Source organism: Micromonospora sp. NPDC007230, assembly GCF_042869115.1.
Taxonomy (GTDB): domain Bacteria; phylum Actinomycetota; class Actinomycetes; order Mycobacteriales; family Micromonosporaceae; genus Micromonospora.
The window spans coordinates 1-112,229 of sequence record NZ_JBIAFE010000011.1 but is presented as its reverse complement, the minus strand read 5'-3'; the positions used below and the strand labels follow the sequence as shown (position 1 = coordinate 112,229).

Annotated in this window: 107 protein-coding genes, 3 tRNA genes and 1 pseudogene (1 of these 111 running past the window's edge); 47 read left to right on the top strand and 64 right to left on the bottom strand. The window is 72.3% G+C overall.

The window, feature by feature from the left end:
• The 5 genes from ACFYML_RS17675 to ACFYML_RS17655 form a co-directional block, all read left to right on the top strand.
• A protein-coding gene (locus ACFYML_RS17675; RefSeq protein WP_387421618.1) for a BTAD domain-containing putative transcriptional regulator crosses the window boundary here: on the top strand, positions 1-490 show its 3' portion. Its footprint begins 2,831 nt before the window's first position; the window shows 490 of its 3,321 coding nt (coding positions 2,832-3,321); the start codon falls outside the window, past its left edge; its stop codon occupies positions 488-490.
• A gap of 241 nt (positions 491-731) precedes the next feature.
• Positions 732-1,223, top strand: a complete 492-nt coding sequence (gene moaC / locus ACFYML_RS17670; RefSeq protein ID WP_387421617.1) for a cyclic pyranopterin monophosphate synthase MoaC — start codon at positions 732-734, stop codon at positions 1,221-1,223.
• Positions 1,220-1,690 carry a molybdenum cofactor biosynthesis protein B gene (locus ACFYML_RS17665; protein ID WP_073837127.1) on the top strand — a complete coding sequence of 157 codons (471 nt, stop codon included), beginning with the start codon at positions 1,220-1,222 and terminating at the stop codon, positions 1,688-1,690. Before moaC ends, ACFYML_RS17665 begins: the two co-directional genes overlap by 4 nt.
• A gap of 31 nt (positions 1,691-1,721) precedes the next feature.
• Complete coding sequence (locus ACFYML_RS17660) at positions 1,722-2,981, top strand: molybdopterin molybdotransferase MoeA (protein ID WP_387421616.1); 1,260 nt, start codon at positions 1,722-1,724, stop codon at positions 2,979-2,981.
• The gene (locus tag ACFYML_RS17655) at positions 2,975-3,409 is read left to right on the top strand and encodes a molybdenum cofactor biosynthesis protein MoaE (protein ID WP_387421615.1); all 435 of its coding nucleotides are present in this window, start codon (positions 2,975-2,977) and stop codon (positions 3,407-3,409) included. The genes ACFYML_RS17660 and ACFYML_RS17655 overlap by 7 nt, the downstream gene beginning before the upstream one ends.
• Before the next feature lie 39 nt (positions 3,410-3,448).
• Here ACFYML_RS17655 and ACFYML_RS17650 read toward each other — a convergent pair whose 3' ends face one another.
• Complete coding sequence (locus ACFYML_RS17650) at positions 3,449-4,885, bottom strand: glycosyltransferase 87 family protein (protein ID WP_387421614.1); 1,437 nt, start codon at positions 4,883-4,885, stop codon at positions 3,449-3,451.
• 205 nt (positions 4,886-5,090) lie between these two features.
• The gene (locus ACFYML_RS17645; RefSeq protein WP_387421613.1) at positions 5,091-5,636 is read right to left on the bottom strand and encodes a DoxX family protein; all 546 of its coding nucleotides are present in this window, start codon (positions 5,634-5,636) and stop codon (positions 5,091-5,093) included.
• Between the two features lie 146 nt (positions 5,637-5,782).
• Between ACFYML_RS17645 and ACFYML_RS17640 the strand changes: the two genes are divergently transcribed.
• A complete protein-coding gene (locus ACFYML_RS17640) occupies positions 5,783-6,328 on the top strand; it encodes a GNAT family N-acetyltransferase (protein ID WP_387421612.1) in 546 nt (181 codons plus the stop codon).
• 9 nt (positions 6,329-6,337) lie between these two features.
• On the opposite strand, the gene ACFYML_RS17635 is transcribed toward ACFYML_RS17640, so the two are convergent.
• Together ACFYML_RS17635 and ACFYML_RS17630 are read right to left on the bottom strand one after the other, a co-directional pair.
• Positions 6,338-7,573 (bottom strand): AAA family ATPase, encoded by a 1,236-nt coding sequence (locus ACFYML_RS17635; RefSeq protein WP_387421611.1) that lies wholly within the window; start codon positions 7,571-7,573, stop codon positions 6,338-6,340.
• 183 nt (positions 7,574-7,756) lie between these two features.
• Positions 7,757-8,542: a flagellar basal body protein FliL gene (locus ACFYML_RS17630; RefSeq protein ID WP_387421609.1), complete on the bottom strand. Its 786-nt coding sequence runs from the start codon at positions 8,540-8,542 to the stop codon at positions 7,757-7,759.
• 86 nt (positions 8,543-8,628) lie between these two features.
• Between ACFYML_RS17630 and ACFYML_RS17625 the strand changes: the two genes are divergently transcribed.
• On the top strand, positions 8,629-9,624 hold the full coding sequence (locus ACFYML_RS17625) for an EamA family transporter (RefSeq protein WP_387421608.1): 996 nt from the start codon (positions 8,629-8,631) through the stop codon (positions 9,622-9,624).
• 17 nt (positions 9,625-9,641) lie between these two features.
• On the opposite strand, the gene ACFYML_RS17620 is transcribed toward ACFYML_RS17625, so the two are convergent.
• The 5 genes from ACFYML_RS17620 to ACFYML_RS17600 all read right to left on the bottom strand — a co-directional run bounded on the left by ACFYML_RS17620 (position 9,642) and on the right by ACFYML_RS17600 (position 16,494).
• Positions 9,642-12,833 (bottom strand): UvrD-helicase domain-containing protein, encoded by a 3,192-nt coding sequence (locus tag ACFYML_RS17620; protein ID WP_387421606.1) that lies wholly within the window; start codon positions 12,831-12,833, stop codon positions 9,642-9,644.
• 94 nt (positions 12,834-12,927) lie between these two features.
• Positions 12,928-14,301 carry a metallophosphoesterase gene (locus ACFYML_RS17615; RefSeq protein ID WP_387421605.1) on the bottom strand — a complete coding sequence of 458 codons (1,374 nt, stop codon included), beginning with the start codon at positions 14,299-14,301 and terminating at the stop codon, positions 12,928-12,930.
• Positions 14,302-14,320: 19 nt separating this feature from the next.
• Positions 14,321-14,566 carry a MoaD/ThiS family protein gene (locus ACFYML_RS17610; RefSeq protein ID WP_357434383.1) on the bottom strand — a complete coding sequence of 82 codons (246 nt, stop codon included), beginning with the start codon at positions 14,564-14,566 and terminating at the stop codon, positions 14,321-14,323.
• Positions 14,567-14,569: 3 nt separating this feature from the next.
• A complete protein-coding gene (gene moaA / locus ACFYML_RS17605) occupies positions 14,570-15,583 on the bottom strand; it encodes a GTP 3',8-cyclase MoaA (protein WP_387421604.1) in 1,014 nt (337 codons plus the stop codon).
• On the bottom strand, positions 15,580-16,494 hold the full coding sequence (locus ACFYML_RS17600; protein WP_387421603.1) for a fructosamine kinase family protein: 915 nt from the start codon (positions 16,492-16,494) through the stop codon (positions 15,580-15,582). The genes moaA and ACFYML_RS17600 overlap by 4 nt, the downstream gene beginning before the upstream one ends.
• A gap of 162 nt (positions 16,495-16,656) precedes the next feature.
• Here ACFYML_RS17600 and ACFYML_RS17595 point away from each other — a divergent pair, with 162 nt between their 5' ends.
• Positions 16,657-17,709, top strand: coding sequence for a DUF4192 domain-containing protein (locus ACFYML_RS17595; protein ID WP_387421602.1), 1,053 nt, complete (start codon positions 16,657-16,659; stop codon positions 17,707-17,709).
• A gap of 54 nt (positions 17,710-17,763) precedes the next feature.
• Here ACFYML_RS17595 and fdhD read toward each other — a convergent pair whose 3' ends face one another.
• Positions 17,764-18,618 carry a formate dehydrogenase accessory sulfurtransferase FdhD gene (gene fdhD / locus ACFYML_RS17590; protein WP_387421601.1) on the bottom strand — a complete coding sequence of 285 codons (855 nt, stop codon included), beginning with the start codon at positions 18,616-18,618 and terminating at the stop codon, positions 17,764-17,766.
• A gap of 165 nt (positions 18,619-18,783) precedes the next feature.
• Between fdhD and ACFYML_RS17585 the strand changes: the two genes are divergently transcribed.
• From ACFYML_RS17585 to ACFYML_RS17575, 3 genes are all read left to right on the top strand, one after another.
• The gene (locus ACFYML_RS17585; protein ID WP_387421600.1) at positions 18,784-19,383 is read left to right on the top strand and encodes a molybdenum cofactor guanylyltransferase; all 600 of its coding nucleotides are present in this window, start codon (positions 18,784-18,786) and stop codon (positions 19,381-19,383) included.
• On the top strand, positions 19,380-19,637 hold the full coding sequence (locus tag ACFYML_RS17580) for a DUF6457 domain-containing protein (protein WP_073837131.1): 258 nt from the start codon (positions 19,380-19,382) through the stop codon (positions 19,635-19,637). Before ACFYML_RS17585 ends, ACFYML_RS17580 begins: the two co-directional genes overlap by 4 nt.
• Positions 19,638-19,781: 144 nt before the next feature.
• The gene (locus ACFYML_RS17575; protein ID WP_387421599.1) at positions 19,782-20,885 is read left to right on the top strand and encodes a hypothetical protein; all 1,104 of its coding nucleotides are present in this window, start codon (positions 19,782-19,784) and stop codon (positions 20,883-20,885) included.
• Between the two features lie 35 nt (positions 20,886-20,920).
• Here ACFYML_RS17575 and ACFYML_RS17570 read toward each other — a convergent pair whose 3' ends face one another.
• Positions 20,921-21,874 (bottom strand): zinc-binding dehydrogenase, encoded by a 954-nt coding sequence (locus ACFYML_RS17570; protein ID WP_387421598.1) that lies wholly within the window; start codon positions 21,872-21,874, stop codon positions 20,921-20,923.
• Positions 21,875-21,959: 85 nt separating this feature from the next.
• Entirely contained in the window at positions 21,960-22,418 is a 459-nt protein-coding gene (locus ACFYML_RS17565) for an Lrp/AsnC family transcriptional regulator (RefSeq protein WP_387421597.1), read from the bottom strand.
• A 59-nt stretch (positions 22,419-22,477) separates the two neighbouring features.
• Here ACFYML_RS17565 and ddaH point away from each other — a divergent pair, with 59 nt between their 5' ends.
• Positions 22,478-23,311, top strand: a complete 834-nt coding sequence (ddaH, locus tag ACFYML_RS17560; RefSeq protein ID WP_198940428.1) for a dimethylargininase — start codon at positions 22,478-22,480, stop codon at positions 23,309-23,311.
• A 72-nt stretch (positions 23,312-23,383) separates the two neighbouring features.
• On the opposite strand, the gene ACFYML_RS17555 is transcribed toward ddaH, so the two are convergent.
• Both ACFYML_RS17555 and ACFYML_RS17550 read right to left on the bottom strand, forming a co-directional pair.
• Complete coding sequence (locus tag ACFYML_RS17555; protein ID WP_387421596.1) at positions 23,384-24,598, bottom strand: ABC transporter substrate-binding protein; 1,215 nt, start codon at positions 24,596-24,598, stop codon at positions 23,384-23,386.
• Positions 24,599-24,655: 57 nt separating this feature from the next.
• The gene (locus ACFYML_RS17550; protein ID WP_387421595.1) at positions 24,656-25,483 is read right to left on the bottom strand and encodes an alpha/beta hydrolase family protein; all 828 of its coding nucleotides are present in this window, start codon (positions 25,481-25,483) and stop codon (positions 24,656-24,658) included.
• Positions 25,484-25,568: 85 nt separating this feature from the next.
• On the opposite strand from ACFYML_RS17550, the gene ACFYML_RS17545 reads away from it, so the two are divergent.
• Positions 25,569-26,159: a bacterial proteasome activator family protein gene (locus tag ACFYML_RS17545; RefSeq protein ID WP_387421594.1), complete on the top strand. Its 591-nt coding sequence runs from the start codon at positions 25,569-25,571 to the stop codon at positions 26,157-26,159.
• Between the two features lie 31 nt (positions 26,160-26,190).
• Here the strand turns inward: ACFYML_RS17545 and ACFYML_RS17540 are convergent, their stop codons facing one another.
• The 3 genes from ACFYML_RS17540 to ACFYML_RS17530 all read right to left on the bottom strand — a co-directional run bounded on the left by ACFYML_RS17540 (position 26,191) and on the right by ACFYML_RS17530 (position 28,792).
• Positions 26,191-27,003 (bottom strand): HAD family hydrolase, encoded by an 813-nt coding sequence (locus ACFYML_RS17540; RefSeq protein WP_387421593.1) that lies wholly within the window; start codon positions 27,001-27,003, stop codon positions 26,191-26,193.
• The gene (locus ACFYML_RS17535) at positions 27,003-27,824 is read right to left on the bottom strand and encodes an HAD family hydrolase (RefSeq protein WP_387421592.1); all 822 of its coding nucleotides are present in this window, start codon (positions 27,822-27,824) and stop codon (positions 27,003-27,005) included. The genes ACFYML_RS17540 and ACFYML_RS17535 overlap by 1 nt, the downstream gene beginning before the upstream one ends.
• Before the next feature lie 233 nt (positions 27,825-28,057).
• Complete coding sequence (locus ACFYML_RS17530; RefSeq protein WP_387421590.1) at positions 28,058-28,792, bottom strand: hypothetical protein; 735 nt, start codon at positions 28,790-28,792, stop codon at positions 28,058-28,060.
• 133 nt (positions 28,793-28,925) lie between these two features.
• Between ACFYML_RS17530 and ACFYML_RS17525 the strand changes: the two genes are divergently transcribed.
• The 3 genes from ACFYML_RS17525 (at position 28,926) to ACFYML_RS17515 (ending at position 30,606) form a co-directional block, all read left to right on the top strand.
• Positions 28,926-29,357, top strand: a complete 432-nt coding sequence (locus ACFYML_RS17525) for an OsmC family protein (RefSeq protein ID WP_350932250.1) — start codon at positions 28,926-28,928, stop codon at positions 29,355-29,357.
• Between the two features lie 91 nt (positions 29,358-29,448).
• The gene (locus ACFYML_RS17520; protein WP_198940440.1) at positions 29,449-29,793 is read left to right on the top strand and encodes a metallopeptidase family protein; all 345 of its coding nucleotides are present in this window, start codon (positions 29,449-29,451) and stop codon (positions 29,791-29,793) included.
• A 93-nt stretch (positions 29,794-29,886) separates the two neighbouring features.
• Positions 29,887-30,606, top strand: coding sequence for an AIM24 family protein (locus ACFYML_RS17515; protein WP_357434367.1), 720 nt, complete (start codon positions 29,887-29,889; stop codon positions 30,604-30,606).
• 43 nt (positions 30,607-30,649) lie between these two features.
• Here ACFYML_RS17515 and pheA read toward each other — a convergent pair whose 3' ends face one another.
• From pheA to ACFYML_RS17490, 5 genes are all read right to left on the bottom strand, one after another.
• Entirely contained in the window at positions 30,650-31,606 is a 957-nt protein-coding gene (gene pheA / locus ACFYML_RS17510; RefSeq protein ID WP_387421589.1) for a prephenate dehydratase, read from the bottom strand.
• A gap of 10 nt (positions 31,607-31,616) precedes the next feature.
• Positions 31,617-32,168 carry a hypothetical protein gene (locus ACFYML_RS17505; RefSeq protein WP_387421588.1) on the bottom strand — a complete coding sequence of 184 codons (552 nt, stop codon included), beginning with the start codon at positions 32,166-32,168 and terminating at the stop codon, positions 31,617-31,619.
• An 81-nt stretch (positions 32,169-32,249) separates the two neighbouring features.
• A complete protein-coding gene (locus ACFYML_RS17500; RefSeq protein ID WP_387421587.1) occupies positions 32,250-32,639 on the bottom strand; it encodes an ACT domain-containing protein in 390 nt (129 codons plus the stop codon).
• Between the two features lie 73 nt (positions 32,640-32,712).
• Entirely contained in the window at positions 32,713-33,168 is a 456-nt protein-coding gene (locus tag ACFYML_RS17495; RefSeq protein ID WP_073837027.1) for a hypothetical protein, read from the bottom strand.
• Positions 33,169-33,388: 220 nt separating this feature from the next.
• Complete coding sequence (locus ACFYML_RS17490) at positions 33,389-34,126, bottom strand: hypothetical protein (protein WP_387421586.1); 738 nt, start codon at positions 34,124-34,126, stop codon at positions 33,389-33,391.
• 163 nt (positions 34,127-34,289) lie between these two features.
• On the opposite strand from ACFYML_RS17490, the gene ACFYML_RS17485 reads away from it, so the two are divergent.
• Positions 34,290-35,501, top strand: coding sequence for an arginine deiminase (locus ACFYML_RS17485; RefSeq protein WP_387421585.1), 1,212 nt, complete (start codon positions 34,290-34,292; stop codon positions 35,499-35,501).
• Positions 35,502-35,550: 49 nt separating this feature from the next.
• Here ACFYML_RS17485 and ACFYML_RS17480 read toward each other — a convergent pair whose 3' ends face one another.
• The 13 genes from ACFYML_RS17480 to ACFYML_RS17420 form a co-directional block, all read right to left on the bottom strand.
• Complete coding sequence (locus tag ACFYML_RS17480; protein ID WP_387421584.1) at positions 35,551-36,435, bottom strand: DUF5926 family protein; 885 nt, start codon at positions 36,433-36,435, stop codon at positions 35,551-35,553.
• A gap of 226 nt (positions 36,436-36,661) precedes the next feature.
• Positions 36,662-37,111: an ATP-binding protein gene (locus ACFYML_RS17475; protein ID WP_387421583.1), complete on the bottom strand. Its 450-nt coding sequence runs from the start codon at positions 37,109-37,111 to the stop codon at positions 36,662-36,664.
• Positions 37,112-37,142: 31 nt separating this feature from the next.
• Complete coding sequence (locus ACFYML_RS17470) at positions 37,143-38,597, bottom strand: ATP-binding protein (RefSeq protein ID WP_387421582.1); 1,455 nt, start codon at positions 38,595-38,597, stop codon at positions 37,143-37,145.
• Between the two features lie 83 nt (positions 38,598-38,680).
• Positions 38,681-39,472: a glycerophosphodiester phosphodiesterase gene (locus tag ACFYML_RS17465; RefSeq protein WP_387421581.1), complete on the bottom strand. Its 792-nt coding sequence runs from the start codon at positions 39,470-39,472 to the stop codon at positions 38,681-38,683.
• Between the two features lie 13 nt (positions 39,473-39,485).
• Positions 39,486-39,821: a rhodanese-like domain-containing protein gene (locus tag ACFYML_RS17460; protein WP_387421580.1), complete on the bottom strand. Its 336-nt coding sequence runs from the start codon at positions 39,819-39,821 to the stop codon at positions 39,486-39,488.
• Between the two features lie 28 nt (positions 39,822-39,849).
• On the bottom strand, positions 39,850-40,788 hold the full coding sequence (locus ACFYML_RS17455) for an LCP family protein (protein ID WP_387421579.1): 939 nt from the start codon (positions 40,786-40,788) through the stop codon (positions 39,850-39,852).
• A 187-nt stretch (positions 40,789-40,975) separates the two neighbouring features.
• A complete protein-coding gene (locus ACFYML_RS17450; RefSeq protein ID WP_387421578.1) occupies positions 40,976-42,166 on the bottom strand; it encodes an LCP family protein in 1,191 nt (396 codons plus the stop codon).
• A gap of 202 nt (positions 42,167-42,368) precedes the next feature.
• Positions 42,369-43,604, bottom strand: coding sequence for an LCP family protein (locus tag ACFYML_RS17445; protein ID WP_387421577.1), 1,236 nt, complete (start codon positions 43,602-43,604; stop codon positions 42,369-42,371).
• Between the two features lie 74 nt (positions 43,605-43,678).
• Complete coding sequence (locus ACFYML_RS17440; RefSeq protein WP_387421576.1) at positions 43,679-44,659, bottom strand: UDP-glucuronic acid decarboxylase family protein; 981 nt, start codon at positions 44,657-44,659, stop codon at positions 43,679-43,681.
• A gap of 67 nt (positions 44,660-44,726) precedes the next feature.
• Complete coding sequence (locus tag ACFYML_RS17435; RefSeq protein WP_387421575.1) at positions 44,727-46,400, bottom strand: cation acetate symporter; 1,674 nt, start codon at positions 46,398-46,400, stop codon at positions 44,727-44,729.
• On the bottom strand, positions 46,378-46,746 hold the full coding sequence (locus tag ACFYML_RS17430; RefSeq protein WP_387421574.1) for a DUF485 domain-containing protein: 369 nt from the start codon (positions 46,744-46,746) through the stop codon (positions 46,378-46,380). Before ACFYML_RS17430 ends, ACFYML_RS17435 begins: the two co-directional genes overlap by 23 nt.
• A 145-nt stretch (positions 46,747-46,891) precedes the next feature.
• Entirely contained in the window at positions 46,892-47,653 is a 762-nt protein-coding gene (locus tag ACFYML_RS17425; protein ID WP_387421724.1) for a flavin reductase family protein, read from the bottom strand.
• 135 nt (positions 47,654-47,788) lie between these two features.
• Positions 47,789-48,031: a hypothetical protein gene (locus ACFYML_RS17420; protein WP_387421573.1), complete on the bottom strand. Its 243-nt coding sequence runs from the start codon at positions 48,029-48,031 to the stop codon at positions 47,789-47,791.
• Between the two features lie 194 nt (positions 48,032-48,225).
• Between ACFYML_RS17420 and ACFYML_RS17415 the strand changes: the two genes are divergently transcribed.
• Positions 48,226-49,011, top strand: coding sequence for a Scr1 family TA system antitoxin-like transcriptional regulator (locus ACFYML_RS17415; RefSeq protein WP_387421572.1), 786 nt, complete (start codon positions 48,226-48,228; stop codon positions 49,009-49,011).
• Positions 49,008-49,205, top strand: coding sequence for a DUF397 domain-containing protein (locus ACFYML_RS17410; protein WP_387421571.1), 198 nt, complete (start codon positions 49,008-49,010; stop codon positions 49,203-49,205). The genes ACFYML_RS17415 and ACFYML_RS17410 overlap by 4 nt, the downstream gene beginning before the upstream one ends.
• Before the next feature lie 76 nt (positions 49,206-49,281).
• Here the strand turns inward: ACFYML_RS17410 and ACFYML_RS17405 are convergent, their stop codons facing one another.
• From ACFYML_RS17405 to ACFYML_RS17375, 7 genes are all read right to left on the bottom strand, one after another.
• The gene (locus ACFYML_RS17405; RefSeq protein ID WP_387421723.1) at positions 49,282-52,188 is read right to left on the bottom strand and encodes a hypothetical protein; all 2,907 of its coding nucleotides are present in this window, start codon (positions 52,186-52,188) and stop codon (positions 49,282-49,284) included.
• Positions 52,189-52,316: 128 nt separating this feature from the next.
• The gene (locus ACFYML_RS17400; protein ID WP_387421570.1) at positions 52,317-54,011 is read right to left on the bottom strand and encodes an ABC transporter permease; all 1,695 of its coding nucleotides are present in this window, start codon (positions 54,009-54,011) and stop codon (positions 52,317-52,319) included.
• Entirely contained in the window at positions 53,996-54,760 is a 765-nt protein-coding gene (locus ACFYML_RS17395; RefSeq protein WP_387421569.1) for an ABC transporter ATP-binding protein, read from the bottom strand. The genes ACFYML_RS17400 and ACFYML_RS17395 overlap by 16 nt, the downstream gene beginning before the upstream one ends.
• Positions 54,761-54,844: 84 nt before the next feature.
• Entirely contained in the window at positions 54,845-55,324 is a 480-nt protein-coding gene (locus ACFYML_RS17390) for a hypothetical protein (protein ID WP_387421568.1), read from the bottom strand.
• 5 nt (positions 55,325-55,329) lie between these two features.
• Positions 55,330-61,128 (bottom strand): hypothetical protein, encoded by a 5,799-nt coding sequence (locus ACFYML_RS17385; protein ID WP_387421567.1) that lies wholly within the window; start codon positions 61,126-61,128, stop codon positions 55,330-55,332.
• 179 nt (positions 61,129-61,307) lie between these two features.
• Positions 61,308-62,948 carry a cation acetate symporter gene (locus ACFYML_RS17380; RefSeq protein WP_387421566.1) on the bottom strand — a complete coding sequence of 547 codons (1,641 nt, stop codon included), beginning with the start codon at positions 62,946-62,948 and terminating at the stop codon, positions 61,308-61,310.
• Position 62,949: 1 nt separating this feature from the next.
• On the bottom strand, positions 62,950-63,393 hold the full coding sequence (locus ACFYML_RS17375) for a hypothetical protein (protein ID WP_387421565.1): 444 nt from the start codon (positions 63,391-63,393) through the stop codon (positions 62,950-62,952).
• Positions 63,394-63,575: 182 nt separating this feature from the next.
• On the opposite strand from ACFYML_RS17375, the gene ACFYML_RS17370 reads away from it, so the two are divergent.
• The 3 genes from ACFYML_RS17370 to ACFYML_RS17360 are packed head-to-tail and all read left to right on the top strand — an operon-like array spanning position 63,576 to position 65,901.
• Positions 63,576-64,127: a Uma2 family endonuclease gene (locus ACFYML_RS17370; RefSeq protein WP_387421564.1), complete on the top strand. Its 552-nt coding sequence runs from the start codon at positions 63,576-63,578 to the stop codon at positions 64,125-64,127.
• A gap of 60 nt (positions 64,128-64,187) precedes the next feature.
• Positions 64,188-64,709 (top strand): RNA polymerase sigma factor, encoded by a 522-nt coding sequence (locus ACFYML_RS17365; protein ID WP_387421563.1) that lies wholly within the window; start codon positions 64,188-64,190, stop codon positions 64,707-64,709.
• Positions 64,696-65,901 carry a WD40/YVTN/BNR-like repeat-containing protein gene (locus tag ACFYML_RS17360; RefSeq protein WP_387421562.1) on the top strand — a complete coding sequence of 402 codons (1,206 nt, stop codon included), beginning with the start codon at positions 64,696-64,698 and terminating at the stop codon, positions 65,899-65,901. Before ACFYML_RS17365 ends, ACFYML_RS17360 begins: the two co-directional genes overlap by 14 nt.
• Here ACFYML_RS17360 and ACFYML_RS17355 read toward each other — a convergent pair.
• The 5 genes from ACFYML_RS17355 to ACFYML_RS17335 form a co-directional block, all read right to left on the bottom strand.
• Entirely contained in the window at positions 65,855-66,043 is a 189-nt protein-coding gene (locus ACFYML_RS17355; protein ID WP_387421722.1) for a DUF5701 family protein, read from the bottom strand. The two genes, ACFYML_RS17360 and ACFYML_RS17355, sit on opposite strands and share 47 nt — an antisense overlap.
• A 20-nt stretch (positions 66,044-66,063) precedes the next feature.
• Entirely contained in the window at positions 66,064-66,825 is a 762-nt protein-coding gene (locus ACFYML_RS17350; RefSeq protein ID WP_357434340.1) for a LytTR family DNA-binding domain-containing protein, read from the bottom strand.
• A 34-nt stretch (positions 66,826-66,859) separates the two neighbouring features.
• Positions 66,860-68,083 (bottom strand): histidine kinase, encoded by a 1,224-nt coding sequence (locus ACFYML_RS17345; RefSeq protein WP_357434339.1) that lies wholly within the window; start codon positions 68,081-68,083, stop codon positions 66,860-66,862.
• Positions 68,084-68,123: 40 nt separating this feature from the next.
• A complete protein-coding gene (locus ACFYML_RS17340) occupies positions 68,124-69,638 on the bottom strand; it encodes a sugar transferase (RefSeq protein ID WP_387421561.1) in 1,515 nt (504 codons plus the stop codon).
• A gap of 324 nt (positions 69,639-69,962) precedes the next feature.
• Entirely contained in the window at positions 69,963-70,823 is an 861-nt protein-coding gene (locus ACFYML_RS17335; protein ID WP_387421560.1) for an Fpg/Nei family DNA glycosylase, read from the bottom strand.
• A gap of 24 nt (positions 70,824-70,847) precedes the next feature.
• Here ACFYML_RS17335 and ACFYML_RS17330 point away from each other — a divergent pair, with 24 nt between their 5' ends.
• On the top strand, positions 70,848-72,131 hold the full coding sequence (locus ACFYML_RS17330; protein ID WP_387421559.1) for a glycosyltransferase: 1,284 nt from the start codon (positions 70,848-70,850) through the stop codon (positions 72,129-72,131).
• 358 nt (positions 72,132-72,489) lie between these two features.
• Here ACFYML_RS17330 and ACFYML_RS17325 read toward each other — a convergent pair whose 3' ends face one another.
• From ACFYML_RS17325 to ACFYML_RS17315, 3 genes are read right to left on the bottom strand one after another with little or no spacing between them, the layout of a single operon-like run.
• Positions 72,490-73,215: a CDP-alcohol phosphatidyltransferase family protein gene (locus ACFYML_RS17325; RefSeq protein WP_387421558.1), complete on the bottom strand. Its 726-nt coding sequence runs from the start codon at positions 73,213-73,215 to the stop codon at positions 72,490-72,492.
• Complete coding sequence (locus ACFYML_RS17320) at positions 73,190-74,257, bottom strand: iron-containing alcohol dehydrogenase family protein (RefSeq protein ID WP_073837057.1); 1,068 nt, start codon at positions 74,255-74,257, stop codon at positions 73,190-73,192. The genes ACFYML_RS17325 and ACFYML_RS17320 overlap by 26 nt, the downstream gene beginning before the upstream one ends.
• Positions 74,245-74,976, bottom strand: coding sequence for a sugar phosphate nucleotidyltransferase (locus tag ACFYML_RS17315; RefSeq protein WP_073837058.1), 732 nt, complete (start codon positions 74,974-74,976; stop codon positions 74,245-74,247). Before ACFYML_RS17315 ends, ACFYML_RS17320 begins: the two co-directional genes overlap by 13 nt.
• Before the next feature lie 314 nt (positions 74,977-75,290).
• On the opposite strand from ACFYML_RS17315, the gene ACFYML_RS17310 reads away from it, so the two are divergent.
• The 3 genes from ACFYML_RS17310 (at position 75,291) to corA (ending at position 78,429) form a co-directional block, all read left to right on the top strand.
• A complete protein-coding gene (locus ACFYML_RS17310; protein ID WP_387421557.1) occupies positions 75,291-75,683 on the top strand; it encodes a cyclic nucleotide-binding/CBS domain-containing protein in 393 nt (130 codons plus the stop codon).
• 148 nt (positions 75,684-75,831) lie between these two features.
• Positions 75,832-76,926 (top strand): PLP-dependent aminotransferase family protein, encoded by a 1,095-nt coding sequence (locus ACFYML_RS17305; RefSeq protein ID WP_073837060.1) that lies wholly within the window; start codon positions 75,832-75,834, stop codon positions 76,924-76,926.
• A 354-nt stretch (positions 76,927-77,280) separates the two neighbouring features.
• Entirely contained in the window at positions 77,281-78,429 is a 1,149-nt protein-coding gene (gene corA / locus ACFYML_RS17300) for a magnesium/cobalt transporter CorA (RefSeq protein ID WP_387421556.1), read from the top strand.
• 60 nt (positions 78,430-78,489) lie between these two features.
• On the opposite strand, the gene ACFYML_RS17295 is transcribed toward corA, so the two are convergent.
• Positions 78,490-79,278: a hypothetical protein gene (locus tag ACFYML_RS17295; protein ID WP_387421555.1), complete on the bottom strand. Its 789-nt coding sequence runs from the start codon at positions 79,276-79,278 to the stop codon at positions 78,490-78,492.
• Between the two features lie 84 nt (positions 79,279-79,362).
• Here ACFYML_RS17295 and ACFYML_RS17290 point away from each other — a divergent pair, with 84 nt between their 5' ends.
• Positions 79,363-79,893, top strand: a complete 531-nt coding sequence (locus ACFYML_RS17290) for a peptidylprolyl isomerase (RefSeq protein WP_073837063.1) — start codon at positions 79,363-79,365, stop codon at positions 79,891-79,893.
• A 25-nt stretch (positions 79,894-79,918) separates the two neighbouring features.
• Complete coding sequence (locus ACFYML_RS17285; RefSeq protein WP_387421554.1) at positions 79,919-80,842, top strand: rhomboid family intramembrane serine protease; 924 nt, start codon at positions 79,919-79,921, stop codon at positions 80,840-80,842.
• Positions 80,843-80,876: 34 nt separating this feature from the next.
• Here the strand turns inward: ACFYML_RS17285 and ACFYML_RS17280 are convergent, their stop codons facing one another.
• Positions 80,877-81,314 (bottom strand): PH domain-containing protein, encoded by a 438-nt coding sequence (locus ACFYML_RS17280; protein ID WP_387421553.1) that lies wholly within the window; start codon positions 81,312-81,314, stop codon positions 80,877-80,879.
• A 114-nt stretch (positions 81,315-81,428) separates the two neighbouring features.
• Here ACFYML_RS17280 and ACFYML_RS17275 point away from each other — a divergent pair, with 114 nt between their 5' ends.
• The 6 genes from ACFYML_RS17275 (at position 81,429) to ACFYML_RS17250 (ending at position 87,886) form a co-directional block, all read left to right on the top strand.
• Complete coding sequence (locus ACFYML_RS17275; protein WP_073837066.1) at positions 81,429-82,601, top strand: acetyl-CoA C-acyltransferase; 1,173 nt, start codon at positions 81,429-81,431, stop codon at positions 82,599-82,601.
• Between the two features lie 192 nt (positions 82,602-82,793).
• Entirely contained in the window at positions 82,794-84,398 is a 1,605-nt protein-coding gene (locus ACFYML_RS17270) for a glycoside hydrolase domain-containing protein (protein ID WP_387421552.1), read from the top strand.
• 124 nt (positions 84,399-84,522) lie between these two features.
• Complete coding sequence (locus tag ACFYML_RS17265) at positions 84,523-85,035, top strand: hypothetical protein (protein ID WP_073837067.1); 513 nt, start codon at positions 84,523-84,525, stop codon at positions 85,033-85,035.
• A 68-nt stretch (positions 85,036-85,103) separates the two neighbouring features.
• Positions 85,104-85,796, top strand: a complete 693-nt coding sequence (locus ACFYML_RS17260; RefSeq protein ID WP_387421551.1) for a response regulator transcription factor — start codon at positions 85,104-85,106, stop codon at positions 85,794-85,796.
• On the top strand, positions 85,789-87,240 hold the full coding sequence (locus ACFYML_RS17255) for a sensor histidine kinase (RefSeq protein WP_387421550.1): 1,452 nt from the start codon (positions 85,789-85,791) through the stop codon (positions 87,238-87,240). The genes ACFYML_RS17260 and ACFYML_RS17255 overlap by 8 nt, the downstream gene beginning before the upstream one ends.
• A 58-nt stretch (positions 87,241-87,298) precedes the next feature.
• Positions 87,299-87,886 (top strand): hypothetical protein, encoded by a 588-nt coding sequence (locus tag ACFYML_RS17250; protein ID WP_387421549.1) that lies wholly within the window; start codon positions 87,299-87,301, stop codon positions 87,884-87,886.
• A gap of 57 nt (positions 87,887-87,943) precedes the next feature.
• Here ACFYML_RS17250 and ACFYML_RS17245 read toward each other — a convergent pair whose 3' ends face one another.
• Positions 87,944-89,542, bottom strand: coding sequence for a ricin-type beta-trefoil lectin domain protein (locus tag ACFYML_RS17245; RefSeq protein ID WP_387421548.1), 1,599 nt, complete (start codon positions 89,540-89,542; stop codon positions 87,944-87,946).
• A 263-nt stretch (positions 89,543-89,805) separates the two neighbouring features.
• Between ACFYML_RS17245 and ACFYML_RS17240 the strand changes: the two genes are divergently transcribed.
• Positions 89,806-90,504, top strand: coding sequence for a glycosyltransferase family 2 protein (locus ACFYML_RS17240; RefSeq protein ID WP_357434323.1), 699 nt, complete (start codon positions 89,806-89,808; stop codon positions 90,502-90,504).
• A 71-nt stretch (positions 90,505-90,575) separates the two neighbouring features.
• On the opposite strand, the gene ACFYML_RS17235 is transcribed toward ACFYML_RS17240, so the two are convergent.
• Together ACFYML_RS17235 and ACFYML_RS17230 are read right to left on the bottom strand one after the other, a co-directional pair.
• On the bottom strand, positions 90,576-91,454 hold the full coding sequence (locus tag ACFYML_RS17235) for a transketolase family protein (protein WP_387421547.1): 879 nt from the start codon (positions 91,452-91,454) through the stop codon (positions 90,576-90,578).
• A 2-nt stretch (positions 91,455-91,456) separates the two neighbouring features.
• Positions 91,457-92,149, bottom strand: coding sequence for a transketolase (locus ACFYML_RS17230; protein ID WP_387421546.1), 693 nt, complete (start codon positions 92,147-92,149; stop codon positions 91,457-91,459).
• A 46-nt stretch (positions 92,150-92,195) separates the two neighbouring features.
• On the opposite strand from ACFYML_RS17230, the gene soxR reads away from it, so the two are divergent.
• A complete protein-coding gene (soxR, locus tag ACFYML_RS17225; RefSeq protein ID WP_357434320.1) occupies positions 92,196-92,657 on the top strand; it encodes a redox-sensitive transcriptional activator SoxR in 462 nt (153 codons plus the stop codon).
• 4 nt (positions 92,658-92,661) lie between these two features.
• On the opposite strand, the gene ACFYML_RS17220 is transcribed toward soxR, so the two are convergent.
• Positions 92,662-93,636: an NAD(P)H-quinone oxidoreductase gene (locus ACFYML_RS17220; protein ID WP_387421545.1), complete on the bottom strand. Its 975-nt coding sequence runs from the start codon at positions 93,634-93,636 to the stop codon at positions 92,662-92,664.
• Between the two features lie 9 nt (positions 93,637-93,645).
• Positions 93,646-94,185, bottom strand: coding sequence for an AAA family ATPase (locus tag ACFYML_RS17215; protein WP_387421544.1), 540 nt, complete (start codon positions 94,183-94,185; stop codon positions 93,646-93,648).
• 97 nt (positions 94,186-94,282) lie between these two features.
• Between ACFYML_RS17215 and ACFYML_RS17210 the strand changes: the two genes are divergently transcribed.
• Positions 94,283-94,371, top strand: a tRNA-Ser gene (locus ACFYML_RS17210).
• Positions 94,372-94,464: 93 nt separating this feature from the next.
• Complete coding sequence (locus ACFYML_RS17205; RefSeq protein ID WP_387421543.1) at positions 94,465-94,998, top strand: YbhB/YbcL family Raf kinase inhibitor-like protein; 534 nt, start codon at positions 94,465-94,467, stop codon at positions 94,996-94,998.
• 64 nt (positions 94,999-95,062) lie between these two features.
• Here the strand turns inward: ACFYML_RS17205 and ACFYML_RS17200 are convergent, their stop codons facing one another.
• On the bottom strand, positions 95,063-95,773 hold the full coding sequence (locus tag ACFYML_RS17200; RefSeq protein ID WP_387421542.1) for a class I SAM-dependent methyltransferase: 711 nt from the start codon (positions 95,771-95,773) through the stop codon (positions 95,063-95,065).
• A gap of 210 nt (positions 95,774-95,983) precedes the next feature.
• On the opposite strand from ACFYML_RS17200, the gene ACFYML_RS17195 reads away from it, so the two are divergent.
• Positions 95,984-97,795, top strand: a complete 1,812-nt coding sequence (locus ACFYML_RS17195) for a hypothetical protein (RefSeq protein ID WP_387421541.1) — start codon at positions 95,984-95,986, stop codon at positions 97,793-97,795.
• 29 nt (positions 97,796-97,824) lie between these two features.
• On the opposite strand, the gene ACFYML_RS17190 is transcribed toward ACFYML_RS17195, so the two are convergent.
• Entirely contained in the window at positions 97,825-98,607 is a 783-nt protein-coding gene (locus ACFYML_RS17190) for a hypothetical protein (RefSeq protein ID WP_387421540.1), read from the bottom strand.
• A gap of 380 nt (positions 98,608-98,987) precedes the next feature.
• Here ACFYML_RS17190 and ACFYML_RS17185 point away from each other — a divergent pair, with 380 nt between their 5' ends.
• Positions 98,988-100,511, top strand: coding sequence for a peptide deformylase (locus ACFYML_RS17185; protein ID WP_387421539.1), 1,524 nt, complete (start codon positions 98,988-98,990; stop codon positions 100,509-100,511).
• A gap of 128 nt (positions 100,512-100,639) precedes the next feature.
• Here the strand turns inward: ACFYML_RS17185 and ACFYML_RS17180 are convergent, their stop codons facing one another.
• On the bottom strand, positions 100,640-101,761 hold the full coding sequence (locus ACFYML_RS17180; protein WP_387270754.1) for a globin domain-containing protein: 1,122 nt from the start codon (positions 101,759-101,761) through the stop codon (positions 100,640-100,642).
• Positions 101,762-101,934: 173 nt separating this feature from the next.
• Between ACFYML_RS17180 and ACFYML_RS17175 the strand changes: the two genes are divergently transcribed.
• On the top strand, positions 101,935-102,708 hold the full coding sequence (locus ACFYML_RS17175) for a CPBP family intramembrane glutamic endopeptidase (protein WP_387421538.1): 774 nt from the start codon (positions 101,935-101,937) through the stop codon (positions 102,706-102,708).
• Between the two features lie 126 nt (positions 102,709-102,834).
• Here the strand turns inward: ACFYML_RS17175 and ACFYML_RS17170 are convergent, their stop codons facing one another.
• Entirely contained in the window at positions 102,835-103,902 is a 1,068-nt protein-coding gene (locus ACFYML_RS17170; RefSeq protein ID WP_387421537.1) for a hypothetical protein, read from the bottom strand.
• Positions 103,903-104,503: 601 nt separating this feature from the next.
• Here ACFYML_RS17170 and ACFYML_RS17165 point away from each other — a divergent pair.
• The 3 genes from ACFYML_RS17165 (at position 104,504) to ACFYML_RS17155 (ending at position 106,355) form a co-directional block, all read left to right on the top strand.
• Positions 104,504-104,594, top strand: a tRNA-Ser gene (locus ACFYML_RS17165).
• 36 nt (positions 104,595-104,630) lie between these two features.
• Positions 104,631-104,703 (top strand) — tRNA-Arg (locus ACFYML_RS17160).
• A 356-nt stretch (positions 104,704-105,059) separates the two neighbouring features.
• Positions 105,060-106,355 carry a tyrosine-type recombinase/integrase gene (locus ACFYML_RS17155; protein ID WP_387421536.1) on the top strand — a complete coding sequence of 432 codons (1,296 nt, stop codon included), beginning with the start codon at positions 105,060-105,062 and terminating at the stop codon, positions 106,353-106,355.
• A 213-nt stretch (positions 106,356-106,568) separates the two neighbouring features.
• Here the strand turns inward: ACFYML_RS17155 and ACFYML_RS17150 are convergent, their stop codons facing one another.
• Entirely contained in the window at positions 106,569-107,957 is a 1,389-nt protein-coding gene (locus tag ACFYML_RS17150; protein ID WP_387421535.1) for a tyrosine-type recombinase/integrase, read from the bottom strand.
• Between the two features lie 152 nt (positions 107,958-108,109).
• On the opposite strand from ACFYML_RS17150, the pseudogene ACFYML_RS17145 reads away from it, so the two are divergent.
• A pseudogene (locus ACFYML_RS17145) lies at positions 108,110-108,429 on the top strand (IS5/IS1182 family transposase); the annotation flags it as partial.
• 474 nt (positions 108,430-108,903) lie between these two features.
• Here ACFYML_RS17145 and ACFYML_RS17140 read toward each other — a convergent pair.
• Complete coding sequence (locus ACFYML_RS17140; protein ID WP_387421534.1) at positions 108,904-109,434, bottom strand: hypothetical protein; 531 nt, start codon at positions 109,432-109,434, stop codon at positions 108,904-108,906.
• 274 nt (positions 109,435-109,708) lie between these two features.
• Here ACFYML_RS17140 and ACFYML_RS17135 point away from each other — a divergent pair, with 274 nt between their 5' ends.
• On the top strand, positions 109,709-110,308 hold the full coding sequence (locus ACFYML_RS17135) for an RNA polymerase sigma factor (protein ID WP_387421533.1): 600 nt from the start codon (positions 109,709-109,711) through the stop codon (positions 110,306-110,308).
• A 311-nt stretch (positions 110,309-110,619) separates the two neighbouring features.
• Entirely contained in the window at positions 110,620-111,276 is a 657-nt protein-coding gene (locus tag ACFYML_RS17130) for a hypothetical protein (protein WP_387421532.1), read from the top strand.
• A gap of 111 nt (positions 111,277-111,387) precedes the next feature.
• Here ACFYML_RS17130 and ACFYML_RS17125 read toward each other — a convergent pair whose 3' ends face one another.
• Positions 111,388-111,981: a hypothetical protein gene (locus tag ACFYML_RS17125; protein WP_387421531.1), complete on the bottom strand. Its 594-nt coding sequence runs from the start codon at positions 111,979-111,981 to the stop codon at positions 111,388-111,390.
• Between the last annotated feature and the right edge of the window lie 248 nt (positions 111,982-112,229).

The following is a 112,229-nucleotide window of genomic DNA, read 5'->3' as shown; positions in this document are numbered from 1 at the left end:
GGTCCGGCTCATCACCGCGTCGCTTCGGCTGCGGGACCGGACCGGGCACCGGTTCGGGGAGGCGGAGGCCCGCAACGACCTGGGGATCGCGTATCGCCACCTGGGCCGGCTCGATGCGGCGCGAGAGCAGCACGAGCTGGCCCTGCAGATCGCGGGCGACTCTGGGGAACGGCATGTGCAGGCAGCCGTGCTGAACGACCTCGGTACGACGCTGGCGGTCATCGGGAGCACCGACGGGGCGACGGCCGCCCATCGCCGTGCCCTCGAACTCGCGACCCGTATCGCGCATCCGTACGAGCAGGGGCGTGCCCTTGTCGCGCTGGCTGACCATCTCGACGACGACGAGCCGGACGAGGCCTTTCGGTACCGCCGGCGTGCCTTGGCGATCTTCGGGCGTATCGGTGCGCCCGAGCGGTGGGACCTGGCCCGGCGCCTCGCCGGGGACGACACCGCCGACCGGGCCGGAGGGCGTTCGTCGGGGACCGGTTGACGACTTATCGATTTCTTATCGCGGCGCCCGCTACCGTCCTCCGCGTGTCGACCGAACGGGGGTGGTCCAGCCAGCGGCGGACCCGGTCGACGGGACGCCCGCCGTCAGGTTCCCCCCAGCGACTGGACGGTGGGTGGCTGAGGGAGGAGCGCGGTGCGGCGCGATCGGCACGCTCGGCACGGCGCTCCTCCCCACCGACGGTTCCGCCGGCTGGTCGTACCCGGGGGATAGGCTCGCGGCCGTGACCGATCCCGCGCAGCTCACCCACGTCGATCCGGCCGGCGCGGCCCGGATGGTCGACGTCTCCGCCAAGCCGGTCTCCGGCCGGCTCGCGGTCGCCGCCGGCCGGCTCCGCACCACGTCCGAGGTGGTGGAGCTGCTGCGACGGGACGGCCTGCCCAAGGGCGACGCGCTGGCGGTGGGCCGGCTGGCCGGGATCATGGGGGCGAAGCGGACCCCCGACCTGATCCCGCTCTGTCATCCGATCGCCCTGCACGGCGTCACCGTCGACCTGCGGCTCACCGCCGACACCGTCGAGATCACCGCGACCGCGAAGACCGCCGATCGGACGGGCGTGGAGATGGAGGCGCTCACCGCGGTGGCGGTCGCCGGGCTCGCCCTGGTCGACATGGTCAAGGCCGTCGACCCGGCGGCCTCCGTGGACGCGGTACGCGTCCTGCGCAAGGAGGGCGGCAAGACCGGCGAGTGGGTCCGACCGGAGGACCGGCCGTGATCCGGGCCCGGGTGATCGTCGCCTCCAACCGGGCCGCCGCCGGGGTATATGCGGATACCAGCGGCCCGCTGCTCGTTGCCGGCCTGCGCGAGCTGGGCTGCGAAGTCGACGAGCCGGTGGTGGTGCCGGACGGCGAGCCGGTGGGGGCCGCGCTGCGGGCCGCCCGCGACGAGGGCATCGACGTGGTGTTGACCAGCGGCGGCACCGGCATCACCTCGACCGACCGGACTCCCGAGGTGACCCGGGCCCTGCTCGACTACGAGGTTCCCGGGATCGCCGAGGCCATCCGGGCCTACAGCCGCGACACCGTGCCCACCGCGGCCCTCTCCCGGGGGCTGGCCGGCGTGGCGGGCCGGATGCTGGTGGTGAACCTGCCCGGCTCCCGGGGTGGGGCGAAGGACGGGCTGGCCGTGCTCGGCCCGATTCTCCGGCATGCCGTCGACCAACTGAGCAACGGCGACCACTGACGAGGCACCCGGCCGGCGATAGGCTCGCCGAATGAGCACGGAAACCGCAGCTACGGCGGCCCAGGTCGCTGCGCCGCCGCCAGCCGGGTGGGAGGAGGCGCGCTCCCGGGTGTACGAGGTGGGCCTCGCCGCCGCGCTCCCCGCGGTCGACCGGCCACTCGCCGACGCCGACGGGCACACCCTCGCCGAGCCGCTGACCACCCGTACCGACCTGCCGGCGTTCCCCACCTCCAGCGTGGATGGCTGGGCGGTGCGGGGGGACGGGCCGTGGCAGGTGGTCGGCCGCGTGCTCGCCGGGCACACCCCGCCCACGCTGGCCACCGACGGCACCACCGTCGAGATCGCCACCGGCGCGATGGTCCCGGCGGGGGCCGCCGCGATCCTGCGGATCGAGGAGTCGACCCGGACCGCGGATGGCCGGGTGGCCGGCACGCCGCGTCCGGCACCCGAGTGGCGGGAGCCGGGCGAGGAGGCGTACGCCGGGGAGGAACTGCTGCCCGCCGGTACCCCGGTCGACCCGGCGCTGATCGGGCTGGCCGCCTCCTGCGGTCACGACACGCTGCGGCTACGCCGCCCGCCGCGGGCGGCGCTGCTGGTGTTCGGCGACGAACTGCTGACCACCGGCCCGCCGGGCGCCGGCCGGGTCCGCGACGCCCTCGGCCCGGCGGTGCCCGCCTGGCTGCGCCGGTACGGCTGCGAGGTGCGGGCGGCCGACGTGGTCGGCCCGGTGGCTGACACCCTCCCCGCCCACGTGGCGGCGCTGCGCGGCGCGCTCGCCGACGCCGACCTGGTCTGCACCACCGGCGGGACCATGCACGGTCCGGTCGACCACCTGCACCCGGCGCTGGCGGAGCTCGGCGCGGACTACGTGGTCAACACGGTGGCGGTGCGTCCAGGGTTCCCGATGCTGCTGGCCCGGCTGATGGGCGACGACGGGCGGGTTCGGTTCGTGGCGGGCTTGCCGGGCAACCCGCAGTCGGCCGTGGTCGCGCTGGTCTCGCTGGTCGCACCGCTGCTCGCCGGCCTGCAGGGTCGGCCGATGCCGGTGCTGCCGCAGGTCACCCTCGCCGAGCCGGTCCACGGCCGCGGCGACTACACCCACCTGGCCCTGGTCCGCTGGGACCGGGCGGCCGGCACCGCCCGCCCGCTGCGCCACGTCGGCTCGGCGATGCTGCGCGGGCTGGCCGGAGCGGACGGCTTCGCGGTGATCCGCCCGGGCACCAGCGGCGAGGCCGGCGACCGGGTGCCGCTCGTACCGCTGCCGTTGACCCCCGGGGAGCGGTCATGGTGAGACCGGTCGTGGGACTCACCACCGGCGTGGTGACCGACCAGCCGCTCGACCTGGCCGCGCACGAGGCGGCGGTGGCCGACCGGCGGGCCGGCGCGGTGGTGTCGTTCCAGGGCGTGGTCCGCGACCACGACCACGGCCGGTCGGTCACCCTGCTCGAGTACGAGGGACACCCCACCGCCGAGGCGGTGCTGCGCGAGGTGGCCGCCGAGATCGCCGCCGATCCGGACGTGTACGCGGTGGCCGTGTCGCACCGGATCGGCCGGCTGGAGATCGGCGACGCGGCCCTGGTCGCGGCGGTCAGCACCGCTCACCGGGCGGCGGCGTTCGCGGCCTGCGCCCGGCTGGTGGACGAGGTGAAGGCGCGGCTGCCGATCTGGAAGCGGCAGGTGTTCGCCGACGGCACCGAGGAGTGGGTGAACTGCCCCTGACCTGCGCATGAGGGCCGGGAACGCGGCCGGGTGGGACGGTCAGCGCCGGCCGGCGAGCTGGGCGGCGCGGACCAGCCGGTCGTGGTAGAACGCGGGCTCCGCGCCGGGCCGCCAGGGCAGGGCCGCGACGAGCACGATCAGGGCGATCGCCAGCGAGTTCTCCATCAGCGCGCCGAACAGGCCGTCCTGGTAATGGGACACCTCGGGGAGTTGGTGCTCGTACGGCCAGATGGGCGAGATCAGGAAGAGCAGGTAGAGGGCGAGCGCGCCGAGCCCGTGCCGCAGCCCGGTGAGCGCCGGATACCAGATCGGTGGGCGTAGCGCGGGCACCCCGCCGGTGGGTGGCATCCCGCTGATCCGTACCGACAGACCGCGGCTCGCCTCGTGGCGGCGTACCGCGGCGTCGGCCAGCACGATGATCGCCGGGATCACCCAGACCAGATGGTGCGACCAGGAGATCGGGCTGATGACGTTGGCGGTCAGCCCGACCAGGGTGAACGCGGTCAACTCGTCGCCGTCGGCGCGGGCACTGGCCGCCCGGGACAGCCCCAGCGCCAGCATCAGCACCGAGAACGCCAGCCAGAGCAGTCCGGGTGTCTCGATCGAGTCGTAGAGCCGGGCCAGCAGCCCGGCCAGCGACTGGTTGGCGGTCATGTCCGCCGCGCCGACCCGCTCGGTCTGCCAGAGCACGGTGCCGAAGTAGGTCCGCGACTCCGGCCCGACCACGGCGAACGTCGCGAGGGTCACGCCGATGGCGGTGCCGATCGCGGTCGTCGCCGCGCGCCACTGCCGGGTGATCATCAGGTACCCGATGAACAGCGCCGGGGTGAGCTTGACCGCGGTGGCCAGTCCGATGCCGACGCCGGCCCAGGCCCCGCTGTAGACGTACCGGGCCAGCGCCGAGTCGGCGGTGTCGTGGTGGGTGCCCCGCTTCGCCCGCCAGCGCAGGCCGACCAGGTCCGCCATGACCAGCGCGAACAGCAGCAGGTTGACCTGGCCGTATCCGAGGGTCTCCCGGGACGGCTCGATGGCGACGGCCAGCGGCGTGGCGATGCCGACGGTGAACCAGAGCGACCAGCCCAGCCGGTCGACGATCGGGCGCAGCAGCGCGGCCAGTACGACGGCGAGCGCGGCGATGCTGGCCAGGGCGTTGAGCGAGCCGGCCGCCGCGACCGGCAGCCAGGACATCGGCAGCATGACCAGGCCGGCGAAGGGCGGGTAGGTGAAGCCGAGGGTCGTCGAGGGGGCGATGAAGTCGTAGAGCTCATTGCCGCTGGCCCACCACACCACGGCACCGTGGTAGATCCGCATGTCGAAGAAGTTGTACGGCCGCCCGAACGCGCCGATGGCGAGCCACGCCGCGTAGGCGACGGCGGCCACGACGCCGCTGCGTACGACTGTCCTGCGATCGATCCGACGGGTGCCGCGCTGGATTGGAGCGAGGCGGTCCATCCGTCTACCGACGGTCGTCGGCATGGCGGTGCCACCCCCGTACCAAGATCCTACTTCCCGTCCAGGTCCCGCACGGAGCCTAGAACGGCGCCTCACGTTGCTGCCTCCCGCGTTATGCGACCGTGTCCGATCCCACACGTGTTTTTGACATTTCCATCGCGTTAACGGGTCTCGGACGGTTCAGGTGATTAGTGGGCCTTGCGGGGGGTGGAGGCCGTATTGATGCAGGTCAACCCGGTATTCGGCGGGCGGAGGCTGCCGAGCGTACGGCGATCTTCGCCTCTCGGCGGGCGGTCCGGACCGCGCGCTGCACCGAGCGGCGCGAGTGGTCGATCCGGTGACCGGCCCGCCAGCGCAGTCCGGGCTTGCCCCCGGTGTCCGCGGCGGCGAGGAGCAGGCCGCCGAAGAGGCCGAGGTTCTTCAGGAAGTGGACCTGGTTGTTGTTCCGCGCCATCGGGTCGTCGTTACTCCAGAAGGGATGGCCGGCGAAGGTGGTCGGCACCAGGGTCCCGGCGAGGACGAGCGCGGCCGGCCGGGTGAACTTGCCGGTCGCCAGCATCAGCCCGCCGACGAGCTGAGTGGCCGCGTTCGCGCGGACCAGTGCCTCGGTGTCGGTCGGGATCCGTGGGTGCAGGTTCTGGATCAGCGGGGCGACCCGGTCGGTGACCGGCTTGGCGGCCGTGACCAGCCGTCCCGGGTTCTGCAGGTTACGGGCGCCGCTGACCACGAAGATGCCGCTCAACATGACTCGGGCGAGGGAGCGCACGGGCTTCATAAACCAGTCATACCCCGTCGGGCCGGTCACCACCCCGGCAACACTCGAACGAGATCGGCCGACATGGACGTCCGGCCAGCCCGGTCGCCGGGCTGATTTCAGCGACCGTCGCTGATGGACGGGGTTCGGACGGTAAGGTCGCGCGGGTGACGACCCTGCGACTCCGACCCGAGGATCCGGCGGACGAGGCACCGGTCGCCCGGGTGCTGGCGACCGCCTTCGCCCGCCCCGACGTGGCCACCCCGCCCGAGGTGGGGCTGGTCGACGACCTCCGGCACAGCGACGCCTGGATCCCGGAGCTGGCCATGGTCGCCGAGTACGGCGGTGAGGTCGTCGGTTACGCGCTGCTGACCCGGGTGCGGGTGTGCAGCGACGATGCGGCGTACCCGGCCCTGGCGCTCGGGCCGGTGGCGGTCGCGCCGTACCGGCAGCGGATCGGGCACGGCACGGCGGTGGTGCAGGCGGCCCTGGACGCCGCGACCGAGCTGGGTGAGCGGCTGGTGGTGGTGCTCGGCGACCCGGCGTTCTACCGCCGCTTCGGGTTCAGCCGGGCGGACCGGCAGGGACTGACCAGCCCCTGGTCGGGGCTCGGGGAGCCGTGGCAGGCGTTGGTGCTGCCCCCGTCCACCACGGACGAGGCCCCGCCGCCGGGGGGTGAGGTGCTCTTCCCACCGCCCTGGGCGAAGGTGTGAGCCGGGTGGTCAGGCCGGCTGGGTGCGCAGGTAGCGGCCGAAGTGCGGGACGGTGAAGGCGACCGTGCCGCGCTCGCCGGAGTAGATCAGCCCCTTCTTGATCAGGGCGTCCCGGGCGGGTGAGAGGCTGGCCGGCTTGCGGCCCAGCGCCCGGGCGATCTCCGCGGTGGGTACCGCCGCGTCCATGTCGTCCCGGCCGTTCTCCTCCCCTTCCACCAGGGAGAGCGTCGCCATCGCCCGCATGTACTCGCGTTCGGCCGGGGTGGCCCGCTCGAACCGGGATCCGAAGAAGCCGACGGCCAGCTCGGCCTCCGCCTCGGGTGCGGCGACCCGGACGTCGGCGGCGGCGATCGGCGAGCGGGGCGCGTGGTCCCAGGTGGCCTTCCCGTACGCCTGGACGAAGTAGGGGTATCCGCCGGACTTCTCGTAGAGCAGGTCGAGGGCCTTCGGCTCGTACTCGACCTCCTCCCGCTCGGCCGGCGCGCAGAGCGCCTGATCGGCGGCGATCCGGTCCAGCCGGTCGATCCGCTGGTAGCGGAAGAGCCGCTCCGAGTACGACTTAGCGGCGCTGAGCACGGCCGGCAGGTGCGGCAGCCCGGCGCCGACGACGATCAGCGGCGCGCCGAGCTGGGACAGCTCGTGGCAGGCGGCGCAGAGCGCGGAGACGTCCTCCGCGCCGAGGTCCTGCATCTCGTCGATGAAGATCGCGACGCCGGTGCCCACGTCGGTGGCGACCGCTGCGGCGTCGGTGAGCAGCTCGACCAGGTCGATCTCGATGTCCCCGGAGTCGGCCCGGCCGCTGCTGGCCGGCACGTCGATGCCCGGCTGCCAGCGGTCGCGCAGCTTCGGCGCGGCCCCGCCGCGTCCGGTGGGCGCGGTGCGCTGGGCGAACGCCTTGAGCACGCCGAGGAAGGCGTCGATCCGCTCCGGGGCGCGGTGCCGGGGCGCCAGCTCGCGGACCGCCATGTGCAGTGCGGCGGCGATCGGCCGGCGCAGCGACTGGTCGGGCCGGGCTTCGATCTTGCCGGTGCCCCAGAGGTGGTTGATCGCCTGCGAGCGGAGGGTGTTCAGCAGGACCGTCTTGCCCACCCCGCGCAGTCCGGTGAGCATCAGGCTGCGTTCCGGGCGGCCCCGGGCGATCCGTTCCAGCACCACGTCGAAGACGTCCAGCTCGCGTCCCCGGCCGGCGAGTTCGGGCGGGCGCTGGCCGGCACCGGGGGCGTACGGGTTGCGGACCGGATCCACGAATCGCAGAGTATCGGGCCGTCTAGCTGGGAGGCTAGACATCCGTAGATGGGGCTACCGGCGTGTCGGGCTCCTCGACAGAAAACTAGGGCTGTCTAGCATCCACGCTAGACAGCCCTAGTTTTGGTTACCGTCGGCCGTGCCGCCGCGGCGCAGGTCAGCAGCGCAGGTCAGCAGCGCAGGTCAGCGGCGCTTGAGGCAGAGCACGAAGTCGAGGGTGTCCAACTCGCTGTCGAAGAAGTACCAGTCGGTGTAGCCCTCGACCTTGGCGCACTTCGCCTCGGCGTCCTGCTGGCCGCTGGTCGGACCGTCGAAGCGGCGCAACACCTGGTAGCTCTTCGGGCCGCACTCGCTGATCGCCAGCTTCGGCTGCTGCCCGTCCGCGCCCTCGTTGCGGACGCACTGGCCCGCCTTGACGAAGCGCGAGTCGGTCGAGGTCGCCGGAGCCGGGGTGGTGGTCGCCGGATCGGGGGGCGTGCTCGCCCCCGCGGTCGGGTCGGCCGGCGCGGAGGCCGGCGCGCCGGAGCCGCTCACCCGGGCCGGCTCGTCCCGGCCGAGGACCCAGTACGCCCCGGCCCCGCCGAGCACCAGCACCGCCAGCCCGGCCAGCACCGCGACCAGCCGGCCCCGGCCGCGCTTCGGCGGCGTCGGCTCGGCGTACGGCGTCGGCTCGGCGTGGGGCGGCTGGCCGGGGTAGGGCGGCTGGCCGGCGTACGGCGCAGGCTCGGCGTGGGGCGGATGACCGGCGTAGCCGGGCATGGTCGGCGGGTATCCCTGCTGGGCCGGCTGCCCGGTGTCCCAGCCGACGGTCGGCTCGTGCCGCTGGGCGGGCGGCTCGCCCCACCCGCCCGGCTGCCGGGCGTACCCCGGGTCGTAGCGAGGGTCGGCCGGCGGGGCGTACTCGTCCTCGGGTCGCCGTCCGTCCCACGGGCCAGGGGAGCCGCCACCCGGTGGTCCGAAGTTCGACATGGAGGACCTCCTGGGTACGCCAGTGGGTGAGAGGCCGGCCACCAACCGGGGACACCGTGCCCTGGTCACCGTAGCCTGGTCCACCGATGAGCTCACGCCCCACAGCTGCGACGTCGACCGTCGACCACGCCCCCACCGCCGCCCGTCCCGCGTTCGTCTGGACCGCGCTGGTCCTCGTCTACGTGCTCTGGGGCTCGACCTACCTGGGCATCCGGGTCGCGGTCGAGTCGCTGCCGCCGCTCGCCTCCGCGGCGATGCGGTTCGCCGCCGCCGCCGGCGTGCTCGCCCTGGTGCTCCGGCTCCGCCGCGGGCGGGGGGCGCTCCGCGTCGATCGTCGGCAGCTCGGGTCCGCCGCCCTGGTCGGCGTGCTCCTGCTCGCCGGCGGCAACGGGCTCGTGGTCCTCGCCGAGTCCGGCCCGGCCGGCGTGGCGCTGCCCTCCGGCATCGCCGCGCTGCTGGTGGCCACCGTCCCGCTGCTGGTCGTGCTGCTGCGTACGCTCGGCGGCGACCGGCCCCGGCTGTGGACCTTCGCTGGGGTGGCCCTCGGCTTCGTCGGGCTCGTCCTGCTCGTGCTTCCCACCGGTGGGCCGGGCAACGTACCCGTGGTCGGCGCGCTCACCGTGGTCGTCGGGGCCACCTGCTGGTCCGTCGGCTCCTATCTCTCCGGACGTATCCGGATGCCGGCCGACCCGTTCGTGGCCACCGTCTACGAGATGGTCGCCGGCGCGGCGGCGCTCACCGTGCTCGCCACCGTCCGGGGCGAGCTGCGCGATTTCTCCCCGGCTCAGGTGACCGGCCGCTCCTGGGCGGCGCTGTTGTACCTGATGGTGGCCGGCTCGTTGGTCGCCTTCACCGCGTACGTCTGGCTGCTGCACCACGCCCCGATCTCCCTCGTCGCCACCTACGCGTACGTGAACCCGGTGGTCGCGGTGGCGCTCGGCGCGCTGTTCGCCGCCGAACCGGTCACCACCCAGGTGCTGCTCGGCGGGGCGGTGATCGTCGCCGGGGTGGCCGTGGTGGTGAGCACCGAGCGTCCCCGCCGGTCGGTCGACCGGGCAGCCCGGGAGGCCGTCCGCCGTTGAGCAGGGCCCCTCTCCCCTCAGATCAGGCGGAGCTGGCGGTCCTTGGGGCGGCGGGGCTCGGCCTCGCCGAACCGTTCGAAGAGCCCCGGGTCGATCACGTCGAGGAACGGTGACGGGCGGCACTCGCGCTCCGACCCGTGCCGGATCCGCCGGGCGGCGTGACTCACGTAAAGCCGGTCCTGCGCCCTGGTGAGCCCGACGAAGAAGAGCCGGCGCTCCTCGGCGATCGCGTCGTCGCCCGGCTCCGACCCCGGCCAGCGCAGCGGCAGCAGCCCGTCCTCCGCGCCGACCAGGAAGACCACCGGAAACTCCAGGCCCTTGGCCGCGTGCAGGGTGAGCAGGGTGACCGCCTCGGCGCGCGGGTCCAGGGCGTCCACCTCCGCCCCGGTGGCGAGCTGGGAGAGGAAGACCCCGAGGTCGTCGCCGCAGCGCCGGGCCAGCGGGGTGAGCAGGTCCACCGCGGTGCGGACGTCCTCGGGGCGTACCGAGCCGGCGCCGTCGAGCGTCGGCACGGCGAAGCGTTCCGCCAGGATCTGCCCGGCCAGCCGGACGCGGGCGGCCAACGAGCCGTCCAGCCCGGCGTGCCGCAGCTCGCGGGCGATCGCCGTCACCCCGGGCCGGTCGCGGAGCCGGTCGTGTGAGCGCTTCTGCACCGGGATGTTGGCCCGGGCCAGGGCGTCCACGATCGGTGCGGCCTGCGAGTCGGTGCGGTAGAGCACGGCGATGTCGGAGAACGACAGCGAGGTGGACCGGCCGTCGATCCGGCCCGAGTCGAGCGAGCGGTGGGACAGGCCGCCGACCAGCTCGTCGACGGTGCGTACCACGAAATCGGCCTCGTCCGCGACGGAGGCCGCGGCGTAGCGACCGACCAGCGGGGCCTCCGGGTCGAGCCGGGCCGGGTCGAGCCGGCGGCCACGGACCAGCGACGACGGCGCGATGGCCTGCACCGCGGCGGCCAGGATCGGTGCCGAGGAGCGGTAGTTGCGGTTCAGCCGGACCAGCCGGGCGTCGGTGAAGTCCTGGGAGAAGCGCAGGAAGTAGCCGACGTCCGCCCCCCGGAACGAGTAGATCGCCTGGTCGGGGTCGCCGATCGCGCAGAGGTTGCCGTCGGCGGGGCTGAGCAGCCGCAGCAGCTCGTACTGGACGGCGTCGACGTCCTGGTACTCGTCGACGAAGATCCACTTCCAGCGCTCGCGGTACTCGCGGACCAGCTTCCGGTCCGCCGTCAGCAGCGCCACCGGCAGGGTGAGCAGCTCGTCCAGGTCGACCAGGTCCCGCTTGCGCAGCAGCGAGGTGTACCGGTCGTCGTCGTCACCGACCTCGGTCCGGGCCGCCGCGCGGTCCGCGTCGTCGGCGATGCGGAAATCCGCCGGCAGCCCGGCGGCTGCGGCGTTCTCCCGCAGGATGGTCAGCCCCAGCGAGTGGAAGGTGCCGACCGTGATGTCCTCGGCGACCGGGCCGAGCAGCCCGTCCAGGCGGTGCCGCAGCTCCTCGGCCGCCCGGCGGGTGAAGGTGATCGCCAGGCACTGCTCCGGGAAGACGTTCAGCTCCGCGCAGAGGTACGCGATCCGGTGGGTCAGCGTCCGGGTCTTGCCGGTGCCCGGGCCGGCCACGATGAGCAGCGGGCCACCCGGTGCGGAGGCCGCCACCCGCTGCATCGCGTCGAGCCGGTCCAGCAGGCCGGTGCCGACCTCCTCCATCCCGGCGAGCATCGGCTCGAAGGGCTCGTGCGGAGAGGGCACCGGCGCGATCGGTGGCGGCGGTGGCGGGACGGGCTTCCGCTTCGGCTCCGGCTTGGCCGTCGCCGGGCGCTTCGCCTTCGGCTTCGGCGCCGGCTCCGCGGGCTTCCGCTGCGCGGGTACGGGTACGTCGAAGAGGGTGTCCTGCGCGTTCGGCGCGGCACTGCCACCCAGCTCGGCGGGGTCGAACAGGGTGATCACGCCGTACTCGCCGTCGTAGCCCGGGACCCGGCGCACCTCGCCGCGGCGGAGCCGGCCGATGCCCTCGGCGAGCAGTTCGCCGCCGACCCGGCCGATCTCGTCCAGCGGGGCGCCGGTCAGGATCTCCAGCTCCGGGCCGAGCGCGGCGATCAGCTCGTTGAGCTTCCCCTCGACCTTCTTCGACCGGGCACCGACCTTGTTGATCTCGCCGAGGATCTCGGCCAGCGGCACCAGGTGGGTCACCTCGCGGGCGTGTGCCGGCCGGTGCCCCTCGGGCCGGTCGGCCAGCTCCTCGACCCGGCTGAGTACGCCCACCGTCAGCGGCTTGCCGCACTCCGGGCACCGGCCGCCGGCCTCCCGGGTCCGCTCGGGCGCCCAGTTCACCCCGCAGAGCCGGTGCCCGTCGGCGTGGTACTTGCCCTCCTCCGGGAAGAACTCGATGGTGCCGGCGAGCCCGTCCCCGGTGCGCAACGCCTCCCGGATCGCGAAGTAGTCGCGGGTCGAGCTGAAGACGGTGGCCTCGCGGGCCAGCGCGGGCGGCGAGTGCGCGTCCGAGTTGGACACGAGCTGGTAGCGGTCCAGGCTGCCGACCCGCCAGTTCATCTCCGGGTCGGAGGAGAGGCCGGTCTCCACGGCGAAGACGTGCTCGGCCAGGTCGGCGTAGCAGTCGGCGATCGCGTCGAAGCCGGACTTCGAGCCGAGCGCGGAGAACCACGGCGTCCAGATGTGCGCGGGCACCAGGTAGCCGTCCGGGCTGGCCTCCAGCGTGATCTCCAGCAGGTCCCGGGAGTCCAGGCCGAGGATCGGCCGGCCGTCCGACCCCAGGTTGCCGATCCGCCCCAGCGCGGCGTTGAACCGGGCCACCGCGTCCAGGTCCGGCAGGTAGATGAGGTGGTGCACCTTCCGGGTCCGGTCGTCCCGCTTGTAGATCGTGGAGATCTCCACACTGAGCAGGAACCGGACCGGGTCCGCCTCCGCCGTGCTGGCCAGCCGGGGTGGCAGCCGCCGGGCGATGTCCCGCTCCGCATCCGGGCTGAGCCGGAACAGGCCGGGCTCGGCCGGGTGCAGGGTCTCGCGGAGGTGGTCGTACCAGGCGGGATGGGTGAAGTCACCGGTGCCGAGGACGCCGATGCCCTTGCGCCGGGCCCACCATCCGAGGTTTGGCAGGGTCAGGTCCCGGCTGCACGCGCGCGAGTACTTCGAGTGGATGTGTAGATCCGCGACGAACGGCGGGAGGCCACCGGGGGGTACGGCGCTGAACGGAGGCACGCCGCATCCTGCCACGAGCCGTCCCCGGCCCGCCCGCCGCCACGCGTACGCGTGACCTGAGCAATCCGGTGCTGGACCCGGCAGCCGGTTCGCGCTATTGGGCGCGGAGTTCGACGAGGGTCACCTGTGGCGGCGCACCGACCCGCACCGGCGGGCCCCAGAAACCGGCGCCGTTGGTCACATAGACCTTGGTCCCGTCCACCTCGCCGAGGCCGGAGACCACCGGCTGCTGAAGCCCCACCAGCAGGTTGAACGGCACCATCTGCCCGCCATGGGTGTGCCCGGAGAGTTGGAGGTCCACGCCGTACTTCGCCGCCTCGTACGCGGCCACCGGCTGGTGGGCCAGCAGCACCACCGGTCGGCTCGGGTCCCGGTCGCCGAGGGCGGCGGCGTAGTCGGCGGGGGCGGCCAGCCCGGTGCCGGCTGCGGTGACGTCGTTCACCCCGGCCAGGTCGAGTACGCCACCCCGGGCCCGGATCTCCTGGCGCGCGTTCTGGAGGACCCGCAGGCCGAGCCGGTCCACCTCCTGGACCCATTCCTCGACACCGGAGTAGTACTCGTGGTTGCCGGTGACGAAGAAACTGCCGGATCGGGACCGCAGGTCGCGCAACGGTTCCGCCGCCGCGCCCAGCTCGGCGACCGAGCCGTCGACCAGGTCACCGACCACCGCCACCAGATCGGCGTCGAGCCGGTTGATCATCGCGACGATCCGCTCGGTGTGCGACCGTCCGCGCAGCGGCCCCAGGTGGATGTCGGAGACCGTGGCGATCCGCAGCCCGTCCATGCTGCGGGGGAGCTTGGCCAGCGGGATCTGCACCCGGTCCAGCCGCGGCGGTCCCATCGCCGTGCGGACGCCGTACCCGGTGAGACCGGCGGCGGTGAGCCCGGCGAAGATCGCGGCGCCCCGGGTGAGCAGCAACCTGCGCGACGGGTCATGGTCGGGGGCCGGCGCCGCGGTGGTGCCGGCCGGGGGCGGATTCGCGGGACCGGTCGCCGACTCGGCGGGTTGGTCGGCCGGCGGCTGGACGGTTGGCGGCTCGGCGAGGCCGACGGACGAGGCCCGGGCGAGGCCGGCCGAGGGCATTTCCGCCTGGGCGGCCGCGATGTCGAGCGGTCCGGCGGCCGGTCCACCGGCCCCGACCAGCGCGGGCTCGGACGCGGGCAGGCCGACCCGCGCCCGGCGCCGCAGCGCCAGCTTCGCCACCGCCAGCGGCACTTCCAGCACCAGCAGCAGGACCAGCAGGTAGAACATCAGGGCCAGCCAGAGGTAGCCCGGCCAGGCCAGCCAGTGCACCCCGCCGCGGGTCGCGATCATGGTGGCCGGCACCAGTAGCGCCAGCAGCAGCAGCGCTATTCCGCCGATGCGCCGCGAGCGCCCGGGCCGAGTGGTGTCGCGGATCAGCCGCTTCCACAGGTAGAGGTGGATCAGGGCGGTGACGAGCACGGCGAAGCCCAGGAATGTTGCCATCGCCAACACGCGAGCCTCCTCAGCCGCCCGCGAACGGGGGCAGTACGTCGACCGTCGCCCCGGCCGGCAGCGGTGCCCGACGATCATGGCAGGCCAGGCCGTCGACCAGGAAGCTGGCCGCCTTCAGCACGGTGCTCAGCCCTTCGCCGTGCCGCTCGGCCAGCTCGTCCACGAGCTCGTCGAGGGACCGGCCGGCGGAGACGGTCTCCTCGGCGCGGCCGGCGGCGGCACGTGCGCCGGCGAAGTAGCGGACGGTCAGCTCCACCGGTCAGCCTCCGATCGCCGACATGGGACGGGCGGGTTGCAGGAAGGCCGGATCGTCGATGCCGTGCCCGGCCCGCTTGCCCCACATCGCGGTCCGCCAGCGGCGGGCCAGCTCGGCGTCGTCCACCCCGGCGCGCAGCGCGCCGCGCAGGTCGGACTCCTCGGTGGCGAAGAGGCAGGCGCGGACCTGGCCGTCGGCGGTGAGCCGGGTCCGGTCACAGTCGCCGCAGAAGGGTCGGGTCACACTGGCGATCACCCCGACCCGGGCCGGTCCGCCGTCCACCAGCCAGGTCTCGGCCGGGGATGCGCCCCGCTCGGCCGGATCGGTGCTCAGGTCGAACTCGGCGCGCAGATTGGCCAGGATCTGGTCGGCGGTGACCATCCGGCTGCGGTCCCAGCCGTGCTGCGCGTCCAGCGGCATCTGCTCGATGAACCGCAGCTCGTAGCCGTGCGCCAGGGCGAACCGGAGCAGCGTGGGAGCCTCGTCGTCGTTGACCCCGCGCATCAGCACCGCGTTGACCTTCACCGGGGTCAGCCCGGCGGCCGCCGCGCCGGCCAGCCCGGCCAGCACGTCATCGAGCCGGTCCCGCCGGGTCAGCTCGGCGAACCGGGTCCGGTCCACCGTGTCGAGCGAGACATTCACCCGGTCGAGACCGGCGGCGCGCAGGGCGGGCGCGAGGCGGGCCAGGCCGATGCCGTTGGTGGTCAGGGAGATCCGGGGCCGGGGTCGCAGCGCGGCCACCGCCGACACGATGCCGACCAGGCCGGGCCGGATCAGCGGCTCGCCGCCGGTGAAACGCACCTCGGTGACCCCGAGCCGGTGCACCGCGACGCGGATCAGCCGGATGATCTCGTCGTCGGTGAGCAGCTGCGGCCCGGAGAGCCAGGGCAGGCCCTCGGCCGGCATGCAGTAGGTGCAGCGCAGGTTGCACTTGTCGGTCAGCGAGACCCGCAGGTCCCGGGCGACCCGACCGTACCGGTCGACGAGGACTCCGTCGGTCGTCGGGGCGGCGGTCACCTGTCGACCGTAGCGCGTCCGGCGCCCCCCAGCGCACTGTGGGCGGCGGAGACCACCGCATCCCGGTATGCCGCGCCGAACAGGGCGGTGTGCACGAGCAGCAGGTGGAGCTGGTGCAACGGCACCCGCTCCCGCCAGCCGTCGGCCAGCGGCCATGCCTCCCGGTAGGCCGCCATCATCCGGTCGAGGTGCGACGGGCCGCCGAAGAGCGCCAGCTGCGCCAGATCGGTCTCCCGGTGGCCGCCGTGCGCCGCCGGGTCGACCAGCCAGACCCGGTCGTCCGCCCCCCAGAGCAGGTTGCCCGGCCAGAGGTCGCCGTGGATCCGGGCCGGCGGCTCGTCCCCGCCGAACTCGCCGATCCGGCCGATCAGCTCCTCGACCAGGCTGGCGTCCGCGCCGCTGAGCGCGCCGTCGTCGACCGACATCTTCAGGTACGGCATCAACCGGCGGCGGGCGAACCACGCCGACCAGGGGCCGGGGTCGGGGGTGTTGTCCTGCGGCAGCGCGCCGATGAACCCGGGCCGCTCGGCGCCGAAGGTGGGCGCTCCGGCCCGGTGCAGCCCGGCCAGCTCGCGGCCGAACCGTTCGGCCGCCTCCGGCGTCGGCTCGCCGGGCTCGACCCAGTCGAGCGCCAGCAGCTCCGGCAGCGCCACCACCACCTCGGGTACGGCCACCGTGCCCGGCTCGCGCAGCCAGCGGAGGCCGGCCGCCTCGGTGGCGAAGAAGCCCTCCGGCACCGGGCGGGCCGCCTTCTCCGGCCAGGTCTTGGCGAAGATCGAGTGCCCGTCGTCGAGGGTGAGCCGGGACGCGGCGCAGATGTCCCCGCCGGAGACCGGCGTCTCCCGGATCCGCTGGTGGGTCAGGAAGGTCGGCAGGTGCTCCGGGTGTGCCCGCAGGTACGCCAGGTCCATGAGCGCAAGGTAGCCGGTCCGGACGGTCCTCGTGGGGCGGTAGCGGTTCGGACGCCTGCCGTTCGGCGCTCACCTGCATCGATACTCTCCGTATCTGTGGATAACCCGCGTGTCGTCCACAGGGCCTGTCGCGCCGGCACCCACCCGCCGCACGCTCCCGGCATGACTCCCACCCCGCGCCCCCGGCTCGCCGTCCGCTCGCCCGCCGACCTGATCGCCGCCGTGCCGTACCTGCTCGGCTTCCACCCGGCCGACAGCCTGGTGGTGGTGGCGCTACGCGGCCGGCGGGTGGTCTTCGCCGCCCGGGGCGACCTGCCCGAACCGGGATCCGACCCGGGTCCGGCCGCCCGCCATCTCGCGCAGGTCATCGCCCGGCAGGGCAGCGAGGCCGCCACCGTGATCGGATACGGCCCGGCCACGCGGGTGACCGGTGCGGTCGACGCCGTGGGCGAGGCGCTGGACGACGCCGGGCTGCTCGTCCTCGACGCCCTGCGGGTGACCGACGGGCGCTGGTGGTCTTACCTCTGCACCGAGCCCGCGTGCTGCCCGCCCGACGGCACCCCGTACGACCCGGGGACCAGCGAGGTCAGCGCGGCGGCCGTCTTCGCCGGTCAGGTGGCTCTGCCCGACCGGGCCGCGCTGGCCGCACAGGTGGCCGCGCTCGACGGGCCGGTCCGGGTGGCCATGCGCCGGGCCACCGTCCGGGCGCGCCGACGCCTGGCTGAGCTGACCGAGGAGGCGGCCGAGACCGCGCTGGCCGGTGGCCGCTCCGTACGCTCCGCGGGCGTCGCGGCGGTGCGCGAGGCATTCCGCCGGCACCGGCGCGGCGAGCGGCTGGGCGACGACCAGGTGGCCTGGCTGACCGTGCTCCTCACCCAACTCCCGGTACGCGACCACGCCTGGGAACGGACCGACGGCCGGGACGCCGACATCAGCCTCTGGACCGACGTGCTGCGCCGGGCCGAGCCGGAGCTGATCGCCGCCCCCGGCAGCCTGCTCGCCTTCGCGGCCTGGCGGGCGGGGCACGGTGCCCTGGCGGCGGTGGCCCTGGAACGCGTGCTCGCCACCCGCCCCGACTACTCCCTCGCCCTGCTCCTGGACGACATGCTCCGCCGCGGGATGCCGCCGTCGGAGTTGGACGGCTGGCCGGCGGTCGGTTTCCCGGGGGTGGTGCGCCGCCGGCCCCGCCGCCGCATTCCCCGCCGGCGCATCTGACGTCGGCGCTCAGGGAGGTCGCGTCAATTCACGCAGGCTCCCCTGGCGTTCCCACTATTCGCTGATCCGTGCTGCGCCCGCGTAGACGTTCATCGTCCGGCCGCGTAGGAAGCCGACCACTGTCATGCCGGCCTCCTCGGCCAACTCGACGGCGAGGGTGCTGGGCGCGGAGACCGCCGCCAGCAGGGGCACTCCGGCCATCCACGCCTTCTGGGTCAGCTCGAAGCTGGCCCGGCCGGAGACCAGCAGCACGTGCCCGGCCAGCGGCAGCCGGCGTTCCCGGACCGCCCAGCCGACCACCTTGTCCACCGCGTTGTGCCGGCCGACGTCCTCGCGCAGCACCACCAGCTCGCCGGCGGCGGTGAAGAGCCCGGCCGCGTGCAGCCCACCGGTCCGGTCGAAGGCGCGCTGTGCCGCGCGGAGCCGGTCCGGCAGGGCGGCCAGCAGCTCGGCGGGCACGCGGAGCGGGTCGTCCCGCACCGCGAACAGCGACCGGGTGCGGACGGCGTCGATGCTCGCCTTGCCGCACACCCCGCACGAGCTGGTCGTGTAGAAGTTGCGGGCCGGGTCGGTGGTGGGCTCGGGCACGCCGGGCGACAGCACCACGTCGACCACGTTGTAGGTGTTCGGCGTCTCCGCCCCGGCGCAGAGCTGGGCGGTGTACACGTCGTCGGCGGACCGGATCAGGCCCTCGGTGAGCAGAAAGCCGACCGCCAGGTCCAGGTCGTCGCCGGGGGTACGCATGGTCACCGCGAGCGGCTTCCGCCGGCCGGGGCCCGCCGGGCCGACCCGGATCTCCAGCGGCTCCTCCACCGCCAGGGTGTCCGGTCGCCGTACCCGGGCGCGCCCGTCGGCCGCCGCGTCGAGATCGATCCGGAGCACGCCGCGCCGCTCAGTCGCCCGTCCCATCCCGCCATCCTGCCGCGCGCGGTCCGCCACCCGCACGGCGATGCCGCTCCCGCGCACCAGGGTCAGCCGGGGCCGACCAGCCAGACGTCCTTGGCCAGGCCGATCCCCGCTGCGTGGGGTCCTGCTGGAGGGCGGACGGAGCGCGCTGCGGTTTACCGTGGGCGGGTGACGGCGTACGCGGCGGTGGTGCTGTCGGGCGGCGCGGCCCGCCGGATGGGCGGGGTGGACAAGCCGGCGCGTCCGGTCGGCGGCCGGCCCATGCTGCACCGGGTGCTGGCCGCGGTCGTCGACGCCGCGCCGCGGATCGTGGTCGGTCCGGCCGGTCCACTCCCCGACGACGTACGGCTGACCCGCGAGCGGCCGCCCGGCGGTGGCCCGGTGGCCGCCACGGCTGCCGGGCTGGCCCTGCTCGCCCCCGGTACGACCACGGTCGCCCTGCTCGCCGCCGACCTTCCCCTGCTCACCCCCGAGGCGGTGGCGGACCTGCGGCGCGCGCTCGACGGGTCGACCGCCGACGGGGCCTGCTACGTGGACAGCGACGGCCGCCGGCAGCAGCTCTGCGGGGTGTGGCGGGTCGCCGCGCTGCGGGCGGCGGTGGACCGTCTCGCCGCCGAGCGGGGCGGCACGGTCGACGGGGCTCCGGTACGCGGGCTGCTGGCCGGCATGACGGTCCGGGAGGTGGCCTGGTCCGGCTCCGGGCCGCCGCCCTGGTTCGACTGCGACACTGACGAGGACGTACGCCGGGCCGAGGAGTGGACGAGATGACGGTGATGGACGACTGGGTCACGGCAGCCTGCGCCGAGTTGGGGCTCGACCCGGGCGACGTGTCGGTGCCGGTCGTGCTGGACCTGGCCAAGGACGTGGCCCACCAGGTGCTGCGCCCGGGCGCGCCGGTCACCGCGTACCTGCTGGGGGTGGCCGTGGGGCGCGGCGGCGACCTGGCCGCGACGGCTGCGCGGCTCAGTGAGCTGGCCAACTCCTGGCCGCTCGACCTGGACGGCACCACGCCGGCCGAGTAGCCCCCGGCCGTGCCGACCCACGTCCGGGTCCCCGGAGAGACGGGCCCGCGGCGGGGCGTTTTGGGGTGGCTGTCCGATCCTGGTCCGCCGTGATTCGCCCCCCACCGTCCGTGGGTAGGGTGGCCGTGACGGACGGAGGCGATCATGACGGCTGACCACCCCTCGGTGCCGACCGGTGAGCCCGCCGGCGGTGTGCCGGAGCAGTACGAGTCGATCCTGCTGGACGAGCCGACCACGGCGGACCTCCGGGCCAAGGTGACCGAGGCCTGGCGGGAGTTCGCCCGCGCGCTGGCCGACCGGCTGCGCGACCTGCCGGCCGGTACGCATCTGGAGCTGACCCTCGACCCCACCGCCTCCGGGACCGGGGACGCCGTCTACTCGATCAGCGTGGACGTCGGCGAGGAGGGCCGGCTGTCGGCGCGGGCCGTGGGCAACGCCACCCTGCCGCAGGGATACCGCCTGGACCGGGCCGCCGTGGCCGACATGATCGCGCTCGGCTGGTCCCCGCCGGGGGTGATGGCGGGCTCCGGCGAGCAGTTCGGGCTGGACTGCGCGGTCGACGAGGCCGCTCGGCTGGCGGCCGTGCTGTCCCGCACCCTCCGTGACGTCTACGGGGCGCCGCACCCCGCCTTCCTGGTCTATCTGGTGCATGACGCCGAGGGCGAGCCGCTGCCGGTGGAGCCGCTGGGCACCGCGCGGAGCGAGTTCGGCCCGGGCCGGGACGTGGAGGCGGACCTCGACGAGGCGCTGGCCGCGGCGGCGACCGCGCAGGCCGGCGGGAACGACGTGCTCGCGCTGGAGGAGCGGGTCCGGACGGTCGTCTCCACGATGCTCAAGTCGAATGCCGACCAGTTGCAGATCGACTCGGACGGCGACATCAACATCCGTGCCGGCTCGGCCATGGTCTTCGTCCGGGTACGCGACAACCCGCCCCTGGTCGACGTCTTCTCCCCGGTGCTCACCGAGGTCGAGCCGACCGAGCGCCTCTATGTGAAGCTCTCCGAGCTGACCAACCGGATGCCGATCGGCCGCCTCTACTGCGCCGACGACACGGTGTGGGCCTCGATCCCGGTCTTCGGCCGCAACTTCCAGCCCACCCACCTGATGCTCGCCGTCCAGGTGATGACCGGCCTGGCCGACGAGCTGGACGACCGGCTGCACGGCGAGTTCGGCGGCCGGCGCTTCTTCGGCGAGGCCGACAAGCCCTCCCGCGCCCAGCCCGAGCACCGCACCGGCATGTACCTCTGACATTCGGGCGCCCGCGCGGAGAGCGCGGGAAGGCGTCAGAGGTCGAGGAGGGTTTTGCCGACGGTGGCGCGGGACTCGATGGCGGCGTGCGCGTCGGCGGCCCGGTCCAGCGGGAAGCGCTGCCCGATCAGCGGGCGCAGTCGCCCGGCCGCCGCCTCGGCGAGCACCTGCTTGGTGAACGCGCGCAGCTCGTCCGGCGCGGCGGACGGCCGGAGCAGGGTCACTCCGCGGGCGGCCGCGAGGTCGGCGGGCAGGTCCGCCCAGGCGCCGCTGGCCAGCCCGAAACTGAGCATCCGCCCGCCCGGGCCGAGCAGGTCGAACGCCTCGCGGGCGAGCCGGCCGCCCACCCCGTCGAAGACCACGTCGATCCCGGCGGTGGCGGCGCGTACCCGGGCGGTCCAGTCCGGCTGCCGGTAGTCCACCACCGCGTCGAGGCCGCGTTCGCGGAGCAGGGCCACCTTCCGGGCACCCCCGGCGGCGGCCACGACCCGGGCTCCGGCGGCCGTGGCGAGTTGCGTCAGCAGGTTGCCCACCCCGCCCGCCGCCGCCTCGACCAGCACCCGCTCGCCGCCGCGCAGCCCGGCCGCGTGCACCAGCATGCCGGCCGTACGACCGTCGGCGAGCAGCGCCACCGCCTGGTCCAGCGGCAGCCCGTCCGGCACCGCGAACGGCGCGTCCCGGTCGACCACCACGCGCTCGGCGTACCCGCCGGAGCCGCCGGTGCTGCTCACCACCCGCCGCCCCACCAGCGCCGGGTCCACGCCGGGGCCCACCTGGGTGATCACTCCGCCCACCCCGTTGCCGGGGATCAGCGGCAGCGACCCGGTGAACGGTCCGAACCCGGTCGATCGGAACATGGTCTCCACGAAGGTGAGGTTGGCGTGGGCGACCTCGATCAGCACCTGATCCGGTCCGGGTGCCGGGTCCGGTGCCGCCCCCGGCACCAGCGCCTCCGGGCCGCCGAACTCCCGTAGCCACACCGCCCGCACGCCGCCTCCTCCCGGCCGGGGACGGGTGCCCCGGCGTTCCACCGGCGTCCAGTGGACAACCTCAAGCGGGGATGAGGTCAAGGTCTCAGCCCGTGGACGGGCCGACCCCGGGTGACTCGACCAGCCGGGAGAGCACGATGGTGCTGCGCGACGAGGTGACGAAGGACTCGGCCCGCAGCCGTTCCAGCGCCTCCTCGAGGTGGGCGATGTCGGCGGCCCGCAGGTGCACCAGGGCGTCCGCCTCCCCGGAGACGGTGTAGGCCCCGACCACCTCGGGATGCCGCCGTGCCGCGGCACCGATCTGCGCCGGGGTGGTCCGGCCGGCGCAGAAGAGTTCCACGAACGCCTCGGTGGTCCAGCCGACGGCGGCGGGGTCGACGACGGCCGTGAAGCCGCGGATGACGCCCGCGGATCGGAGCCGGTCAACCCGACGCTTGACCGCGGGGGCGGAGAGTGACACCCGCGCGCCGATGTCCGCGTACGAGGCGCGGGCATCGGCCACGAGCAACGCAATGATTCGCTGGTCAACCGCGTCTATCTGCAACGTTCCGCCTCTGGGAAGCAATGGTTGTGGCTGTTACCAAAGTTGTACCGTACCTACTCTTGGTGACCGTGAACCAGCAGCGAGTCCCGCGAAAGCGGACATACCTCATGTGCTCGCCCGAGCACTTCGCGGTCGAGTACGCGATCAACCCGTGGATGGACGTGACCGCGCCGGTCGACGCGGAGCTGGCGGTCAAGCAGTGGGACCGCCTGCGGGAGACGCTCGTCGGCCTCGGCCACGAGGTGCACCAGCTCAGCCCCGAGCGCGGGCTGCCGGACATGGTCTTCGCGGCCAACGGGGCCTTCGTGGTGGACGGGACGGTCTACGGCGCCCAGTTCAAGCACGAGCAGCGGGCCGCCGAGGCCGCCGCGCACCGGGCGTTCTACGAGGCGAACGGCTGGCGGTTCATCGCGCCGAGCGAGACCAACGAGGGCGAGGGCGACTTCGCGTACCTGCCGGACGCGCACGGCGGGCTGATCCTCGCCGGCCACGGCTTCCGCACCGAGCTGGCGGCGCACGCCGAGGCGCAGGAGGCGCTCGGCCGACCGGTGGTCTCGCTGCGCCTGGTCGACCCGCGCTTCTACCACCTGGACGTGGCGCTCGCCTCGATCGACGACGAGAACATCGTCTACTACCCGGGCGCCTTCTCCGCGGCCAGCCAGAAGGTGCTCGCCCAGCTCTTCCCGGACGCGGTGCTCGCCGACGACTCCGACGCCCTGGCCTTCGGCCTCAACCTGGTCAGCGACGGGCTGAACGTCGTGCTGAACAGCGAGGCGACCCGGCTGGCCGGCAAGCTCAAGGCGGCCGGCTACCACCCGGTGCCGGTCGAGCTGGCCGAGCTGAAGAAGGGCGGCGGCAGCGTGAAGTGCTGCATCGCCGAGCTGCGCCACTGACGCGCACCGGACACCGAGCACGGAAACGGGCGGCCTCCCCGCGGGGAGACCGCCCGTTCGGCGTACGAGGGGTCAGCCGAGTGTGGCCAGCTCGGTGATCACGACGTTCGACAGCATCCGGCCGTCGAGCTGGACCTTCCGCAGGTACCACTTCTGCTGCGGGGTACGCGGCTGGTTGAACTGCCAGGGCCCGCGCGGGCTGTCGATCTGGCCGATCTTGCCGAGCGCCAGGTTGACCTGCTGCGGAGTCAGGTCCCCGCCGGCCAGCCGGATCGCCTTGTCCAGCACCTGCGCGGCGTCGTACGAGGCCATCGCGTAGGTGGTCGGCGAGGTGTTGTTCGCCTTCCGGTAGGCCGAGGCGAACACCCGGTTGGCGGTGTTGTTCAGATCGGCCGAGTAGTTGAGCACGGTCTCGATGCCGTGCTTCACGATCAGCGCCCGCTGCTCGCCGAGTTCCCCGTCGTCCAACTGGCTGAGCACGGCGCCCTCGGTGAGGAAGCCGGGGGCGTAGATCCGGCCCCGGTAGCCCTCGGCGTAGAGCTGCTTGATGAACTGCACCGCCTGGTTACCCGCGTAGTGGCAGAGGACCGCGTCGGGCCACTTGTTGTTCTTCAGCGCCTTGTGGATCGCACCGGAGAAGACCGTCTTGCCCAGCTCGGCCTTGTCCGGGGTGAGAATTTCGCCGTCGATCGGCCGGCGGCCCTCTTCGTAGTAGCCGCGCCGGAAGCCGTCGATGACGTCCTTGCTGCTCGAGTTCGACGGGGCGAAGACCGCGATCCGGCTGGACTTGTCCAGCGACTCCCGCAGGTACCGGCCGAGCGCCTCGCCCGGCTCGTCGAGCACGTACGACGTACGCCAGATGTAGACGACGCTCTGCAGGCTGGCCGGGGACGCGTTGGAGCCGACGAGGGGGACCCGGGCCTGCTCGACGGCGTCCCGGATGCCGGACATGACGGCGGAGCTGACCACGCCGGTGAGCGCGATCACCCCCTCCTTGAGCAGCCGGTCGACGGCGGCCTGGCCGCTCTTGGGGTTCTCGCCCTCCTCGGCCTGCACCACCGTGACCGGGTGCCCGCCGAGCTCCTGGTCGTTGAGACTCAGGAAGAGCTGGAAACCGTTGACGATCTCGTCACCGATGGCCTTGTTCGGGCCGCTTCCCGGCACGATGAGCCCGATCTTGATCGGGCTGCCCGGAGTGCTCGTACCTTCGGTGTCGGAGCCGCAGCCCGCCGCCAGCCCGGTGGTACCCAGCGCGGCCAGCAGTTGAAGGGCCCGCCTGCGGTTCATCTACGACACCGATTCCTTCCCGAAAGGGCTGCCAGGACGCACGCCCCCTCGGGCGTTCTACCTGCTCGGCGACGCTGCGTCAATGGCAGGAAGATCACCGTGTAACGACCGCAACCTGTCGACTACCTGCGGCCATGCCGCCGACTCCGGGTCGATGAGCCCGAAGTGTTCGCATTCCGCCAGCTCAACCAGGGTGGCGGGGGTGTTGGCGGCTCGGGCCGCAGCAACCCAGGCGCGGCTGATCCCGACCGGGACCTGGCGGTCCAGCGTGCCGTGCATCACCACGGTCCGTGCTCGGATCGGCACCAATGCCGATGGATCCGCTGCCGCATACCGGTCGGGCACGTCGGCCGGGCCGCCGCCGAGCAGCGCGGCCACCGCACCACCGTCCAGGTCCAGCCGGTACGCCTCGGCGAGGTCGGCCACCGGGGCCAGCGCGAGCACGCCGCCGACCGTGCCCGGGGCGTGCGCGGCCACGTACAGCGCCAGGTGCCCGCCCGCCGAGTGGCCGACCAGGATCGGTGGGACGGGCGCCACCAGGCCGGGCAGCGCGGCGGCGGCCAGCCTGGGCAGCGCGGCCACCCCGGACAGCACATCGGTGAGGGTGTGCGGCCAGCCTCCGTCCGGCTGACCGGTGCGCCGGTACTCGAGCTGGGCGACCGGGTGGCCGAGCGCCGCCAGCGCGGCGGCCATCGGGCCGGTGTGGGTGCGGTCGTACTCGGCCCGCCAGAAGCCGCCGTGCACCACCACGACCAGCCGCCGGGCCGGGCCGTCGCCGGCCGGCCGACGCAGGTCGGCGAGCTGGTCCGGGTGGTCGCCGTAGGCGACCGTGACGTCCGGCGGCGGGGCCGGCCGGGTCAGCACGGCGCGCGGGTCTGCGGGCATGACGGCGACCGTAGCGCGCCCCGGTCGGGTGGCTCCGGTCCGGTAGCCGATCCCGGCGCGCGCCGACGACCGCGGCTGGGTAAAGATGGGTCCCATGACCGAAGCGCGTTCCGCCGGACAGTACGACGAACAGGACAACGACGGCATCCCCGGCACCGTGGTGGTGGTCGGGCCGGACGGCCGACCGGTCGGCACGGTGCAGACCGACGAGGGGCAGGGCGAGGACCCGACCCGCCTGGTCGAGCAGCCGGCCAAGGTGATGCGGATCGGCAGCATGATCAAGCAGCTGCTGGAGGAGGTCAAGGCGGCCCCCCTCGACGACGCCAGCCGGCACCGGATGCGCGAGATCCACGAGCGGTCGATCGTCGAGCTGAAGGAGGGCCTCGCCCCCGAGCTGCGCGAGGAACTCGAGCGGATCTCGCTGCCCTTCACCGAGGACAAGGCACCCAGCGAGAGTGAGCTGCGGATCGCCCACGCCCAGCTGGTCGGCTGGCTGGAGGGGCTGTTCCACGGCATCCAGGCCGCCCTGGTCGCCCAGCAGATGGCCGCCCGGGTGCAGCTGGAGCAGATGCGCTCCGGGCGGGCCGCGCTGCCCAGCGGCTCCGGCGGGGTGGCCCCGGGGATGCCGGGCATGCCGCCGACCAACGAGGGGCATGCCCCCGGCCAGTACCTCTGACCGGCCGGGGCGCGTCCGCGCCCCGGCGCGCTCAGCCCACCCCGAAGACCTGCTCCAGGTACGCAGCCACGCCGTCGGCCGAGTTCGGGCCGGTCACCTCGTCGGCGATCTCCAGCACGGCGGGGTGCGCGTTGGCGACCGCCACCGCCCGGCCGGCCCAGGTCAGCATCGGTACGTCGTTCGGCATGTCCCCGAAGGCGAGCACGTCCCGCTCGTCGACGCCCAGCCGGGCGGCGTACCAGGCCAGGCCTGCCGCCTTGGTCACCCCGGCGGCGGAGATCTCCACCAAGCCGCTGTACGAGGAGTGGGTCGCCTCGGCCAGCCCCGCCAGGGCCGCGGCCACCACCCGTACGAAGACGTCCGGGTCCTGCTCGCCGGCCCGGGCGAGCAGCTTCACCGCGGGAGCCGCCAGCAGTTCCTCCGGCGACTCCACCGCCCGGATCGCCTCGACGTCGGCGTCCCAGCGCAGCGGATAGTGCACCTCGTGCCGCATCTGCCGGCTGTTCACGATCTCCACCGCGAGGCTCACCTCGGGCACCGCGGCGCGCAGCCGGCGGGCCACCTCGGCGAGCAGTTCGGGCGCGAGCGGGTCGGCCCGGAGCACCTCGTCGGTGGCCGGGTCGTAGACCACCGCGCCGTTCGCGCAGATTGCCGGCAGTGGCTCGGCGAGCTGGTCGTACACGAGTTGGAGCCAGCGGATCGGGCGGCCGGTGACCAGCACGACCGGCGTGCCCGTCGCGGCGATCCGGGCCAGCACGTCGGCGGTGCGTGGGCTGAGCGTCCGGTCGTCGCGCAGCAGCGTGCCGTCGATGTCGGTGGCGATCAGCCGAGGTACCTCTCCCATCACCGGGAGAGTAGCCGGTCCAGGTAGACCGCGACGCCGTCGTCGTCGTTGCGCAGGGTGATCTCGTCGGCCGCCGCGCGGACCTCCGGGTGGGCGTTGGCGACCGCCACCCGCCCCCAGCCGGCCCACGCGAACATCGGCAGGTCGTTCGGCTGGTCCCCGAAGACCAGCACCTCGGCCGGGTCGACGCCGAGCCGCTCGGCGATCACGCTCAGCCCGGTCGACTTGTCCACCCCGGGCGGGCAGATCTCGATGAAGCCGAGGCCGGCCTGGGTGAGCGTGGCCAGCCCCGGCGGGACGATCCGGCGGGCCATCGCCAGCAACTCGTCAACGTGGTGGTCGGCGGTCCGGGCGAACGCCTTGATCACGTCGCAGGAGAGGCACTCCGCGCGGCTGCGCGCCTCGAACCGGTCCTGGTACGGCCAGCTTGCGTGGTAGTCGCCCCAGAGCGGCGCATCGTGCTCGTCGGAGGCCTCCACCATGACGGTCAGCGGCCCGACCGCGGCCTCCAGGTCGGCGAGGATCCGGGCGAGCACGGCACCGGAGAGCCGCTCGTCCCGCAGCACCAGCGGGCCCGCCGGGTCGCTCTGGTCGACCACGCGGCCGCCGCCGGCCATCACCAGGAAGTCGGCGGCGCGGATGTCGTTGCGGGTCAGTTCGGTCAGCCGCGGTCCGCGGCCGGTCGCGCCGACCACCGGGATCCCCGCGGCCCGCACCCGGTCGAGCACCCCGTGGGTGTACGCCGAGACGGTGTCGTCGCTCCGGACGAGCGTGCCGTCGAGGTCGGTGGCGATCAGCTTGGGCAGTCCCGGGCGGGTCATCGTTCCTCCTTCGCCCGCCGCCGTCACGCCGGCCGTCCTGGTCCTCGATGCCGCGGCCGCTGGACGGCGGGCAGCAACCGTATCTCGCGGAACGGGGCCCAACCATGGCTTTTCGGCGAATCGGGCACCAACCCACGGCGGACGTCAGGTGTCCGGCCTCCGGGCACGCCCGGCGTGCCGATCCCGCCGACCCGGCCCGGCGGTTCGGGACGACCGCACCGGTTCCGGACGGTTCAGTGCGGCAGTTCGGGGCGGGCGAACGGGCTGGTGGGCTGGACCGTCAGGTCGGCCGGCGCGGGCAGTTCATCGTCGGCCGACCGGCGCCGGCCCCGGCGGTCGCGATCCGCCGGCGGTGACCCGGCACCGGGCACGTCCTCCCGCTCCGGCGTCGCGGCCACGGCCCGGCCGGACAGGTGCAGCGCGGCGGCGAACAGCACGGTGGCCACGAAGGCGGTGACCAGGCCGCGCCCGTAGTCGACCCGGAACCCGTCCTCCGGCAAGTAGAAGAGGGTGCGCTGACCCGAGTCGTCCAGGGTGACGGCGGCGACGGTCAACAGGGCGAACACGGCCGCCGCGAGGCCGAGGCCGGCCACCCGGGCGTTCTGCCGCGTCGCACCGGTGCCGCCCAGCGCGAGCGCCACCGCGCCGGCCAGACCGAGCAGCCCCACCAGGTAGCCCACCCCAAAGCCGCCCACGTCCCCCACCCCGCCCGGCACCCGGATCATGGTGTTCCCCTCCGGGCCGCCGTTCGGGATGGTCATCACCAACCACTCACCGATCAGCGAGGCGACCGCGGCCACCGCGCCGAGCCCGGCGAGCACCGGCGGCAGGCGGTGGTCGCGAGCCAGTCCGGCCAGGGACCAGCCGACCCGGCCGCTGGGCGACACACTCTCGTCGGCACCCCACTCCACGATGGTCGTGCCGTCGGACCGGTGGTCCTGCCTGGGGATGGGGAGATCCTGGGACATGGGCACCCTTCCGCGTGCGCGGGCCTGCGTCGAATCATGACACAGCCGACGCGCGGCGACGGGGACCGCGAGTCGGCGTCCGGCTCGTCACTGGCCGGTGCGGCGCCGTCCGGTTTCGGTTAGCGTCGGTGGCATGCCTATCCGTACCGCTTCCGCACGCTGGCAGGGCAACCTCACCGAAGGGGCCGGCACGGTCCGCACCGGCAAGGGTGGCCTGACCGGCAACTACTCCTTCAAGTCGCGTTTCGAGGAGGGCGAGGGGACCAACCCCGAGGAGCTGATCGGCGCAGCGCACGCCGGCTGCTTCTCGATGGCCCTCTCCAAGCAGCTCGCCGACGCGGGCGCGACCGACACCTCGGTGGAGACCACCGCCAAGGTGCACTTCGACAAGACCGATGCGGGGATGACCGTCACCCGGATCGACCTGGAGACCGTCGGCCAGGTCCCGGGCATGGACGAGGCCCAGTTCGGCAAGCTGGCCGAGGCGGCCAAGGAGAACTGCCCGATCTCCCGGCTGCTCTCCCCGGGTGCGCAGATCACCCTCAACGCCCGCCTGGCCTCCTGACCCACCGTCGCGCCGCCCGGAGCCGGGGCCAGACCGCGGATCTTGGGGCGTGGGTCCGGGCGGCGCGGTGGGGAAGAATGGGCGGGTGGCCGTGGAGATGAGCCGTGAGCGGTTCGAGGAGCTGGTCGGCGAAGCCCTCGACGAGGTGCCCGAGGAACTGCTCGGGCTGATGAGCAACGTGGTCATCCTGGTCGAGGACAACCCACCACCCGGCGAGGACCTGCTCGGTCTCTACGAGGGGCACGCGCTGACCGAACGGGGCTGGGACTACTCCGGCGTCCTGCCGGACCGCATCCTCATCTACCGGAACCCGATCCTGGGCATCTGTGACACCGAGGAGGACGTGGTGGACGAGGTCGCGGTGACCGTGGTGCACGAGATCGCCCACCATTTCGGCATCGACGACGAGCGGCTGCACGCCCTCGGCTGGGCCTGACCGGACGCGCCGCCCGCTCCGCTCGGCCGATCCCCGGTGTTGCGCGGTTCCCCTAATCTGCGGGCAGGCACATCCCGATGCAGGAGGAAACCCATGCGCAGCGCGCTGTTCTCCGCGGAGAACCTTGAGAAGGAGTCCCAGCAGCCGGGCATGCGGCTGCAGAACTCCAAGATGCTGAAGATCGAGCTGAACGGCGAGGCGATGGCCCGGGTCGGGTCCATGGTCGCCTACCAGGGGCAGGTGCAGTTCCAGGCGCTCGGCTCCGGCGGCATCGGCAAGTTCATCAAGCAGCGACTCACCGGTGAGGGCGTCCCGCTGATGAAGCTCACCGGCCGGGGCGACGTCTTCCTCGCCGACCTCGCCAAGGACGTACACATCATCGACCTGGAGCCCGGCGACGCCCTGTCGATCAACGGCTCCAGCGTGCTCGCCTTCGACTCCACGCTGAGCTACGACATCAAGATGGTCAGCGGCATGGGCTTCGCCGCCTCCGGCCTGTTCAACTGCGTCTTCACCGGCCACGGCCGGATCGCCGTCACCACCGAGGGCACCCCCGTGGTGCTCAACGTGGACGCCCCGACCTACGTCGACCCGCAGGCCGCGGTCTGCTGGTCGGCCAACCTGCAGACCGGCTACCACCGGGCCGAGCAGCTCGGCCTCGGCACGCTGATCGGCCGCCGCACCGGTGAGGCGTTCACGATGAGCTTCGCCGGTCAGGGCTTCGTCGTGGTCCAGCCGTCAGAGGAGCGGCCGGTGCCGGGCAGCGGTGCCCAGCAGGAGCAGGGCGGCCTGCTCGGCGGGCTGCTGCAGTGACCGTCGGGTGCGCGGGACGCCGGTCCTGGTGTCCCGCGCACCGTCAGCTCAGCTCCCCCGCGCGCAGGCGGGACAGCCAGGCCGCCGCGTCGGCGTAGTCAGCGTCGGAGAGGCCGGCCGGGGCGGGGACCGGGCGGTCGCTCACCGCCGCGGTCCAGCGGTGCCGGGGGTACGACCCGAGGAAGCGCACGCCGGCACAGACGCGGTGCAGCCCCTGCAACGCCTCGCCGAGGCGCACGTCGGCGACATGCCCCGTGCAGTCGAGGAAGAAGACGTACCGGCCGAGCGCCTCGCCGGTCGGGCGCGACTCGATCCGGGTCATGTTCACCCCGCGTACGGCCAGCTCCATGAGCACCGAGAGCAGCGCGCCGACCCGGTCATGGGCGATGTAGATCGCCAGCGACGTGACGTCGTCGCCGGTGGGCGGCGGGGGTGGGCCCGGGCGGGACACCAGCGCGAATCGGGTCACCGCGTCCGGGTGGTCGGCGATCTTGTCGGCGAGCACGGCCAGCCGGTGCCGGGTCGCGCCGATCGGGGCACTGATGGCCGCGTCGTACTCGCCGGCGGCCGCGCCCGCCGCGGCGGCACCGTTGGAGAGCACGTCGATCACGGTCGCGTCGGGCAGGTGGTCGCGCAGCCAGCCCCGGCACTGGGTGGACGCCTGCGGGTGTGCCGCCACGCTGCGCACCTCGGCCAGCGAGGCCCCGGGCCGGGCCGCGAGCACGAACTCCACCGGCAGGATCACCTCGCGGGTGATCACCAGCGGCTCGCCCTCGGCCAGCTCGTCAAGGGTCACCCCGACCGCGCCGCCGATCGAGTTCTCCAGCGGCACCAGTGCCGCGTCCGCCTCCCCGGCCCGTACGGCGTCCAGCGCCTCGCCGACGCTGCGGGCCGGCGTACGGCTGCCGCGCTCGGCGGCGGGCACGGTACGCAGCGCCTGCTCGGCGAAGGTGCCCTCGGGACCCAGGTAGACGAAGCGGGTCGGCGGTGTTCCCGGCATGGCGACCAGCCTACGCACCAGGGGTGCCGTCGCAGGCCAGGGTGCGGATACCTGATGGGGCGATCGTGCGCACCTCGACGCCGCAGACGTCCGTCCCCGCGGTCACCAGCTCCAGGTCGGTGGGTTTGCCCCGGGTCACCACCTGGAGTTCCTCGTGCCCGGTCACCTGCAGCACCGTGTACTGCCATTCCTCGGCGCAGAGCGGCCCGGTCCGGACCGTGACCCGGACGCCGCGGGACAGCACCCGGGCCGGCCCGCGCAGCAGCGACACCACCCGGTCGCCGGAGGGGCCGTCGCGGCAGGGCGTCGCGGCCTGGCCGGTGGGGGTGGGGGCGAGGGTGGCCGGAGCGCTCGGCGTCCCGGTCGGCGGGGTCGGGGTGGGTACGCCGGTGGCGGTCGGGACGGGGGCGGTGGGGGTGGTCGACTGCCGCAGCTCCGGCGGGGTGCCGCAGGCGCCGAGCAGCAACGCGACCAGGACGGCCGGGATCGCCGGCAGGGTGAGCCGCGCCGCCGGGGCGGTCAGTGGGCGGCGGGTGGAGGGGCTGGGTGAGGTGGGGGGCACGGTCCGATCCTCGGCACGACGGACGTCATTGCGGCCGGCTGGCCGAGCCCATCGTAGGAGGATCTTCCGACCGGGTGAAGGTCACGCGTGGAACCGGTGCCCGGCCCGCTCCAGCGCGCTCGTGGCCTCGGCCAGCCGCACCGCGGGCACCAGCACGTGGTCGGTGTCGTACGTGGAGAAGGCCACCACGTTGACCCGGGCCCGGGCGAGCGGGTCGACCAGCGCGGCGAGGGTGCCGGTGACCGGCGCGTCCTGCGGGCCGACCAGGCGCAGGCAGCGCCAGTCGGTCTCGACGTCCGCGTGATCGGGCACCCGGCCGGTCGGGCAGATCAGCGAGATCCCGTCGGCGGTCCAGCTCACCGTCACCACGTCGGCGGCACCCAGGTCGCTCCAGACCTGTGGCGGCAGCGTGGTGCCGGCCGGCAGGCGGCACACGGCGTACTCGCCGGGCAACAGAGCGACATCGAGCATGATGGCACCTTACGGCCTCGGTGGGGGCCGGCCCCAGCATCGCCCAGTGCGGCGAAGGCCACATCGCCGCAGGTCAGACCGCCGAAAAGAAGGTCAACGAGCCGGCCACCTCGCCCTCGGCGAGCACTGGCGTGGAGATGGCGTCCACCGTGGTGCCGGCGTCGGCTCCGGGGCCCTGGACCCGGAGCAGGCCCCGGGCCAGCCGGCCGGAGTGTAGGGCGAGCAGCGGCGGGATCTTGTCGGTCTCCTGCTCGGTCAGCTCGCTCGGCTGGGCGCTGAAGTCGACCAGGCGCAGCCCGCCCTCCAGCAGCGGCCGTCCGATCACGTCCTCGGGCGCACCGAGACAGAGCAGGTCGCAGCCCGCCAAGGAGATCGCCACCACGGTGGTGTCGGCGTCGATCAACAGGCACGGCTCGGCGGCCCGGGAGACCGTGCCGGACCACTGGCCGAAGTTGTCGAACTCCTGCTCGGTCGGTGTCCCCGCCGCGGGCACGAGCACTTCCGAGAGCGAGAGTTCGACGTGGGCCACCGCGCCTCCTATGTACACCGACGGTCTGTCCACGCTAGCCGGTCGTCACGACGACCGCCCGACCGCGCTGGATCCTCCGGCCGCCGGTGCCGCTCGGCTGCGGCGGAGCCGTGGAACAGGTGTCGGTGCGAAGAGTGCCCGGTGTCGGGCGGCCGGCGACGGCGCGGGCCGACGGAACCACCGGGGCGGGTCCGTGGGCCGCGTGGCGTCGCCGGAGACGTTACCGGCGGGCGGCCCGCTTGTCAGCGGCCGTTCGGCCCTCGTCGTACCACCGGTAGTCGGCTGCTGGACGGTACGTGCCGTTGAGCCACGTCGACGGGTGCTGGGCGACCCGGGAGAGCTTCTCGGCGGTGGCCGGGCTGATCCGGTTGCCGGCCGCCACGAGCAGCCGGTCCAGCTCCCGGTGGGTGGCCATGAGGCAGTCCTTCGGCAGGCCGTAGACGCTGATCACCCCGGAGCCGACGAAGGTCAGCACCGGGGTGACCGGGATGGGCAGGCCGACCGCCTCGGAGAGCGCCTTGCTGGCCCGCTTGGCGTCCCGCCGGGCCTCGGCCACATAGGGCGGACGCTTGCCGTTGATCTGCACCACGTCGCCGGCGACGAGCACGCGGGCCCGGCCGTGGTCGGCGATGGTGACCGCGAAGAGACCGCTCGGCCCGATGGCGAGGAACCCGGCCCGCTCGTCCTGACCGCGATCGAGGAGCACGTCCGCGACGTCCGTCCGGGGCCACTCGATGACGTGCCAGGCCGGACCGAGGTGGTTGAGCTGGCCGAGCGCGCGGGCGCCGGCCGCCTCCAGCCGGCGGGCGCCCCGCTCGGCCCGGCGGCGACGGGCCCACTCGAGTGGTGTCGGTCGGGCCGGCTCGAGCACCGGGGTGGCCTCGACCCGGGGCGGTGGCACCGCCACGGGTGGCAGGGCTCGGGTGGGTACGGCTTGACGAGCGGGAAAGACAGTCATCGCGACCTCCGGCAAAAGGTCCCTCGAAGTTACGTCTTCACTACCCTACGTTGCGGACCCCGGTGGTCGGCAAGTTGGAGCACCGGAATGAGTGCGGATGAATGCCATATTCATTCACACTTCTTTTCCGGATGGTGCGGAAGCCCTGCCCTACGCTGCGAAGGTGACCCACTACGTGGACAGCGAGGTCGCCCGGCTCGGCACCGTGCTGCTGCACCGCCCCGGGCCGGAACTCGCCCGGCTCACGCCACGCAACAACGACTCGTTGCTGTTCGACGCTATCCCATGGGTGGGGCGGGCGCAGGAGGAGCATGACGCGTTCGCGGCCGCGCTGCGCACCCGGGGCGTGGAGGTGCTCTACCTGTCGACGCTGCTGGCCGAGACGCTCGCCCTGCCGGACGCCCGGGCGGAACTCACCGAACTGGTGCTGCGCTCGCCCCGGCTGGGCGACACGCTGCGCCGGCGGGTCGCCGACCATCTCGGATACCTCGACCCGGCCGCCCTGGCCGACGTGTTCATCGCCGGGCTCGCCCACGAGGAGCTGCGGATCGGCCGGGACCGGCCGGGCGGTCTGGTCTGGACACTGATGGACCGGCACGACTTCGTCATCGACCCGTTGCCCAACCTGCTCTTCACCCGGGACTCCTCGGTCTGGATCGGGGACCGGGTCGGGGTGACCAGTCTGGCCATGCCCGCGCGGCGGCGGGAGAGTGGGCTGACCGACGCCATCTACCGGCACCATCCGCGCTTCGCCGGAACGCAGTTCGTCTACCACGCCGAGCTGGAGCACCTGGAGGGTGGCGACGTGCTGCTGCTCGCGCCCGGCGTGCTCGCCGTGGGAGTGGGCGAGCGGACCACCCCGGCCGGGGCGGAACGCCTGGCCCGGCAGGTCTTCGCCGCCGGCCTGGCCCACACCATCCTGGTCGTCCCGATCGCCCAGGAGCGGGCGACCATGCACCTGGACACCGTCTGCACGATGGTCGACGTGGACGCCGTGTTGATGTACCCGAACATCGCCAGCTCGCTGTCGGCGTACACGATCATCGCCGGGGTGGACGGCGACGAGCCGCGGGTCGACGGCCCGGCGCCGTTCCTGCGCGCCGCCGCCGACGCGATGGACCTCGACCAGCTCCGGGTGATCGACACCGGCCTCGACCCGGTCACCGCCGAGCGGGAACAGTGGGACGACGGCAACAACACCCTCGCCCTCGCGCCCCGGCTCTGCGTGGGCTACGAGCGGAACGTGGAGACCAACGCCCAACTGGAACGGGCCGGCATCGAGGTGATCGCCATCGGCGGCTCCGAGCTGGGCTCCGGCCGGGGCGGGCCGCGCTGCATGTCCTGCCCGCTGGTCCGCGAGCCGCTGCGCCGCTGACGACGACGGGCCCCGGTCGACACCGGGGCCCGTCGAGCGAAGGATCGGGTCAGCGCAGGGTGAGTTGGCGGCCGAGGAGGCCCTGGCGGGCCCGGCGCCCGGCGGCGTCCAGCGGCGCCTGCTCCTCCAGCGCCTCGGCGTACCGCTTGGCGAACTCGGTCACCGGCTCCTCCCACTCGGCGGCCGGGACCTCCTCGGGCAGGTCCCAGACCGGCACCAGGCGGCCGTGCGCCCGGAACATGCCGGCGAACCGGGTGCGTTCGCCGAGGGTCAGCGTGCCGGCCACGCTCAGCCGGGACAGCGCGTCCAACGCCGTGTCCTCGTCGTCCGGCAGGACCCAGCGCACGTGCGCCTTCTCCGGCACCTGGCACCAGTACGCGGCCCGCGCCGCCGCCAGCTTCACCGTCGGGTAGACCGCCGCGTTGGCCCGCTCCAGGGACGCCTGCACGGTCGGGTCGTCGGCCGCCCCCGGGTCGAGCCAGAACTCGAACCCGTCGTGCATGGTGATCTCCAGCGGGCCGTCGACCAGGATGTCCTGGAGGCGGGGGCCCGGACCGGGCAGCGGCGGCACCGCCACCTGGCCGCCCGGTTCGGTACGCAGCGCGCAGAGCAGCGCGTCGGCCAGGTCCCGGGAGACGTCGCCGGACTGCTGGTGCCGCTGGAGCCCGATGAAGACCCGCCCGTCCGGCTTGGTCATCGCCGGGGCGGCCATCGGCAGCACGGTGGCCAGGGTGACCGGTCGGTCGCCGTACTCCTCGACCAGCTCGGGGGTCAGCCGCAGCGGCGCGGAGGCGGCCGGGACCAGCTCACGCAGGGCGATCCACTCCGGCTCGTCGGCCAGCCCCTCGAACGGTCGGGGCACGAAGACGTCGCGCACCTTCTCCCGCCTCGGGGTGGCTTCGGCGGCCCGCTGGCTCTTTCGACGCTTGCTCACGCGCCCGCCTCGCTTCGCTCCGCGGCCGCATGAGCCGCTATGGCACTGCGCCTGATGATTCGCTCGCTGCGCCCGCTCATGCAGCCGCCTCGCTTCGCTCCGCGGCCGCATGAGCCGCCACGGCACTGCGCCTGATGATTCGCTCGCTGCGCTCGCTCATGGCGACACAGCCTAGATGCCGGAGAAGACCGGTGGGCGCAGGACCCACCCCTCCCGGGGGCTCCGCTCAGCCGGCGATGGCCAGGCCCGGCTGGGCAGCGACGGCCGGGTCGAACTCGGCCCAGACGCTCTGCCCGAGGCCGTCCCGCTCGACGCCCCAGCGACTGGACAGGCCGGCGACGATGTGCAGGCCGCGCCCGTCGATCGCGTCCGGGGTGGCCGCCCGGAGCAGCGGGCCCGAGGCGGAGCCGCCGTCGGTGACCCGGAGCTGTACGCAACGGCCGTTGGCCGTCGGCCGCAGCCGCCAGGCCACCCGGACCACGCCGCCGGGCAGCGGGTCGGCGTGCCGGACGGCGTTGCCCACCAGCTCGGCGAGGACCGCGACCAGGTCGGCCAGCAGGACCGGGGGGACGACGTCGGCCAACTCGCTGGCGAGCCGATGCCGGGCCAGGCGTGCACCGGTGGCGTGATGGGGCACCACCACGCACCACGACCGTTCGGCCGAACCCGTCGACACCGTGTTCCTTCCACCCCCCGCTGCGCCCGGGTCACCCCCGGGGCAGCCGCACCTCTGCGACCGTACCCCCACCGGCCCTCGGTCGGAGGGATACCCATCCATTCTGTTGTTCAACGATCTGGCGGACGAGATACAGCCCCAGTCCGGCCCCCGGATAGCGCCGGCGGTCACCGGACTCCCCCTGCCAGAACCGGTCGAACGCCCGCTCCACGTGTTCCGGCCGGATGCCGATGCCCCGGTCGGCGACCCGGAAGGCGACCATCCGGCCGCTCGCCTCGGCGGACACCTCGATCGGGGTGTCCGGCAGCGAGTACTTCCCGGCGTTGGTGCTCAGCTCGGTGAGCACGGTGGCCAGGCTGTGCCGGTCACCGAGCGCCTTGGGCAGGTCGACCGGCAGGGCGAGGACGATCCGGTGCCGGACGTCCGCCGGCAGGTCCGACACCGCGGCCCGCAGCGCGTCGGCGAGGTCGAACGGCGCGGCCGGCTCCCCGCCGGGCCGGCTCTCGGTGGCGGCGGTGAGCAACCGGTCGACCAGCCGGGCCAGCTCGTTGGCCCGTTGCCCGATGATCCGGGCGGCGTGCCGCCGGTCGTCGTCGCTGAGCGACTCCCAGTGGTCGGTGAGGGTGTCCGCGTACCCCTTGATCACGGTGACCGGGGTACGCAGCTCGTGGCTGGTCACCGCGACGAAGAGGTCCCGGTCGTGGTCGCGGCGTTGCTGGTCGGTGATGTCGCGGAAGGTGACCACCCGCAGCGTGCCCGGGCCGGGCAGCTCCCCGGAGGTGATCCGCAGCCAGCGGCCGTCCGGCATCCGGTGGTCGAGCACCTGCCCGGGCGGGGGCAGCGGGAACGGGAGCGGACGGTTCAGCGCGTCGGCGGGCGGGTGGCCCGTCACCTGAGCGGCCGCCGGGTTCCAGAGCCGTACGTGGTGTTCCCGGTCCACCACGGCCAGGCCGTCGGCGAGCGCCGCCACCACCGGGCCGTCGCCGTGCACCGGCAGGCCGGTCTGGTCGCCGTACATGTGGGCGATGCAGGCGGCGATGTAGCCGAGGACGGCGTGGTGGGAGTCGTCGAGCGCGGCGCCGGCCGGGTAGAGGGCGTGCAGGCTGCCCACGGTGTGGCCGCCGACCTCGGCCCGCGCCGCGATCATCCGGCGCAGGCCCCGCCCGGCCACCTCGTCGGCGAGCGCGCTCGGGATGCGGTCGACGCGGACCTCGCGTACCGGTGGGCCGGTGAGGAGGCAGACGGTGGCCGGGTCGGTGGCCGGCAGCGGGCGGCCGATGAGCGACTCGGCGGTGCCGGTCGCCGCGATCACCCGGCCGCCGGCGGGGGCGAACTCCACGAAGGCCAGGCTGGCCGCGCCGACGGCGGGCTGGACCACCCCGAGCAGCCGGGTGAGCACCGGCAGGCCGGACTGACCCGAGTTGATCATCTTGAGCACGCTGTCGTGGCCGGCGATGAGGGCGGCGTAGTCGGTTCGCTCCGGCATGTCCCGAGTGTGCCGCGCCGACCGGTCCGGGAACACCCCTCGCCCGCGCGGGCGGGATCGGCGGTGGGCCGGTGCGACCCGGCTCAACGGCCCAGCCGGGCCAGCGCCCGGGCGGGCCGGTCGGTGATCACGCCGTCCACCCCGGCGGACAGCACCAGTTCGAGGTCCGTCGGCTCGTTCACCGTCCAGACGTAGACCTGGTTGCCGGCGGCGCGCAGCGCGGGGACGAGCTGCGGCCGGGCCCGGACCAGGCCGATCCCCGGGCCGGCGATCCGGGTGCCGAACGGCAGCCGACCCAGCCGCAGCCAGCGCGGGAGCACCTCCAGCAGCAGCACCGTGGGCAGGCCGGGCGCGAGGTCGCGGATCCGGCGCACGGCGAGCGCCGAGAAGGACATCACGGTGACCCGGACCGGATCGTCCGGTCCCGGGTCGGCCAGGCCGTACCGGCGCAGCAGGCCGACCAGCCGGCGTTCCACGTCCCCGCCGTACCGGGAGGGGTGCTTGGTCTCGATCAGCAGCCGGACCGGCCGGCCGGCGGCCAGCACGGCGTCGAGCAGCCGTTCCAGGGTGAGCAGCCGGGTGTGCGACTCGTCGAGCGGTTCGTCCCCTTCAGCCGCCATTCCGCCCGGATGCCAGGAACCGAAGTCGAGCAGCTCCAGCTCGGCGAGCGTGCGCGCGCTGACCAGCCCGTGACCGTTGCTGGTCCGGTCCAGCCGGCGATCGTGCACGCAGACCAGATGGCCGTCCCGGGTCAGCCGGACGTCGCACTCCAGCCCGTCGGCCCCCTCGTCGAGCGCGCGCAGGTATGCGGCGAGGGTGTGCTCGGGCAGGTCGTACGAGGACCCGCGGTGCGCGAACACCAGGGGCGTGGTCATGCCGCCGGGCTCCTCAGGCGACCCGGCCCGGCTGCCCGTCGTCGGTGACCACCGGGCGGCCCGCGGCGGCCCAGTCGCCCATCCCGCCCTCGACGTTGCGCACCCGGTCCCAGCCGTTGCGCAGGAGGTACGCGACGACCTGCGCGGATCGCCCGCCGGAGCGGCAGATCACCGCCACCTCGCGGTCGTCCGGCACCTCGGCCAGCCGGCCGGGCAGCTCGGTCATCGGCAGGTGGTGGGCGGCCGGCGCGTGGCCGGCGGCCCACTCGTCGTCCTCCCGGACGTCGAGCAGGTAGGTGTCGTCGGGCACGGCCGACGCGGGCACGCTGGGAACCTGAGGTCCGAACACGGCTACCTAGCCTAGACCTCAGGTTCGGTCAGAGCCGGTTGACCCAACGGGGATTCGCCCCGGCCCATTCCGGCATCCGGGTGTCCCGTACCGCGTCGAAGAGGCCGTTGCCGCCGTTGTCCAGCACCACGTAGGAGACCTCGCCGATGTTCTGCGGATACGAGGGCACCTGCACGCCGTGCAGCGCGTCCGGGGGCAGCGACCGGAGCGCGAAGAGCAGGTCCTCCAGCGGTACGCCGTTCGTGTCCACGGTCAGCGCGCCGCCGACCGCCCGGATCACCCGGTCCAGCTGTACCGGGTCGTTGCGCAGGTGTGTCTCGCCGGCCTTGTCGAGCACCGCGCGGAGCATCTGCTGCTGGTGCCGCTGCCGGTCGTAGTCGCCGCCGGGCAGGTCGTAGCGCTGGCGGACGTAGTCCAGGGTCCGGGTGCCGTCCATCTGCTGGCAGCCGGGGGTGAACAGGGTCTTGGTGTGGATCGAGCGCACCTCGGTGTCGACGCACATCCGGATCCCGCCGAGCAGGTCGATGACCTGCTTGAAACCGGAGAAGTCGACCAGCGCGGCGCCGTCGAAGCGCAGGCCGGTGAGCTGGCCCAGGGTGGCGGAGAGCAGCCGGGCGCCGGCCTCACCGCCGCCGCCGTGCTCGTACGCCGCGTTGACCTTGTCCTGGCCGCCGCCGTAGCCGGACGCCGCCGGGATGGCGACCAGCAGGTCACGCGGGATGGAGATCAGGTACGCCTGCCGCATCCCGGCCGGGACGTGCACGATGAGGATGCTGTCCGAGCGCTGGTCCTCGGGATTGGCACCGGGCCGGTGGTCGGAGCCGATCAGCAGGTAGTTGAGCCCGCGGGACAGGTCGGTACGCGGCTGCCGGGCCGCCGGGGCGAGCAGTTGCTGCTTTCCCACCGCGTGGTCGTACCGGTTGGTGAGCCAGTGCAGCCCCGCCACGCCGAGCGTGGCGAGCAGCACCAGGGCGAGGCCGGCGCCGAGGAGGAACCGGGGCCAGCGGACGGGTCGACCCCGCCCGCGCCTGGTCCGTCCTGGCCTGAACGTGACAGCCCTCCCCCACAGCCCTGACGTGAGACCCGCTCACCTCAGGCTACGGGGCCGGAGCCCCGGCGGTGGCCGCTTTCGCCGCAGCCACCGCGGGTCAGGCTCACTTCCGGGTGGAGAGGACCTCCGGGTTCGCGGCGACGAAGTCGGCGAGCTTGTCCTCCTTGACCGCCTTGAACATCTGCCTGCTCAGGTCGTTGAGGGACTCCCGGCCGTTGCTGTTGGTGGCGTACGTGCCGCCGTTGGTACGCAGCGTGACCAGGTCGTTGCCGCTGAGGCCCTTGAGGGTGAAGACGAAGTCTTCGACCTTCACGCCCCCGGTGTCCAGCATGAGCGACTCGCCGGCCGCCTTGATGATCTGGTTCAGCTTGATCGGGTTGGTCAGCATGCCGCTGTCGCTGGCCTTCTTCGCCATCGCCTTGATCAGTTGCTGCTGGTTCTGCTGGCGGCCGTAGTCGCCGCCCTCCACGCCGTAGCGCTGGCGGGCGAAGTCGAGGGCCTCCCAGCCCTGCATCTCCTTGCAGCCCTTCTTGTGCACCACCGGCGTCATCGGCTTGCCCAGCTTCTCGGCGTCCGAGTTCCACTTCGGCTTGCCGTCGACGTACGACATGTGCTTCGACTTGACCTCCTGGCTGACGCAGATCCGGACGGTGCCGAGGGAGTCGATGACCTTCTTGAAGCCGCCGAAGTTGATGATCGCCGCGCCGTCGAAGCTGATCCCGGTCATCTGCTTGATGGTCTTGGCCATCAACTGCGCGCCGCCCTCCCAGCCGCCACCGTTCCGCGCGCCGAATTGGAAGGCTGCGTTGATCTTCTCGGTGCCGTGCCCCGGGATCTCCGCCTCGGTGTCCCGGGGGATGGAGATCAGATACGCCTGGTCATGGCTGGCCGGGATGTGCAGGATGATGATGCTGTCCGACCGCACGTCGTCGGCGGCCCAGCTCGCCCGGGCGTCGACGCCGAGCAGCAGCATGTCGATCGGGCCGTCCAGGTTCTTGCCGCCCTCGGCCTCGCTCTTGCCCGCGTCGCCGAGCAGGCTGCCCTGCTTGATGTTGCTGGTGGCCTGGCCGATCACCGCCTTGCTGCCGACGATCGCGACGCCGCTGGTCATCATCAGCACCGCGCCGAAGATCAGCGTGAGCCGGGCCCAGAGCGGGTCCTTGCGCTTGGCGCGCCGCTTCGTCTTGATGGGACCGCGACCGCCCGGTCCGGGCTGGGTGGGGATGATCGGCGGCACCCGCCCGGGTGCGCCGGGATCCAGTGACGGAGGGCGACGGCTGGTCTGGACCGGCATGCGTGCTCCAGCTCGATGATCGGGGGCGGGACCACTGTACGTATCCGTACCCGTTCCCGCGACCTCGTGCGCGGGCTATCCCCACACGTCCCGGCACTCGACCAGGCAGATTGCCCGAACGGACAATTGAGATCAGCCGATCGGCGGTTGGCTCACGGTGGTGAGCCTCGGCCGCCGAGCGGCGCGGTGCGCCCGAGCGGGATCAGTTGCCGGTGGTGTCGCCCGGCTGGTTGGCCTTCACCCACTCGGTCATCGTGTCCGACGCGATGGCCTGGTACATGGCCAGCGCCTTCTCCCGGTCGGAGACCACCACCGACTGGCCGTCGATGGTCTGGCCGCCGAGGTTCGGGCTGGTGACGAAGGTCAGGTTCTCGCCTCGCAGGTTCCGGAACTCCAACGCCATGTCGGTCAACGAGAAACCCTGGTCGACGGTGACTGCGGCGGTCACCGCCTTGAGGAAGTCGTTCAGCTTCTTCGGGTTGGTCAGGGTGCCGGTGCTGGCCGCCTTGTCCATCAGCGCCTTGAGGAACTCCTGCTGGTGACGCATCCGAGCGAAGTCACCCTCGGGGAACTGCTTGCGCTGCCGCACCCAGTCGAGGGCCTCGGCGCCGTTCATGTGGTTCATGCCCTTGGTGAACTTCCGGTACGGCTTGTGGATCGAGGTGATCGTCCGTTCCACCTTCAGGTCGACCCCGCCGAGGGCGTCGGTGACCTCCTTGAACCCGGCGAAGTCGATCGCCATGACGTGGTCGATCCGCACGTCGGTGAAGCACTCCACGGTCTTCACCGCGAGTGGCAGGCCGCCGAACGCGAACGCCGCGTTCACCTTGTTGCGCTGACCGGAGTCGCAGGACGCGCCCGCGTTCTGCGGGATCGGGACGTACAGGTCGCGGGGGATGGAGACCAGGTAGGCCGTCTTGTGGTCGGCCGGGATGTGCATGAGGATCATGGTGTCCGCGCGCCACTCGCCGGCCTTGTCCATCGGCGCGTCCGGGTCCCGGGAGTCGGTGCCGGCCATCAGGATGTTGAGCGCCCCGTCGACCTTCTTGGCCGGCCGTCCGCCGGTGATCGCCGAGAAGGGGTCGGTCCGGGCCAGATCGTTGTCCAGGTTGCGCGCGTAGAGCCAGGCACCCGCGCCGCCGAGCAGCGCCAGCACCAGCACCGCGACGCCCGCCACCAGGCCGATGCGGCCCCAGCGCGGGCGCGGGCCGGGCCGGCGCGGAGCGCCGGGACCGCCCGGGCCGCCCGGCCCGGCGGGTCCACCGGGGCTGCCGGGTCCACCGGGGCGAGGCTGCTCCTCGTCGTACGACGGGTACCGGCTGGCGTCGGTCGGGCGGGCGCGCCCGGTGGTGCTCCGACCGGGGCCGGGCACCTGGGCGCGCCCCGCGCTCCGACTGACGTACGGGAAGGGATCGTCGGCAGACGTGGTCGCTGACATGTACCGAGGGTAGGTCGGTGGCGCCAGTGCCGCGGTCAAGGGCAACCGGGGTGTCAGCGTCCTTCCAGCCGGGGTCAGTACCCTAGCCGGCCGCGAAAGTAGTCGATGGTGCGCCGGAGGCCGTCTTCGGGCGCCACGGTCGGTTCGTATCCCAACAGCTCACGCGCGAGGGTGAGATCCGGGCGGCGCATCTCCGGGTCGTCCGCAGCGCGAGTGATGTAGCTCACTTCGGAGCTGCTTCCGGTCAGCGACACGATCGTCTCCGCCAGCTGCCGCATCGACATCTCGTGTTCCGTGCCGCAGTTGATCGGGCCGGTCTCGGTCGAATCGAGCAGCAGCAGGATGCCCCGCACCAGATCGTCCACGTAGCAGATCGACCGGGTCTGGTTGCCGGTGCCGTGGACGGTGATCGGCTCGCCGCGCAGCGCCTGGGAGATGAAGGTCGGGATGGCCCGGCCGTCGTCCGGCCGCATCCGCGGGCCGTACGTGTTGAAGATCCGGACGATGGCGGTGTCGGTGCCCCGGCTGCGGTGGTAGGCCATGGTGGCCGCCTCCGAGAAGCGCTTCGCCTCGTCGTAGACGCTCCGGATGCCGATCGGGTTGACGTTGCCCCAGTAGGTCTCGCGCTGCGGGTGCTCCTTCGGGTCCCCGTACGCCTCGGACGTGGAGGCCATCAGGAACCGGGCGCCGTCGGCGGTGGCCCGCTCCAGCAGCGCCAGGGTGGCGACCGAGCCGACCCGCAGGATCTCCACCGGCAGCTTCTCGAAGTCGGTGGGGCTGGCCGGGGAGGCCATGTGCAGGATCGCGTCGAACCGCTCGGCCATGGCCGGGTGGTGGGTCGGCAGCCCTTCGGAGACGTCCGCCTCGATCAGTGTGAAGGTCGGCTTCTCCAGCAGGTGGGAGATGTTGTCCTTGGAGCCGGTGACGAAGTTGTCCAGCACCACGACCGTGCACCCGCGCTCGATGAGCCGATCGACCAGGTGCGACGGCACGAAGCCGGCGCCGCCGGTGACGAGGATGCGGTGTCCGGGGCCGAAACGGGGAGCAACCTTCATGCCGGCCAGCCTACTCAAGCGAATGGGCCGGAGCCGACGGCGGCTCCGGCCCACCCGCGGTTGGTCGTCAGTGCGCGCCCGCTCCGGTGAGGGAACGAACCTCCAGTTCCGCGTACTTCTCCTCGTCGTGCTCCTTCGACAGCAGGGTGCCGATCCAGCCGCAGAGGAACCCGAACGGGATCGAGATGATGCCCGGGTTGGACAGCGGGAACCAGTGCCAGTCGTGGTCCGGGAACATGGCCGTCGGCGCCCCGGAGACCACCGGGGAGAAGAAGACCAGTACCACGGCGGCGAGCAGGCCGCCGTAGATCGCCCAGACCGCGCCGGAGGTGTTGAACCGCTTCCAGAACAGGCTGTAGAGGATCGCCGGCAGGTTGCCCGAGGCGGCCACCGCGAAGGCCAGCGCCACCAGGAAGGCCACGTTCAGGCTCTGCGCGAAGATCGACAGGACGATCGAGATCGCGCCGATCACGAGGGCGGAGATCCGGGCGACGTTCACCTCCTGCCGCTCGGACGCCTGGCCGTCCTTGACCACGTTGGCGTAGAAGTCGTGCGCCAGGCTGGACGACGAGGCCAGGGTGAGCCCGGCGACCACGGCCAGGATGGTGGCGAACGCGACCGCCGCGATGATCGCCAGCAGGGTCGCGCCGCCCAGGTCGCCGCCGAGGAACTTGATGCCCAGCGCCTCGGCGAGCTGTGGTGCCGCGGTGTTGCCGGCCTTGTCCTGCGCGGTGATCGCCTGGCCGCCCACCATCGCCGCCGCGCCGAAGCCCAGGGCCAGGGTGAGCAGGTAGAAGGTGCCGATGATGCCGATCGCCCAGAGCACGCTCTTGCGGGCCGTCTTCGCCGTCGGCACCGTGTAGAAGCGGATCAGGATGTGCGGCAGGCCGGCCGTGCCGAGCACCAGCGCGATGCCGAGCGACAGCAGGTCCATCTTGTTGTAGAAGGTCTGGGTCGCGTCGCCGGCCTTCTCGACGCCGTACCGCAGGCCTGGTTCGAGGAAGGCGTCACCCTTGCCGGAGGCGGCGGCGGCGTCGCCCAGCAGCGACGACAGGTTGAACTTGTAGTGCGCCAGCACCAGCAGGGTCATCACGATGGCGCCGCTCATGAGCAGGAACGCCTTGACGATCTGCACGTACGTGGTGCCCTTCATGCCGCCCACGGTGACGTAGATGATCATCAGGGCGCCGACCAGGATGATGGTGGCGACCTTCGCGGTGTCGGCGTCCATGCCGAGGAAGGTGGTGCCCGGCCTGATGCCGAGCAGCAGCGCGACCAGCGCTCCCGCGCCGACCATCTGGGCCAGCAGGTAGAAGATCGAGACGGTGATCGTGGAGACCGCCGCCGCCGTCCGCACCGGGCGCTGGCGCATCCGGAACGCCAACACGTCGGCCATGGTGTAGCGGCCGGAGTTGCGCAGCAGTTCGGCGACGAGCAGCAGCGCCACCAGCCAGGCGACCAGGAAGCCGATCGAGTAGAGGAAGCCGTCGTAGCCGTACAGGGCGATGATGCCGGCGATGCCGAGGAACGACGCCGCCGACATGTAGTCGCCGCCGATCGCCATGCCGTTCTGGAAACCGGAGAAGGACCGGCCGCCGGCGTAGAAGTCGGTGGCGGTCTTCGTCTGCCGGCTGGCCCAGACGGTGATCGCCAGCGTGATCGCCACGAAGACCAGGAAGAGGGTGATGGTGAGGTTGCGGGCGGTGGTGCTGCCCGCCTCAGCCGCGAGGAGTGTCGTCATGGGTCACCTCCCCGATCTCGGCGCGGATCCGGTCGGCGACCGGGTCGATCCGCCGGTCGGCGAACCGGGCGTAGAGCCACGCGATGACGAACGTCGAGACGAACTGGAGCAGGCCGAAGACCAGGGCGACGTTGACGTTCCCGAAGAGCTTCGTGCCCATGAAGCCCCGCGCGTACGCGGAGAGGATGACGTAGAGCGCGTACCACAGGAAGAACGCGACGGTCATCGGGAAGACGAAGCCGCGCAGCGCGCGCCGCAACCCGGCGAACTCGTCCGACCGCTGTACGGCGAGATACCGCTCCGCCGGGGACTCGGCCGGTGCGGACGCGGGTGTGTCCGTGGACATCTGTGGATCACCACCTTCGCAGGCGTGGGGGAGTTTCGCGCACGGTAGAGAGCACGCTCCCAACCGGGGAAGGCGCAGACCGACCCCGGTCACCCGCTGCGCCGAACGGTCGCCCCCCTGCGCCGAGTGACTCAGGTCACTCCGGTCACCGGCTGCCCAGTTCGTGATACCGGCCGCGGTAGTGGAGGAGAGGGGTGATCTCCTCGGCCAGCTCGACCGTCTCGATGGTGGCCTCGACCAGCAGCCCCCAGCCGTACTCCCGGGCGCTGTCGAGCTGGCAGCCGGCCCACGCGCCCGCGTCGGCCGGGACCGGCCCGTACGGGGTGTCGATCCAGGAGCCGATGGCGAAGAGGCCGCCAGGGGACGGGAAGAGGCCGGCGAAGCGGTCGGCGAGCTGCCGGTGCGGCGGACCCAGCGGCGCGACCGCGAACCGCCCCGCCGCCTCCGCGGCCGCCCACAGGTCGGACTCCGGGTCGATCAGCCCGAGCAGCCGGTCCGGCTCCCCCTCGGCGACCAGGGTGGACGAGACTGTCAGGCCCGCCGGCCCGGGTGCCGTCCAGAGCGTGACCGGGGCGGCGAGCCGACCCCGCAACCGGCGGGCCGGGGAACGCTGCCCGGCCGGCACGGCGAACGGGTCGGTGTGGTGGATCTCGGCACCCGGCTCAGGATTCACGTGAAACATTGTGCCGCCCCGGGCCCGCGCCCAACCGAGGAAGCGCTCGTGCAGGTCGCCGGGGTGGTCGTGACCGTTCAGCCGGGCGAGCTGCTCGCCGGCCTCGGCCATCAGCCCACCCAGATACACCAGCAACGCCGTCCGGTCGTGTCGGTACTCGACCAGCAGGGCGAGCCGGGCCGGTTGGCACGGCCAGTGGGCGCCGCACGCCCGACACCGCCACAGCGGCCGCATCGGCAGATGCCTCGGCCTCACCGCCACGCACCTTCCCGGCGGCGGTCCTCGCGCGGTCCACCCCCGGGGTGCCTGAAGATCTTGGACGAAACCGGCCCCGCCAGGGGCCATTTCCGACCAAGACCTGCTTGGTGGTCACCAGCGGCCGCCGTTCGCCCGCCAGCTCTGCGCCGGGGTGAGCCAGCCGGCTCGGCCCGGTCGCGGGAAGGCCACCGTCGGCTGGGACGCCCAGGCCGGCGCGGCGTTCGGCCGGGCCGAGGCCGCCGCCGGGGGCGGCGAGACCGCCGGGTACGGCCGGGTGGCGGCCGGGGGTGGCGGCAGGACTTTCCGGTACGCGTGCGCGGCGGCGTTCCGGCAGCGGCGGAACAGGGCGAACATCGGGTGCCTCCTCTGGTCGGACGAGGTCGCCCCGGCCGGGGGAATGGCCGGGGCGACCGGCGCAGGACCGGCCGCCGGGTCGTCGCCTCCACCAGCCGGGCCGCGTGTCTCCACCCTGGACTCGGCGGCGTCGGCAGGGGAGGATGCCAGGGCTTACTACACAGCGCGGTCACGTACTTACCGGAGAGGTAAGGATGAACATCGAGATGTGGATCCGGGCGCTCAAGGCCGCCCGGGCCGGCGCGGACGTCTCCCAGGAAGGGTTGGCAGCCCTGATCAAGTGGAGTCCGTCCACGGTCGCCGCGATCGAGACCGGCCGTCGACGGCCGACCATGGAGTTCGCTGTCGCCGCCGACCAGGCCCTCGGCACCGGCGGCCTCCTCGCCGAACTGCTCAAAGCCGCCGACCAGGAGCGTGGGCCGTCGTGGTTCGTGCCCTGGCGGGGTTACGAGCAGCAGGCGACGCGGTTGCGGGCCTTCGAGGCGTGCTTGGTGCCCGGTCTGCTCCAGACCGAGGATTACGCGAGGGCTGTCATCTCCACCGGTGGCCTCCATCCACCGGCCATGGTGGACGAACTGGTGGCTGTCCGGATGGAGCGTCAACAGTTGCTGCACCGTGACCAGCCGCCGCATTTCGTCTTCCTGCTGGACGAGACCGCCGTGCGGCGGCCGGTCGGCGGGCCGCCGGTGCTCGACGCTCAACTGGGGCGGCTACTGGAGGTGGCCGAGCTTCCGTCTGTGCGCCTGCACGTCATTCCGTTGGCCGTAGGCGAGCACGCGGGGCTCGGTGGCGGCTTCGTGCTGGCCGAGTTGCCGGACGCTGACCAGGTGCTCTACCTGGAGAATGCTGCCCGGGGCCACGTCGTCGACGACCCCGCGACGATCGGCTTGATCGAGCGGAAGTGGGATAGCCTCCTCGGCGAAGCGCTGTCCACGGGAGCCTCGCTGGATCTGATCCGGAAGTTGAAGGTGACGCCATGACCATCGCCGAGCCCTGCTGGCGCAAGTCGTCCCGTTCGACCGACTCCGGCGGCAACTGTGTCGAGGTGGCGGACAATCTGCCCGGGGTGGTGCTGGTCCGGGACAGCAAGGACTCGTCCGGCCCGACGCTCTCCTTCACCCCCGACGCCTGGCGCTCCTTCCTGGCGCTGACCCAGGCCGGCCAACGGGGTTGACACCCCGTCAACATCGGGACCGGAGGCAGACGGGCGGGCCGCCCCATCCGGGACGGCCCGCCGTGTCAACGCCTGGTCAGGAGAAGTCGACCAGGAAGTAGTAGCTCGTCGTGTCGGTCCATGCGCCGTCGGCCGTACGTCCGCGCACCTTCATGGTGTGCGAACTCACCGCGGTCGGCGTGTAGGTTGCGGTGGCCACCCCAGCGGCGTTCGCCGCCACCATCACCGGCTGGCCGTCGTTGACCGTGTACTCGAACTCCACCACTCCCGGGCTGCCCTGGATGAAGGTGAACTCGCCCGGCACGCCCACGCCGCCGGCCCACTGGCTGTTCGGGTAGGTATTCGATGACACCAGCGGCGCCGTGCCGACCAGGAAGGGATAGTCCGTCTGTGGCGTGTACTCGCCCGCCGCAGTTCGGCCCCGTACGGAGAAGATGTTCTCGCCGTTGCGATCCATGGTCACCGAGATGTCGGTCACCAGCGCGTCGGGAGTCTTTGGCACGCTCTGCCAGGCGCCTCCGTTGAGCTGGTACTCGAAGGTGGTCACCTCGCTGATCTCGGTGTAGACCCCGAACCTGCCGATCGCGCCGATCCCGCCACGAGGGGTGTACTCGTCGTAGGCGCTGCTCACGTTCACCCGCGGGTCGCGTACTCGGAAGTAGTAACGCCGCTCTGGGCTGACCGTGCCATCGGCGGTCCGGCTGGTGACCGTCAACAGGGTGTATCCCGGATGCGTCGGCGTGATCTCGATCGTTGCCTTACCGTCCGGTCCGGCGGCCACGACCTGTTCTTCGCCGCTGTACTCCAGCACGTAGCGGTACTCCACCACATCGGGGCGGCCCGGGTTGAAGGTGAACCGACCGGGCTGGCCGGGCTGGCCGGCTTCACCGTTCTCGGGGTAGTCGCTGGACGTCACCACCGGTGCGTCGCTGACATCGAACGTGTAGGTCCGCGACGGCGAGAAGGACCCGTCCAGGAAACGCGTGCGGACCGTCAGCGTATTGCTGCCGGAGCGCTCCGGCACCAGCGTCACCCGAGCCCAGCTGTACTCCGGGTCGGCGATCTGCTCGGGCCCCTCGTTGAGCCGGTAGAGGTAGACATCCACGTCCGGCATCGCGGTGTCGAAGTGGAACTCGCCGGGGATGCCGACCCCGCCCCACGCGCCGTACTCGTAGTAGGTGCTGGAGTAGACGGTCGGCTTGGTGTCGATGACGTTGAACTGGTACTGCTCGGTGTCGGAGACGGTGCCGTCGGCGCTGATGCTGCGCACGTTCAGCATGTACCAGTTCGGCTCCGTCGGCGTCCAGCGCAGCACCGCGGTACCGTCTGCTCCCGCCTCGACGCGCTGCAGGTTCTCGTAGTTGAAGGCGTACTCGTACGCCACCACGCCTGGGCGGCCGGGCCGGAAGGTGAAGCTGCCCGGTCGATCCACCACGCCGTCGTGGTCCGGGAACGCGAAGTCGGTCGACTCCACGAACGGGGTGTCGCGGACGGACACGTCCTGCGTGTGCGCGCCGACTAGCTCAGTCCCCACGTAGCTGCGCACCTGGAGTTTGACGGATCCGGCCTGCGGGAACACCACCGGGACGTCCGTGGTGCCATCGGCGTTGGCCGGGACCCTAACCTCGTCGCCGTCAGCGATCTGGTAGCCGTACTCGGTGACCCCCTCGACGTTGGTGGAGATTGCCAGCTGGCTCGGCATGCCGACACCTCCCACCGTCACCCGCACCTGCGGCGCGGTGGATCGGACGTAGAACCGGTACTCAGTCACCGGGGAGGAGTTCGAGGCGCTGTCCACAGTGCGCACGCTGAGGAACTCGACGAACGAGGTGGGCGTGTATTCCAGCGTGACGTCCGCGCCCGGTTCGGGTGCCGCGATGTAGTTGTATGTCTGGCCGAAGCGCCCCCAGTAGTAGCCAACCACGTCCGGCGATCCGTTCGCCGTGAACGTGAACGTGCCCGGAACTCCCTCACCGCCGTGCGCCTGGCCGTCATTCGGGTACTTTGCCGAGGTGACCACTGGTGCGGCCGGCGGCTGCCCGTCCACCTTCACGTAGCACGGCTCGGCCCACTTCGAATAGTCGTGGCCGTCGTAGGCACGTGCGGTCCAGGTCACCACGGTGCCGTCCGGGTACTGAGACATGTCCCAGGCGACCTTGGAGAGAGTGCGCCCGTAACTCGATCCGAACCGCTCGGACCGCTGGTCCTCATGGCCGACCGGCCACGCCGCAAACTGCCCGTTGAAACTCGAATCGTTGCTGTCCGAATCCGCACCCTGGATCATCAGGCTGTAGTTACGCGCCCCTACGGGCTGCGGGTTTTCCTTGGAACCGCAGGCCCACGAGGGGAACTCTAGCCCGATCTTGGTCACCGTCGGTGCGCGGTTTGCCACACTCTGGATCACTGGGAACGGGCGAAGCTTACGGCCGTGGGACACTTTTCCTTCGTAGCCGTGCGGCACGCGGATCTCGACGGTGAGGATCTGCTCGTCCTGGTTCGCCAGCTTCTGCAACGCGGGCATGATGTCCCACACCAGATAGCCGGGGCAGGTGGCCGTGCGGCCGGCCTGGACGGTGCCGAGAAGCTCACGTCGGCGCGGAGTGGACTCCCAGCTCGTGGTCGCCTTGATCGGATCGGTGCGCCAGAGTTCGACCGGCTGGGCCGACGCGCAGTCAGCCGCCGAACGCTCGGCGATGACCAGATCGGCCTTGTGGACGACGGCGCCACGGAAGCGCGAGATGTCGAAGGTGAAGTAGGACCGGGACTTGTGCTTGTTGCCGCTGGCATCTGTCCAGGCACCGATCGGCGCGTCTCCGGCCGGGTTGACGAACGACGTGTCCGGCAGTTGAGAGTCCGTGTAAGCCCAACCGGACCTGCCAACGTCCCGCCACTCGTAAGCCTGTGCCGGCACGGGTGTGACGCTGACCAGACCCGCGCCAAGCACTATCCCGAGTGACGCGGCCAGCAATCTTCGTGTGCGCACTTCCAAGGCACCTCCCCCGTAAAGCGATGGCCTGCTTCGGCCATCGAGGTGCCCGAGCATATCGAGACACGACGACGTATCGCGTACCTGATTTTGGGTGCCGCTGGCGGTCGACCAACCCGCGACCGTCAGCGGCGGGGCGTGACCGCCGCCAGCAGTTCCGGCTGGCGGCGGTCCAGCACGTCCCCGGCCAGGTAGGAGCCGAGCAGCGCGGCCCCCAACCCGTACGCCAGGCCGATCGGCAGGGCCAGCCAGAGCCAGAGGTCACCGAGCAGTGCCGCCGCCACCACCATCGGCACCGCCGCGGCGGTCGAGGCGATCATGGACAGCAGGGCGAGGAAGCTCTTCGCCACCCCGGCACCGGTGTTCATGGCGAACGGGTTGCTCGTCTCCGGCAGCGCGTACGCGCCGAGCACCGAGACGAACGCGTTGATCGCGAGCCCGCTGCCGTACGCGGCGAACAGCGCGCCGGCCATCACGCCCAGCCAACCCGGGTGTCGCAGCAGCGCGGCGAGGATGACCGCGACCGCCACGAGCAGCGGCACCACGTAGATCGCGAACGCGGTCATCCGGGCGCGCAGTTCCAGCCGCCCCGGCACGCCGGCCACCACGTTGGCCGCGTACGCGCTGCCGTCGAAGCCGAACTGGTTGGCCACGGTGAGCGACGCGACAACCCCGACGAAGACCAGCGAGAGGCTGACCAGCACCGGCGACGAGTCCGCGGTCAACTCGCCGAACGCCTGCCCGCCCTCCACGGCCAACCGGGCGCCGCCCACGTTGACCATCACCGGCACGAAGATGCCGACCACCGCGATGGTGATCAGGTTGGCCCGCCGCCGGGCGTCCCGCCACCAGTACCGGGCCTCCCGGGCGACCAGCGCGCCGAACCGGTCCCGCCGGGCCCAGCCGGCCGCCCGCGGGAAGAGTTGGGCGACGGCCCCGCCGACCGGGCCGCGCCGGTCCCGGGACGGCCCGGCGCTCACCGCGCCGACCATCGCCGACTCCAGCGAGCGCGACCACCAGAGCAGCAGCGCGCCGATGGCCACCACGGTGATCAGCAGCTTCAGCACCGCAGTCCAGGCCCGCCCCTCGGCCACGTCGATCCCGGCCGTCCACGGCGCCCCGAACGGGGTCCAGCCGACGATCCCGGCCGTGCCGTTCAGCTGGTCCCAGTCGGCCCGGCGGACGGCCGCGATCACCGCGATCTGCAACGGCCCGAGCAGGGCGGCCAGCACCGCGAGCAGGACGGCGGCCAGGTCGCGTACCCGGCGGGAGCGCAGCATGGTGGCGAAAGCGCTGGTCACCGCGCGGGCGGCGGCCACACAGAGCAGCAGGCCGACGATCACCCCGACCAGTTCCACCAGGGCGGCCGACCAGCCGCCCAGCGCGCCGGCGGTGATCACCAGCCCGGTGACCGCGATCAGCGTCGCCAGCACCGGGACGCTGACCAGGGCGGCCGCGAACAGGCCGGTGACCAGGGCGCGGCGGGGCAGCGGGAGCAGCGCGAACCGGGCCGGGTCCAGGGTCTCGTCCACGCCGAAGAAGGCCAGCGGCAGCAGCAGCCAGCCGAGCACCAGCAGCCCGCCGCCGAAGGCCGCGATCATGAGCGCGTACCGGGACTCGCCGGCCAGACCGGGCGCGGCCAGCAGGAAGAAGCCGCCGGCGGCGAACCAGAGCCCGATCACGACGCCCACCACGAAGAGCGCGATCCGCCAGCCCTGGCCGCGGAAGTTGTTGGCCAGCACGCGCAGCTTGAGCCGGACGAAGTGCCGGGCGGAGACCTGCCGGACCGGCTCGGCGGGCGCGGTCACCGGGACAGCCACGACAGCTCCTCGCCGGTCGCGGTCCGCCCGCCGACCACCTCCACGAAGACCTCCTCCAAGGACCGCTCGCCGCGCACCTGGTCGAGCGTGCCGACCCGCTTGATCCGCCCCTCGGCGAGGATCGCCACGTGCGAGCAGAGCCGCTCGACGACCTCCATGACGTGGCTGGAGAAGACCACCGTGCCGCCGCCGGTCACGTACCGGTGCAGGATGTCCCGGATCAGCGCCGCGGAGACCGGGTCGACCGCCTCGAACGGCTCGTCCAGCACCAGCAGCCGGGGGCCGTGCAGCAGCGCGCAGGCCAGGCCGATCTTCTTCTTCATGCCCGCCGAGTAGTCGACCACCAGGGTGCGGCCGGCGTCGCCCAGCGCCAGCACGTCCAGCAGCTCCGCCGCCCGCTGGTCGACCACCGCGGAGTCCATGCCGCGCAGCAGACCGTGGTACGCCAGCAGCTCGGCGCCGCTGAGCCGGTCGAAGAGACGTACCCCGTCGGGCATCACGCCGAGCAGGCCCTTGGCGCGGACCGGGTCCGACCACACGTCGTACCCGAGCACCCGGGCCTGGCCGGTGTCGGGCCGCAGCAGGCCGACGGCCATGGACAGGGTGGTCGTCTTGCCGGCCCCGTTCGGGCCGAGCAGCCCGTAGAACGAGCCGGCCAGCACGTCCAGGTCGACCCCGGCCACCGCGACCTTGGTGTCGAACCGCTTGGCCAGGCCACGAAGGGACAACGCGGGGTGCTGATCGCTCATGAACCAGACCGTATCCGGCCCGGACCAGGCGCCGCTCCGGCCGGAGGATGATCCCGCGTCATCCCCCAGCCGTACCTGGCGCCCTCAGGTCGCCGTCCGGACCGGGCACGGGCCGGTGCCGGCCGCGGTGCGGCAGGTGATCGGCGCCGACACGCTCGACCAGCAGAGGTGCTCCCCGTCGATCTTGTTCATCGGCTGGAAGTAGGCGCTGTACTCGGTGACCTGGTGGTTAATGGGCGACAGCCGGGCCACGCCGCCGCGCCGGGTCACGCTCGCCCGGCCGTCGGCGTCGGTGGTGGCGTAGAACATTGCCTCGCTGTGTGCGTTGTTCGGGCCCACCACCATCACCGCCAGATTCACGGTGACCCCGGCGACCGGTCTGCCGTCCCGGGTCAGCCGGGCGCTCACCGTGAGCGGGGCGGACAGGTCGTCGACCTCGACCGGCGACACCTGGAGTTGGGTGTCGGCGCAGCCTTCAAAACAGCCACTGAGCGGACCGACGAGGCCGCCGGCGAGCACCAGGGCCAGCAGCCCGGTGACTCGCCGACGGCTCGCGGTCGGCATGCCGGTCAGCACGCCCCGCCGTCGCCGGTGTTCTCCTGCTTGGCCGCGTGCTCGCCGTCGAACGGCCAGGCGGCGTACGCGAGCAGGTCGAAGATGTAGTCGTCCACGTCGTCTCCCGGGTCGAGCATGGTCACCACGCTCGGCCGACCGCCGGGCACAGTCACCCCGTTACGGGACTTTTCCGCCAGGCCGGGCCAGATCGCCAGGACGATCTCGGCGAGCGGGATGCCCCAGGTGCTGACCTCGACCGTTACCTTGCTGGGCTGGTGCAGATCGTAGCGATGGTAGTCGACGCTGTCGTACAACCCGACCAGCTTGAGGTCCTGCTTGAAGAAGTCCGGCCCGATGATCTTGTCGATACGGAGCAGCAGGTCGATGTCCATATCCAGGTGGACGCCGTCCATCGTCATGGTCGCCTGACCGAACGCTCCGTCGAAGGCCAGGAACAGGTAGCCCAACGCCTTTGGCAGCCCGAACGGTAGGTCGGTGCGGACGTTGCCCGGCCGCAGCGTCGCCGCCTGGATGTCGGTGAGGGTGAAGGTGATGTCGCTGATCCAGCTCTCCCCCACCTCGGCGTGTCCGGTGAACAACCCGCGGACCAGGCCGAAGCAGTTGAAGAACTCCAGGTCCATCTCCTTCCTCGGCACCGAGAGGTGCAGATTGCCGACCATCTGCAGTTCGTCGGTCTTCGGTACGGAGGTGATGGTGACGACCTGGGTGTCCGGCGCGAGTGCCACTGTGGTCCGGTGGCCGAGGTTGGTGATGTGCAGTTCGAGATCGTCGGGCCCGGCCTCGAAGTCGTCGGTCTTCTTCACCAGATTCGCCTCGACCTCGACGTCGATGTCGAGGCTGTCCCGCCCGTCGTTCGCCGTGTAGTCCACCGTGGGCAGGTTGTCTCCCTCGGCGTTGCCGAACCCGCGGGCGCTGAATGTCATGTCGGTGGGCACGTCGCGGAGCTGCACCCGGCCGGTGGCCGGGTCATTGCGGAAGGTGCCCGTGGCCTTGATCGACAGGTTGTCGATGACGGTCGAGTTCTTGACCCGCACCGAGGTGGGCGAGCCGACCTTGCCGCTCACCTCCAGGCCACCGGGGATCGGGTCCAGGTGGGCCAGCGCCCGGGTCGAGTCGAACTTCGGCACCTGGTCGGCCTGGGCGTGCACGTCCAGGATGCCGGCCGAGGCGACGTCCGAGTCGTACTTGATGCTGAGCGTGTCGGTGAGGGCGATCGGGCCGAGGGTGAAGTTGATCCCGGACGGCAGGTCGGTCAGGGTCGCCTCGGCCCTGATCCGGTCCGGCGGCGACGGTACGAAGACCGAGTCGTCGACGTACAGGGTCAACTTGTTCGACCGGGGCTGGTAGCCGGCGAACGAGTAGCTCCGGGTGGTCGGGTCGACGGTCACCCGGCTGGGCAGCCCCGAGACGTTGATGATCCCGGTCAACCCGAAGCACTTCCCGTCCACGCAGAACGGGCCCTGGTTGGCGCAGCCCGGCCCGACGGTGCAGCCCCGGTCAACCACCGAGGCGCCGTTGGCGTAGCGCGGCGCCCCGAGACCGTCCAGCGCGGCCACCTTGCCCAGCCAGAACTGCGTCTCCACGTCCAGCGTCGCGTCGGCGGCGTAGTTGATCACACCGCCGTTCGAGCTGAAGGTGATGGTACCCGGAATCGGCCCGAGCCGGCCCAGTGCCCCCAGCCGGACGTCCTGCGCACCGCCCGCGGCCAGCCGTACGTCGCCGTCGAGCGCGATCGTCTGGCGTTGTGCGTGGTAGCTGGCCGTGACCGACGAACCGGAATGACCGAACTCGGCGTCCTGCAGTCCGGTGATCGACGCGCTGCCGTCGATGTTGCCGTTGGCCTCGTCGTAGTGGGTGGCCAGGTGCGACCCGGCCGGTGCCAGGGCGGCCGCGTGGTTGGTCACCGCGAACGCCGCGCTGCCCAGCGAGCTGCCCTCGGCGGCCCGGAACGCGTACGCGCCGTTGCCCCAGTCCGCGTCGAACCGGGCCGGCACGCCGCGGACGTCCGCGAACGCCGACCAGGTCCGGCCCCCGTACGGCACGTGGGCCAGGAACGAGATCGCCGAGATCGGCGCCGACATGGTGGTCTCGGCGTGCCGGGCCGGCAGGTCGACCAGCGCGTCCACGGTGGCCGGCACGCCGGTCACCGACGCGGTCAGGTAACCCGTGCTGGCGTTGGTCACGGTGAGCCCGACCGAGTCCACCGCGGCCGAGTTGCGGACCGCCACCGTGGTCCGGTCGCCGATCGTGCCGTTGACGTGCATCGTGGCCGGCAGCCGGCCGATCGTGGCCCGGCCGCGTACCACCGGGAAGGTCTGGTCGGTGGTGGTCACGTCGGCGTCGAAGCGCAGGCTGCCCAGCGGTGCCGAAGCCGTGTACCGGAAGTCGATCGAGCCGCCGGCGACCTCGACCGGGCCGACCGTCATGTCCAGCTCGGCCGGCAACCCGGAGAGGCTGGCCAGGGCCCGCACGTCCGGCAGGCTGTCGACGAGCCCGGCCAGGCGCAGGTACGCCTGCAACGGCGCGGCCGGCGGCCGGTAGCCGGTGAACACCACCGTCCGCGCCCGGGTGTCCACGGCCAGGTTGCTCGGCAGTCCGGGCAGCCGGACCGTGCCGACCAGCCCGAGGCAGCGGGCGAACACCGTGCAGAAGACGCTCTCGTCCTTGGCGCAGCCGTTGCCGGTGTCGCAGCCGTTGCCGACCAGGGCCACCCCGTTGGCGAACAGCGGTGCGCCCAGCCCCGCCAGCGCACCCACCTTGCCCACCCGGACGCCGATGGTCAGCCCGAGGTGGCCGGTCGCGGTGTAGCTGAGCCGGCCGTCGGCGAAGGTGGACCGGATGGTGTTCGGCAGGCCGTCCACCCGGGCTACCGCCGAGAGTTGGGTGTCGTCCACGCCGTTCGCGGCGAGCAGCACGTCCGCGTCCACGAACACCGGGTCGCCGCCGGTGTCGGTGTCCAGCCGGAAGGTCTGCCCGCCGCCGTCGCGCGCGTACTCCACCCAGGACAGGTTGCGCACCGACACGCTGCCGTCCAGGTCGCCGGTGACCTGCCGGTAGTGCACGCCCAGGTGCAGCCCGGTCGGGGCGACCTGGCCGGCGTGGTTGGTGACCGCGAGCCGGGCCCCGCCGAGCGGCCCGGACAGGCCCCGGAACCGGTAGGTGCCCTCGGCGAAGTCGGCGTCGAACCGGGCCGGCACGCCGGTCAGGTCGGCCATCGCGGTCCAGTCCCGGCCACCGGACGGCAACCGGACCACCGCAGCCAGGCTGGTCAGCGGATCGGACTGGGTGCCGTCGAGGTGCCGGGCCGGCAGATCCAGCAGGAAGTCCATGGTGGTGGCCAGCCCGGCGGCGGCCGCCGACAGGTAGTGGTCCTGCTGCGGGCGCAACGTCTCCACGTGCGCCGGGCTGGCGAACACCTCCACCTTCTGCACCCGGCTGGTCGCCTCGTACCGCAGCCGAGGCCGGTCACCCAGGTCGTAGGAGAGGTTGATCCGCTCGGGCAGCTCGGTGACGGTGGCGAACAGGGTCGGCCCGGCGGCCGTGTTGGTGTACGCGGCGAACACCCGGTGGATCACCGAGCTGGTCTGGTACGCGACCGTGCGCGCCGCCGTGTCCACGTCCAGCGACGCGGTGGCCGGCAGGTTGGAGAGCTCCAGCCGGGCCTTGTGCAGCCCGTCCAGGTCACCGGCGGCGACGAAGGGTTGGCCGCCCGGATCGAACGTGGTGGTCAGCCGGGGATGCCCGTCGTAGTAGGCGTCGACCTGCCGCATTCCGGTGACCCGGGCGGAGACGCCCAGCGCGGTGCCGGCGGTGACCAGCGTCGCGTGGTCGCTGTCGTACGGCGCGAACGCGCCGAGGTTGCGCGAGATGGCCACGGTGCCGGAGCCGAGCGGCTGGGCGCCGTTGAACGTCACGTGGCTGGCGCCCGTGTCGGCGGTGAGGGTCACCTCGGTGGGCAGCTTGCGCAGCGAGCCCCGGCCGACCAGGCCGCCGGCCTTGTCGTACACGGCGACGTCCAGCGCGGCGAGCTGGCTGCTCGCGGTGTAGTCGAGATCGACCCCGGTGTCGGTGTTCGCCAACGCCGCGTCGAACGAGGTGGGAATCGCCTCGGCGCTGGCCTGGACCGCGTTGACCAGGCCCGCCGGCTGGTAGCCGAAGTCGGCGAAGAGCACCCGGTCGATGCCGGTGGACGCCCGATAGGCGAGGGTGGCCTTCCCGCCCGGTGGCCGGGTCAGCTCGACGGACACGCTGGTGGGCAGCTCGTCGACGACGAGCTGGGTGAACTCGTCGACGCCGTCCCGGTTGCTGAGCACCTGGACGTCCAGCTGGGTGGCCTTGTCGCTGGTCGAGTCCACCAGCACGTGCTGGTCGGTGGTGTCGCTGCCCGGATCGATCCGGGCCCGCGCCGAGAAGATCGACGGTACGGGGGAGAAGCGGGCACTCGCCACCGTCGGCTGGTACGGGTCACCCGCGCTGTCGTCGGTCACCGAGGCCAGCCCGGCGGTCACCGCGAGCGCGTCGCCGGCACCGCCCTGGAGCAGCCGGGCCTGGATGTCGTACACGCCCCGCAGCAGGGTCACCGGGTTGAAGGTGAACAGCCCCAGGGTGCCGGTCGGCAGGGTGGTGCCGCGCCGCAGCCCGTCGAAGCCGACCGAGATCCGCTGGTGGCCGGGGATGTCGTAGACGGCCCAGACGTGCGCCGGCAGCGGCTGGCCGGCCAGTTCACTGGTGGGCAGGCGGAGCGCCAGCAGGGCGACGCCGACGTTGATCAGGTCGAGCAGGGCCTCCAGCTTGTCCGCCAGTTGCGCCTGGAGATCCGCGATCAGGTCCTGCAATCGCAGCCGTTCGAGCAGCAGCTCGGGATGGAGGATGACCTGGAGCGGGTCCTTGAGCAGCTCCAGGACGACGGCGAGGCGATCCTGGGCCGCCTTGAGGGCGGACTGCACCTCGAGGAGCTGGCGCACCGCGGCGACCACGTCGCCGGGCAGCGCCACCGGCAGCAGGTCGGCCAGCACGTCCGGGGTGCCGTCGCCGGTCACGTCCACGATCGCGGGTACGGCCAGCGGCAGGGTGAGCGAGCAGGACACCGTCTTGGTGGCCGACTCCGAGCAGATCCGGTAGGTGATGCGCGGAATGCCGTCGGGCAACTGCTCGAGCAGCGCCAGCGGGTCGACCGGCAGGGGCGGCGGGATGTTTCCGCTGGCGAGGGCCGTGATCAGCGCTTCCAGCGTGACCGGCTGCGCCGGATCGACGAACTGGGCCGAGGAGACCTGGGGCTGGAGCTTGCGGGCGTCCAGGTCCGGGGTGCGGTCCGGGTGGAGCCGGCCGGCCCGGTCGAGCGTGGTGATGGCATCCGCGGCGGTGGCGTCGACCAGTTCCTGGCCCGGATGCAGCGGCAGGGTGAGCGGTGCGGGCCGGACCGGCGGGTCCGGCACGACCGGGGCCCGGTCGATGGCGACCGTCCCGGCGGCCGGATCGACCGCGGGTAGCGGGGCGATCGGCGTCAGCGCGGCGGAGGGCCCCCGGTCGACCCGCACCGAGCCGGGTGCCGGGTTGACGGGCGGCACCTGGTCGAGCTGCGGCATGATCGCGGTACGCGACGGCCCGTTCGTGTCCGAGGCCGTGCCGTCCGGCGTGGTCGGGTCGGGTTTCGCGGTTGCCGTGCTGGGCTTCGGTGCCTCCGGGCCGGGCTCCGCCCGGGCCGGATCTGGTACGGCGAGTTGGCCGGTCAACAGGGCGATAGTGGCGGCGGTGGTCAGGAACGTACGGCCGAACCTTGCGCGGCTGCGCATGAGGACGCCTCCCCCGGGTGGCGATAAATGCGACAAGCCTTTCTTGTGACATCGAAATATGTCCACTGATTAATCGGGTTTCGGACATCTCCGCCACTTGACGGCAGAAGCCCCCTGCTTCCGTGCCGTCCGCACAGCGCGTCGTCACGATGCTCCACCCGCTCAGGCCCTGGACGCGCTCAGAGCCGCAGCGCCTCCGGGGCGTGCAGGCGGAGCATGGTGGTGCCGACGTCGGGCGGGAGCCGCCGCCGGGTGGCGATCGAGACCGCCACCATCACCGTGAACGCCAGCGGCACGGTCCACGCGGCCGGCTGGGTGGTCAACGTGGCCGGCCAACCGGTCAGCGGCGGACCCAGCACGGTGAGCAGCACGGCGCCCATCGCGGCGCCGCCGCCGACCAGCACCCCGGCGGCGGCGCCCAGGTCGGTCAGCCCGCGCCACCAGATGCCCAGCACCAGCAGCGGGCAGAAGCTCGACGCGGCCACCGCGAAGGCCAGCCCGACCACCTGGGAGACGTCCAGCCCGGAGAGGTTGAGCGCGAGCACCGCCGGCACCCCGCCGGCGATCACCGTGGCCAGCCGGAAGCCGCGTACCGAGCCGCGGCCGAGGACGTCGGTGGAGATCACCCCGGCCACGCTGGTGAGCAGCCCGGACGAGGTGGAGAGGAACGCGGCGAACGCCCCGGCGGCGACCAGCGCGGCGAGCAGCCGGCCGACCTGCCCGTCGCCGAGCACCGCCCCGGGCAGCAGCACCACCACCGCGTCGGTCTGGCCGGTGACCAGCAGTTGCGGGGTGTAGATCCGGCCCAGCACGCCGTAGATGGTGGGCAGCAGGTAGAAGGCGCCGACCAGGGCGAGCACCACCAGGGTGGTCCGGCGGGCGGCTGCGCCGTCCGGGTTGGTGTAGAAGCGCACCAGCACGTGCGGCAGCCCCATGGTGCCGAGGAAGGTGGCCAGGATCAGCGAGTACGTCGCGAACAGCCCCCGGTCGTCGTCCCCGGCGGTGTCCGGCAGCAGCCAGTCCGCCGCGTCGGTGGCCGTACCGGAGACCTCCGGCACCGGGTCGCCGGCGGCGAAGTCGAGGCGGTCGCCGGTGCGTACCTCCCGGACGTCGCCGTCGGGGAAGGTGAGGGTCGCGCGGTGCTCGACCACGACGGTGGTCGCGGTCCGGAACGCCGGCCCGTCGGGCGGGGCCACCGCCGGGCGGGCGTCGGCCTGCCACTGCAACGCCAGGAAGATCGCGGGTACGGCCAGCGCGGTCAGCTTCAACCAGTACTGGAAGGCCTGGACGAAGGTGATCGCCCGCATCCCGCCCAGCGCCACGTTCGCGGTCACCACCACGGCGACCAGCAGCGCACCCACCGGGTACGGCGAGCCGGCGACCGTGGCCAGGGTCAGTCCGGCGCCCTGGAGCTGGGGCACCAGATAGAGCCAGCCGATGAAGATCACGAAGACGGTGGCCAGCTTGCGCAACCGCCGCGAGCCGAGCCGCACCTCGCAGAAGTCCGGCAGGGTGAACGCCCCCGAGCGGCGCAGCGGGGCGGCCACGAAGAGCAGCAGCGCCAAATAGCCGGCGGCGAAGCCGACCGGGTACCAGAGCACGTCCACGCCGTACTTGAGGATCAGGCCGGCCACGCCCAGGAAGCTCGCCGCCGACAGGTACTCGCCGCCGATCGCGGCGGCGTTCCAGGTCGGGCTGATCGCCCGGGAGGCGACCAGGAAGTCGGAGGTGGTCCGGGCCAGCCGCAGCCCGTAGAAGCCGATCCCGACCGTGACCAGGGTGACCGCCACGATGGCCGGGACGACGTACCCGTTGCCCATCTCAGCGCTCCGGCCGCTGGACCAGGTCGGTGAAGTCCTGCTCGTTCCGTTCCGCCAGTCGCACGTACGCCCAGCCGACCGCGATCAGGAACGGGAACGCGGCCACTCCGAGCAGCAGCCACGGCAGGTTGACCCCGAGCACGGTGACCCGACCGACCGAGGGTGCGATGGCAAACAGCCAGGGCAGGCCGCCCAGCCCGATCAGCACCAGCAGGCTGAGCCGCAGGGCCAGCGCGAGCTGGGCCCGGACCAGCCCCCGGACCAGCGCCTCGCCGACCCGGGTCTGCTGGGTCAACTCGGAGCGGGTGCGGTCCGCCCGGCTGCCCGAGCGGGACACCTCGGCCAGCACGATCCGCGTACGCCCGGGCGGCTCGGCCGCGCGCGGGGCCGGCACCGGAGCGGCAGCCGGCCGCCCCGGAACGCCTCGATCGTCCGCTCCGGTCATCTCCGGCAGTCTCGCCTGATCACCGCGAATGTCAAGGTTCCGCGACGGCGTCCGTCGCACCGGCCTGTGGACAACTTGTGGAGAACGCGTCACTCCTGTGGACAACCCGGTGGATGGCGGTGGGTTCGTTGTGGACGACGGGGCGGGATGTCAGGGTGGTCGGGTAGGGAGGAGGTGTGACAGTGACCAGCCCGGCTCGGCCCGGCCGAGGCGAGGCCTGGACGGTGGACGACCTCCAGGACCTCCCCGAGGACGGCCAGGACTACGAGATCTTCGACGGGAGCCTGCTCGTGTCCCCCCACGCGGACGTCTTCCACGGGGCGGTCGCCAACCGCCTCCGGCGGCTCCTCGACCGGCAGGCGCCGGCCGGCCTGCTCGTCGGGCAGGACATCGGAGTCAGCGCGAAACGCTCGTCGTACTTCGTGCCGGATCTATTCGTGGCTCGGGAGGACGCCCTCGACCGGGGCGGTGCCGCGCTCGACCCGGCTGATGTGCTTCTCGTGGTCGAGGTGATCTCGCCGAACAACGCCGGCCGGGACCTGGTGCTCAAGCGCCACGAGTACGCCGCGGCCGGCATCCCCCGCTACTGGCTGGTCGAGCCGCGGAAGCAGACCCTGACCGTGCTGGAGCACGTCGGCGGCGGCTACCGCGAGGCCGCCCAGGCCGGGGTGACCGACGTCTACCGGGCCGGGGAGCCCTTCCCGCTCGCGTTCGCGGTGGCGGACATCTTCTGAGCGCGTCCCGGAACCTTCTTCCCCGCCCGCGAGTGGGAGAGGTGGAGAGGGGAGGTGACGGTGTCCGACGGTGATTTGATCTCCGAGCTCTACGCTGGCTGCTTCCGCCGGCTGGTGGTCCAGATCTATGCGGTGACCGGGGATCTGAGCGAGGCACAGGAGGCGGTCCAGGAGGCGTTCACCCGAGCTCTGGCCGCGCCCGGACGGTTCGCCCGGCTCGACAACCCGGAGGCGTGGCTGCGGCGGGTTGCGGTGAACGTGGCCCGCAGCCGACACCGGCGGCGACGCGTGCTGGACCGGTTGCTGCTCCGGATCGGTCCGCCACCCGCCGTCGCCGATCGCTCGCCGGAGCACCTGGCCCTGCTGGCGGCGTTGCGGGACCTGCCCGAGGGGCAGCGACACGCGCTGGCCCTGCACTACCTCGTCGACCTGCCGGTCGACGAGGTCGCGGCGACCCTCGGCGTCTCCTCCGGCACGGTGAAGTCCCGCCTCTCCCGTGGGCGGCAGGCTCTGGCAGCGCTGCTCAGCGACTCCGACGTCACTGGCAGCACCAGCACCAGGAGGACCGATGTCCGATCGTGAGTTCTCCGGCTTCAACATCGACACCGTGGCAGACGCCGTTCGGCAGCCGCCACTCGACGAGTTGCGTGGGGTGGCCCGCTCCCGCTGGCACCGGTCGGTCGCGCTGGCGGCGACGGCCCTGGCCGCGCTGGCCGCGATGGCGGTCGCACCGCTGGTGTCCCCGCCAGAGCAGCATGAGCCGGCGGTGCCGGACAGGCCATCGCCCGGTCCCACCCTGTTTGGCAACCCCGGCGACTTCACGCTTACCGGTCCCGCCTCGGGGGTGGACGTGCGCATCGACGGCTGCGTACTCCGCTTCGCGCGCACCGACGACGGGGGCCGGACCTGGTCCGACTGGGACGCGGCCCGGTACCAGGCCACCAGATGCAAGCGCGGCTCCACCGAAACGGCGGAGAAACTGGAGTACTCCGTGCTCGGTGACCGGTCGTATCTGGTCGACGACGGTGGACTGCTCCGCCTCTCTACGGACTACGGCCGTACGTGGCATGACGCGGACCGGGCGATCGCGGGGGTGCGCGCGTTTCCGGCGGCAGCCCGGCCGGTCTTCTGCCAGTTCGGCTGCGGGGCGATGAATGAGCCGCTGGCGGTGGACCCGTCGACCGGCAAGGTTTACCGGCTCACAGGCGAGCCGCCGTCGCTGCTCCAGCTGTTCAGCCTCTACCCGGCTCCGGATGGCACCATCTGGGCGACGTACCGGGCAGGTGGTGCGGCGACCACCGGGGCCCGCAGCGCCGACCGGGGCGCGACCTGGAAGACCTGGCAGCCACCGGACAGTACGAGCCTCCTGGCGCTGGTGGGGGTCGACGACCGCGAGGGGTACCAGCTGATGTCGTCCCGGGCCGGCTCGACCACGCTGGCGCGGACCACGGACGGTGGGGCGAGCTGGACCGCCACGGGCGCCGACCTGCCGGAGCGACCGCACTGGGACCTGACGGTGGGGACGGACGGCTCCCTGCTGGCGATCACGCAGACCGGGCCGGAGGACAGCCGCTCGGCCGAAGTTTTGGTCAGCCGGGACGACGGACGGAGTTTCACGGTGGCGCGGGGGAAGGGCTGGCCCGTCGGTTCGGTCAGTGTCGCCCCCGGCTATGCCTGGCTCTTCGGCCGGTACGACGGGTCGAACGGCGAGCCGGACCATTTCGTCCTCACCCGCGACGGGCGTACCTGGACCCAGTTCGACCTCGCCCTCTGATTGGCGCGGCGGCGCGGCCGAACGGCCGGGCCGCCGCGGACTCACGCCAGGCCGACCGGACCGGGTGGGCAGTCGCGGAGCCGAGCCAGGTGTGCGGGTTGCCGTACCAGCACCAGCCGAGCTTCGGCGCGCCCTGGCTGATCCTGCCGAGAGAAATTTCGGCTAGCGGTTCCAGTCCTGTTTCGCCGCCCGGACCAGCTTGTCCTTCAGCTCGCGTGTGTGCCGGCGGCTGACCGGCAGCTCCGTCCCGTCGATCACCACCACGTAGCCCGAGTTGACCAGCCGCAGCTCCGCGATCAGCTTCAACTGCACCAGGTACGACCGGTGGATCCGCACGAAACCGGCGTCCGCCCAGCGCTCGGCGAGGGTGGCCAGCGAGACCCGGACCAGGTGCGAAGCGTCCGCGGTGTGCAGCCGGGCGTAGTCGCCCTGCGCCTCCACCCAGCGCACCGCCGAGCGGGGCAGCATCCGGGTCGTCCCGGCCAGCTCGATCGGGATGGTCGGGTCCTCCTCCGCCCGGGCCAGGGCCGCCGGGTGCGACGGCACCACCCGGGAGCCGATCACCCGGCGCAGCGACTCGGCCAGCCGCTCGGCGCGTACCGGCTTGCGCACGTAGTCGGTGGCGCCCAGGTCGAAGGCGTCGACCGCGCCGTCGTCGTACGCGGTGACGAAGACGATCGCCGGTGGCCGGGCGAACCGCCGCAGCACCCGGGCCAGCTCCATCCCGTCCAGCCCGGGCATCCGGATGTCCAGGAAGACGACGTCCACGTCGGCGTCGCGGAGCACCCGCAGCGCCTCGGTGGCGTCCCCGGCCGTGTGCAGCCGAGCCACCCGGGGATCGGCCCGCAGGTGGTACGCCAGCTCGTCCAGCGCCGGCGGCTCGTCGTCCACCGCCAGCACCCTGAGAAAACCGGATGCCGTCACTGTGCTGACCCCGTCGTTCCCTCGCTGCGCCCGCTCACGAACCCGCCCGTACCCCGGGATGGAACTTCGGCACCCGCATGCTCACCTTCGTACCCGAGCCCAGGCCGGTCTCGACGGTCAGGCCGAACCGGTCCCCGAAGACCGACCGCAGCCGCTCGTCGACGTTCGACAGGCCCACGTGCTGCCCCGCGTCGTCGGTCGGGTCGCCGCCCGCGGCGGCCAGCTCGGCAATGCCGGCGGTGAGCGTGGTCGGATCCATCCCCACTCCGTCGTCCTCCACCGTGATGTGGCACTCGGCGCCCGCGTCCCGGGCCTCGATGCTCACCATGCCGGTGCCCGGCTTGCGGGACAACCCGTGCCGGACCGCGTTCTCCACGAGCGGCTGGAGGCAGAGGAACGGCAGGGTCACCGGCAGCACCTCCGGGGCGATCTGCAGGCGCACCTGGAGCCGGTCGCCGAACCGGGCCCGCTCGATGGTCAGATACCGGTCGATCGAGCGCAGCTCCTCGGCGAGGGTGGTGAACTCGCCGTGCGCCCGGAACGAGTATCGGGTGAACTCGGCGAACTCGAGGATCAGCTCCCGGGCCCGCTCCGGGTCGGTTCGGACGAACGAGCCGATCGCGGTCAACGCGTTGTAGATGAAGTGCGGGCTGATCTGGGCGCGCAGGGCGCGTACCTCGGCCCGGGCCAGCCGCTCCCGGGACGAGTCCAGCTCGGCCAGGGCGAGCTGGTCGCCGGCCCAGTGCGCGGTCTCCAGGGTCGCCTGCACCAGCCCCGGGGCCGGCTGCTCGTCGGCGATCGCCACCAGCGCCCCGACCACCCGGCCGTCCGCGCTCAGCGGCGCCACCACCGCGCCCCGCACCGGGCAGTCCACCAGGTCGCAGCGCAGTTCCGACTCCCGCAGCACGGTCGACCGCCCGGCGGACGCCGCCCGCCGGGCCGCCGCGAGCAACTGGTCGCCGTGGTGCGCGCCGCGCCCGTCGAGGGCGAGCAGGGCCTCCCGGTCCGTCAGGGCCAGCCCGGCCGCGCCCACCAGCGCCCGCAGATGGCGTACGGCCTTCGCCGCGCCCGTGCTGCTCAACCCGGCTCGCAGCGGCTCGGCGGCGAGGCCGGCGGTATGCAGCACCTCGTAGGTGGCCCGCTGGGTGGCCGTGGCGATGCCCCGCCGGGCGCGCAGCCGCAGCACCGCCCAGAGTGCCGCGGCGAGCGCGGTGACCAGCGAGACGACGCCGAAGACGGCGGAGAGGTTGCCACCCACGGCCCAGATCCTCGCGGCTCGGGGGCCGCCCGCCAAGGGGTCAGTACGCGCCCTTGCGGGCCACCACCACCCCGATGGTCCGCCACAGGATGCTCAGGTCGTACGCCAGCGACCAGTTGTCGACGTAGTAGAGGTCGAGCCGGACCGCCTCGTCCCAGGAGAGGTCGGAGCGACCGGAGACCTGCCAGAGCCCGGTGATGCCCGGCCGGACCAGCAGCCGGCGGCGGACGTCGCCGAGGAAGTCACCGTCGTCGGCCGGCAGCGGACGCGGCCCGACCAGCGACATCTCGCCCCAGAGCACGTTGATCAGCTGGGGCAGCTCGTCCAGCGAGGAGGCGCGCAGGAAGCGGCCCACCGGGAACACCCGCGGATCCTGCTTGATCTTGAACAGCATGCCGTCGGTCTCGTTCTGGTCGACCAGGCTGGCCAGCCGCTCCTCGGCGTCGGTGTACATGGTCCGGAACTTCCAGACCCGGAAGGTCCGCCCCTCGTGCCCGACCCGGGGCTGCCGGAAGAAGACCGGCCCGGGGTCGGAGATCCGGATGGCGACCGCGATGGCGAGGAAGAGCGGGATCAGCAGCACCAGGCCCAGCCCGGCGGCCAGCCGGTCCATCAGGTTCTTGACCAGCAGCGCCGGGCCCGACAGGGTCGGCTCCTCGACGTGCAGCAGCGGCAGGCCCTCGATCGGGCGGATGTGCACCCGGGGGCCGGCGATGTCGGTGAGCTGGGGCGCGACCACCAGGTCGACGCCGGAGCCCTCGAGCTGCCAGGCCAGCCGGCGCAGCTCGCCCGGCTCGGCGCTGGCCGAGCCGCAGACCGCGATGGTGTCCCCGCCGACCTCCCGGACCAGGGCGAGCACGTCCCGGCCGGCGTAGACCGGCACCGGGGTCTCGATGCCGCGCGCGGCGGCATACCCGTCCGTCAGGTGGATGGCCACCGGCACCAGGCCGGCCCCGGGGCTGCGGGTGACCGTGGTGTAGACCTCCAGGCACTCCGGCAGGGTGCCGACCAGCACCATCCGGTGCCCGGCCTGACCCGCCCGGCGCCGGACGACGTGCAGCAGGAAACGGGCGACGAGGCGCTCCAGCAGGATCAGCACCAGCGCCCCGAGCAGGGCAGTGCCGACCGTCCACCGGGACAGCCCGGTCGTCTTCGTGGCGAAGGCGAGGAAGGAGACCGTCGCGGCGACCGCGACGCCGCCGCGGACCACCCGTTTGAACTCGTCCGGGCCGAGCCCCAGGTAGCGGCGGTCGTACGCCCGGTTCCCCCAGAGGATGACCAACCAACCGAGTGGCAGCAGCAGGAACGCGACAGTGTAGAACCAGGTGGGGTCCTCGTCGGCACCGTAGAAGCCGGAGGACGCCTGCTGGAAGCTCTGGATCGAGATGAAGCTCGCCAGCGCCGCCGCCGCGAAGTCGAGCAGGAGCAGGATCGCGGTGTAGGGGCGGTGCCAGCGGGACACCCGGCGACGGGCGCGGGCCCACGCCGACCGGGGTACGCCGTTGTGCGACGGCGGAGTCGGCGGCTGGATCTCGAAGCTGTCGACGTGCCGCACGCTCTTGCTCCGGCCTGTGTTGGTTACCGGGCGCTGGAGGCTTGTCGTCACCTCAACCCATGTCCTCCCGCATGACACGCGCCCTCACTCGCCGTGAGGACCCGGGTCGCCCACCGTCCCAGTCTCCCACGCGGGCCCGGTCGGGACGGCCCCCCGAAGGAGATGCCGTCCGTCGGTGCTCGTAGGGATCTGGCCGGCTCCGTATCGGTTGTGAAGCCGGGGACCGAGCCACTATACCGATGGATGGCGGCCCCGGTAGAGGCGCGAGTGGGACGTTCGGCGATCCGCAGCCGATTCCTCTCCGTAGTCATCCCGTGTGATTACTCACCGTACGAGGCGGGACAACCTTCGGTCAGCGAGCGGCTTGCCGCCGGTCTGGCAGGTCGGGCAGTACTGGAGGCTGGAGTCGGCGAACGAGACCTCGCGGACGGTGTCGCCACAGACCGGACAGGGCAGCCCGGTCCGGGCGTGCACCTTGAGGCCCGAGCGCTTCTCCCCCTTCAGCTCGGCGGCCCGCTGCCCCATCGAGCGCCGGACCGCGTCGCCGAGCACCGCGCGGGTCGCCGCGTGCAGCACGGCGAGCTGGTCGTCGGTGAGCCGGTCGGTGATCGCGAACGGGGACAGCTTCGCCGCGTGCAGGATCTCGTCCGAGTACGCGTTGCCGACCCCGGCCAGCACCGCCTGGTCGGTCAGCACCCCCTTGACCTGGCCCCGCCGGCTGCGTAGCCGCTCGGCGAAGGTGGCCAGGTCGGCGTCGAACGCGTCCGGGCCCAGCTTCGTCACCCCGGGCACCAGCGCCGGGTCGGTCACCAGGTACGCGGCCAGCTTCTTCTGGGTGCCGGCCTCGGTCAGGTCGAAGCCGGAGCCGTCGTCGAGGCGTACCCGCAGGGCGATCGGGCCCTTGCCGGGGCGCAGCGGGGCGGCCGACGGGAACGCCTCCCGGTAGTGCAGCCAGCCCGCGCGGGCCAGGTGGACCACCAGGTGCAGTCCGCCGTCGAACCGGACGTCCAGGAACTTCCCGTGCCGGCCCGCGCCGACCACCGCCTTGCCCGCCACCGCGCTCGGCGGCGGGTCGTACGTCTTCAGGGCACTGATCGCGGCGACCTCGATGCGCTCGACGCGCCGGCCCACCGCGCGCTCGCGCAGGTAGCCGGCGAGCGCTTCCACCTCCGGTAGTTCGGGCACCGTACAACGGTAGCCTTCTTTCCCGTGAGAATCGTGGTGGCGCACAACCGGTACCGGGAAGCCCAGCCCTCCGGCGAGAACACGATCGTCGACGCGGAGATCGCCCAGCTCACCGCGGCCGGGGTGGAGGTGCTGCCGTTCCTGCGCAGCTCCGACGAGATTCCCACCATGTCGAAGCCGGCCAAGGCGCTGCTGCCGATCTCGCCGATCTGGGCGCCGCAGGCCCAGCAGGACCTGGACCGGCTGCTCGCCGAGCACCGTCCGGACGTGCTGCACCTGCACAACCCGTACCCGTTGCTCTCGCCCTGGGTGGTGCGGACCGCGCACAAGCGCGGCGTGCCGGTGGTGCAGACGGTGCACAACTACCGGCAGGTGTGCTCCTCCGGGCTCTACTTCCGGGACGGGGTGATCTGCCAGGACTGCCGAGGGCGGGCGCTGGGCGTGCCGGCGATCGTGCACCGCTGCTACCGGGGCTCGCGGGCGCAGAGCGCCCTGATGGCCACCACCCTCGCCGTGCACCGCCCGACCTGGCGGTCGGTGGACCGGTTCATCGCGCTCACCACCGCGGTCGCCGACCACCTGCGGGACTACGGCATCCCGGACGAGCGGATCGTGGTCAAGCCCAACGCCGTCCCCGACCCGGGTACGCCGGCGCCGCTCGGCGACGGGTTCCTATTCATGGCCCGCCTCACCCCGGAGAAGGGGCTCGACCTGCTGCTGGAGGCGTGGCGGCGGCACCCGGTGGGGGCCCTGGGCACGCTGCGGATCGCCGGCGACGGCGAGCTGCGCCCGCTGGCCGAGGCGGCCGCCGCCGACCGCCCCGACGTGATCTACCTGGGCCAGCTCGACCGGGCCGGGGTGCGCGCCGCGATCGAGGCGAGCGCCGTGGTGCTGGCGACCTCCACCTGGCACGACGTGCTGCCGACCGTGATCATCGAGGCGCTGGCCAGCGGCCGTCCGGTGCTCGGCACCGCGCTCGGCGGGATCCCGTACCTGGTCGGCGCGGACACCCCACGGGAGCCCGCGGGCACCGGGCCGGCCGAGGTGGCCTCCGCCGTCGCCGGGGACTCCGCTGGCCCGGCCATCCCCGACGGCGTCCAGGTGGGCGAGGCCGGCTGGGTGGTGGCCCCGGACCCGGGCGCGCTGGCCGCCGCCCTACCGGTGGCGCGGGCCGGTGCGGCGCGGCTCGCCCCGGCGGCCCGGGCCCGCTACGAGCGCACCTTCCACCCCGACGTGGTCACCAAGCGCCTCATCGACATCTACGCCGATGTGGCGCGGAGCCGGACGGCGGCCGCCGGGGACCGCTGACCCCGCGGACCTCCGTGCGGTCATCACCGAGTGTGATTCCGCCTCGGCGGTCGCCCAGTTCTCACTCAACGTGGCCGGCGAAGGGCGCCCGCTCGGGGAGTGCTTCACCCGCCCCTGAGCATTTTCGGCGCTGAGCTGGGCCGATGCCGGATTCCCAGGGATTCCCGCCAGGCCCGCTTCGCCGCCTTTGCTATGCAGCCATCGACGCAACAGGCACTCTCAGCTACCGCTGCGTCCGTGGCTGCAGAGCAAAGCGAGTGGGGTGGCGGGCGCGACCGCGTGTGGAAGGTCACTCACCGTCGCCCGGGACCGCTGGGCGTGGCACCGGCCGGGGCGCGGCCGGTCTCAGCCGCGGCCGTCAGCGGAGGGAGGCGCGGGCGGAGAACGTGATGCTGGCGAGCAGGAAGCCGCCGTTGACGATCGTGAAGGCGACGACCAGCCAGATGGTCAGCGCCGGGGCGACGGTCAGCACCAGACCGGCCAGGAAGATCACTGCGCCGTAGTCCCGGACCAGCTTCACCAGGCGGACCGGGAACGAGGACGAGGTGACCATGCTGGCCGCGTTTGGGCCAGCCTGCATCACCGAGGTGACCAGGTTGACCATCCAGGTGCCGGCGAAGACGACCATCAGCCAGGTCGGCGTCGACGGGCGCTGCGCCACGGCGGTCGCCCCGAGGGCGGCGACCAGGGCGATCTGGACGGCCACGTCGCAGAGCACGTCGACCCGGGCACCCGCCGCGTTGCCCTGACCGGTGACCCGGGCGAGCTGCCCGTCCGCGCAGTCCAGCGCGTAGGCGAGCTGCCAGCCGACCAGGGCGACCAGCCCGACCGCCCAGGCCGGGACGTCGCCGGCGGCCACCGGGCCGGCCAGCGCGACCACGGTGACCGAGGCGGCCAGGCCGAGCACCAGGTTGGTGACGCTCAGCGCGGTGGGGCGCAGCCCGAGCCGCTGGGCGGCCAGCGCGAAGACCGCCCCGATCCACTGGCTGACCGACTCGCTGAACAGGCCGCCGCCCCGGTTGACCCGGTGGAAGTCGGCGACGGCGGGCCGGGACGGGTCAGCCAAGGTCATCGCGAAGTTCATCGGCGTAATCTCCCAGCCGCCGGCGGGTCTCGTCGGGCGACATCGCAAGGTGTTCGAGGATGGTGTAACGGCCCGGCCGGGTGGCCGGCGCATACTGCACCGCCTCGACGAACTGCTCGTCGGTCAGGCCCAGCTCGGCCGGCGTGGTCGCCAGGCCGTGCCGGTGCAGACAGCGGACGAGCTGCCGGAAGCGCTCGGTCTCCCCGCGCAGGAAGGTGCAGAACAGCGCGCCGAGGCCGACCTGCTCGCCGTGTGAGCCGGTGCCGGGGTAGAGCTTGTCGATGGCGTGCGAGATCTCGTGGTCGCCGCCGCTGGCCGGTCGGGTCGACCCGCACACCGAGCTCGCGATGCCGCCGAGGATGAGCGCCTCCGCGAGGGTGGTGAGGAAGCCGTCGTCAGTGATCTTGCCGGGGTGGTTGAGCAGCGCCTCGGCGCCCGTCCGGGCGAGGGTGAGGGCCAGGCCGTCGATCGGTTCGCCGCGTACCTCGTGCGCCAGCTCCCAGTCGGCGCAGGCGCTCAGGTTGCTCACCGCGTCGCCGATGCCCGCCTGGGTCTGCCGGTCCGGCCCGCTCTCCACGAAGTCCAGGTCCACGATCACCGCGATCGGGATGTGCACCCCGTAGGAGCCCTTGCCGCCCTCGTGATCGAGCGAGGCGGTGGGCGAGGCGATGCCGTCGTTCGCCAGGCTGGTCGCCACGGTCACCATCGGGATGCCGTAGCGGGTGGCGGCGTACTTGGCGGTGTCGATGGTCTTGCCGCCACCGATGCCCACCACCGCGTCGTACTGGCGGCGGCGCAGCCGGTCACCGAGCTGGTTGGCCGCGTCGATGGTGCCGCCGGTGACGGTGAACACGTCGGCCGCGCCGAGGGACGGCCGGCACAGCTCGACGATCTTCTCGCCCTGACCGGGGCCGACCACCACCGCCACGTCGCCCCCGGTGGAGATCCGCCGGTCGGCGAGGAGCGGACCGAGGTCGGCGACCGCACCGCGGCGGACCTCGATCGCCAGCGGGGTGTTGACGGTCCTGGCTAGTAGCGGCACGCGATCTCCCACGCCCGAGCCAGGTCGGCGTGGTTGTCGACCTCGACCCAGGAGACGTCACCGATCGGCGCCGCCCGCACCTCGCCACCCCGGTCGGCGAACTCCTGGTAGCCGTCCTCGTAGTAGAGGTTCGGGTCGCGCCGCCAGGTCGCCTCCAGGGCGTCGGCGAGCGCGTCGGCCACCTGCGGCTCGATCAGCGTCGCACCGATGTACTCCCCGTACGCCTCACCCGGGTCCATCAGCTTGGTGATCCGGGTGAGCTGGCCGGCCGCGTCGAAGGTGGTCTTCATCTCCTCCTCGGCCAGCGGCTTGAGCGTGTCGACGGCGAGCAGGATGGCCGGCCCGCGCTCGGCCAGCAGGGTCTTCTCCACGCTCACCGGGTGCACGGTGTCGCCGTTGACCAGCAGCACGCCCCGGGAGAAGTGCTCCCGGGCCAGCCAGAGCGAGTAGGCGTTGTTCCACTCCTCGGCCTTGTCGTTGAACACGAGGGTGATCTTGACGCCGTACTTCTCCTCCAGCGCCGCCTGCCGCTGCCGGACCGCGTCCGCCGCGTAGCCGACCACGATCACGATCTCGGTCAGGCCCACCTCGGCGAGGTTGCGCAGCGCGATGTCGAGGATGGTGATCTCCCCGTCCACCGGCACCAATGCCTTCGGCAGGGTGTCGGTGTACGGGCGCAGCCGACGCCCCGCACCGGCTGCCAGTACCATCCCGATCATGCCGACGCCTCCCCACGACTGACACATGGTCATCGTGGAGAATAGCGTCACCGCCCGGCAGTGCTCCGGCCAACCGGTGTTAGCCGGTCGTTCAGCCAGGAAGCACCCTGAATTCGGCTATAATGCGCGGCCGTTTCCGCAGCTCAACGGGCGTCGGTCACCGGCTGATCGAACGCCGGGCGGCGAAGGCGTCCTCGCGATCAGCCCGTCCTTGATGTCGCGGCACGCTCGTGGTGGTGACGGGCTTGTCCCGGTACGCATCGATGGCCCACCATGTCCGTACCGAGGCCACCGTCCCACAGGGGTGATGCGTGATGCAGGTTCGGGAAGCGATGTCCAGTGAGGTTCTCGTGGTCGGCCCGGAGCACACGCTCCGCGAGGCGGCCCAGATGATGTCGGCCCGCCGGGTCGGGTCGGCGGTCGTGCTCGACCCGGACTCCGAAGGGGTCGGGATCATGACCGAACGCGACGTACTCAAGGCGATCGGCGCCGGGCTCGACCCGGATGTCGAACGCACCGGAGCCCACCTGACCTGGGACGTCGTCTACGCCGGCCCGGACTGGACGGTGGAGGAGGCGGCGGTCGCCATGGCCCGCGGCGGCTTCCGGCACCTGGTCGTGCTCGACGGCCGGGAGGTGGCCGGCGTGATCTCGGTACGCGACCTGATGCGGGTCTGGGCGCGGGAGCACGCCGCCGCGAAGGTCTGAGCCGACGGCGGAAATGACGATGGCCCGGCCGAAACGGCCGGCCGGTCGTCGTACGGTTCTCAGGTGGTCGGACGGATCGACCGCCCGCATGTTGAACTTCGCGTGTATGCCGGTCGGAGCGGCCGGACCAGGCCCTAGGCTCGTGCGCATGACCGCCGAGCAGCTGATCTCTTTCGCCCGTGGCGCTCCCTCGCTGGACATCGTCGATGTCGAGGGGCTCAAGGCCGCCGCCGTCCGCGCGTTCGACGCCGATCCCGCCGGGATCACGGCGTACGGCACCTCCGTCGGTTACCCGCCCCTGCGAAAGTGGATCGCGGACAAGCACGGCGTCGAGGCCGATCAGGTGCTGATCACCAACGGCTCCCTCCAGGCCGACGCCTTCCTCTTCGACCACCTGGTCCGCCGCGGCGACGCGGTGGTGGTCGAGCGCCCCACGTACGACCGGACGCTGCTCAACCTCCAGCAGATGGGCGGCGAGATCCACGGCGTGTCGATCCAGCCCGACGGTCTGGACACCGCCGAGCTGCGCAAGCTGCTGGAGTCCGGGGTGCGCCCCCGGCTGGCCCACGTCATCCCGAACTACCAGAACCCGGCGGGCGTGACCCTGTCCCTGGAGAAGCGCCGCGAGCTGCTGGACCTGGCCGCCGAGTACGGCTTCACGATCTTCGAGGACGACCCGTACGCGGACATCCGGTTCCGCGGCGAGCCGCTGCCGTCGATGCTGTCGATGGACACCCGGGGCGTGGTGGTGCACGCCTCCAGCTTCACCAAGACGGTCTGCCCGGGGGTCCGGGTCGGCTACCTGGTCGGCCCGCCGGAGTTGATCGCCGGGATCGCGAAGCGGGCGACCAACCTCTACATCTCGCCCGGCATGGTCTCCGAGGCGATCGTGCACCAGTTCTGCGTCTCCGGTGACATCGAGCGGTCGATCCAGACCGTGCGGACCGCCCTCGGCGAGCGGGCCCAGGTGCTCGCGGAGTCGCTGCGCCGGCATCTGCCCGAGGCCCGGTTCGTCGAGCCGGACGGTGGCTACTTCCTCTGGGTGGAGCTGCCGGAGGACGTCGAGGTCGACCGGGTCGCCCCGGCCGCCGCCGAGCGCGGGGTGGCCGTGGTCAAGGGCAGCGACTTCATGATCGACGGCGGTCGACACGCGCTCCGGCTGGCGTTCTCCGCAGTGACCGCGGACCGGATCGACGAGGGTGTCCGGCGGCTGGCCGAGGCAGTGGCGGCGGTCCGGGGCTGAATTTCTGTCGGGTTTCTGACAAAAAGACGATGCCGGCCGGTTCAGCACTCCCGCTGGGCCGGCCGGCGGCTCACAATGCTGCGAGCGCCGTTCGCCTGTCGTTGACGGGTCCGTTGCCCGGGGAGCCGCACGCGGCCCTCGTCCGGACCGCCGGCGCGCGCAGCACAACTCCCGCCCCCAAGGGTGCCGGGTGGGCCGTGTCGCCCCTCACCCCCCTGACGCGGCCGGCCCGCCCGGCGCCACCTTCGCGGCGTGACGGCGGTCGCAGCGCGGCCGCCGCTGCCGGCCGCTCGGGCTGCGATTCGCCCCGATCGGCGTAACCTGCAAGCCGCAGCACCGTCGGAAGGGGGCGAGATGACGGACCGGGTGGCACGCGAGCGCACCGCCGGGCAGAACGGCGGGCGGATGATCAGACCACGGGCCTGGGCGGCACCGGTACGTGCCATGTCCCGCATCCTCAACGCCGACGGCTCCCCCCGCACGCCCGAGCCGGCCGACACCGGCCGCAGCGGGATCGTCGACTGCGGCCTCTACGTGGAGGGCAAGCGCCAGTCGGGCGAGTGGGGTTACGCCGACGCCCTGGCGGCGGCCCGCAAGGAGCGCAACGCCTTCGTCTGGCTCGGCCTGCACGAGCCGGAACTGGACGAGATGAGCGCGATCGCCGCCACCTACGGCCTGCACGAGCTCGCCGTGGAGGACGCGGTCAAGGCCGAGCAGCGGCCCAAGCTGGAGCGCTTCGGCGAGGTGACGTTCCTGGTGCTGCGCACCGCCCGCTACTGCGAGCACGCGGAGCTGACGGAGAACTCCGAGGTGGTGGAGACCGGCCAGGTGATGCTCTTCATCGGGCCGAACTTCCTGATCAGTGTCCGGCACGGCGACGCCTGCCGGCTCGCGCCGGTCCGGGCCGACCTGGAGGAGAAGCGGGACCTGCTGCGGCACGGCCCGTGGGCGGTCGCGTACGCGGTCACCGACCGGGTGGTGGACCTCTATCTGGAGGTCGCCGACCGGCTGGAGGACGACCTCGACGTGTTGGAGGCGGACGTCTTCGACCGGCAGGGCAGCGGGCGGATCCAGCGGATCTACCAGATGAAGCGGGAGCTGGTGGAGTTCAAGCGGGCGGTGGCACCGTTGCAGCGTCCGCTGCTCACCCTCACCTCCCAGGTCAACCGGGAGGTGCCGGAGGAGATCCGGCGCTACTTCCGGGACGTGCAGGACCACCTCAGCCGCACCGTGGAGCAGGTCAGCTCGTACGACGACCTGCTGAACTCGATCCTCCAGGCCCGGCTGGCCCAGGTCACCGTCGACCAGAACAACGACATGCGCAAGATCGCCGCCTGGGCCGCCATCGCCGCGGTGTGGACCGCGATCGCTGGCATCTACGGCATGAACTTCGATGTCATGCCCGAGTTGAAGTGGACGTACGGCTACCCGGTCGTGCTGGCGGTCATGCTCACCATCTCGCTCGCCCTCTACCGCTGGTTCCGCCGCAACGGCTGGCTGTAGCCGGTCCCGGGCAACCGGAAGCGCCGGCCCGCGCGGCCGGCGCTTCCGTGGTCGACCGGGTCAGCGGCCACCGCTGGACTTGGCGGAGTTCTTCCCCGCGTTCACTGCCTTGCTGACGTCGGTGGCCGGCCGGCCGGAGGTGTCCCGGGCGCCCTCGGCGACCGAGGGGACCTTGTCGGTCGGCTGGATCACCGGCTGGCTGCTGGACTTGGCGGTGGCCGCGCTGCCGTTGCCGCCCATCGCCGAGCTGCCGGCGCCGGTCCGGCCGGCCTGGGTCACCTTCGCGGTCGGGTCGGGGGTCTCCACCACGATGGTGTCGACGTCCTCGCGCATCGGCTCCAGCGTGCCGGTCGGGTCGTACTCGGCCCACTCCTGCTGCTCGCGGCGGCGGCGCATGGCCATCGCGCCGGCCAGGCCGGCCACCGCGCCGGCGGCGAACAGGCCGGTCAGCATGCCCCGCGACCGCTTCCGCTTTCTGGCGGCCTTGAGGTTCTTCGCCTTGGCCTTCCGGGTCGCCGCGGCCTGCCGGGCGGCGGCCTTCCGGCCAACCACCGCCTTCTTGCCCGCGGCCTCGGCCTGCGCGTTGCGCACGGCCAGGACCAGCGGCGCGAGCGTGGCCGCCGTCGAAGCGAGCCCGTCCGACGCCCGGTCCCGGACCATGATCGCGGTGGGCGCGGCGGCAGCCCGGGCTGCCTGGACCCGCGGGCCGACACCCTTCGCGGCATGCGCCGCGGCCTGCCTCAGGTGACCGATGCCCTGGCTCAGCTCGGCCTTCGCGAGCTGCCCCTGGGTCTTACGCCGCCCGATTCCAAACACGGTCCCACCTCCTGGGAGTTGTTCCTCCGTCATCCTCCACCTTCGGATGCCTCCGCATGGCCAGATCGGGCACATGGGAGGATCCGCATGGAACTGACCAACGAGTGAGGAGTACCCGTGGCCGAGGCTGTCTACGCCACCTTGCACACCAACGCTGGCCCGATCCGGCTGGAGCTCTTCCCCAACCACGCGCCGAAGACCGTCCGCAACTTCGTCGAGCTGGCCGAGGGCACGAAGGAATACATCGACCCGCGGACCGGCCAGCCGGGCAGCGGGCCGTACTACGACGGCACCGTCTCGCACCGCGTGATCAGCGGGTTCATGGTCCAGATGGGCGACCCGACCGGCACCGGTCGCGGCGGCCCGGGCTACAAGTTCGCCGACGAGTTCCACCCGGAGCTGCGCTTCGACCGCCCCTACCTGCTGGCGATGGCGAACGCCGGGCCGGGCACCAACGGCTCGCAGTTCTTCATCACGGTCTCCCAGACGCCGCACCTGAACAACCGGCACACCATCTTCGGGCAGGTCGCCGACGAGCAGTCGGCGAAGGTCGTGGACTCGATCGCGAACACCCCGACCGGCCCGAGCGACCGGCCGCTGCAGGACGTGGTCATCGAGCGCGTCGAGATCGAGCGCAAGCCGTCCTGACCACGGCCCGGGTACCTTTGCTCGCATGACTGAGCGCTCCGGGCAGACAGGTGACGCCACCGGAGGACCGGTGCCGACCACTCCGGTCTGCTACCGGCACCCCGATCGGGAGACGTACGTCCGGTGCACCCGGTGTGACCGGCCGATCTGCCCGGAGTGCATGCGGGACGCCTCCGTCGGGCACCAGTGCCCCGAGTGCGTCAGCGAGGGACGCCGTAGCGTGCGGCCGGCGCGTACCGCCTTCGGTGGCGGTGCCGCCGGCCGCCAGGGCTACGTCACGAAGATCCTGATCGCGCTGAACGTGCTGGTCATGATCCTGTCCATCGCTTCGGCCGGCAGTGCCGGCCTCGGCAGCCTGCTCAGCGGCTCCACGCCGCTGACCAACTGGGGGTCCGTGCTCGGCCTGGCCTTCCTCCCCGACCACACGCTCGGCGGGGTCGCCGATGGGCAGTGGTACCGCCTGGTCACCGCGATGTTCCTGCACTACGGCCTGCCGCACCTGCTGCTCAACATGTGGGGGCTCTGGGTGCTCGGCCGGACCCTCGAAGCGGTACTCGGCCCGCTGCGCTTCCTGGCGCTCTATCTGATCGCCGGGCTCGGCGGCAACGTCGCGGTCTACCTGTTCACCGCGCCGAACCGACCCTCGGCCGGGGCGTCGACGGCCATCTTCGGCCTCTTCGCCGCGATCTTCGTGATCATGCGCCGGCTGGGTCGGGACACCTCGGCCATTGTGCCGATCCTGGTGATCAACCTGATCTTCACCTTCACCGTGCCGAACATCTCCATCGCCGGTCACCTGGGCGGCCTGGTCACCGGCGCGGTGATGGCGCTGGTCCTGGCGTACGCGCCGCGGATGCGGCGGACCGGGTTCCAGGCGGCGGGCGGGGCGATCGTGCTGGTCGCGCTCCTCGGGTTGGTCCTCGTCCGCACCTCGATGCTCACCGGCTGAACGGGCGTCCCGGCCGGCCCTGCCGCCGGCCGGGTCAGCCGGTCCCGTCGGCGCGGGCGGCGCGCAGCACCTCGGCCACCTCTTCCGGCGGCGCGTCCAGGTCGTACCGGCCGAACAGGTGCAACGACTCGCCCGCGTCGATCTCCAGCGTCTCGGCGGTCAGCCCCCGCCGGGTACGCCGTTCCACCCGGATCGCCTCCACGGCCGGCCAGGGCAGCCGCCGGCGGCCGGCGAAGCCCTGGATCACCGTGACGCCCTCCGCGTCCACGGCCAGCCGGACCGGCGCGACCAGGTCGCGTACCCCCCAACCGGCCAGCACGGCGGCGGCCAGCCCGGCGAGCACGAGCTGGACCCGGTCGCCGGCGGCGAAGAGCAGGCCGAGCGCGACCAGGACGAGCGCCGCGACCAGCTTGGCCACCGGCAGGACCGCCGGCACCCGCCACTGCCGGGCCGGAGTCGACTGGGGATGCACGGTCCCAGCATGCCAGCCGACCCGTCCCCGGCGCGACGGACGGGTAGCGGGGGGAGGACGCCCGGCCGGGTGAGGACGTAGGATCGGGTCAGCCCAAGTTACCGGGGAGTAAATATGAGTGACGCGGTCATCGTCGGTGCGGTACGGACCCCGGTCGGGCGGCGCAAGGGCAGCCTCGCCGGCGTGCACCCGGTCGACCTCTCGGCGCATGTGCTGCGCGCCCTCGCCGAGCGGACCGGCATCGACCCGGGCCAGGTCGACGACGTGGTCTGGGGCTGCGTGTCCCAGGTCGGCGAGCAGTCGTGGAACGTGGCGCGCAACGCCGTCCTCGCCGCCGGTTGGCCCGAGTCGGTGCCCGGCACCACTCTCGACCGGCAGTGCGGGTCGAGCCAGCAGGCGCTGCACTTCGCCGCCGCCACCGTCCTCTCCGGGCAGGCCGACCTGGTGGTCGCCGGTGGCGTCGAGTCGATGACCCGGGTGCCGATGGGCTCCAGCGTGGCCGGCGGGATGCCGTTCAGCGCGGCGATCCTGGAGCGCTACCGCGGCGTCGAGGGCGTCGCCGCGGACAGTCCGCTGCCGTTCAACCAGGGCGTCGGGGCCGAGCTGATGGCGGAGCGGTGGCGCTTCTCGCGCAGCCAGCTCGACGAGTTCGCGCTGGCCAGCCACGAGAAGGCGGCCGCCGCGCAGGACGCCGGGGCGTTCGACCCGGAGCTGGCCCCGGTGGCGCTCGCGGACGGCGGCAAGTTCACCGCCGACGAGGGCATCCGCCGGGACACCTCGCTGGCCAAGCTCGGCGAGCTGGCCACCCCGTTCAAGGCCGACGGCGTGGTCACCGCCGGCTCCGCGTCGCAGATCTCCGACGGGGCCGCGGCGCTCGCGGTCACCACCAGCGAGTGGGCCAGCCGGCACGGGCTGCGCCCGCTGGCCCGCGTACACACCGCCGTGGTCGCCGCCGACGATCCGGTCACCATGCTCACCGCCCCCATCCCGGCCACCGCCAAGGCGCTGCGCCGCGCGGGGCTGGGCATCGAGGAGATCGGCGTGTACGAGGTGAACGAGGCGTTCGCCCCGGTGCCGCTGGCCTGGCTCGCGGAGACCGAGGCGGACCCGGAGCGGCTCAACCCGCGTGGCGGGGCGATCGCCCTCGGCCACCCGCTCGGCGCGTCCGGTGCCCGGATCATGATCACCATGCTCCAGCACATGCGGGACAACGGGATCCGCTACGGCCTGCAGACCATGTGCGAGGGCGGCGGCATGGCCAACGCCACCATCGTCGAGCTGCTCTGATCGACTGAATCGCCTCCGTCGCCGGGCCGCCGGTCGCCGACCTGCGGTCGTCCGCCAGGATGACCTGAATCGGTCTGGCTCCGATCTGGACAAACGGCCGGGACGTGGCGAGAATCAGCAGGCCGGCGGAGAGCGAGTGACGCATATCGTCCGCCCGCCGGCCTTCCAACCACGGGGAAAGATCAGGTAGTCGTGAAACCCACCTTCTCGCGGCCTGTGCTGCGTGGCGCCGCCCGCCGGGCGCTGGCCGCCGTGGCCACCGCCACCCTCGGCGCCGGCCTGGGGCTGACGGTCACCAGTAGTCCGGCCCACGCGGCCATTTCACCTCAACCCGGCACCTACACGGGGCTCGGCTTCGACGCCTGCACCGCCCCGACCAGCGCCCAGATGCAGGCCTGGCGCCAGTCGTCGCCGTACCGGGCCGTCATCATCTACTTCGGCGGCATCAACCGCGGTTGCCGGCAGCCCGCTCTCACCGCCGACTGGGTGGCCGCCCAGACGGCCGCCGGCTGGCACCTTGTTCCGGTGTACGTCGGCCTCCAGGCTCCGTGCCTGGACAGCGCCGATCAGCGCATGGACCCGGACCAGGCGCAGGCGCAGGGCCGATCCCAGGCAGACGACGCCGTGCTGCAGGCGCGGAGCCTGGGCCTGCCCCGGGAGAGCGTGCTCATCTACGACATGGAGGACTACGACGGCGGCGACGCCGCCTGTACGACGGCGGTCAACACCTTCATCAGCGCCTGGACCGCCCGCCTGCATGATCACGGCTACTTCTCCGGTTTCTACAGCAGCCTGGCCCGCGGGGTCGCCGACCAGGTCGCCGCGTACGACGCCCCCCAGCATGTGCGTCCCGACTACCTGGACTTCGCCCGCTGGGACAACGTCGCCACGGTCTCCGACCCGCGCATCCCGGCGAGCTACTGGTCCCCGAAGCGTCGCATGAAGCAGCACGTCGGCCCGCACGACGAGACCTGGGGCGGGGTCACCATCAACATCGACGGCGACTACCTCGACGTGGCGCCGCTGCCTGCCACACCGGTCGGTGACTTCAACGGCAACGGGTGGTCCGACCTCATGTACCGGGACCGTCTGACCGGGGAGCTCTACCTGCAACCGGGTAACGGGACCACGCTCGCCCCCAGGATCTCGCTCGGTCGCGGTTGGTCGGGGCTGGACGAGATCGTCCGGGCCGGCAACTTCGACCGGGCTGGTGGCGAGGACGTCATCGCGCGTGACGCCGTAACCGGAGACCTCTGGCTCTACCCCGGCACGGGCACGGGCACCTTCTCGTCACGGGTCAGGGTCGGCACCGGCTGGGCCGACCTCCGGGAAATCACCCCCATCGGCGATTACAACCGTGACGGCTACCCGGACCTGGTCGCGGTGACCACCACCGGGGCGCTCTACCTCTATCCGGGCCGGGGTAACACCTTCGGTAGCCGGGTGCTTCTGGCCAGCAGCGGCTGGACCAGCCTGGACGAGCTGACCGGGGGCTCGGATCTGGACGGCGACGGGTACGTCGACCTGATCGCCCGGCAGAAGAAGACCGGCGACCTCTACCGTTACCCAGTGACGACCGCAGGGAAGCTCGGCGCGGCGACCAAGGTGGGTAGCGGCTGGGCCGGTCGGCGGGATCTCACCCAGGTTGGCGACTTCGACCGGGACGGCCGGGCGGACCTGGTGGCGATCGACTCGACCACCCACCTCCTCTACCGCTACCGCTGGCTCGGTTCCGGGTGGTCCGCCCCGATCATGCTCAGCAAGCCGGCTTCGCGCCTGCAGGACCCTCTGCTGTGACGTCGCGGTCGGGCCGGTCCGGCCGGCCCGACCGTCGGACACGCAGTGCGATTTGCATAGGTGGAAGTTCCAGAAATCGGGGGTGACCCATATCACCCCTGCTCACATGCTCGTTGCATCTTGCATGGACGTGTTCTCGCGAACGTTCCTTCCGGCCGCCGCCGAGACCGGCCTGGCGACCCAGACCGTCAGCCGGCACATGCCGGTGTTCCGCCGGTGCGTGGGCTCCGGCGACGCCACCATCCTGGTGACCCGATGCAGCCGCCCGGACCACCCGATCGGCGGCGAATACCTGATGCTCCTCACCCACCGCCGCCTGGTGGTGACCCAGCAGACCCGGGTGCTGCACCGGCTGCGCCTGCACCTCAACACCGAACTGCGCGAGCTGAGCAACGTGACCTGGAGCCCGGACCCCCGGTCGCACAGCGTCGAGCTGGCCGCCACCGCGATCGACGGGGTCCGCGAGCGGTTCCTCATCCGTACCCACCACCCGAAGCAGGTGTGGCAGGTCGACGCCCTGCTCAACCACGCCTTCCGGACCCGGCTCCGGACGTCGGCGGAGCGGCTGGTCGCCACCATCGGCGAGCCGCCGGTCGGCACCCGGCCGGCCGTGTTCCGCCCGGCGCCGGTGCGCTGACCGGCTCCTTACCGAACCCGAACAGTCCCTGACAGCCCGGTCGGGCGCCGGTCGGTAATCATTGGCCGGTGACCGCCGAAACCGCGCCGCGCGGGCTCGTCCTCGTGGTCGAGGACGAGCCGGCCATCGCCGATCTGGTCCGGCTCTACCTGGCCCGGGACGGGTTCGGCGTACACCTGGAACGGGACGGCACGGCCGGGCTGGCCGCCGCGCGGCGGTTGCGCCCGGTGGCCTGCGTGCTCGACATCGCGCTGCCCGGCCTGGCCGGCACCGAGATCTGCCGGCGGCTGCGCGAGGCCGGCGACTGGACGCCGGTCATCTTCCTCACCGCCCGGGACGACGAGGTCGACCGGATCGTCGGCCTGGAACTGGGCGCCGACGACTACGTGACCAAGCCGTTCAGCCCGCGCGAGCTGGTCGCCCGGGTGCGGGCGGTGCTGCGCCGGGCCGCCGGGGCGGCCGCCGGGGCCGAGCAGCCCCGGGTGGTCGGCGCGGTCACGCTGGACCCGGCCCGCCGGACGGTCACCGCGGCCGGCGCCCCGGTCCAGCTCACCTCCACCGAGTTCGACCTGCTCGCGCACCTGATGGCCCGGCCCGGCCGGGTCTTCACTCGGGAGGAACTGCTGGCCGGCGTCTGGGGGTACGCCGCGCACGCCGGCACCCGGACGGTGGACGTGCACGTCGCGCAGGTACGCGCCAAACTCGGCCCGGCCAGCGTGATCCGCACCCACCGCGGCGTCGGGTACGCGGCCGATGCCTGAGCACACCCACCAGCCCACCGTCGCGCTGCCGGTGCTCGGGCCCCGCCCGGCCCCGCCCCGGCGGCGCCTCGCGCACACCCTGACCGCCCGCGCGGTCCTGGTCACCTGCGCGGTGGCGCTGGTGTCGGTGCTGGTCACCGCGCTGGTCGCGGTCCCGCTGGCGGTACGCGGCGCCGAGCGGCGCGACCAGGAGGCGCTGGCCGCCCAGGCCCAGCTCGCGGCCGGTGTGCTCCGGGTCAGCGCGGCGCGGCAGCGGGACGCCGCCGGGGAGCGGCTGATCCGCCAACTCCGCCAGCAGGACATCGACGTGTACCTCATCCGGGCCGGCCAGGTGGATCGCCCCGGCCTGCCCCAGCAGGTGGTGAGCCGGGTGGCGTCCGGGCGGGACGTCTCCGGCCGGCGGCTGGTCAACGGCGAACGGGCGCTGGTCGAGGGGCGGGCGCTGGCCGGCGGCGACGGGCTGGTGCTGACCCGGGCCACCACCAGCGGACCCTGGCGGCAGGTGCTGCGCGGCCTCTGGCTGCCGCTGCTCGCCGGGCTCGCCGCCGGGGTGGTCGCCGGCCTGCTGCTCGCCCGCCGGCTGGCCCGGCCCATCCGGACCGCCGCCCGTGCCGCCGCCCGGCTGCGCGGCGGGGACCGGGCGGTCCGCGTACCGGTGGAGCCGCCGGACGAGGTGGCCGACCTGGCGTACGCGCTGAACGGGCTGGCCGCCGCGCTGGCCACCAGCGAGGGGCGGCAGCGGGAGTTCCTGCTCTCCGTCTCGCACGAACTGCGCACCCCGCTCACCGCGATCCGGGGCTATGCCGAGGCGCTGGCCGACGGGGTGATCGAGGCGGATGCGGTGCCGGCCACCGGGCGGACCATGCTCGCCGAGGCCGAACACCTGGACCGGCTGGTCGCCGACCTGCTGGCGCTGGCCCGGCTGGAGGCCGCCGACTTCCCGCTGGAACCGGGCCCGGTCGACCTGACCCGGCTGGCCGCCGACGCGGAACGGACCTGGTCCGACCGGTGCGCGGCGGTCGGGGTGCCGTTCCGGGTGGAGACGCCCAGTGGGCCGGTGCCCACGTACACCGATCCGGGGCGGATCCGGCAGGTCGTAGACGGTTTGCTGGAGAACGCGCTGCGGGTCGTACCGCCGGGGGCGCCGATCGTGCTCGCGGTCCGGCCGGCCGGCGCGGACCCGGCTGCGGGCGGCGTCGTCGAGGTCCGCGACGGCGGACCCGGCTTCACCGACGACGACCTGGCCGTGGCGTTCGAGCGCGGCGCGCTGCACCAGCGGTACCGGGGTGTGCGCAAGGTGGGCAGCGGCCTGGGCCTGGCGCTCGCCGCCGGGCTGGTCCGCCGCCTGGGCGGCGACATCACCGCCGGGCACGCCCCGGAGGGCGGCGCGGCCTTCGCCGTCCGGCTGCCCGGTGATCCTTACCTGACCCGAACATCGGCCTGACGATCCGCTCGTGCGCCCGGGCGACGATGACAGCACCACGGACCAGAGAGGACAACCGATGGCACGTCAGGGAATCGTCACCGGCGTCACCGCGCTGCTCGCGGCCGCCGCGCTCGGCCTCACCGGCTGCGGCCCGGCCCCGCTCGCCGCGGACCCCGCGAAGGAGACCGCGGTCGAGGTGGCCGCCGCCATGGGGGCGGACGGTCAGGCGCTCGCCGCGCTGGGCTTCGACGCCGCCGAGCTGGACGTCGACCCGGTCGCCGCCCCGGCCGGTGAGCAGGCCGGTCCGCAGGACAAGCGGGGTGAGCGGGCGGAGGAGTGGCGGAAGCGGCACCGGGCCCGGGTGCTGCTCCGGAAGAACACGCTGCACGGCGAGGTCGTGGTGCAGACCAAGGACGGCGGTACGAAGACGATCGCCGTCCAGCGCGGCCAGGTGACCGCCATCGACGAGCGGTCGATGACCGTGAAGTCCACCGACGGCTTCACGATGACCTGGACCTTCGGCGACAAGCTGCGGGTCGTCGAGCGGCGCACCACCGTGCGGTCCAGCGACATCAAGGTCGGCACCACCGTCGGGGTCGCGGGTGCCAAGGACGGAGACGGTGGCAGCGCCCGGCTGATCGTGGTGCCGGTCAGGCAGCGGTGAACGGAGGGGGCCCCGCTTGCCGCCCGGTGGTAGCGGGGCCCCGGTTGACCGCTCGGGTCAGTAGACGCGGGATCCGATGAAGTCGTCGTGGCCGTAGCCGACCGGGTTGGCGTACGACCGGGACTCGAAGGACCACTGCTGACGGGTGCTGGTGGAGCAGGCGGCCAGCCGTAGCCGCGGGGTCCCCAGCAGTGGGTTGTCGAAGCCGACGCAGAGGTTGCTCGCGCCCGCCGGCTTGAGCTGGTTGCCGGTGAAGACGAACTTCTGGTTGGGCCCGCCGTGGCAGTCGTAGCTGTTGACCGTGGTGCCGGCGGTCAGCGAGCCACCGGTCACGTCCAGGCAGCGGTCGTGGGAGAGCTCGGAGTGCAGCGACTGCCGCGCCGGGTCGTACCAGAACCCCTGGTTCCGCCCGCCGTGGCAGGCGTACGACTGCTGCACGGTGCCGTTGCGCGAGTCGTATCCCTTGCCGTCCACGCAGGTGCCGGTGGCGACGTTGCGCAACTGCCGGAACGCCAGCAGCCCGTTGACCAGCACGCCCTGCCCCGTGCTGGCCGGGTCGACGCAGGTGGCCTGCTGCTGGCCTGCGGTCCAGAACTGGGTGATGCACTGGGCGAACATGCCGTGGCCCCGGTAGTTGGGGTGGAACGACTGCCGGGCCGCGTTCTCGTCCCAGATCCCGACCTCGATGTAGAGCCCGCGGACCGAGGTGTTGTCGGTGCACACCTCGTGGCCGTGGAAGAGCCGGCTGGCGTCCAGGTAGCGGGTCCCGGTGTTCGCGGCGGCCGCGCGCAGCGCCGACTCGAACAGCGGCACCGCCTTGTTCCGGGCGAACGCCATGTCGGCCAGGTAGAGCAGGCAGCCGCCGGCGTACCAGCCGGGGAAGTTGGGGTTGTCCTCGACGTCCGGGCTGACCGGGCTCGGGTACGACATCAGCACCAGCTCGTAGTCGGAGCGTAGGTAGCCGGCGGAGGTCATGGTCTGCCGGATCGAGTTGATCGCGGCCTCGACCGCGACCCGACTGCCGTCGGTGCGGATCGTCCACTGGTCGGTGTACGTCGGCCAGCACGCCCCCTGGAAGAAGACCCGGCGGATCGCGCAGTCGGTGGCGACCGGCCCGAACTGGATGGTGCCTTCGCCGTTCGCGCCGACGACCACCCAGATCAGCTTGACGTGCGTGTTGCGCGCCTTGATCGCCAGGTAGTCGCCCTGGTTCAGCTCGTTGTGCTGGGTCGGGCCGCCGGCCATCAGGTGCCACGGGGTGGCGCCCGAGCAGGCCAGGTTGTAGCGCTCGTCGGCCGGGATGCCGGTACGGAAGACGGCCTGGTCGTACGAACGGTCGCACCAGTTGCCGGGCTGATGGGTGCCGGGGACGTAGTTGCCCACCCCCTCCCCGGAGATCTCGCTGTCGCCCATGGTGACCAGGGCGGTTCGCCGCTGCTCCAGCGGCCGGAGTTCGGCGGATCCGTAGAGGGCGGTGGCCTCGGCGGCCCGGACGGTCTCGAGGGCGGCGGGGAGCGGCTGGACGGCGGGCCGATCGGCGGCGGCCGCGGGGGCGGCCGGTCCGACCAGGAGCGGCAGGGCGAGAGCGGCGGCGGACACGACGGCCAGGGCCCGCCGTCGGGTCGTCCGCCCGCGCCTGGCGGGGGTACCAAGCATCGACGCACTCCTTTCGGGTCAATCGCTCGATGTCGATTGAGTTACCGGAAGGTAACCCGAATGGAGAAGGGGTGTGAACGCGTCTCGGAAACGTTGCGGGCGGGTGCGGAAGCGGACCCTTCCGACATATCGGGTCGGCCGTGCGGGCGGCAGCGGACCGGCCTGACGTTCAACCTCGTCGAATTCGCTGCCATGCTTTGGTGACCACGGGGACCAGCCAGGTTACGCTAGGCCCGATCTGCCGTCGCCACCGTGGAGAACCCGTGAAGCTGTCGATCCTCATGCCGGTCTACAACGAGGAAGAACGCATCGCGGATGCCCTCAAGCAAGCGCTTGCAGTGGACTATCCGTGCGAGATCGAACTCGTCGTCGTCGACGACGGCAGCCGTGACGGCACTGCCGAGGTGCTCGGCCGGGTGGACGACGCCCGGCTGCGGGTCATCACCCACCAGCGCAACGCCGGCAAGGGCGCGGCGATCAAGACCGCCGTCGACAACGCCGAGGGCGACTACCTGGTCATCCTCGACGCCGACCTCGAGTACGACCCGCAGGACATCCCGCGGCTGCTCGAGCCGGTGCTCGACGGCCGGGCGACGGTCGTCTACGGCAATCGGACCTTCGGCAGCCACAGCGCCTACAGCTTCTGGTACGTGATGGGCAACAAGGGCGTCACGATGGCGGCCAACGTGCTCTTCAACTCCTACATCGGCGACCTGGAGACCTGCTTCAAGCTGATGCCGCTGGAGCTCTACCGCTCGCTGCGGATCCGCTCCCGCGGCTTCGGCATGGAGGCCGAGGTCACCGGCAAGCTGCTCCGCCAGCGCATCCGCCCGTACGAGGTGCCGATCAGCTACCGTGCGCGGGGCCGCGAGGAGGGCAAGAAGATCACCTGGAAGGACGGCGTCGAGGCGATCTGGATCCTGGCCCGTGAGCGTGCCCGGCGCCGCCCGGTCGACTCCTGAACTCTCATCGCCAGGTCGCGGATCGGGCGGTGTCCCGGGCTGATTGATCCCGCGACACCGCGACCCCCGTTTCAGACGGCGAGGAACTCCTCGACCGACCGGCGTAGGCCGGCCGCGTCCAGGCCGTGCCAGCGGTCGTGATCCTCGGGCGTGCCGTAGCGGCGCAGCTCCGACCGGCCCACCCCGAGAGCGAGCAACCGGTGCGGCCGGTCGGCCAGCGCCGCGCCGACCACCCGGGCCGAGGTGCCCGCCAGGTACGGCTCGACCAGGATCACCTCGGTGCCGGCGAGGGCCCGCAGCCCCGCCGTGTCGAAGGGCCGCGGCCGATGGGTGTACGCCACGGTGACCGGCCGGTCGGCGACCGCCGCGAGGGCCTGGTCGAGCAGCGGCCCGACCGCCACCAGCAGCGGCGCGCCCGGCCCCGCGTCGCGGACCACCCGCAGGTCACCAGCCTCCGGGTACGCCCGCGCGTTGCTCTGGGTGGACAGCCGCACGTACGCCGAATCCGACCCGCACACCACGCCGCGCAGCAGCCCCGGCACCTCGTCCCGGTGGCCGGGCACGTGGACCGTCCAGTCGTGCAGGGTGTCGATCAGCGCGACATCCGCCGGACTCAGGTGGGTGCGGCCCGCCGCCGCCCGGTCGTACGACGCGCCGACGCTGACCAGCACCGCCCCGACCCCCTGGTGGTCGAGGTCCAGCTTGATCTGCTCGTACGCCCGCTCGACCAGGAACGGCGCGTAGCTGTGCACGATCGGGCGCTGACCGGTCAGCGCGAGGCCACCCGCCACGCCCACCATGAGCTGCTCCCGGATGCCGACGTTGATGACCCGGTTCGGGTGGCGTTCGGCGGCCGGGGCGAACGCCGCGGCGGAGATGTCGGCCAGCACGATGGTGGTCCGGGGGTCGTCCAGGAAGGCGGTGGCCGTGGCCACGAAGGTGTCGCGCATGATCACTCCCCGTCGGTGACGACCGCGACGACGACGTGCGGCCGGTGGTTGTCGTGCCCGGTGAGGGCGGTGTGCAGGGCCTCGTGGTCCCGGCCGGCCACCGTCGCGGCGCTCCACCCGTTGACGGTGAACCGGCTCGCCGCGCCGCCCGGCCAGCCGTGACTCGCCGACCGGTTGTCCAGCACGATCGCGGTCAGGTTGGCCAGCCCCGTCGCCCCGGCGTACGCGATCGCCTCGTGGTTGGCACCCTCGTCCAGTTCGGCGTCGCCGAGCAGCACGTACACCCGGGGGTCGAACCGGCCCTGGGCCCGCAGCCCGAGCGCGGTGCCCACACCCAGGCCGAGCCCGTGCCCGAGCGACCCGGACCCGATCTCCACGCCGGGCACCAGCAGCCGGTCCGGATGGTCGCCGAGGCGGCTGTCCGGCCCGCCCTGGTCGTCCAGCCACTCGATCGGGATGAAGCCCTTCGCGGCGAGCAGCGCGTAGTAGCCGGCGACGGCGTGCCCCTTGGACAGCAGGAAGCGGTCCCGGTCGGGGTCGTCGACGGTCTCCGGGGTGATCCGGAGCACCCGGTCGTAGAGCACCTGGAGCACGTCCAGCGTCGAGTACACGTTCGCGCCGAACTCGCGCCCGGCGCGGACCCGGTCGAGCAGCGCCCGCAGCACGGCGGGGTCGGTGGCGGTTGTCGTCGTCATGCCGCTAGCCTCGGAGTTGAAGCGCACTTCAACTCAAGGCCCTGTGATGCACGAAGCACTCACCATCGGACAGCTCGCCGCCCGCAGCGGGGTGGCCCCCTCCGCGCTGCGCTACTACGAGCGGCTCGGGCTGATCCGGTCCCAGCGCACCGGCGGCAACCAGCGCCGGTACGCCCGCACCGAGCTGCGCCGGGTGGCGTTCATCCGGATCTCGCAGCAGGTGGGTGTCTCGCTGGAAGAGATCCGGGAGGCGCTCGACTCCCTGCCGTCGTCGCGTACGCCCACCCCGGACGACTGGGCCGCCCTCTCCCGCAGCTGGCGGGACCGGCTGGACGAGAAGATCCGGCTGCTCGGCAAGCTCCGCGACGACCTGGACGGCTGCATCGGCTGTGGCTGCCTGTCGCTGCAGCGCTGCACCCTCTACAACCCGGCTGACTCGCTGGCCGCCGAGGGCCCGGGCGCGCGGCTCATGCTGCCCCGCCCCGACTCGGACCCGGCGCCGGCCTGACCGGTCACCGGACCAGCAGCACCTTGCCCAGGTGGTCGCTCGTCTCCAGCAGGCGGTGCGCGTCCGCGGCGTCGGCCAGCTTCGCCCGGGCGTGCACCACCGGCCGGACCGCCCCGGACTCGACCAGCGGCCACACCTGCTCGCGTACCCCCCGGACGATCCCCGCCTTCTCGTCCAGCGGGCGGGAACGCAGCGCCGTCGCGTGGACCGAACCGCGTTTCGCCAGCAGCATGCCCAGGTCCAGCTCGCCCTTGCGGCCGCCCTGCATGCCGATCACCACGAGCCGACCACCGGTGGCCAGCGCCGCCACGTTCCGCGGCAGGTACGCGGCACCCATGATGTCCAGGATCACGTCCGCGCCCCGCCCGTCGGTGACCCGGCGGACCTCCTCGACGAAGTCCTGCTCCCGGTAGTCGATCGCGTGCGCGGCGCCCAGCTCGCGCAGCCGGTCGTGCTTCCCCGACCGGGCGGTCACCACCACCGTGGCGCCGAGCGCCATGCCGAGCTGAATGGCGAAGGTGCCGATCCCGCTGCCCCCGCCGTGCACCAGGAGCGTCTCGCCCTCGGCCAGCCGGGCGAGCTGGACCACGTTCGACCAGACCGTGCAGGCCACCTCGGGCAGCGCGGCCGCGTCGACCAGATCGACGCCGCGCGGGACCGGCAGCAGCTGCCCGGCCGGCACGGCCACCCGTTCGGCGTACCCGCCGCCGGCCAGCAGCGCGCAGACCTCGTCGCCGACCGCCCAGCCGGTCACGCCCGGGCCGAGCGCGGCGACCATCCCGGAGCACTCCAACCCCGGGTACGCCGGCGCGCCCGGCGGCGGCGGGTACTGCCCCTGCCGTTGCAGCAGGTCGGCGCGGTTCACCGCGCTCGCCGACACCTCGACGACCACCTCGTCGGGGCCGGGCTCCGGGTCGGGCACCTCCGACCAGACGAGGGCCTCGGGTCCGCCGGGTTTCGGGATCGTGATCGCGTGCATGGCCCAGTCTTACCCGATCCGACCGTCCGTCCACGCCCGAGTCAGTGTCTCGTCCACCGTCTCCGCCGGGGTCTGCGTCGAGGTGTCCAGCCAGAGCCCGATCCGGGGCGTCTCGGCGCGGAACCCGGCGTCGAAGTCGGCGACCGGCCAGTCCCCGTACCCCTGCTTGGGCCGGTCCCGCTCGCGGATGGCGACCACCTCGGCCTGTGGCGCGAGCACCACCACCGCGAGCGGCCGGTGCCGGATCCGTTCGACCATGGCCGACAGTTCGGCGCCGATGATGATGTCCTGGAGCACGACGGTGAAGCCGTCGGCGGCGTACCGGTCCGCCGCCGTGGCGGCCAGGTCGTAGCGGAGCCGGAGCTGCCGCCACGCCTCGTCCGAGAGCTGCGCGGCCATCTCCGCGCGCCCGTTCACCACCATCCGCCGGAACACGTCACCGCGCAGGTGCACCGAGCGGGGCAGCCGCCGGGCCAGCAGTTCGGCCACAGTCGACTTGCCCGCCGCCATGATTCCGGTGATCAGCACCACCGCCGGGGTTTCCCACACGGGGCCATCCTGCCAGCGAGGGTGGGACGGCGGCTCGCCCGTGTTGCGGTCCGTGGCAGACTAGGCACGGTCGCGCGCCCCGTGGGGGACGTGTCCGGGAGGGTTCGCCTAGTGGCCGATGGCGCTGGTCTTGAAAACCGGTAAGGGCAGCGATGTCCTTCGTGGGTTCGAATCCCACACCCTCCGCAACCCGGGTCCCCCGTCGCGTCCTCGCGCACAGCGAGCGCTCGCGGGGTATGAAGGGGCGCAGGAACTCGCGCACCCGGAAGGATCCTCTCGATGACCCTGGAACGACCGATCGCCCCGGACCCGTACGAGCTGCTGCCGACGCTGCCGTCGTTCACGCTGACCAGTGACGACGTGCGTAACGGCGAGCCGATGGACGTGCGGTACGCGCACGGCAGCGTCGGCGGCGAGAACGTCTCCCCGCACCTGGCCTGGTCGGGCTTCCCGGACGAGACCAGGAGTTTCGTGGTGACCTGCTTCGACCCGGACGCCCCGACCGGCAGCGGCTTCTGGCACTGGGTGCTGGTGAACCTGCCCGCCTCGGTCACCGAGCTGCCCACCGGCGTCAAGGAGAGCGAACTCGGCGCCGCCTTCAGCGTCCGCAGCGACTACGGCGACACCGGCTACGGCGGCGCCGCCCCGCCGGCCGGCGACCGCCCGCATCGCTACGTCTTCGCCGTGCACGCGGTGGACGTGGATCAGCTCGACGTCGGCCCCACCGCCAGCCCGGCCTACGTCGGCTTCAACCTGGCGTTCCACACCTTGGCCCGGGCGGTCATCCGCCCGACGTACCAGATCGCGGAGTGACTGGTCACGAGCCGTGACGGAGCACGGGCCCCCGCCGACGCGGGGCCCGTGCTCCGTAGCAGCGTCAGCCCGGTACCCGGGCGACCGCGAAGACGGACTGGCCGAAGGGCGGGCGCAGCCGCTGCTCCGCCGCCTTGGTGGCGGGGAGGACCAGGCTGTCGTAGATCTTCACCATCGGGCCCTCCTTCGGCATCAGCCGGAAGACCTTGGTGGCCATGAAGTAGCCGATGAGGCCGAGCGCGTTGGCGTAGTGGATCTTCTCAACGGTGAGCCCGGCCTCGGTCATCGCCGCCGCGAGCGTCTGCTTCGTGTAGCGCCGGACGTGACCGGTGGCGATGTCCGCCGGGCTCATCGCGAACTGGAAGGCCGGCACGATGATGATCACCGCGCCGCCGGGCCGGACCAGGTCGCGCATGCTGCGCAGCGCGCCCACGTGGTCCTCGATGTGCTCCAGTACGTTGTACGACACGGCCGCGCTGTAGTCGCCCCGCTCGGAGTGCGGCAGCAGCATCTGTCGTACCTCGATGCTGGGGTGCTCGGCCAGCCGCTCCTTGAGCCGGACCAGCCGGTCCGGGTCGGCCTCGGTGGCGGTGAGTCGGGGCAGGTGCGCGGACCACTCCAGGGCGTAGTCGCCCAGCCCGCTGCCGATCTCGATGGGGTTGTCACCGAGGTGGGGCACCGCCAGCTCGACGAACCATCTCCGGTGGTTGACCGCGGTCGCCAGGCCTTCGAGCACCTCCGACTGAACGCGTTGATCCCCAGTGATATCTGCCATGCGTCGATTCCTCACGATATGACTGACCCGCGCCTGGACCGACAGAGTCAACCATCCCGATGGATGGTGCGGGAATCGGGGTACCGGGAGTGGCCGAATTGTGGTCGGGGGTGGGCACGTGATCGGCGGTCGGCGAACTCGGCACATAGTACGCCAGTACCCAGAAACATGCACGGCCACCGCGATTCCCTGACTACGCTCTGAATTGTCATGACTACTCCTGAATCGGACGCCGCCCCTGGTGGCGCTGGCGAGGGCGGGCCCGACGAGGGCGGACGGCCGGCGTGGGGCAAGTGGATCGACGCCGCCGCCGTGCTCAGTTTCGTGCTGCTCGCGTTCTGGGTGACCGCCCGGTTCTGGCTGAACCCGGCGCACGGGGTGCGGGACAACCGCACCGATCAGGCGCAGTTCGAGTGGATGATGGCGCACGGTGCCCGGGTGGTGACGGATTTTGCCTACCCGTTCACCTCGGGCCGGATGAATGTGCCGGACGGCGTCAATTTGATGGCAAATACGTCGGTATTATCGGTTTCATTGCCAATGACGCCGATCACCTTGCTGTTCGGGCCGCGTACGTCATTTCTGGTCTTTCTCACCGTCGGCCTGCTCGCCACCGGTGTGGCCTGGTATTTCGTCCTGTCCCGGGTGCTGATCGGGGCCCGGGGGCCGGCCTGGCTCGGGGCCGGCTTCTGCGCCTTCGCGCCGGCGATGGTCTCGCACGCCAACGCCCACCCCAACATCGTCAGCCAGTTCGTGGTGCCGCTGATCATCTGGCGGACACTGCGGCTGACCGACCCGGGCCGCTGGCTGCGCAACGGCGTGCTGCTGGGCCTGGTGATCGTCTGGCAGGCCTTCCTCAACCTGGAGATCCTGCTGATGACGGCGATCGGGCTCGGGGTGGTGGTGGTCGCGCTCGCCCTCGGCCGGCCACACCTGCGCCGGTCGGCCCGGACCTTCTGGGCCGGGCTCGGGGTGGCCGCCGCCGTCGCCGTGGTGCTGCTGGCGTACCCGCTGTACGTGCAGTTCTTCGGGCCCGGGGCCTACGAGGGGCTGTCCCGGCTGATCCGCGGCTACCGCACCGACCTCGCCTCGTTCGTCGCCTGGTCCCGGGAGTCGGTCGCCGGGGACGCCCGGACCAGCGCCCGGCTGGTGAAGAACGCCACCGAGGAGAACGCGTTCTTCGGCTGGCCGCTCGCCGTCCTGGTGGTCGCGCTGGTGTGGTGGCTGCGGCGCAACGTCGTGGTGCTCGGCCTGGCCGCCGTCGGAGTGATCTTCGCGGCCTTCTCTCTCGGCCGGGAGGTCCGGTTCGACGGGCGGGACACCGGCATCCCCGGGCCGTGGGCCGTGCTGGAGAAGCTGCCGGTGCTGCACTCGGTGGTGCCCACCCGCTGGTCGCTGGCGCTCACCCCGATCGTCGGGATCCTGCTCGCGCTCGGCGCGGACCACGTCCGGCGGGTGGCTCGGCGACACCCGGCGGCGCGCCCGCAGATTCGGTTCGCCACGGCCACCGTGCTGACCATGGCGCTGCTGCCGATCCTGCCCACCCCGCTCCCCTCGGTACGCCTCAACCCGACACCCGACTTCGTCAAAACCGGCGCCTGGCGGCCCTACGTGGCCGGCGGGCACAGCGTCGTCACGCTGCCGCTGCCCGACACCGACTACGCCGACCCGCTGCGCTGGTCCGCCGAGACCCGGCTGGGCATGCCGCTGGCCCGCGGATACTTCCTCTACCCGGACACCCGCCCCGACGGCCACCGGGTGGCCCTGTTCAGCGCTCCGCCCCGCCCCACCAGCAGCTTCTTCAGCACGATCCGGCGGACGGACGGAGTGCCGCCGATCAGCCCGGCGGACCGGATGGCCGCGCTGGAGGACCTGCGCTACTGGCGGGCGGGGGCGGTGATCCTCGACCCCCGGCTGCGGCAGGCCGGCGCGTTGCGCGAGGGGATGATCGCGCTGACCGGGATCCAGCCGGTGTCCACCGGCGGGGTGTGGCTCTGGGACGTCCGCCCGCTGGTCGACTGACACCGCCTCGGCGGCGGCCGGTGTGCGGGTTAGGAGGGGCGGACGCAGCAGCCCTGGCAGATCTTCGGCCGGGGCAGGGTGAAGGCCAGGCAGCAGGTACGCCGCTGCACGGTCGGCTGCCCGCCCGGGCCGGGCACCAGCTCGACCAGGTCGCCCAGGCCGAGCGCGTCCAGCAGCGTCCCGATGCTCTCGGTCGAGGAGCCGGGCAGCGCATCCGAGGCGCGCAGCACGCCGTGCGCGATGCCGGAGGCGACCGAGCCGAGCAGCGTACGGGTGCCGATCCGGACCTCGGTCTGGATGGCCGCGATAAGCGGGGCGAAATGGGCGTCGAGCAGCGAGGCGCGCAGCGCGTCGAGCAGCGCGGCCTCGTCGGCGACCACCCGTACGTGCGGGGCGCCGGCCAGCGCCAGCGGATCGCTCGGCAGCACGGCGATCGTGGTCGAGCTGCGCAGGCCCAGGGTGAGCAGCTGGTGGTGGTCCTCGAAGTGGATCAGCACGTCGGCCGGGTCCAGCAGCGGCACCCGCCGCGCCGAGGCCCAGCCGAGCACCACCGGCAGCGCGGTCCAGTAGGTGTACGACTTCCAGGCCACCGCGGCGCAGGCGTGCGGGGTGCCGCCCCAGCGCCGGGCCGCGGCGTGCAGGAATTCCGGCAGCAGGGTGCCGTCGACCAGCCGGCTGGCCGGGGCCCAGCGAGCCGCGTCGTCGGTGACCAGCAGGCCGGGCGCGAGCCCGGGCAGGTCGTCGGTGCCGAACATGGCGCGCAGGGCCGCGGTGACCGGGGCGAGCGGCGTGGCGGCGTCGCGCCCCGGCATCACCGCTGTCACCTGATCCGCCCCTGTCTGCTCGCGCACCGGCCGGCGCGTCTCGTCGGCCAGAACTAAGGCTAGCCTAACCACAGCTATCGGTCGGGGGAAAGTCGCGTCGAGGGGTGGCGGGAGAGGTCCTGGTCACTCCGCCGGCCTGCTCCGACCCCTCCGGCTCGTCGTGTCTGACGCCACGCCGGGGCCCGCGCAATCGTCGTGCCGCGTTGTACCCGCCAGGGTCGAGGGGAAACGCCACCGGGCCGGCCGGCGGACCGCGCAAGCATCGACGGGAGCCGCTGGATTGTCAAGGTGAGTGTCGAATACGAGGCAGTTTCCGTACACGTTTGGCCACCCAACGTGAAAATGGTCTTCCCGCGCCGAGGAAGCCGATGACGACCTCACCCATCGAGCGTGCCGCCGACTCGTTCGCGGCCGAGCTCGCCCGGCACCGCACCGGTCGAGGGCTGTCCAAGAAGCAGTTGGCCACCCTGATGGGCTTCGACCCGTCGTACGTCAGCCACGTCGAGGGACGCCGGCACCGGCCCACCGAGGACTTCGCCCGCCGGGCCGAGGCCGTCCTGGAGGCCAGCGGCGCGATCTGGCAGCGCTTCCGGGAGTACGACGAGCTGCGGCACGGCCGCTCCGGCGGGACGCACCGGGACCAGCCCGCCCCCGGCCAGTGGCTGCCGCCCGGCACGGGCCTGGTGGTCGAGCGGGAGTCCGCCACCCTCACCCACACCGGCGAGGGCTACCACTGCGCGATCCGGCGTGAGCTCTACAACGCGGGCACCGAGCCGGTCACCCGCTACCTGGTCCGGGTCGCCGTCGACCGCTACCCCAACGACCCGGGCCGATCCAACCGGCACCACCGGGAGCACCCGCTCACCTTCGCCGAGCTGCAGCTGCAGGCCTACCGGGACGACGGCGGCGCGCGGGAGCCGATGCACTGGCGGGCGAAGCACGACCGGGACGCGTTCAAGGAGATCTGGTTGCTCTTCGAGAACGACGAGGGCCGCTTCCCGCTCTACCCCGGCGACCGGGTCACCATCGAATACGCGTACCAGGTCGGCCGGGACAAGTGGGGCCCGTGGTTTCAACGTGCCGTCCGCCTGCCCACCCGGCACCTCGCCGTCCGGCTCGACCTCCCCGCCGGGCTCGACCCGAAGGTGTGGGGAATGGAGACCTCCCTCTCCGCCGAGGAGGGGCCCCTGCGTACCCCCATCCAGCGGCGTGACGACGGCGGCCGGGCCCGCTACGACTGGGCCACCGAAGACCCGCCGCTGAACGCCCGCTACCGAATGCAGTGGCGGTTCCGCAGCGAGCCCTCGGACACCGAGCCCGACGCTCCCCGCGGCCGGGTACGCGCCAGCGACCGGATGCGCGCCCTCGGCATCGTGCAGCGTGGCGAAGACCTGCTCCGGCAGCCCGTCCGCCAGTTCGACCTGCCCCGCGACGAACGTGCCGCCCGGGACGTCGTCGATCGGCTCTCCGCCGTCCTGGTCCGCCTCGACGAGCTGCACCCGTTCAGCAAGGGCGTCGGCATCGCCGCCCCGCAGCTCGGGCTCGGCTGGGCCGCCGCGCTGGTCCGCCCCGCCGACCGGGCGGCCGAGCCGGTCGTCCTGCTCAACCCGCGGGTGGTCGACACCGCGTCCGAGACCGACGAGCAGTACGAAGGCTGCCTCTCCTTCTTCGACCACCGGGGGCTGGTGCCGCGACCGCTGCGGATCGACGTGGAACACGCCCAGTGGGACGGCAGCCGGGTCATCACGTCCTTCGAGTACGCCATGGCGCGGCTGGTCGCCCACGAGATCGACCACCTGGAGGGGCGCCTCTACGTCGACCGGATGGCCCCCGGCGTGCCGCTGGTGCCGGTCGAGGAATACCGGGAGACCGGCAACCCCTGGCGCTACTGACGCCCCGAACGCCGTGAGATTCCGGTACGCGGGCCGGTTGCCGGCCCGGCCCGCGTACCGGTGATCGGGGACCGGGTCGCGTGCCCCAGGGGGCAGGGGCACGCGACCCGGTTCGGGGGGAGAAACGGCTACAGGTTGCCGAACGTGTCGTACCGGATGTGCTCCGGCGGAACGTCGTCCGCGGCGAGTGCGCGCAGGGTGGCCCGGACCATCGCCGCCGAGCCGGAGACGTAGCAGTCGTGGGTCGTCCACGGGCCGTACCGGGTGACCACCTCGGAGATGTCGCCCACTTCGCCGTCGAAGTCCGGATCCGCGCTGCACGCCGGGGTCACCGACAGCCACGGGTGCGCGGCCACCAGTTCCTCCAGGCCTGGCAGGCCGTACAGCTCCTCCGGCCGGCGCGTCCCGTAGAAGATGTGCACCCAGCGGGTCCGGTTGAACCCGGTCAGCTCCTCCACCAGCGCCTTGATCGGGGCCAGCCCCACCCCGCCGGCCACACAGAGGATGTCCCGGGTGGACGACCGGTCCAGGGTCATCGACCCCATCGGGGCGGCCACCCGCAGCAGGTCACCCGGCTTGGTCCGGCGCACCAACGCCCCCGACAACCACCCCGCCGCGCCGGCCGGCGTCCGCACGTGGAACTCGAGCACGTTGTCGTCGTTCGGGGCGTTCGCCACCGAGTACGTCCGCCACACCCGGGGGTGGTAGCGGGGTGCCTCGACGCTGACGTACTGGCCGGCCTGCCAGCGCAGCGGCTGCTGGAGAGCGCGGACGGTCAGCACCGCGGTGTCCGGGCCGTACCGCTCGTGGGTGAGCACCTCGGCGTGCCAGAACGGCGGGTTCTCGTCCGCCGCCGCCCCGGCCAGCATCTTCTCCGAGATGCTCGCGTACGCCTCCCGCCACGCCTGGTCGTACTCCAGGTTCCAGCCGTCCCCGGCGGTGCTGCGCAGCGCGTCCAGCAGGGCGACCCCCATGGTCTCGTAGTGCGCGGCCTCGACGTGGTACTTCCGGTGGTCCCGGCCCAGCGCCCGCAGGCATTCGTCGAAGCTCTCCGGGTCGCCCACCGTCTGGGTGGCGGTGACGATCGCCTCCAGGATCCGGTCGCCCTGCCCGTTCATCTGCACCGGGAAGAGCTTGCGCAGCTCCGGGTCGAGGAGGAACAGCCGGGCGTAGAAGTGACCGCTCAGCCGTTCCCGGTCCTCCTCGACCAGGGTCCAGCTCTCCTTCAGCAGCCGCGCGAAGTTCTCCACGGGGGGACGCTCCTTCTTCTGACGGCGGATCGGGCCCCCATAGAATCTCCACGCAGCGTGTACGGCGGTCGCACAGAATGTGCGACCGGCTCACCCGGGTCCCGCGAGGCCGCGTCATCCTCGTCATGCGCTGACAGGTGCCGGCCCGCCCGCGCGTGCGGCACAGTGGTCCGGTGACGGTTGACGAGCTGACCCGGCCGGTGTCCCGCCGGACCCTGGGCACCGAGACGCTGCTGGTGCTCGGCCTCTCCCTCGGGCAGTCGGCGGTGTACGCGCTGGTCTCGCTGATCGCCAAGCTGACCGCCACGGGCGGGCTCGCGAAGCAGACCGCCGCGCTGAACACCTCCGCGTCGGCCCGGCCGTACCTCGACCTGACGTACCAGCTCCTCGGCATCTTCTTCGCGCTGCTGCCGGTGCTGCTCGCCGTACACCTGCTGGCCCGCGACCCCGGCGACCCGGCCCGGGCGCTCGGGGTGGACCTGACCCGACCCGGCGCCGACCTGGCCCGGGGGGCGGCGCTGGCGGCGCTCATCGGCCTGCCCGGACTGGCGCTGGTCTGGGCGGCCGCGCAGCTCGGCATCAACGCCACCCTGGTCCCGGCCGCCCTGCCGCACCTCTGGTGGGCGGTGCCGGTGCTGATCCTCGCCGCCGTGCAGAACGCCGTGCTGGAAGAGGTGATCGTGGTCGGCTACCTGGTCACCCGGCTGCGGCAGCTCGGCTGGCGGCTCGGGGCGGTCATCGCGGCGAGCGCCCTGCTGCGCGGCTCCTACCACCTCTACCAGGGCTTCGGCGCGTTCCTCGGCAACGCCGTGATGGGCGTGGTGTTCAGCCTCTTCTTTCTGCGTACCCGGCGGGTGGCCCCGCTGATCGTCGCGCACACCCTGCTCGACGTGGTCGCCTTCGTCGGGTACGCGCTGCTGCCGAAGTCCTGGTTCGGCTGGCTCTGACCGCCCTGGCCCCGCCGCCATCCACTGGTTGCGGCATTTCGGGCTGTCCCCGCCTGCTGATCGCCCAACCTGCCGCACCTGGTGGGCATCCCGGCGAACCTGGCGTGCCCGGCGAGGGCGGCGCGGTCAGCGGCGGCGGATTGGTCGGTAGAGGCTGACGGCACGGGCGGCCAACCGCTCGGCGGCGGCCGAGTCGCCCGCCGCGGCGGCGAGCGGCGCCGCCCCCGGCAACAGCCGCGACGCCACCCGCAGTCCCAGCCACCCGCCCGCCTGCGCGGCCAACGGCGTGGCCAGCCGCCACGCCGCCTCGGCGGCCCGCGGCCACGGGCCGTCCGCCGGCGCGCCCGCCGACGTCACCGCAGCCAGCGCCGCGCGGGCGGTGCCGGCGTCCGGGTGCACCTGGGTCAGCACCAGCAGCTCGACCACCCGGTCCGGGTGCCCGGGGTCCCGGCCGTAGACCGCCGCCAGGTGCAGCACCAGGTTGGCCTGGGTCCACAGCACCGCCGCCAGCTCGGCCACCGGCGCGAGGAGCCCGGCGCCCGCCGCGAGCGCCCCACCCGTCCCGGCCAGCCGGACGAACCGCCGGGTCGCCAGCCGGGCCAGCCCGTCGGCGTCCGCATCCGGGTACCTGTCCCGGGTCCGCTCGACCCAGTCGCCGGCGCGGGGCCCGAGGGCCTCCACCGCGGCGCGGGCCAGCAGCTCCGGCGCGAAGCCGGGGTGGTCGAGCAGGCGCGCGCCCACCGCCCGCCAGCTCTCTCCAGGGGTACGCCCCGACTCCGGCTCGTCCCCAGCGAGCGGACCCGGTGTCGCCGCGGTGATCTTCGGCGTCTCCGGCGGCGGGGCAGCGGCGGGTGTCGGGTCTTCGCCGGCCGTCCTCCTCGCCGGCCCGGTCTTCTTCGCCGGGGCCGCCTTCTTGGCGGTCTTCGCGGCCCTCTTCTCCGGTCCGATCCGAGCCGGAGGTTGGTCTTCCGCCCGCGCGGTTACAGCCGGAGCCGTGCCCGCTGACCGCGCTGCTGCCGCCGGATCCGCTTCCGTCTCGGCGGCCCGCTTCCGGGCGGCCGGGGTGGCCTTCTTCGCCGTGGCCGCCTTCCTGGTCGCGGCGGCCTTCTTTGCTGGCGGGGTCGCTTTCCCGGTCGTGGTGGCCTTCTTTGCCGGCGGGGTTGCCTTCCTGACCGGGGTACGGCGGGTCGGCATGGGGGCCTCCTCGCCCGCCGGAGCGGCATCGGCCGGGTTTGTCACCCGGCCGTCGGCCGGTTCGGCCGACCCGCTGTCCGCCGGGTCCGTCCTTCCGCCGTCCGCCGGGTCTGGCGTCCCGCCGTCGGCCGGGGGCGTCCCACGCCCGGCCGTGCTGTCCTGCGTACTCGAGGTCGGGCCGTCTTCTGCGGACGGGCGGGGGCGGGGCGCGGCGGCCGATGCCTCCGGCCTGCCGTCGGGGCCGCCGGCGCGCGGCGCGGTGGCGGCCGCGTCGGGCGGCTGGAAGATCACGATGGGAGCGACCTTCGCCCGCCGTGCGCGAGGCGCTGCCCCGGCGGCGGCTCCGGCACCTTCCGTGGACGGTTCGGAGGCCGGGGGCGGGGTGAAGGTCGGTTTCGCGGTGCGGCTTCGCCGGGCGTCGGCGGCTGGCTCGCGACGGGGCGGATCGCTCGGCGGCTGCTCCTGCATATCGATGGAGCCTAGTCCGGAGCGTGACGTCGCACACGGGGGAAAGGCAGCGGACGGACCCTTCCCGGTAGTCGCTTTGCCCCGGGCGGGTGTGGGCCTGTATCCTCGGGCGCGGTGGTCTCCGGGCCACCGGGGAGACTTCGCCTAGTCTGGTCTATGGCGCCGCACTGCTAATGCGGTTGGGGTTTTAAAGCCCCTCCCGGGTTCGAATCCCGGAGTCTCCGCGCGAAAGCCGGGTGTGTAGACTGGCCGAGCAACAAGCGCCCGTAGCTCAACGGATAGAGCATCTGACTACGGATCAGAAGGTTAGGGGTTCGAGTCCCTTCGGGCGCGCCTTCTTGAACAGGGGAGATAGCCGAGTGGCTATCTCCCCTGAGCCTGTGTGAGTCACGTGTGAGTCACGCCTGTGACACACGGTCAGGGCTCCATGCGGCGTCGCTGAGCTGGTCGATGGTGCCAGCGCGCAGCGGATCAAGAGGGTGCGTGCGAAGGGCTTGAATCTCAAACTTCCTGGTCCGTAGTCCGATGCATATCTGTTAAGGATGAACTTTGCATCGTTGCTGCGGTACGGATGAGTTTTGGTTTTATGTCTGGTTCCAGGGTTGGGTGGAGAGTGACGCCCTCGGCGCCCGTCGTCGCCCGGACGGCCTGCTGAGCGGCCATGGCGACGCCTTCGGGCGGTGTCGTTGATGCGGGTGTTCGAGGGGCCGGGGCAGGTATACCGGCGGTGTGGCTGCCGCGACGAGGAGACGGGTAAGCAGTTCGGCGCCGGTTGCGTTCGGCTGGCGGACCTGAGCCATGGGCGCTGGTACTTCTCCTTGCAGGTCCCCACGCCTGACGGTGGTCGTGATCGGGTTCGCCGGGGCGGGTTCGCCACTCTGGCTGAGGCTGAGCGGGCCTGTTGGGAGTTGGCGCAGTTGCCGGGGCCGGAGGCGGTGGCGCGGACCTGGACGGTGCGACGGTGGCTGCGTTTCTGGTTGTCGGAGCTGGAGGGCCGGTTGAGGCCCACGACGGTGCTCAACTACCGCAGCATCGTGGAGAAGTACCTGATCCCGCACCTCGGCATGTATCGGTTGAGCAAGCTGCGTGTGAAGACGGTTCAGCGGGCCATGGACGTGATCTGCCGTCAGGTGGTGCGTGGCGGGCGGTTGATCTCGCCGGGCAGCGTGAGCCGGATCCGGGCGGTGCTGCGTAGCGCGTTGTCGGAGGCGAGACGGCAGGGCATCGTCGGCCACAACGCTGCCCGGAATCTGCGGCTGCCGAACGGGGCGCGCCCGCACGCTGTGGTCTGGGATGACGAGCACGAGGCGGTGTGGCGGGAGACCGGCGTGCGCCCACGGGTCGCGGTGTGGGATCTGGACAATCTTGCGCGGTTCCTTGAGGCGGTGCGCGACGATCCGCTGTTCGTGTTGTGGTGGCTGGTGGCGCTGCGCGGCCCGCGTCGGGGTGAGATGGCGGGCCTGCGGTGGGAGGACATCGACCTGGCCGCGGGAGAGTTGACGATCAGGGAGCAGGTCATCGTCATCGGTGGGCGGGAGCACCTTGGCCCGCCCAAGTCAGCGGCCGGGGTGCGGACACTGGCCCTCGACGAGGCCACGGTGAAGCTGTTGTGGGAGTTGTGGCATGAGCAGCGGCGCCGCCACGGCGGGGTTGACCCGATGGGACGGGTGTTCGTCCACGCGAACGGGCGTCCAGTGCGCCCGGACTGGTTGACCCGCCGGTTCGCGAAGCTGGTCAAGCAGTTGGGGTTGCCGCCGGTGCGGTTGCATGACCTGCGGCACGCGGCTGCGGGGCTGGCGTCGGCGGCCGGGGTGGACCTGAAGATGATCCAGCACGACATGGGCCACGCCAGCCCGGTCACCACCGCCGAGACCTACATCTACGTGTTCAAGAAGATGGCCAAGGAAGCGGTGCGTGCCAGCGCCGAGCTGCTGCTGTCGCACGCGAAGATCCGGATGTCACTGGAGGGCGCCTCCCAGGCCTGATCCTGCCGATCACTGTCACCGCACACCCTGGGTGGGCAGGTGCGGCTGCGGCGTCCGAAAGCCGGTCGGGCTGCTCGGGGAGGCAGGGACGTGCTCCTGTCTCCCCGGGCAGCCCGTGGCGAGATCGTTAACACCCGGGCGGCGCGCAACCGGGTCAGGGTGCGCTCCTTTCGCGTGTCCGCCGACTTTTGCCCTTCGGCGCGGCCTGGTCCTTCATCTTGGACCGCTTCTGGCTGCGCGGGTGTCGCTGGCTGGCTTCGTCTTCTCGGCGGGCGTTGGGCGTCGTGCTGCGCTGTCCCGGCGGCCGGCGGGCCGCCGCATTTCGGCGCCGGGTTTGCCGGCGTTGAGGATGAGGCGGGCGGTGGCTTCGGCGGCCTTGTGCTGGGTGGCGGGCAGGCTCGTGGTGTAGGTGTCGGCGGTGATGCGGATGGTGGCGTGGCCGAGCTGATGCTGGATGGTCTTGAGATCGGCGCCCGCAGCGTGGGCGAGGGTGGCGGCACCGTGACGAAGATCGTGCAGCCGGATCGGCGGTAGTCCGGCCCGGTCGACCAGGAGCCGCAGGCGCTGGGTGAGGTAGCCCGGATGGACCGGTAGCCCGTCGGGGCTGGTGAACACGTAGCCGCTGTCGAGGCAGACCTTCCCGGCGCCGATGCGTACGGCACGGTGTTGGCGTTGCCGGTCGGCGTGGCGGCGCAGGATTCGTACGGTGTGCCGGTCCAGGGCGATGGTGCGGCGGCTGGTCGCGGACTTGGGTGGGCCTTCGTGCACGTCGTAGCCGGCGGTGGTGCGCTGCCGCACGACCGCTAGTTGGCGGGCGTGTAGGTCGATCTCGGTCCAGCGCAGGCCGGCGGCTTCGCCGCGGCGCAGGCCGCGCAGGGCGATCAGCCACCACAGGGCGAACAGGCTGTCGTCGCGGACGTAGTCGAGGAACGCGGCGAGCTGGGCCGGAGTCCACACCGCGACAGACGGCCGCTGCCCGGTGGCTTCCCACTCGGCGATTCGCGCCTCGGTCCACAGCTGCGCCAGAGGACGTTCCTGGGCGGGCAGCTCGACCCGCCGAGCCGGGTTGTCCATGAGGAGCCCTTCGCGGACGGCGGCATTGAGCGCGGCCCGCAGCGTGGTGTGGACGTGCTGCAGCGTGCACGGCGTCTGGGGCTGGCCGGACCGGTTGCGGGTGGCGGCGATCTGCGTGAACGCCGCGTTGAGCTGCCGGGCGGTCAGGTCTCCCAGGACCAGGTGCCCGATGTGGGGGATGAGGAAGCGTTCGACGTCGCGGGTGTAGTGCATCGTCGTGGTGGGGCGGATTCGGGTCCTGGTCGACAGCCAGTACCGCAACCACCTGTCGACCGTCCACGACCGGCCGGCTTGCTGCTCGCGCGACAGGACCAGGAACTCGTCGCGGGCCCGCCGCGCGGCCGCCTCCGACGCGTACCCACCCCGACGTACGCGCTCCGCCTGACCGAGCAGATTCCGAGTGGAGCAGTGGAAATACCAACTCCCGTGGTCTTGCTCCCGCAACCTTGGGCAGCCATTGCCCAGCGCCCGCCTCGTGGCCGGGTTCAGGCAGCCGCACCGCTTCACGATCGCACCGTGGCTTTTCATCGCTCTTCTCCCTTTGTCGATGGTGGTCATACCCTGACCCAGGGACAGTGGGGTGAAAGGCGCATTCCGGGGTGGTTCACGATTCCGGCCGATTGTGAATGGTTCTGAGCGATACGAATCGGCGGTTCTGTTTGGGGGCAGGGGACCGGGCCGGGAAAGGGGTGTTGGAGCTCGCGGACAACGCAGGACGCCTGGTCTGAGCCTCGGCAGCACTGCCCGGCGCCACCCACGACCTGAGCGCCACCCACGGCCTGAGCGCTGCCCGCCTTCACGGCACGCTGGCCAGCGTTGATGTGATGACCTTCGCAGACAAGGGCTATCAGGGAGCCGGCGGCGGACAGTACAGCCCGTTCAAACGCCACCGCTACCGGCCGAAACTGTCCCGCCGCCGGCGGGCCCTGAACCGCAGCCATGCCCGTATTCGCGCCCGCTCAAGACCTGGAAGCTCCTGGCCAAACTGCGTTGCTGCCCCGCCGCACGTGCCGCTCTGGCGGGTTGGACCTGGAGGATGGTCCTTGGGCTGGCCCAGGCGCTAACGTACGGTATGCCAGTTATTGATCTGGATGCGCCGCCGCGCAGCTCGCCGCCTCTGCGACGCCCGCACCCTCGGTTTGTCATTGCCGCCGGCGTGATGCTGGGCCTTGGCTTTCTCACCGGCGAGCCGGTGGAACGACCCTTGCAGGTTGATACGTTCTCGGTTTGCGGGCCTCCTACGGTTCAAGCAGACAACACGGGGACTCCAACGACCTTGTGGCCGAGCGTTGAGCTCACCATCGATTCTGGCCGTATCGTTTCGGTGCGGTGCGGCACTCCTTAGCTCGCTCTGACACGGAGCCTCCTTGCGCACGGGGAAGCCTTGGAGGAGAAGACCGCGGTCGACGGACCGTGAAACGTGGCAGGGCCCGGACGACCCGGGCCCTGCCACGTTCCGCTCGTCAGACGGAGTTCAGTATCGAGCGATGTAGGTGATCGTTTCCCTGTCCGGGAGGTTCACGGTCGTGCGGGCAGGGTGCGTCCAGTCGAGACCGTTGTAGCGAAACGTGCCAGCCCTGTCGCCTGTGGCGTACTTGTACACGCTCGACCAGGTGCCGTACAGCTCACCAGTGCCAATGTAGCCGTTCGGGACGCTGTTCAGCATGCAGAGACTGTCCGTAGAGCATCCCGGGCCGAGGCGGGTGAGCGCGGACGGGGTGAACGTGCTCTCGGTGTCGATTGCGGCCAGGATCTTGCCGGCCTTGGGGTCAAGGAGCAACTGGACATCGTGTCCGGAATTCGCGATCCTGTCGATCTCCTCCTCGCTCTGCGACCCGACGAGGGACCACAGCATCTCCGTGTAGTCGGGCACGAGGGTCGACTTGTTGGACGGGGAAAGCCCGTCGTCGGCGCTCGCGCTGGTAGCGCCGAGCCCGAGGACGAGAGCGATCGCCGCCAGGGTTGTCATCAGCATTCGGCCGGGCGAGAGGAAGGTGCGCTTCAATGCCGCCTCCTGTTCGGGGGCAGACAGATCCTCGCTACACCCATGGCCCCCGTAGTCATGAGTTAGCGCCCCGAAGCACTTCCCAACGTCGGCCTCCCCTCCATGGCGTGTAGCGGACCGTCGCTGCGGCCTTGGCCATCCTTGCCCCGACGCTCGGTGACCGGGGCGCACAAAATGGCCCGCTGATCAGAAAAAGTTGGTCGAAGCCTGTAATGGCAGGCGGAGCTCGCGCCATTACGTCTTGAGCGAGCAGTGGTCAGAGAGGATCAGCGGTGTGGAGGACGAGGACGCATGGTTCACGTGCTTGTACACGGAGATGCATCCGCGAGTTCTGGCGTATGCCGTGCGGCGCATTGCAGCCGACCAAGCCGTCGAGGTCACGGATGAGACGTTCCTGATCGCATGGCGGCGACGCAAAGATCTACCCGAGCCTGCGTTGCCGTGGCTTCTGGTTACGGCCCGTAACCTGATCGGGGAACAGTTGCGCAAAGGGCAGCGCGAGGATGCCATCGCGGTGGAGTTGGCCCGTTGCGCCAAGAAGACGTCACCGTCAGGTGCTGACGCGGTCGTTGTCGAGCGCATGACCGTGCTTGCCGCGTTGGCGCAGCTCGCCGATCAGGACCGCGAAGCCCTGATCTTGACCGTATGGGACGGGTTAGGACATCGGCAGGCGGCGGCTGTCGCGGGTTGCTCGACGATGGCGTTCACCGTTCGGCTTCATCGCGCGCGACGGCGGTTCGCCGCTGCACTCGAGCAGATTGACGGCCGCCGGGACAGTGGCGGCGAGCGCCAGAGGCGAAGCGGCCATGGCCAGGCGACATTAACAGTCGGGTCGACAACGGTCGACGACGAGGAGATCAGGGGGTATCGATGAAAAGGCGGGTCCGGACCGCGCTGGAGCGAATGCAGGCGCAGAGATTCCCGGCCGACACGCTCAGCCGCGATCGGCCTTCGCCGGCGCCTTGGCTGGCGGGAGATTCCGCTGTTGCGACGTCGATCGGTGCTTCACCGGCCAGAGGGCGTGGAGCAGTCTCTCGTCGAACCGTGATCGTCGCTGGCCTAGCTGGGCTTGCTGCAGTCGCGTCTCTGTCAGTGCCATCGCTTCTTGGCGGCAGCACCGCGTATGCGGCGACGCCGGCAATGCTGACTTATACCCCTGTCGGCCAGTCACAGACAGTCCGCAGCATGCTGATGGACTTGGCGGCTCGGGCGCGGCAGCAGCCAGCACCTCCGGGAATCGGACCCTATCATTACATGCACCAACGAGGTTGGTACCTGGGCGTGGCCGCCAATACCGAGGGTCGGATCCTTCGCTCCGGTATCACAGAGATTGAGCGGGAACAGTGGATCGCTGCTGACGGGTCGGGGCGACTCAAGCGCGACGATGGCGTTTCTATAGCCTCGGACCAAGAGTTCGGTCCGGGAGGGCTTTATGCCGGTTTCGTTTCCAGCACCGCGACGCCTGAGTCTCTGCGCACAGCCCTCAATGCCAACACTTCCGCGGGCTTCCTCAGAGCAGTCGCTGATCTGTGGGGCAGGCAAGTCGTGCCACCGAACATGCAGGGCGACCTGCTGGAACTCCTCGCGAGCCAGCCAGGAGTGACCGCGATGGGACAGACGACCGACCGGGTCGGACGACCCGGCGTCGCCATCGGCGCCGACAAGACTGATGGAGTAGCCGAGAAGATTGTGCTGGTATTTTCTCCCGATACCGGCGCATTGCTCGATGCCGAGTCAATCGTTCTCGAAAAAAGCGATCTACCTGTCCAGGTTCCCGCAACCACAGCGTACACGGTCTGGCTGGACAGGGGGCAAACTGGCTCCACAGAGGTACGTCCATGACATCGGCGGTTGGGAGAGGGTGAGCACAGTGGGCGGCCCGCGGCCGTCGCGGCCCGCCCACTGGGTCTCGTGCCTGCGGACCTGACTTAAGCCCGCAGGTAGAAGATCATGTCAGCCATTCCATATCTGCACGCGGCCCACGTTATCGTTGTACGTCGACCCGACGTACGAGAGCGAGAGAGCAAACTCGCCCCACTTCTGCAAATCCCACGTATGCAGCCGTGCACGGGTGCACTTGCTGTTGTAGCCGCTCTCGATCGAACTGAGGTGGTCCCTCCACCACGTATCCGGATCCCAGCGGTAACCGTACTGGTCACACGCTGCACCACCGTAGTAGTCCCAGTACTGGCCCTTATAGTTCGCATCCTCCCATGCACGAATAAGATGAACCTGGGCTGCGGCGGTCAGGGTTTCCGGCGACGAATCCGTCGACACCGTGTCGGCGTTGCGGGCAAGGTACGCCTTCTGCGCCTGCCCGGAGCGCAGGTGAGCCTTGGTGTCGAACGGCGTCGCCGAGCAATGCCGGTACAGTTCGGGCGACACCTCGCCGGGGCTGGACGCCTTGCCGAGCACCACCACGCAGTACTGCCCCGACTGCGCCGCCTTGCCGGCACTGGTGTGCGCTTGAGCCGGTGCCGCCAGGGCACCCAGCGGCGCAAGCGCCGCGAGCGCCAAAGCAGCAAGTACTCTGGGCTTCGTCCTCATCGTGACCTCCTCTGGTCGATGGCCAGCGAAACAGGGCCGAGGACACGCGGCGGCTGCGGTGGTGACGCACCGCAGCCGCTTCTTAAAGGTCCCCGTTCCCAGACGCTGGTGTCTGCGCCCCGTTGCTCATTCGGCGAGGCCCGGCCAACATATCGGCTCATCGAAGTTAGGCGGGGTCGAGCTGCCCACGGTGGCGTCGGGTGGTGGCGGTGCGGGTGCGGAGGCGCTGGTTTTCGGGGTTGCGGAAG

Bases quoted from the DNA above. Each gene is read 5' to 3' on its own strand.
- ACFYML_RS17650 (WP_387421614.1), bottom strand. From the start codon at position 4,885: ATGCCGACGACCGTCGGTAGACGGATGGACCGCCTCGCTCCAATCCAG.
- soxR (WP_357434320.1), top strand. From the start codon at position 92,196: ATGCACGAAGCACTCACCATCGGACAGCTCGCCGCCCGCAGCGGGGTG.
- ACFYML_RS17660 (WP_387421616.1), top strand. From the start codon at position 1,722: ATGAGCACGGAAACCGCAGCTACGGCGGCCCAGGTCGCTGCGCCGCCG.
- ACFYML_RS17530 (WP_387421590.1), bottom strand. From the start codon at position 28,792: ATGTCCCAGGATCTCCCCATCCCCAGGCAGGACCACCGGTCCGACGGC.
- ACFYML_RS17245 (WP_387421548.1), bottom strand. From the start codon at position 89,542: ATGCTTGGTACCCCCGCCAGGCGCGGGCGGACGACCCGACGGCGGGCC.
- ACFYML_RS17125 (WP_387421531.1), bottom strand. From the start codon at position 111,981: ATGAGGACGAAGCCCAGAGTACTTGCTGCTTTGGCGCTCGCGGCGCTT.
- ACFYML_RS17235 (WP_387421547.1), bottom strand. From the start codon at position 91,454: ATGCGCGACACCTTCGTGGCCACGGCCACCGCCTTCCTGGACGACCCC.
- ACFYML_RS17255 (WP_387421550.1), top strand. From the start codon at position 85,789: ATGCCTGAGCACACCCACCAGCCCACCGTCGCGCTGCCGGTGCTCGGG.
- ACFYML_RS17205 (WP_387421543.1), top strand. From the start codon at position 94,465: ATGACCCTGGAACGACCGATCGCCCCGGACCCGTACGAGCTGCTGCCG.
- ACFYML_RS17445 (WP_387421577.1), bottom strand. From the start codon at position 43,604: ATGTCAGCGACCACGTCTGCCGACGATCCCTTCCCGTACGTCAGTCGG.
- ACFYML_RS17450 (WP_387421578.1), bottom strand. From the start codon at position 42,166: ATGCCGGTCCAGACCAGCCGTCGCCCTCCGTCACTGGATCCCGGCGCA.
- ACFYML_RS17430 (WP_387421574.1), bottom strand. From the start codon at position 46,746: ATGTCCACGGACACACCCGCGTCCGCACCGGCCGAGTCCCCGGCGGAG.
- ACFYML_RS17415 (WP_387421572.1), top strand. From the start codon at position 48,226: ATGAACATCGAGATGTGGATCCGGGCGCTCAAGGCCGCCCGGGCCGGC.
- ACFYML_RS17410 (WP_387421571.1), top strand. From the start codon at position 49,008: ATGACCATCGCCGAGCCCTGCTGGCGCAAGTCGTCCCGTTCGACCGAC.
- ACFYML_RS17515 (WP_357434367.1), top strand. From the start codon at position 29,887: ATGCGCAGCGCGCTGTTCTCCGCGGAGAACCTTGAGAAGGAGTCCCAG.
- ACFYML_RS17275 (WP_073837066.1), top strand. From the start codon at position 81,429: ATGAGTGACGCGGTCATCGTCGGTGCGGTACGGACCCCGGTCGGGCGG.
- ACFYML_RS17580 (WP_073837131.1), top strand. From the start codon at position 19,380: ATGACGGTGATGGACGACTGGGTCACGGCAGCCTGCGCCGAGTTGGGG.
- ACFYML_RS17265 (WP_073837067.1), top strand. From the start codon at position 84,523: ATGGACGTGTTCTCGCGAACGTTCCTTCCGGCCGCCGCCGAGACCGGC.
- ACFYML_RS17600 (WP_387421603.1), bottom strand. From the start codon at position 16,494: ATGGACCTGGCGTACCTGCGGGCACACCCGGAGCACCTGCCGACCTTC.
- ACFYML_RS17435 (WP_387421575.1), bottom strand. From the start codon at position 46,400: ATGACGACACTCCTCGCGGCTGAGGCGGGCAGCACCACCGCCCGCAAC.
- ACFYML_RS17375 (WP_387421565.1), bottom strand. From the start codon at position 63,393: ATGACCGGAGCGGACGATCGAGGCGTTCCGGGGCGGCCGGCTGCCGCT.
- ACFYML_RS17540 (WP_387421593.1), bottom strand. From the start codon at position 27,003: ATGGGAGAGGTACCTCGGCTGATCGCCACCGACATCGACGGCACGCTG.
- ACFYML_RS17380 (WP_387421566.1), bottom strand. From the start codon at position 62,948: ATGGGCAACGGGTACGTCGTCCCGGCCATCGTGGCGGTCACCCTGGTC.
- ACFYML_RS17390 (WP_387421568.1), bottom strand. From the start codon at position 55,324: ATGCCGACCGCGAGCCGTCGGCGAGTCACCGGGCTGCTGGCCCTGGTG.
- ACFYML_RS17425 (WP_387421724.1), bottom strand. From the start codon at position 47,653: ATGCGGCCGCTGTGGCGGTGTCGGGCGTGCGGCGCCCACTGGCCGTGC.
- ACFYML_RS17295 (WP_387421555.1), bottom strand. From the start codon at position 79,278: ATGACGGAGGAACAACTCCCAGGAGGTGGGACCGTGTTTGGAATCGGG.
- ACFYML_RS17230 (WP_387421546.1), bottom strand. From the start codon at position 92,149: ATGACGACGACAACCGCCACCGACCCCGCCGTGCTGCGGGCGCTGCTC.
- ACFYML_RS17155 (WP_387421536.1), top strand. From the start codon at position 105,060: ATGCGGGTGTTCGAGGGGCCGGGGCAGGTATACCGGCGGTGTGGCTGC.
- ACFYML_RS17420 (WP_387421573.1), bottom strand. From the start codon at position 48,031: ATGTTCGCCCTGTTCCGCCGCTGCCGGAACGCCGCCGCGCACGCGTAC.
- ACFYML_RS17150 (WP_387421535.1), bottom strand. From the start codon at position 107,957: ATGAAAAGCCACGGTGCGATCGTGAAGCGGTGCGGCTGCCTGAACCCG.
- ACFYML_RS17190 (WP_387421540.1), bottom strand. From the start codon at position 98,607: ATGCCGGGGCGCGACGCCGCCACGCCGCTCGCCCCGGTCACCGCGGCC.
- ACFYML_RS17595 (WP_387421602.1), top strand. From the start codon at position 16,657: ATGACTCCCACCCCGCGCCCCCGGCTCGCCGTCCGCTCGCCCGCCGAC.
- ACFYML_RS17325 (WP_387421558.1), bottom strand. From the start codon at position 73,215: ATGAACTTCGCGATGACCTTGGCTGACCCGTCCCGGCCCGCCGTCGCC.
- ACFYML_RS17185 (WP_387421539.1), top strand. From the start codon at position 98,988: ATGACGACCTCACCCATCGAGCGTGCCGCCGACTCGTTCGCGGCCGAG.
- ACFYML_RS17555 (WP_387421596.1), bottom strand. From the start codon at position 24,598: ATGAACCGCAGGCGGGCCCTTCAACTGCTGGCCGCGCTGGGTACCACC.
- ACFYML_RS17500 (WP_387421587.1), bottom strand. From the start codon at position 32,639: ATGCTCGATGTCGCTCTGTTGCCCGGCGAGTACGCCGTGTGCCGCCTG.
- ACFYML_RS17525 (WP_350932250.1), top strand. From the start codon at position 28,926: ATGCCTATCCGTACCGCTTCCGCACGCTGGCAGGGCAACCTCACCGAA.
- ACFYML_RS17440 (WP_387421576.1), bottom strand. From the start codon at position 44,659: ATGAAGGTTGCTCCCCGTTTCGGCCCCGGACACCGCATCCTCGTCACC.
- fdhD (WP_387421601.1), bottom strand. From the start codon at position 18,618: ATGGGACGGGCGACTGAGCGGCGCGGCGTGCTCCGGATCGATCTCGAC.
- ACFYML_RS17535 (WP_387421592.1), bottom strand. From the start codon at position 27,824: ATGACCCGCCCGGGACTGCCCAAGCTGATCGCCACCGACCTCGACGGC.
- ACFYML_RS17655 (WP_387421615.1), top strand. From the start codon at position 2,975: ATGGTGAGACCGGTCGTGGGACTCACCACCGGCGTGGTGACCGACCAG.
- ACFYML_RS17550 (WP_387421595.1), bottom strand. From the start codon at position 25,483: ATGCCCGCAGACCCGCGCGCCGTGCTGACCCGGCCGGCCCCGCCGCCG.
- ACFYML_RS17305 (WP_073837060.1), top strand. From the start codon at position 75,832: ATGACCGCCGAGCAGCTGATCTCTTTCGCCCGTGGCGCTCCCTCGCTG.
- ACFYML_RS17315 (WP_073837058.1), bottom strand. From the start codon at position 74,976: ATGATCGGGATGGTACTGGCAGCCGGTGCGGGGCGTCGGCTGCGCCCG.
- ACFYML_RS17630 (WP_387421609.1), bottom strand. From the start codon at position 8,542: ATGTCGAACTTCGGACCACCGGGTGGCGGCTCCCCTGGCCCGTGGGAC.
- ACFYML_RS17470 (WP_387421582.1), bottom strand. From the start codon at position 38,597: ATGCCGGAGCGAACCGACTACGCCGCCCTCATCGCCGGCCACGACAGC.
- ACFYML_RS17250 (WP_387421549.1), top strand. From the start codon at position 87,299: ATGGCACGTCAGGGAATCGTCACCGGCGTCACCGCGCTGCTCGCGGCC.
- ACFYML_RS17615 (WP_387421605.1), bottom strand. From the start codon at position 14,301: ATGGCAACATTCCTGGGCTTCGCCGTGCTCGTCACCGCCCTGATCCAC.
- ACFYML_RS17575 (WP_387421599.1), top strand. From the start codon at position 19,782: ATGACGGCTGACCACCCCTCGGTGCCGACCGGTGAGCCCGCCGGCGGT.
- ACFYML_RS17220 (WP_387421545.1), bottom strand. From the start codon at position 93,636: ATGCACGCGATCACGATCCCGAAACCCGGCGGACCCGAGGCCCTCGTC.
- ACFYML_RS17395 (WP_387421569.1), bottom strand. From the start codon at position 54,760: ATGAGCGATCAGCACCCCGCGTTGTCCCTTCGTGGCCTGGCCAAGCGG.
- ACFYML_RS17130 (WP_387421532.1), top strand. From the start codon at position 110,620: ATGCTGATGGACTTGGCGGCTCGGGCGCGGCAGCAGCCAGCACCTCCG.
- corA (WP_387421556.1), top strand. From the start codon at position 77,281: ATGACGGACCGGGTGGCACGCGAGCGCACCGCCGGGCAGAACGGCGGG.
- ACFYML_RS17385 (WP_387421567.1), bottom strand. From the start codon at position 61,128: ATGCGCAGCCGCGCAAGGTTCGGCCGTACGTTCCTGACCACCGCCGCC.
- ACFYML_RS17360 (WP_387421562.1), top strand. From the start codon at position 64,696: ATGTCCGATCGTGAGTTCTCCGGCTTCAACATCGACACCGTGGCAGAC.
- ACFYML_RS17625 (WP_387421608.1), top strand. From the start codon at position 8,629: ATGAGCTCACGCCCCACAGCTGCGACGTCGACCGTCGACCACGCCCCC.
- ACFYML_RS17170 (WP_387421537.1), bottom strand. From the start codon at position 103,902: ATGCCGACCCGCCGTACCCCGGTCAGGAAGGCAACCCCGCCGGCAAAG.
- ACFYML_RS17310 (WP_387421557.1), top strand. From the start codon at position 75,291: ATGCAGGTTCGGGAAGCGATGTCCAGTGAGGTTCTCGTGGTCGGCCCG.
- ACFYML_RS17285 (WP_387421554.1), top strand. From the start codon at position 79,919: ATGACTGAGCGCTCCGGGCAGACAGGTGACGCCACCGGAGGACCGGTG.
- ACFYML_RS17490 (WP_387421586.1), bottom strand. From the start codon at position 34,126: ATGACTGTCTTTCCCGCTCGTCAAGCCGTACCCACCCGAGCCCTGCCA.
- pheA (WP_387421589.1), bottom strand. From the start codon at position 31,606: ATGCCGGGAACACCGCCGACCCGCTTCGTCTACCTGGGTCCCGAGGGC.
- ACFYML_RS17200 (WP_387421542.1), bottom strand. From the start codon at position 95,773: ATGGCAGATATCACTGGGGATCAACGCGTTCAGTCGGAGGTGCTCGAA.
- ACFYML_RS17545 (WP_387421594.1), top strand. From the start codon at position 25,569: ATGGGTCCCATGACCGAAGCGCGTTCCGCCGGACAGTACGACGAACAG.
- ACFYML_RS17465 (WP_387421581.1), bottom strand. From the start codon at position 39,472: ATGACCACGCCCCTGGTGTTCGCGCACCGCGGGTCCTCGTACGACCTG.
- ACFYML_RS17195 (WP_387421541.1), top strand. From the start codon at position 95,984: ATGACTACTCCTGAATCGGACGCCGCCCCTGGTGGCGCTGGCGAGGGC.
- ACFYML_RS17645 (WP_387421613.1), bottom strand. From the start codon at position 5,636: ATGAAGCCCGTGCGCTCCCTCGCCCGAGTCATGTTGAGCGGCATCTTC.